Genomic DNA, 115,343 nt, shown 5'->3' with positions numbered 1-115,343 from the left:
GTGCTTTTACTCAATTGGTAATGACCATTCTGCCAGAGTTCACTGGCCGCCGGGTCGAGGCATAAACTGACCTGTTCACCCGGTTTGTACCCGGCCCGGGTGATGGCCTCTAAGATCAGGTCAACGGCCTCTTCGTTGGCTTTTAGGTCGGGAGCAAACCCACCTTCATCGCCCACGCCGGTGCTCAGGCCGCGTTGCTTGAGCAGCGCTTTGAGGGTGTGGAAAACCGTTTCGCCCATTTGAATGGCCTCCGCAAATGACCCGGCTTGATGAGGGGCAATCATGAATTCCTGAAAATCAACGTTGTTGTCAGCATGGCGCCCGCCATTGATGACGTTCATGCAGGGTACAGGCAACCAGACGGCTTCGGTAAAGGGCCCTTGTAAGTAACGATAGAGCGGCAGTTGCTGTGCTTGAGCCTGAGCACGGGCGAAGGCCATCGAAACGGCCAGGATCGCATTGGCACCCAATCGGGTCTTGTTCGGCGTACCATCCAGTTCAATCAGTTGATGATCTAGTTGCGACTGATCCATAAAATCGCGCTGAATTAAACTGTTCCGAATCTGGGTCTGAATGTTGGCAACGGCCTGCCGAACGCCCTTGCCGCCGTAGCGAAGCGGGTCGTTATCGCGCAGTTCCACCGCTTCGTTTTCGCCGGTTGAGGCTCCTGAAGGAACGATGGCCTGGCCCCAGCTCCCATCTTCCAGGATGACTTGAGCTTCGACGGTTGGATTACCCCGGGAGTCCAATACTTCGAGGGCACTGATGTCTTGAATTTTCATGATGAATTGTTTAGATAATAAATACTAGAGATTAAAACGCTTAGTCCTGCAGATGGGTCGGTACGACCAGCACCGGGACCTTACTGTGCCGCAGGACGTAATCGGTCATACTACCCTGCAACAGGTGAAGTAGTCCACTCCGGTCATGAGTGCCGATCACCAGCAAATCGGCACCTGCATCCTCAACCGCAGCCAGGATCGTTTCCTCGGGTTTGCCCTCGGGCATCAGCGTCTGAACGGTCAGGCCCGAACCCGCGCTTTGTTTCAAGTTATCCAGGAGCGTTTGCCCGGCCGCCCGTTCGCGCTGACGAGCCTGGTCGGGAAACTCACCACCGTCGATGTTACCCATTTCCAGTACGGGGTCAATAACGTAGATCAACGTTACGTCGGCCCCGCAGGAACGGGCCAAATCAAAGCCAGCCTGCGTCGATTTTAGGGAGTACGGACTGGCATCAACCGCCATGAGTATGTTTTGAAAAGCCATTGTCGTATGAATTAAGAGTAGTCAGTGATTAATGAGGGAGTAGGTGTGTCGCGAAAAGACCAGTGTTCAGCAGCTTTATACACCATCGTTTTGTGTTGCAACAGCGCATACTGTTGCTGGCAGAAAGCTTCCAGGGCGTCCTTGTGGTCAATCAGCTCCACGTAAATATTCAAGCGGGGGTTACCCTGTTCGGGATGATCGTCCTGTAAAGCGCCCCGGTTGGTATAGCCATACTGCGAATGATGAATCGTCGCATGGAGAATTCCGGCCGCTTTAGCCCGGTGAATCAGCTCCCGGGCGAGCGGCTTGCCCAGCAGTCGTCCCAGCAAACCCGGTGCGGGTAACTTGTCGGTGGGTGTCAGGTAAATCCGTAATTTTCCCAGTTCCGATTTATGTAAGGTTGGCATTGCTTTGGTTGATTAGTCGATCCGATTTCCGGTAAAGGCCCTCCGGCGTAACGTTTGAATGCGGCTCAAGGGAGCCTGGTGGACAATATCTCGGCCCGTTGATTTAGTCACGCCCAGCCGTTGGGCGGAATAGATGCTGGTATGGCCACTGAAGAAGTAGGCCACAAAGCAGGCAATCGCAAAAAAGATCAAATTGTCGGAGCCAAACAGCTCCAGGCCCATCAGCGTCGAGGCAAGCGGAGTATTAGAAGCCCCAGCGAAGATGGCGATGAAGCCCAGGGCTGCGAATAAATCGACGGGCGCATTAAACCAACCAGCCAGCAGATTGCCTAGGCAGGCGCCGATGAAAAAGAGCGGGGTTACCTCGCCCCCTTTAAAGCCGCTGCTGAGGGTGATGGCCGTAAACAACAGTTTCCAGAACCAACTCCAGGGAGTTATCCCACCTGAATGAAACGCATTGAGAATGGAAATGCCGTTAGGCTGCTGACTAACCACCCCCAATCCTAGATAGTCGCGGGTGCCTACCAGCCACACTAAACCAATTAATAAGACACCCCCAATAATAGGTCTGAGATACGTTGACGGCAAATACGTCTTATAGAGACGTTGCAGTCCGTGCGTCAGTTCCGAGAAGACCAGCGCTGCCAGGCCAAATAAAGCGCCAGCCAGGGCCACTTTAGTTAGTAGCCAGCCATTCGGCACCGAAAAGGTCGGGATGGCCGTATGCGAAAAGGCAACCTGATAATGGATGTGGTGAATGCCCCAGGCCGCGCAGGTAATGTCGCCAAGAATACTGGCCATCAGACAGGGAATCAGGGCCTGATACCGCAGCTTGCCAATGGTCAGCACCTCCAGGGCAAAGACAGCCCCAGCCAGGGGAGTGCCGAATATGGCGCCAAAACCAGCGGCAATCCCACTCATCAGTAGGATGCGCAAATCGGCTTCCGAGAGCCTGAGCTGTCGGCCCAGCACCCCAGCGATACTACCCCCCATCTGAACGGCGGTGCCTTCCCGACCGGCTGAGCCGCCAAAAAGGTGGGTCAACAGCGACGTTAGCAGCACCAGGGGAGCCATACGCCCGGGTACGCCCCCGCCCGGTTGATGAATTTCATCGATGAGTAGGTTGTTCCCCCGTTCCGCATTTTTACCGCCCTTCTGATAGAGCCATAGAATCAGAACGCCAATCAATGGCAGCCCGTAGAGTAGCCAACCATGTTGCCAGCGAAGCTGGGTAACTTCGTCGAGCGCCCACAAAAAGAAAGCGCTGGTCGTACCGCTAAGCAGGGCCACCGGCAAAATCAGCAGAAACCATTTTCCTAAAAATCGCAGGAGGCTGAGGTGATCCTGAACGTAGTGAAGGGTTGTTTTCATTATTGATTCATGAGTTTTTGTCGAACCAGGCAATAGCCAAGCGACTCAAGCCGTCAGAATGGGGTGAGATAGAATTAGGGGGATACAAGAAGGCCTGTCCGAAGCGGGGAACCGCGCGGAAAACTGAACAGCCGTGACGATGAGGGCCAGCCACAGGCAGACACATCAGCCGGCATAGAAAATGAATAGATTGGGGTGATGAAAAAGCTGAGCATACAAACGTCCTGTTTCGGGGAAACGAATACAGGAGTTATCAGCTTTTTGAGGGCGGTTCCAGGCGAACTCCATCACCTTTGATAGGTCTATTACAATGGATGCGCCGAAATAGTTTCTTAATGATTAAATACTGAACGACAAGTAAGTATTGGAGGTGGTCCGTTTCGTCCGGATTCTATTTAAGTCAACGTCTAAAAAAGTAGTTCGTTCCCTTTCGTACTAAACCCGCTATCATTGTACAAAATCATAGATATCCTTATCTGGTATGCACAATGGGTGACTATCGTTAAACGGTTTCTTTATCTGTTTCGCTGATTTTGTCAACAGATGCATCTGCTTGCTGACGATCTGCCAACGTTTGACTGTAAAAGGATTCTAGTTCAGATAGTCGGTCAAGTATAGCTATCGGTACTAAAGCGGCTACCCTCTTTTGTCCTTTTGTCAGCACGAAAGACTTATTTGCATAATAGGTCTGGTTAATGTATTCACCAACCTGCCGACGAAATTCGTTCATGGCTACATTTTCCATTGTGCATAGTTATGTTAATGCAAAAGTGCATAAAAAGTTTTTAAGCCCTTTATGTAATCAGCGATTAATTACATTAAAATAAATTTATAGAAAAGTATTAAAAACTGATAACATATAATATTATTATACTTGTTATTTATTCAATTACAGTCATTTGTAAAATAAACTTAAATTCATTTTAGTATTGATAAGTAAATGTTATCGATAGTAAAGTACAAAATGAATGTTTAGCTGCTTTAATGTTTGTGTATCTTATGCGTAATTCGTAGGTTTGTTAACATTGACTGTAATATATGGATAAGCAAACTGTGTCCTTTTTGCCTATTACGCAAAACGATCCATTTTCGTTGGTCCCTTTGCCTCAGTTGAGTGGGGACCAGCAGAAGTATTTGCTGAAAGGGTTACAGGGAGCGGCTAATACCGAGCGAGCGTACCGAGCTGACCTAAATCATTATACTACCTGGTGCCAGCAGCAGGGGGTGGACGCTTTGCCCGCTACGTCGGCTGTGTTGGGAGAGTATGTATCAGCCCTGGGTCCGAAGCGCAAGTGGGCAACTATCGCGCGTCGACTTTCGGCCGTGCGCAAATGGCATGAATTGCTTGACCTACCCAGCCCGGTCGATGATCGCTGGTTAAAGGCGACACTGAAAGGTATCCAGCGGGAACATGGTACCCATGCTGAGCAGGCACCTGCGTTTGGCGCTAATCAGTTGAAAGGTATTCTGCGTAAACTTGTCACCGATAGTAAGGGGGTACCCCGGTTTGGACCACTGCGTGATAAAGTCGTTTTGCTGCTGGGTTTTACGGGGGCCTTTCGCCGGTCGGAGCTGGTGGCGCTCAATGTCGAGCAACTTCATTTTGGTGAGGACGGTGTGGTGATTACATACTACGGAAGTAAAACCAATCAGATAGGACAGCGAGAAGAAAAGGCCCTTTTTTATAGTCCCGATGCTCAGATTTGTCCCGTGCGTACATTACAGAAATGGGTAGCTCTGCTGGAACGAACCAATGGCCCCTTGTTGGTAAGAATACGAAAGGGCAACGAACTAACCGAGGAGCGATTAACAGATCAGTCGATTGGAGCCATTGTTAAAAAGCATGTGGGTGACCGATTCTCAGCGCATTCGATGCGGGCCTCATTTGTGACAACGGCCAAGCTCAACGGGGCTGATGATTCAGAAATCATGCAGCAGACCAAGCACAAAACCAGCGCCATGATCCGACGATATACTAGGCTAGATTCGATCAAGCAGCATAACGCAGCTAAGAAGTTAGGCTGGTAAAGCAAATTCCGAAAGCCATTACCAATGCTAAATGTTAAACGGCTTGTCATCCGTAAATCAATCGTCTAAATTGCCAACTAGTATAATTTTCCACTCTGCACCTTTTTTTCTAATGGAAGCTGTCATTTCAAATAACGAATTTATAACTAACATTGCTGGGAGAGTACGCAATCTGAATCTACCCCTAAAAAAAGCTTTGTGGCCATTATTTGAAGTTGTCAGCAACTCAATACATGCTATTGAAGAGCTAGGCTCAACGAAGAAAGGAAAAATAAATATAACACTAGATCGGGAAGGTCATGACGAAGCCTTAGTTTCTCTCGGCGATGTAAATCAGTATTTTATTAAATCGTTTATTATTACGGATAATGGCATTGGCTTTAATGAACGAAATTATAAATCATTCCTTACGGCAGAATCAGATTATAAAGAAGATAAAGGATCAAAAGGTATTGGACGATTTGTCTGTTTAAAAGCATTTAAAAAAATAGAATATAGTAGCACCTATCGGAATAATTCAGGAGAAACTGAAATTAGAAATTTTTCATTAAAAGCGTATGGTAAAGGCTTTGATGAGGAGCCCATCGTAAAATCAGAGATTAGAAAAGAGTCAGGTACTAAAGTTATACTTAATTCATTTTATGATGAATATAAGAACAATTGCCCGAAATCAATTGATGAAATAGCTGAACTTATAATAGAGCATTTCTTTATCTATTTTATTGAAGGTAAATGCCCGATCATTACGATCGTTGATACAAATGGAAATCAGGTTACGTTACAGGAAAAATTTGGTTTAGATTTATTACCTAACTTAATAAAGCGAACCTTTAAAATTAAAAATACTGAGTTTACTCTTAATCTACTATTAGTGGACAAAACCGAAGGTGGTCACCGGGTACATTATTGTGGAAACTCTAGGGATGTTGTCAATGAACCCATCAGCAAATATATTCCTGATTTGAAAAGTAACGTCTACTTAGTTGAAAGTGATCAAAAGAACCTCAAAGTTTACATTACCTCCACATATTTGGACAATAACGTCGGGAATGAGCGGACTCGGTTTAATTTCCCAGACAATGAGGAAGATGCTCCCTATGATTATATTGTCACGTTTGAAGATATAAAAAAACAAATAGAACACGAACTGGAAGAAGAACTAAAAACTCCGTTAGAAGCGCTTAGAGAGCAAAAGATGGCGTCTGTTAAAAGACATGTCGAACAATATGCTCCTCAATTCAAATACGTGTTAAAGTATAAAGAGGATGAAGTGAAAAAATTACCAGCTACTCTGACGGGAGAAAAACTTGATGTCGAACTATTTAAGATACAACAGAAACTGGAACTCGATACGAAGATTCTCGGCAATGAAGTGCTAAATGGCCATGACTACAAAAACGTTGAAGAGTATCAAAAAGCATACGATCAGTATCTGGAACAATCCAATGATATTGGCAAATCGAATCTAGTTAAGTATGTCATACATAGACGAGCAATTATTGATTTATTAAATAAATATTTAGGTGAGGAAGGAGATAAATTTCAGAGCGAAAAAACAATTCATGAAATTTTTTTTCCTATAAAGAAAGAGTCTGATGATGTAAAATATGAACAACAAAACTTATGGCTTATCGATGAACGGCTTGCCTATCACTATTACTTGGCATCCGACAAACCAATGGCTGACATGCCTGTTCTAGAAAATATTAAAACGACTGATCGACCGGACTTATTTATTTTTAATAGCAGCTTTGCCTTTGTCAATGAAGAGGCCCCTTTTAACTCGTTTATTATAGTGGAGTTCAAGAAACCTGAGCGGAATGATTATTCGGACAGGGATGAGAAAAAGAATCCTGTTGATCAGGTGATAGATTATATTGGTAAGTTAAGAAGTGGTTCGGCGTTAGATAGAAGAGGTAAATTTATTCAGGTTTCTGATAAGGATAAAATACCCTTTTATGCCTATGTTATTTGTGATTTCAATCCTAAACTTATTAATATTCTAACTACCAGAGACTATATAATCACGCCAGATGGGATGGGTTATTTTTATTATCACAAACAATTTAATGCCTATATAGAGGTGATTTCTTATCAAAAGCTAGTTAAAGATGCAAGAAATAGAAATCGAATTCTTTTTGAACGGCTAGGGATATCCGTTTGAAGTAGGGAAGTTCTGTGGAAGAGTACGTCATGCACAGTCAGTACTACATCCTTAATGCCTTTTGTAAACTTGAGAATTATTTACACAAATCATCTCTGATAATGTCTATTTCTGGCAGTAAAAGTGCACTATTTGACGTCTTAAATTAATGGTACAAAGTATATATTTTTAGTAATTTACTCGCTTCTAATGAAACATTCCGTACGAATGTAGGTACCCCCCAATAATGGTTAATTTTAGTTATTTCAGGAATAAAAGAGTTGGTTTATATCAGTTAGCCAGGCCACTTCTCTAAGCCAGCTGCAATCCGTAAGGCTCGTTGGATGTCTTCCCAGTAGTACCCACTGTCATAACCCGTAGACAGGCGATCACAGATACTTAGAAAATCTGTGGCGTCCTCCACGCGCTGTTTTTGAATCACCGATTGATCGGGCTGAGTGGGCAATTGATCGGGCATGGCTTCCATGCTGCAAAATAAGCCTTAATCAGCTAAAAATGTAAGTAAAAAATTGGCCAAATCGGCCCGCTACACTTGTCATAGTACCGTGTTAAAGCGCTCCAGCAGAATAAAAGTTTGTTCGGTAATGCCCATACTTCCCATACTATACCCATCAACTGTATTTACTAATTCAATGTGTAGTTGAAGTGACGAATTTGCTCCCTTTTTTTAGATTTACCCACATATACGTAAACGTTAGGGTTCTTTCGTTTAAGGCTAACCGGCTTCGTAAATGGTATTCATCATGATGGAGCCGGTGAAATCGGTCAATAGATTAAGCGAAGAGTTAGAAAAGATGGCTCCCGTCAGGTCAGCATACGCAAAAGAAGTATCTTTTAACTGAGCTCCACTAAAATCTGCACCTACCAGTGAGCTTTGGGAAAAGTTTGCCCGATTTAACTTAGCGCCGGCAGCCAGCAGGCTATCCAGGTTGTGTCCCTGAAAGTCAGCATCTGATAGATCGATGTTGTTATCAATGGCCTGCTGAACAGCTAAGGTCAGGGAATTCTCATGTATACTTACTTCAGCGATTAGGTCGCCATCACAGGTTTGAAGGTAAAAGGTATGCATTGATTCTTACGGTTTACTGCAGATTAAAGTTGAATGTCCAATTCACTTACACGCTAAGCGTTTCTCGCTGGAGATAGTACTGACTGTCGGGTAGGGAGAGCCCTTGCTTTGTTCGCGTTAGTCCAACGTAGAGCATATTGATTTCTTCAAGGATACTCCCCGGATTTACCGGCTGACGATTGGGCTGTCCGCCCGCTTCAGCCTTTTGCTGCTGATTCAATAGGTCGATATAATCAGCTAATTTACGCTGATCAATGAAATCGTCGCATAAAGTGACCTGATCATATTCCAGGCCTTTGCTGCGGTGCACCGTTGAAAAGATCAAATCCGCGTGCGGCCGAAAACGTTGGGCCAGGTGAGCCGTCCGGATCTGTTCGATGAAATGGGGTAAGTCATCGCCATACGTGAGCACGAGTTCCAGGGCCGTTTTCATCTGGCCATCACCCGTTTGATCGATGTAATCACCCAGCTCTTCCAGGGAACCCATGGAGCGTAGGAGTGGATTTTTTATTTCACGCTGCCGGTTTTGCTGTAATAAGACCATATCCAACAATCCCGCTCCGTTATCCATAAAGGTATATGTATCGAAGTTACCTTCGAAATAAACGCTTCCGATCACTTCCTGAATGCATAAGAGATTAATAGCTGCGCTGACCAGCTGCAGATTGGTTCGTCCGATCAAGGCCTGTAGGCAGGTGGGTTCTGCTAAAATTGTCGCATCGTCGACACCCATGCCCTCAATGGCCTGAGGGGTATAGGTTTCACCCAGGAAGGGATGAATATGCTGTTTCAAGGATAAAGCGCGCCGGGCCTGGCAAGCAATACCGGGAGGAAATCGGAAGCTCTGCGTTAAACCATAGGCGTCAAAATCTACCTGATTCAGGCTGTTGACAGCGTGGCGGAACCCGTAGATTTGTTGATGGCTATCCCCTACAATGACCCGGCGCGCGTGCTGCTGCCGGCTGAAGACATCCAGCATTGTTGGAGAGGCATCCTGCCCTTCATCGAAAAGAATATAGTCGTAGCGCAACTGAGGCGCTAACAACTGATATTTCTTCAAGTAATAATCATGGGTTACTTTCAGGCTTCGCTCGTCCATTTGATTCCAGAGCCAAATGGCACCGGCTTGGATAACCGCCCCAAAATAATCGGCGAACCGGCGGGATATCAGGGGATCATAGCGGAGGAGGTGATTGTAGTTAAGGTCCTCGATCCGGGCAACGGGTTCATTACAGTACCAAGCTAGCAGCCGTAAGCTGTGAGCGGCTACAGCTGTCCAGGGTGCTTTGCGACGGGTTGAGGGCATGCAACGGACAACGAGCGATTCCTTTTGCATTCGATTGGCCAGATCAAAAGCCGAATAGCTGCCACTGGCCAGCAATTCGCTGTTTTGTTTGATAACTCGCCCATAGGCTAGGGAATGCGCCGTGTGGATGGTAACGCCCCGTACGCCTTTTCGCGCGAAAGCTTGCTGAGCCTGCTCGCGCACGGTTCGGTTGAAGGCTAGATAAAGGCCGCGGCTACCCGTTTTTTGACGCCTGGCATACTCAATCAATGTGGTTGTCTTTCCCGATCCAGCCACGGCGTTTATCTTCATATCGGTTTGACAGTCGACAATCGCTTCCTGTTCCTGCGTTAGGGCATACCCATTTGCCTTAGACTTCAGCGTTGACCGAGGGGTGGGGGGGCGGTTAACCGATCCGAAGCTTACGCCAGCAAAACGGTCGAGTAGGGACCAGTTCCAAGTATCCATGTTCTTATCGTTTTAAAAGTACCCGGGTCACGCCAGACCGGATCACCGCACCGGCGGACCGGCCAGACCGGGTCGTATCAGACCGGTCGTTTGATTATTTTCTGTAATTGACTCCTTAGCGCTTGACATTTTGAAAAAGAATATACATTCACGCCAATTTTCAAATCGTATTACTGGGTTTAAACACCCTTAGCTTTATTTAACTATGCTCAACGTCCTAATTACTAAAGTCAAACCCCATATCTCTCCTCTGCTGGTGTTACTGCTGATCGGTCAATTAACAGCCTGCAAAAAGGGAGGGGTTTCCCCGGACGGCGATCCTGACGCGCTGACGCTGAAAGCCCAGCAGACAGAATTGCTCAATGATGCCAGTCTGCCAGTGGCCGTGTCGGGTACCTATCAGGCAGTCGTCATCCGCTGGGAACGGTTCAATAATTCGGATTATAAGAATGAAGGCTTTGTGACCTACGATACACCATCCATCGAAAGCAACTATTACCTGCAGGTAGATCCTACCGTCGGCAAGGATTCCATCCAGCTTACGTTTTGGGGGAACGGTTACGGCGGTGAGATTGCCAAACGAAATCTGGGTCGTTTCAAAGTATCTCAGGTACTTAGCCGTACCAAATCGGGTGATGAGGCCACCGGGTATACCCTGGATAGTTGGCAGTTTGGCAGTGCCCCCGATTTGAATCAGATCCACATTGCCCGCCTGGCTTATGCTAACAAAACCGAGTTGAGTTACGGCATGACCTTGTGCCGGATACTGGATAAGTCCAGGGCCGACTATGGTCAGATCGCGATGAATATCACGGGTCAATCGGACCCCACGTCGAATCCCCGTAACCTCAACCCGTGGGGCCATTTTACTTTTACGCGCCGATCGACGGGGACGCTGTTGAACCGCTAAAGGAGTCGCGCTGGTCATTCTATGATCGTTCTATCTGGTAGTAAAATACGCACAAAGCAGGAACTTTCTGAAAGGTTTCTGCTTTTTTTTTGGTCGTATTTACGTATGACTTAAACCTCTTTTCCCTGTTATATAGTTTTAATGAATGGGTGAGGTTACCGACGATTGGGTCAATCCACTATCTCTTCGGATGACGGACGCACGTACACGTGATGCAAGTACATGTCTGTGCGAATAGGAAAGCCCTCCAGGTAGCGATGAATTACTTTGTTTTGATACGGATCAGGCTGGACGATGGATTCCAGATCGATGAAAACGATATTGTAGCGAATCTGCGCTACGGCCTGGGTCCGGCCTTTACTACGATCTTTTTCGTACTGATTTTTTAGTAAATGAACCGTTTCGTTAGCCATTCGGTAGCCATCCGTTGGGTCCTCTACTAAATACTTATAGTTCAACGTGTTGTAAATATAATCCTTATGATAGTTTGACAGGGCTATGTCATAGCGATCCGGATGCTGGGCAATTTGTTTCCACTCATTAAGTTCATCCTGCACGACTCTGTGCTGATCGGTGGGTACATCGAACAACGTTTGTGTATCGAGTTTGTCCAGATCCTGCTGCAATTTCTGAATCACCTCCTGAATCGTGTCGAGTTTGGTTTGACGGGTAATTTTTTCGGCTTTTTTGAGAAAATACCGATGTGTTCGAAAGAAGGTGAGCCGACAGGCAGGTTTTCGCAGATTGATTAATTTAATGGTCCGGCAATCAAACTCTTCCCAAGGGTAAAAAAGGGGTGCATGTTCACGGCTTATGTATCGAAGCTCGCAATCATCGGGTTCTGGCCCCTCCAGATTCCAGCCTTCGGGCCGCAGGTGTGGTACTTGTTGAATGCATTTTAGCAGTTCAGCACTCATATACAAATAATGATCGCTTTCATAGACTTTTCGTTTTGGTCTCCGCTTTGGCTTTTGTTCCTCATTTTCCATGATTGCTTGATACCCACCTGGTTTTAGTATGTTGCGCAATATTACACTTGAAGGTAAATATTACAATTGATTGCTAATCATTTTCTGACAATTTTATCTAATTTCCTCCAACCAGTTGAGTCATAGCCTTACTTATCCACCGATCTTTTAGTTTTTTTTCTAAGCCACCCGTCTTTTTATAATTTAAACTTACTTTTTACTACTTTTTACTGATTGAATAGATAATACAGGGAAAAAAACATCGTGCTAACTAATTGATGTTGAACGCTATATAATAACTAAATTTATAGTTCAGTGACTAATTCGCTAAGTGTTACCGGGTTCACAAGACAGATCCGCTAACCTCAAGCGACAGTTTCGCTAGCTTCAAACGACAGATTCGCTAATCTCAGGTGACAAATTCGCTCATTTCACGCGACAGATTCGCTAGAAACTGAATAACTAGAATGACAAATCCGCTAAGCAAAATTCGGTTTATCCACATATTTACTTGACTTGTTAGGACCCTGGTCTACCGCGATAAAAGCACACATGCTGGTTCCGGGCGCACAGGGTACATCAACCAATTGCACAAAATCCAACCGGAAAAAAAATTATGTAATCTTCATAATGTTAGGTTTCTGAAATATTTATAGTTGGTAAATATTCCAGTTTGTCTTTTATAAACCGAAAAAAAAATTATATTTGACCATACATAAAGGGGTTAAAGAAATATTCTCTTGTGCGTATGTCATCAAAATCTGATATCACATCCCTGCCTTTGCCGCTGAAGCAGATCCTGGCTGAATCCCAGAAGCGTCCCGTTAAGCAAAAGCGAAGCAGTCCCCCGGTGGTGGTTTCCTCAGCAGTTCAGCTGAATCTGTTCGAATTTTTCGAGCAGGGGTATACGCCAAATAATACTAAAGCGAATTACTCAGTCGAATTAAACCAGGCTTTTCGTCAGCAGATGTTTCGGGAACCCATGCGCTTACTCCAGGCGCTGCCCAAGCTCAATGTGCTGGAACGACGATTATACTGGCTTGTACTGGGGGCCCTAAAGAATTATCAATATCTCCAGCAGGCAACCCCCCAGAGTGAACCACTACTTGAACAACGATTGTCTTTTCAGTTTCACCGATCCCGCCTGCGGCCTTGTAAGGATGAAACCGCAACGGTGAATATTAGCGTAACCGATGTCAAAAAGACGCTGGGTTCTTTGTCTGAGAAGCGAATCAAATGGGTTAATCCCAAAGGCGATCAGGTGTCGGTTCACATCTTTGATACGCAGTACCTGATGGGCGAAGGGCTGATGGTTTTGGAATTGAATCCGAAACTGACGGAGGCCTTCCTGAAGCTGGGCAATGATTTTGCTCAGTTTAATCTCCAGAAAGCGCTCTTACTTAAAAAAGAATATTCGCAGCTTATGTATAGCTACTTCTCCCGACATCAGTGGCGCGGGAAGTGGACGATCGCTATTGATGATTTCCGGAAATTGATGGACGTACCCAATCAAAACGACAAAAAAAGTGACTACAAAGGGAGTTACGATCGATTTGCGAACATTAAACGACGGATGATTGAACCGGCCATAGACGAAATACAACTGCTGGGAGATATGAAGATTACCTACCAGGTACAATCAGTCAATCGTCAGGTAACGCACATTCAGTTCACCATCTGCTCAACAGCGGCCAAGCAGGTCAATGATAACGATCCGGCGGCAAAAGCCCGGTTGGAAAAGCTTCTTGGTGTCATAGATACAATGAGTTATGCTGATAAGCTGACATTCACCGCCAAGACACTCCAGGAATATTACCCTAAGCTCCAGCCGTGGCAAAAAGATCGTATCCTGGCGGAGCGGAAATTACTGGACTTATTCCTCAGGGCAGACGCTTACGTCGAAGCAGGTTACGTGCAACAGGAAAAGCATGAGGCTTACGTTGCGACCAGTGTATTTGGCCGTTCGGCCAACCTAAGCACCTCTTCGACCAGACATACGGCTCTTCTATAGGTCATGCTACTGCGTAGCCCGCACCACGTACTTTATCTCTTCTAAACTTACTGCGTTCAACCTTTTCAAAAGATTAAGTAGTCACGGCTATGGATATAACACCCATCCAGCGCGGAATTATGCTTCTGGTTTTTACTGGCCTGATCATTTGGCTCATCTATAATTGGTGGATGTTAGCCGGTGGCCGGCATCCGTCAAAACGGCAGCCTACTTCCTATAACCTGGATAACCAATCTAACAGCCGCTTAAACCAGGCACTGCTTTCCCTGCAAGAGTTTCAGCAGCAACCTATTCTGGAATCCGCCCGGTTAAATTTTCTGCGTCAACTGGATGCAACGGTTTTACACGACCTGATTCTGCTGGCCCTCTCGGCGGTAAATTACGTCGTTCGCATGGATGAACCGGCTCTGCGCTACGAGCTGCCTCCCCTGAGGGAGACCGAACCTAACCGTGATTTTGTGATACTCGACAACACGGAGGCGCTGACCAAACCGTCCTATAAAGGGCGGTTAAGCCGACCCATGAAAGAGGTCATGATGAATCTTGAACCACGTATTGAGTCGGGTAATGTATTTACAGCAGACGGCCGACCGGTGCTGGTATCCATTCAAACAGAGGGGAATACCTACTCCCGCTATGGTTTTAGTCGACTTAATAAAGCGTGTGAGTTGGAAAACCTGATGGGACTTTTAATCTACCTGGGTACCTCACCCTTGACATCCGCACCCGTGTCACCAGTTGTCATTTTGACAGGAGGCGAACTGTTAGCCATTCTTGATGGACTTGAAACGTAGCTTAACGAACACTAAAACAAATGAACAGTATGGTCGCTCAACATAAGGTAGCAGCTAACCTAGATGACCGAAAAAAAATGAGGTCCCTGTCGATTGAGAGTATAGTGGATTCCACCTGGATATGGCTATTCTTTGGATACATTTTTCTAAGGTTACTGTGGCAATGGGTTAGCCCAGCGATAGAGCTAATCTGGCTAGTAGTCGAAAAATGGCGGGAGTTTCTCCACTACCACTAAACAACATGTCCGTTTCAAACATCATAAACTATGAAAGTCGATCCGATAAAACTACCCATTGACCTTTATCGTCAGTATTTAACGTTAACGGATGAACAACTGACCCAAGCTGTCCTCGTTGTTAAAACGTGTCGTGAGCGTGGAATTTTTTCTTCCCAAACGCGCCCAGTTGACTCTTTTAAGCCTGGACTATTTGATTCTGCCTATACCCGGTATTGGCACGATCAGTTCATGGAACATGCTGCTCGTCACACCTATTTTGTCGAATTTAATATTCGCTATTTCACGGCCTTTCTGCTAACCTATCTCATGGATAACTGGGGCTTGCACCCTGATGAAACTAGTGAGGAATTTTATCGTATCCTTTTAGAATCAAAACCTCTATTCGACGCTCACTATAAGAAGCAAATTAATGGTTTGGGGGCTCCTACCTTCGAGGCAGAGATGGATTTAGCTCTGCTCCGCTTTGTTGACTCTACCATTTGCAGTCAATTAATACCCTATAAAAAAATGCCGGCAGATGAAGAAGCGGAATTCATCAATGCGGGGAATGTCGAAATGGAACCGACCCTGAGTATACCGCTTGAGCTTTATGAAGACACATTTGATGAGGGTTGTGAGTTTAGCCCATTGGCTTTGGCAACCAAGGGAAAAACAGATGAGCGCCCACCGGATGTAGGATCACTGCTGGTAGCAAGTAACCAGGTTACGCCCAACAAATTTTTGAAAAAAATCAGCCAAAATTTAGTTGGCACATTCGATCCCCTTGATTTCAACGCTCCCCTGTCGCCTCCGGAAGAAGATACGTCAATCAAACAGGGCAGCTTAGCGAATCTTAACCGATTTACCACGGAGGAGTTGATCAATCAATTAGCTGAATCTGACATCGATTTACTAAGTAGTTTACCTTGGCATTCCATTCAGGCCTGCCCCAACTGTTTTAGCCGGGCGTTAGCTGAACGGAAAAAGAAACGGATGAAGGCACTCATTACTGCTCAGCGTGTCGCAAACGCGTGCGGCCGGCTTATGTGCCTTTTTATGATGAAAACTACACGGCTGATCCCCATATTGCCGTCACCAAACATCGACGTCACCTTACCCAGCTAATAACTGATAAAATTGCCAGTCTTAAACGACTGGAGTCCTTAAAGGTATCTTGCTGGAAAAGGCACTGCTATTTTATTAGTTTAGATCAGATTGATGAAAAAGCATATAAGGACCTTGCTTTATTATACGAAGCTTTTTACGCGGATTATACCGCTGACACACCAGATGCCAAACTGCAGATTCATCTCTGCTCCAACGGAGGTAACGTCTTTCAGGCCAAACGAATTAGTGCGCTGATCAATGCCAATCATCACATAACGCATGTTCAGGGGAGTGTGCTGAACAGCGCGTCTTTCACTATTTTCTTTTCGGTGATCTGCACCCGTGAGTTAACTCCACATGCGCAGGGAATGTATCACTTGGCCCGATCGGCGCAGTTCGTGTTGGAAAATGGGTTAATTCCTGGCTGGCAAGAGACGATTAATGGGGAGGAGTCGCTGGCACTGTGTCAAAAGCTTGGCATGACCGATTTGGAAGTTCTTCGAATAAAAACAGGGGAGGACGTTTACTTTTCCTATACACGGTTGAACGATTTTCTCGGACAGCCAACTGCTCACAAACCAATTATAAAAGATATGTCAAATGCTCATCCATACGAGGCTGACATAACAGCTATTGCTAAGCAGTTCACCGCTAGTAATTCAGAGTAATGGCTTTATACACTTTATGGTTTATTAAAACTCGACGCCCCATTCATTAGTGCTACTTTACTTTTCAAAACAGGGAAGAGCACGCTGTTCCGGATGGGTATCAGGCAATTGTAGTCAGTAATCAAGTCTACTTATTTGATCTTCTATGAAACCTTTTGATCGTTCTATCATTTACACCCGGCTGGCACCGCTGCTCAACTTGATTATCCCGGACATTCCGCTCCGGCCGTTTTTTTCCCGCCTGATTATTGCTTTTCTGACCACTCAATCGATTGGAGCATTAGTCACACTAGGGCAGTCGATATTAGGCAGTCCCCTGGATGACACCTGGCAATATTACCTGTTTCTCGCGTTGGAAATGATCCAATACGGTTGTTGGTTCTGGAATGTCTGGTATGGAATCCGTCTGTTGTTTACCTGGGTTATTCCACTCGATGCCAAAGGAATTCTGACAGCGGATTCTATTGCGTTAGCCGTCTCGCTTGGTTTTCTATTGTTTATGGTTAGCGCCGTTTCTTCCCTTCAAGATCAAACGTACTCCTTCACGTTCCGATTAGTATTAATCGCTGCCTTTACCGTTAGCATCGGCCTGCCGATAATCTGGAAAAAAGCTTCGTATTAGCTGAAGCTTATATTAGAGTAAATAAATGGGATACCGACACATCGGTATCCCATTTATTGTTTTAAGAAGCGCAAATTGATTTTCAAGTTAGTCTACACTAGCGGTCAGCGTGGCTTTGATCGAAATGCTTTTTTTGTGGGTATGACCTAACAATGGTTTTTCAATCAGAAACCAGGATAACGTGGCTATACAGATGAGTAGCACCGAGTAGAATACAGTTTCTGTCAATCCATTCCCTGAATTAATGTGCAGGATGTCAGCCGTTCTCAACCAGGCCAGCCGGCCATAGCTTTGCTGCGGGGCATGAATAGTAAAGATTAGATTATGGTACAGATACAACCCGTAGCTGATCCGGCCAATGTATTGACAAACGGGATTCAACAGAAGCAGCCGGCCCAGCACGCCAATGGGTTGGTGGCAATAGCCTACCAAGTATCCCCCGTAGAGCGATACCGTAAAGCGTAAGCCAGCGGCCATGCCTGGCGAATAGAATAACCCCCGACCGGCAAGCTGCCAAAGCAGGCCAGCCAGAATAACCGATGGCCAGGCGATGAATAAACTGTTCAGAAGTATCGATGAGTTGAAAAACGATTTGCTCTGTTCAGGTCTGTAGAACCAGTACCAGGCAACTAGTAAGCCTATGCCGTACCCATCCAAACAGCCTGGTAGCAGGCAATAGCTGGCTGGCCACCAGATCGCTGCTGGAAAAAGAAGGTAACTGCTGCCCCGGTAAAATAAACTGATGATAATCAGGATGAATCCGAGCTTGGGCAGCTGCTGGCTAGGCGTCAGCCATATTAAGAAGGGCATTAGAATATACAGCTGTTCCTCAACCGACAAAGACCACAGGTGATCCAGATGAGCTACTGGGTGAATGACCAGAAAAAAATTGGCGGTATACGTAAGAAAAGGTATCCCTTGATGCCGGATCACTGAGTCACCCGTCACCAATAAGACTGTCAAAGCAAGAAAATAAATTGGAAAAATACGCCAGGCTCGTCGTCTTAAAAAGGGAGTCATAAACCTTCGAAAAGAAGTCGGCTCCTCACTTAGATCAACCCGTTGTTTTTCAATTAATAAAATTCGACTAATTAGAAAGCCGCTTAAAACAAAGAACAGCGAAACCCCTGCGTTTCCGACCATGGCATAATCATGCATTCCTTCAACCCAATGATCCAGGATTACGAGCCCGATGGCCCACGCCCTTAGACCTGTTAAAGCCGGAAGATAGCGTACTTTGATTGTCGCCATGGTATTAAGGGGGTTATACACCTACAGATATATTCATAAACCTTTCGATTCGAGTAGTAAATTTAATTTTTTTTCGGTCGAATTCTAATAAAATATATAAACCAGACTTAAAGTGCAATGGGCTGAGAGTACTCACCTTAACTGTGTTAAATACTCTTTTCGTAAGTCATTTTAGATAAACGACTTAACTCCCTATCAACTGTATCAATTAGGTAATAGGTTTGTAGTTAAGCACTATTCATATGCGCATCAGACTTATACGCTTCCATTTATACCCAATGAGCAAAATGAACTGTTCTTTAGACCGGTATTCTAAGGCACGCAACCGATGCAGAGGGAAGAAAGGATGAACGGGATAAGCTCATTGATTAGAGTAAAATGCGGTTTTATGGCCGCCCCCCCTCGCCATGGCTTCACCACCGTAGCGATAGGTAGAGCTTAATGAACGTTATCCAAAACTAATTGGTGGATAGTAAGATAAAACATGAAAACAACCAAGGGTACAATCAAAATTCAATTTTCCATTTTAGGCGACCGAGCTTCTTACTTTACCATGTTACGTACCCATCGTCATCAACTCCTGTATTATCACGGTCCTGTATTTCCTGACTCTGATTCGGATGGCTATTTTCATCTTACCAAAAAAGCACGTGCCCGCTACGAAAACCAGTATTTTCTTAAACACGCTGTACATCTAATAGTAGACTCAACCTTACTATACACAGCCTTTATGCCCTGCCTGAATTGGAAACATCTGGAGGATACCCAAATAACCTATGATGGTACAAATTGGCAATTAACCCTTCAAGTGGATGATAAATATCTTTCCTTCTGTCATGATACAGTTACCGATGAGTTTGCCGACTGGGTTAACCGACTGGAACTTATCATTCGAAGGCCTCTGATGGCCAGAGGTTTTTATTACGAGTAGGACTACCAGCCGCGTGGTGAGGTTTTGATAAAAAAGAATGAAGCGATCTCCTATTTAAAAAAGTTGACGAGCGCGGGCAGGAATTGAAGACGAGCAATGAAAGAACCTACCGGAGAACTTGTAAAATGAAACGTTACAGGATATGAAAAAAGACATAGTTAGTTTACAATTCTTCATCGGAGGATATCATGGGGTCAATACCGAAATACGTATCGTCCAGAATAATGGGTTGTATTTTCAATCCCCTTTCCCTTTCCCCTCCTCTATGTTTATGGAATTGGCAGAACCTGTTAATGTAAATAGCTTCACTCTACGAGAGCTGATAAAGCCATGTCTGATTTGGCAGAGTAGGTATGAAAGCCCGGTCCTGGACGGTATACAATGGAGTTTATTAATCCAGATTCAGACCACCCGGTTGGAATGCGTTGGCTCGAACGCATTCCCTGAGGATTTCACCAGTTTCGTGTTCGGCCTAGAACAATTAATTGGAAAACCTATACGCTGAGGAAGGATTGACTTCGCCCGTTAAAATTAGTTGTCCGAGTATGAGGGTTGATGAATTAGAAGCTCTCGTAACAGTTAAACCGTTCCACAACAGTTTGGTTCAGCGTCGCTTGACCCACCACTGGAATTCAGCATGTGGTTTAAGGTGTTCTATTATCTCTCCCCGCACTCTCTCCACTTTAGATCCCTTCATTGTCTACTTTCGCTTCAACCTCTCGTTGAATACGTTCCGGAACATTCGACAGGAAGTTATATCCCGTCTGCTTTTCGACCTCATCGATACTAACTCGGTATCGCGTCCAGGGCTGCAGACCCGTCGTGTTGGTATTGGGCATCCAGACAGCAATCACCCGGGTTTGGGCGCTGATTCGATTCACATCCCCGGAACCGATCGGCAGTACCACCATTATTTTCCAAAGCGCAGCCGGAACCGTCAGTTTACCATTGGCGATACTAGTGGCTTTGCCGCTATCGCCTTCGCCTCCTTTCCCATACGTACCAGCTATGATATAGACCTCATTTCCCTGAGTCAATAAACCACGGGTGTAGTCTTCCAGATTCTTCCAGGCCTGCCGGTTATGTTGAGGGGCCTGAGGGACGATGTTGGTCAGGATAAAGGTAGTCTGGTTCTCCTGGGCCGTACTATCCCGATCGTCGGAGGGGCAGAGGTGGCCCCGGTCAAAACCGCTATTGGCATAGTCGGCATGGCGAGCCTGATACCAGGTAGCGGGCAAGCTTTGATCCGGAATGAAGTTGCCGGCATATCGTGTTGCCGAACCTTTCCAGGCAGTGCTGAGGTGCCAGCTGCACCAGTTGGCAATACCGGTTGACTGGTTATAGGAAACACTGTAGGTTGGCCGGGTAATCAAGTAAGCGTTTGGACTGGACTCAAGCGGTCTGGCCCCATCGGGATTGCCCATCGCCAGATTATCATCTCGGGTTGGGCTGGTGGTAACCGGAGGGGAAACCTCTGATTGCTTACACTGGCTAAGACCGCTAACGAGCAGCAGGAAAATGAGTATTCTGTTTAACTTCATAGGGATAAAAATAAGGAAACTTCATCCGCCTTAAGCACTCACGTCGAGTCAACGGGTTATTTACCCGACTGCAACACTAGCCTATTCCGCTGGCGGCATTTCGTCGCTTGCTGAGTCTACAACACTTCCGGGAATTGGCCCGCCGACGAGACCAACCCGATATTTGACGCTTTGAAGAACTGGAACAGATTGGGACCTATGTGGCGCAGATTGGCCAAGTATGAACGGAACGCTCATCAACTGTCTTACACTGAAATCGCTCGATTGGCGGGTACCATTGAATACCCAGGACAACTGGAGTAGGCAGATTGGTGCTTTCTAGTTATCTTGTTTTGACCTCAGAAACAAGCTCATCAACCTATACTGGTACGTAGTAGTCCTTACTGAAATCTGGGCTGGAATGGATAAGGCCTCCAAAAGTGGCACTTGTTGAATTCACTGGTGATCTCCTCAAGAGAATCCCGTATAGAAAAATCCTGATATACCCATCCATTCCCTGAGGTCAGTTTACGCATCTAAGCCGCCAAAACGATGGGAAAGTCAACCACTAATTTGCCAATCGTCAATCCGCATGCTGCTGGCATTGACATCGGCTCCCGAGAGCATTGGGTAGCCGTCGACCAGAATAAAGAAAACGTCCAATCCTTTGGCGTCTACACCCAGGACCACCAGGATCTGATTGACTATTTGCGCCAGTATGGTATTACATCGGTAGCCATGGAAAGTACCGGCAGTTACTGGCAAACCCTCTTTAATGCTTTACAGAAAGCTGGATTTGAGGTCTTATTAGTGGGCGGCAATCAGACTAAAAACGTCCAGGGTCGCAAAACCGATGTCATTGATTGTTTGTGGATTCAACGACTCCACTCGTTAGGATTATTGTCGGGCAGTTTTTTATTGAGCGACACGCTGCAGGAACTTCGTACCTACTACTATCATCGCCAGCACTTGATTGAGCAGCAGGCTACTTATGCTCGCAAAATGCAGAAAGCGCTGCGGTTGATGAATATTCGGTTGGATGTAGCTATTCGCGACATCACCGGTAAGTCGGGCCTAGCCATCATTGAAGCGATTTTGGTAGGCAACCGAGATCCATATTACTTAGCCTCCTTGGTGGACGTGCGTGTGAAGAAGTCTAAGGAGGAAATCGCTCAATCGCTGCAGGGCTGGTGGCGACAGGAACAATTATTTGAATTGCAAGCAACCCTAAATTTTTATAAGCTCTATCAAAAAGCGCTGCTAGAGTGTGATGGGACCATTGAACAAGCTTTACGTCGCTCTGTAGCCCAAGAACCTGTTTATAAATCAGCCGAACACGTCCAGCCCGCCACCCGAAAGAAAAACAATAAAAACACGCCTGGCTTTGATGTTTCCCAAATTGCGCTGAGTTATTTTCAAACCGATTTGTTTGCCATACCCGGAGTTAGTCACAGTACGGTTTTATGCCTATTAACCACGTTAGGCAAGGACATCCATAAGTTTGCCAGCGCTAAAAGCTTCGCTAGTTGGCTACGGTTGGTGCCCAACAATAAAATCAGTGGCGGACGCACGATTAGCCGTTATACACCCTCGGGCAAATCCCATATTGCTATCGCCTTACGACAGGCAGCTAACACGATTGGCAATCTGGCCAATCATGAATTGAGTGGCTTCTTTAAACGAGTTGCCTATAAGAAAGGCCGAGTGGCGGCTATCACGGCCACAGCTCGAAAGCTGGCGGTGATTATTTGGAACATGCTGACTAAAGAGGAGCCTTACAAGAAAGCTCAAGTTAAAGACACAGTTCAAAAAACTAGGGAAGCGGGCTTACGGCAAGTGAAACGGCGTTTGACAGCTCTTGATTTAACTCAGGAGGAACTGATTAGGTTGTTTTTAAACTACTCTTTATCAAGCACTTAACTAACTGTTGTATAGAAAATAGGTTGTCAGATTTTCATCAAAATCGACAACCTATTTCAGTGTAAGACCACATTCGCGACCTGCTGAGTCGCTTTCAGTACAGCGAACAACTCCGAGAGACCGCAGTGTTTCGTATCCTCTTTGGCGGTGAAGAAGTAAGCCAGGTGATGGAAGATTTAGGCATTCACAGTGGCCATACCTTGCGCAGCTGGGTCCAACTTTATCGCCAGAAGATGAAGACTTTATTACTTTTGAGGAGGCAGAGAAAGCGGTTGAGAAAAGTATCTACAATTACAACCATCTGCGCCCGCACATGAGCTGTGGTTACCAGACTCCAGTGATGGCTCATCAGAGTGAGCTTCCGCTTAAAAAGCATTGGAAGCCCAAGGTTTACAAGCGGTCAAAATCAGCTCGGGACCACGGCCAATATGGGTAAGTCCATCTGTTTCATCTAAATTGACAACGCTATACCAGGATTACTATTGACTAAAAATTACTGCCTGAAAAACTGACAACTTATTTTCAGGATCAGACAACGGTCAACACTTTTCAGGACGGGTCAAACATGAAATCGTTCATTTAAAGGCCAATGAGTAGTGGTAAATGAACAGCGTAAATGATTGTGAATTAATAGATTGTACCTGTTTGTATATCTTTTTCAAATCGTTCACGAAAACCCTATTCTACAAGTTATTGTAAACCTGACAGTGGACAAAAGTAAATATTCAAGCCGCTAAAGCGAGCAAAATTCTGACCCTTGTTCAAAAGATATATGACGTAATTTAAAATAATAAAAGTGTGCCGAAATAATCACTAATTTTCAGCAATACGTCTGAGTAAGAAGGCCGATTCGCCAAATGACGTATTGTCTGGGCGGCCGGTGTCGTACTACCCTGCATAAATGTTCTAATCACCAAGAAGTTGTTACCTATTTGATAGCGCATTCAGAAAATAAGTAGCCTATTATAGTCTTCTATTTTTTCGTTACAACGCCTTAGCTCATTCAGGCTTTTCTTTCAGATTTTCTAATTGCTCCCGGCTCGATTCGAGCAGGGTAGCGGTCTCTATCCGACTTTCATTCACCTGTCGGGCGGCTTCGTTGACCTGCCGTTGTGTTTCTTTCATCTGGTTCAGCATTCGCTGGGTTAGCGCATCGATAAACCCGTTCGAAGCTATACCCGCCAACAGGCAGAAACCCGCAAAGATGAGCAGGTTCTGATCGGTCTTGTTATAGAGGAGATTGCTGCTGAGGCTATTGAGAAAGAGCGGTACCAGGGCTGAGGATAACAACCCCAGCGTGAGACAGGTAAGCAAATGCCGTCGCCGCTCGTCGGGCGTGGCGGGTTGCGTAACGGGTTCAGTGCCGAGCGTAGCTGACCCCGTCACTGTTGTGCGGAGTTGTTCGGCAGTACGGCGGTAGTTGGCATAACCACCAACAAGACCACAGAGGGCAATAATCAGCAGCATCTCTTGCATACTGAATGGCACCTCTTTGGCAGGTTTGTCGTCGGTAGTTGGGGCCAGATTGCCCGTTGCTGACGCTGATGTTGGGGCCGAGTGGTTCGTTGAATCTTGGGCGAAGGTAGCCGATAGCGCAACGGAGGTCAGCAATAACAGAGAAACGAAGAGGTGTTTCATACGAACGGAAATGTACTTGAGGTTAAAGAGCGAGTTCGGTCACCAGCGCGGGGTGGTTGGCCTTTATGTGGGCGAGGATAGCGGCTATGGGTGTGCCCTGATTGACCCATGCCGTCGGTTTGCCTTGAAACTGTACACCCGTCACAAACTTGGCCCCACGATGTAGCCCGATTACCTCCCAATTGTCGTTGAAAACAGGCGACCCCGATGATCCGCCCTCGGTATCGGTGAAGTAGCGCACGTCGGTTTCGGTAGCGGCACTGACTAGGTTGTTACGGATGCCATAACGTTTAGCCCGCCCTCCGGGATGCTGAACGATGTTGACTGCATCACCTTTCTGGGCGGCGTTGGTTGCTCGGCGCATAGGCGTACGGTCGGTGAAGGACGGTACGCGTAGCAGTGCGTAGTCGAGGGTAGGGTTGGCAACTTCAAGCTGGAGAGCATTGATGGGTGGTTTTTCGGGCAGGCTACTGTTGTCGAAATCGCAGATGAGCAGGGTGTTGGCACTCTGTAGACGAAGGTCAGAATCGGGAGCACTGGGTTCGCCGTCGTCGCGAGCATTCACGACATGGTGGTTGGTCATCAGCAGCGAGTCTGTGACAAGCCATCCGGTACCGAGGTAATAGGTTCGTTCGGTACCGCTAAGGCGGGGCTGCCCGTTCTCAAAGCGAGGTACCCGCAGTTTCATCACCGAAGGACCAACCTCGATACCTGCCTTCATAAACGCAACCGATAGGGTGTCGTCCTGATGAACCAGTACTTCCTTCACGTCGGGCAGCCCAACCAAGTCGATTTGAGGTGCGCCAGACGTGCGGCCCATTACTTCACTCAACAGGCTCTTGATGACTTCGGCCTGCTGGGTGCCATCGAGCAGCGTGGCGGCGTTTTGTAGGTAGAGTTGCAGTGGCACTTCACCATTAGTGAGCCGCCGCACGTTGTTCATTGTGCTGATGTCGCTACGGAGCTGTAGCATGGGCGGCAACCCACCTTGGAGCAGACCCGTAATGGATTTGCTGACGCTCTGAAACAACATCGGACGAGCCATGCCGGTATCGAGCGGGCTGCTCATCAGCGCAGCGACCAACTGGTTTACTTCGTCAGGGGATAGGATTGGATTCATAATAGTATTGATTCATCGATACTAGATTCGTTGTCTAATTCCCAAGGCTGGAGGAAGGGGTCGAGGCCTTGTAGATTTGCTTCGGTGAGGGTCATCGATGACACTGCACCAGGCCAATCGGTAGTAGGGTTGCCGGGTACAAAACGCGCAAGGTTAGCCTCCGCTTTGGGGAATTCGCCATCCAGCATCAAGGATGCTAAGTGTGCTACAAAGTGCGATTTGGTTGGAAACGGCTCATCGAAGGCCAGGCACACCTCACCCAACTGTACCCGCAGTGAGCTAATCGATTTAAGCGCAAATGCCTTCGGGTATGTTGTCTGTAGCAACAGCCGCTGGCCGAGGATGTGCATCAATGGCAACTGAGTGCTGGCTTTTTCAATGGCCTGTTGTGCCTTCGTCAAATAGGAATCGGCCTCGTCCAATTCACGAATCATTAAAATAGCGGCTTGACTCTGGAGCCAGTGCAATTCGGCCATACGCCCCCGGTTTCCTCCTTCAGCCACACAGACTACGCCAGCTTCGAGTACCTTCCAGGCTTGCTCGGGATCTTTCTTTCCGCGTCTAACTAGACATAGCTTCGCTTCGAGTGCAAACAGGGGGCTGTCTGGGGACCGGTCGGGGCGTTCAGTTAGCAGATTATATGCTTCTTGGTAGTTGCGGCGGCTTAGTGCCTGTTGCACTTTGCGAGTTACATTTCGCTCCCACAGCACGGCATCGGCATTGGCAAACACAGACCGGGGCAGTTCAAGGCTCATTCGCGAGGCCAGCCAGACTTTCATCTCGTCGGAATAATCGTCGAGGTTGGCCGCTATCGACCCTTCAATGTCTTTTAGCCACCGTGGTTCCAATTCCCAGGGTTCCTGATTCAGCATCAGCCGGTGGTAAAGTTCCTCAGCCCGGTCCTGTGGGTCGGGGCGGTCTTGGTAGTACCAAACAGCTTTCTGGTGCAGTTCGGATATATCGGCGGGCCTATCCTGCCGCAGTAACCGCACCATCGCTTGCCTAATTTCGGGTCGATACACTAGGGTGCCGGGGTTGCTCGCCTGTACTAAACCATGCTCTCGGCGAAGGGCTTCAAAGAGCAACTGAGCTTCACCTATTCCGCTAATAGCCAAGTGGCAGGTCGGGGCTAGTACGTTTAGGATGACATCGGGCGTAACACGGCGCAACACCATGCCAGGGTGGGCTAGTTTCCGCACGTTGGGGTCGTGGATGTGGTCGAGAATACGGCGGTACAACTGCCCCTGAATCAGTTGCTCATCGATCTGAAACCGGAGTTGACTACCGATGCCTCCGATACCCGTCTGCGTGAGTTCGTGCGGGGCTTTCGTGATTACGTTGGCGGCCAATTGGAGCGTTAGGGGGTTACCGCCTACTTGTTGGGCAACGGTTGTCGCCACTTGCTTGTCGACTACGCCCAACCGTAGCAACAGCAGCACCCGGTCGTGCAGGTCGAGGTTGAGGAGTGGCAGGTTAATCAGGCGCAGATTGTCGATCGGGACTCGCTCGCTTCCAACTTCTTCAATGGGTGCCCGTCCGCAGATGACAATCCGAAGCGCGGGGGAGTGCTTGAGCAAGTAGACGAGCATCCGCCAGAACTCGGTCAGGGTTTCCCGGTCGTGGTACTGTACTTCCTCAAAGGTATCGAGCACCAATAGGGTGGCGGGCTGGGATTGATTGCCTACAGGCAGGTTAACAAATATACTAAATACTCGGTACAGCAAATTCTCTGTCTGTTGAGTGATTTCCGCCCCCATCCCCCGCACTTGTTGTGGGCCGCTTCGCTTGCCAAGGTCACTGCGCAGTTCGCGATAGCGCTTGAGAACATCATTGTATAGCGCGATAGCCGTTTGCTTGCCGAGTGCCTGAAGGGCAAATTGGTTTACGGCTTCGGTCAGAATGGTGTACGGCTGATCGATTCGCAGAGTAGGCTGGTCGAACGCCAGATAGGCAAACGGAATGCGCTCATCGGGGTTTTGCTGACTGTATTCCCACAGCACCCGCCCTATCAACGCCGACTTACCTACACCTCCAGGCCCGTAGATGCCCAGTATGCCGTTGGATGTATTACTCTCTCTGATGTAGCTGCTGATAGTGTTCAACTCTCGTTGGCGGCCTGTGAAATTGTCTACTACGAGGTGATCGAAGGTGGCTACTATACTTTTTTCACGGAGTAATCGCTGCACCTGTTTAGTGGTAGGAAGCGCCGGGTCGAGGCCGTCGAGCCATTCGATGAGTTGTGTGTATTGAGTAAGCTGTTGGTAATGAAGCGTGTTGGGGTCGGGTAGCAAGCCGCTGTTCAAGTATGTTTCCCACATTGTTTGCAGGGGAGTCTGCACCCGCTCTGGGTTGGCTTCGAGAGCGGCGCGCATGGCCTCGCGGGTGCCTAACTGCCGCAATGCCTTTTTCCTGACTGTCAGTTTGAGGGCAAACATGCCCTCCGCCAGCCCACCAGGTACGAGTAGCAGGTCATCGGCCAGCAGTTGACGCGCTGGTTCGTCGGCGTAAGCGAGGTCAAGGGGGCGGAGTACATCGGGCCGGAACCCCTGTAACACCGCGGCTGCCTTCCGGTAGCTGTTGCAGGCGGCTTCGGTGGACTGGCCGACGTCGGGCGGAATAGTCAGAGCTTCGCGCTTGACTTTGTATTTTGCCAACAGGTCTTGGGTGAGTTTGTTCATAGGGCCTCTACGCTCTCTTCCAGCGTGGTTAGTCGGGTGCGGAGCTCGTCGGTGGCAGTGCCGTCGGGCGGAAGGTCGAGTAGCATTTCGAGCAGTATCGTTTCTGCATCGGCACCGGCGGGCAAGATGCCTGATAGTCGTGTCATTGCCAATAGCAGGAGCCTCAGACGAAGGTTGAGTTCAGGCATTTTGGGCTGGTTGACAGGCAGATTATCCACGATGAAACGTCGAAGAGTAGAAGCTGCTACGCTAGGAAGCAGCTGATTCAGCTCAGCCACTACAACGTCGATATCGGTTAGTTTACAGACCTTTACGTCTTCATTGTCTACTTTACCCGTATCGGCGCCAAGTAGTGTAGGGTCTACGTCGATCAGAATTAGGCGGCAGAAGTCAGGGTAGCGGCCTGCAACAACCAGCGACGTGAGGGCTTTCAGAAAGTTGCGGGTATCGGGCCGGAGTTTGTCGCCCCGGAAATTATCGAGGATGAACCAGTGCTGCCCACCTGACTGTGCCGCCTGATTGAACACCCACTGTGCCAGTTCGACTCCATAGCGGTCTTTGTTGGTGGTGGGCAGCGGCCTGGTGTCGAGCGAGCGCCCCATCATCGACACAAAGTCTGTAGCAATTTCTTCGGGACCAGTAGCTTCGCCCTGTTCGGGATTAAAGGGCGCAAGCGGGTACTGTGTAACGCCAGAACTTCGGTTAGCGAAATGGTCGATATACCGGGCTGAGTATGACTTGCCGGTTTTAGTAGCTCCGCCAATCACCAGAATGGGTCTTTGCTTGCCTACAACGGGGTCTACCAGCGTGTTCAAACGCTTCCGAAAATTGGTGCGGTTCACAAACGGGGTGCTGCCGTTCAGAATGCTGCCAGCAAGTACAACGCCGGCGGGTGGTGGTTTGCGCTGACTCACCACATGCCACAAGGCCGCGATGCTCGGTTCGTTCTGGATCAAATTTAGCCCGATAAACAGTTTTTCGAGCCAGGGCGGCGTGCTATTCCAGGCATCCTGTACACACAAGTCTACTGTTTTTGTAATCAGCAGTACAGGTGCCCCTTCGGGTAGGGCATTCGCAAACCTTAGATCGCTAATGGCACCTGTAAGCATAGACCGGGGGCTGCCCTGTGTGGCGATCCACATTGTCAATGCGTTGCTAACAAGCTGTTTTTCCTCGAATGAAAGCATAGTTGTTTATTCGTCAAACCAAGCCTGATATGGAATCCGTAGCATGCCGAGGGGCGTTGATTCAGTCATCGGAGCCAGCTCCGGCACCACTGGCGAACCACTGCCAAAGGGCTTCGACAGGTGTTCCCAATCGAAGAGAAACACTTCTTCGAAATACCGATATACGTCTTCCGAAAACAGCACTAGGCTGGTGTCGCGGTTATACTGTGTGCCGTCGCTCGACCAGTTGTTGCTGCCCACGACCACAATCTTGCCGTCGATCAGGATGCCTTTGTTGTGCATTCGGCTGGTCTGCTGTCGGAACATACTGGCTTTCCAGTCCCGGCGGGTGAGCAGCACTTCAGCACTATCGGGCTTCTGGTTCCGGCTCACCAGCACCTTCACGTCAATTTTGGGTACCGCGTTCATCTTGTCGGTAATGGCCGTGATAATCTGGTCGAAAAGCTCGTTGAAGGGGGCGTTGATGTACGAAAACTGGATGTACAGTGAGTGTTCGGCCCCCTGAATCAGGTCGAGTACGCTCTGCGCGTAATTGTCGGGACTCATCAGGGGCTTCACCCGGATACCTGCGCCGGGAAAGGTCATTTTTTTCGCCAGAAAAGGGTGCGGCTGCTCAACGGCAGCTTCCGGGAATAGAGCCTCCATCGGTACCAGCAGGTCGGGTTGAGGAGTGGGCGCGGCTGCGGGCACGGGGGGGACGTGGCTGGCCTGCTCCATGTCGTAGCGAATGAATTTCTCATACATTTCGGCCAGTGGCTTGTGTTCAATCAACAAATGCCATTCGCGGTTACCCAAGCTGTAGAGCGTTTTCTCCATACCGGGGGGGACGGTTGGTTGGCTGGCTGGACTCCAGTTACCACTCGACACCCAGAACGCCGACGAGTCGCGCACGGACACTTTTGTGTGGTACGAATTGTTAAAAATCCGGTTTGGCCCTTTCACCGAGGCTGGTACGAACGTGAGTCGGTTTTTCCAGGTGCTGCGAAGGGTTACTTCGGCGGTCTTGTCGTTTTTATCGACCTGGAGAATCATGTCCATCTGGTGGCTGGGGTTCTGGCCGAGTTTCGTCACTGTGTCGAGGATGTGCGAGGCGTAGAACTCGTACATCGCCACCGTGAGGGTGCGTTGGGTACCTTCCAGAAACGGTTGCAGCGTTGGCCAGCCCGAATCGGGGCCAACGTGGCAGATGAGCGTATTGATCTGCTGTTCTTTGAGCGACACCAATGAAACTGGGGGTGGTACATAGCTAATTGGCGGGACCGTTTCGAGCGCGAGGCCCTCCCAGGCCGAAAGCGGCACGAACCCCTCGACAAGCTCCTGGGCGGTGGCAGGGCGCACTCGCAACGTAAAGCCGTCGAGGGTCTCGGGTAGGGCCGCAAGCTTGTCACCCGGTTTGGTCACAGCTTCGATGAACACACTGGTTGGGCCTGCTATTGACAGCTTAACACGCGGCTGTAGGTGCAGCAGGCTAGGGTCGGCAAGCAGGTTGCCATTGTATTTTTTGACGACGGCAATGCTGTCGTCAAGATGCTGGAGCAGGTTGTCGGAATGAGGGATAGTAGGCATGGTCTCAGCGTTTAGAAATAGGAAAGTTGTACGCCAAAAAGCAAGGCAAGATGCCGAGGAATCATCTCAGCTACAAGGGTTTTTCCTCTATTTATCTACCGTCTTTTTCCCATTATATGTTGGAAACAGGGCCACTCTTATTTCCCCTGTGCTAAGGGTATCGGTAGGGCTAATGGTTAAACTGGTGCGTGTGAGTACACCTGCTAATTTCAACGCTTGAGCCAGTCCGTCGAACGCAGTTGCGAAAAGAATAATGAATACAAGGCTGACCAGCGTATTTTGAGAATATAAAATCTGTAGGTACAGTCTGATGTTGCAAGTCTTTCAATATCAAGTGAAGCCGTGCCACATGTAATTCAGGATTAGCAGAATCGTTTAAAGACTCAAACACTCTATATCATCCCGAACTTCTGTTACCTGAGCAAATTAGCCTCTAAGCCGTCGATTACGGCAGCCGTAAATTCTCTGCCACTCTGCAATTCCAGAAAGTGACCGCCTGTTCCAATGGCTACACGTTTAACAGGAACACGTCCTGAAAGAATCGCTGTCTTCTGTGATTTAAGCCAAGTAAGAAAGCTTTTGGCGTTTGCAAATGAATTGAAAAGTAGGCTACCACTGTCTCCAGCTGTTGGGCTAAATAGTCTCAGTTCTGGTACTGTAGTACCCTTATTTGAAATAATCCAGAAGTTAGGCTTGTATTCATTCTCGTATAGCAAGACCACTGATTTTTTAGTTGTACCATCCGTAGCACCATACTTCAAATCAATATGGTCATCAGATTCAGTAATGGTTTTGTGTCCTTTGTATACTTGTCTGTATTCGGCATAAAAAGTAATATCTGCCATCATATTTCCACTTCGATTCAAATAGGCGATCAAAATATCAGTCACCTTTAATTTGTCGGCAGTATTAAATCCGGTAGGTGTAACCAGATCAGCAAACGCAAAGGTACGCTCAACAGCTGTATTCGCTTTTGTATCAATTGTGACATCAGCTGTAACGTTTCCATCTAGTTTTATTCCGCCAATCCCTTCTTGAAATAATTTCAGGGTATTAGTGCTATTATCTACACTTGCTGTCAGAGCAATAATTCGCTGTCGCAATTGAACTTCCTCGGAAAATGATTTTGTGCCACTTACCTCAGCACTGAGGCCCTGTCCAGACGTTTGCTGACTAGTAGTAGTAGAGCTATTCGTTGTTTCGGCAACTACTGTGTTTGAATCAGTAGGTTTCGAGGTATCAGTATTTTTAGTTGATGAAACGCCTGTGAGTCCACCCGTAAGGCCTGCTGTTAGACTTGCTGTACCTTTTGCTGTTATGCTATTGCTAAAATTGAGTTTACCCAAATCAATAGTGGCAAAGGCGGTTTCGAACCGATTACAGCTTAATAATCGCAGCTCAGAAGGGAATTTAATACGGACCTCAATTTTAGATACTCGATTAACATTGTTTTGTGCCAAATCCATAATCGATACCAATATTCGGCGGGGAATAACGGTCATATCTATAAATTCTTCCGTTACTGCCGAACGTTTGCCGATTTCAGTATTTAACTGCGCTATAATTTTCTCGCTGGTCGGTTCCTTAGTTCCTAACTGTTTAATGAGTTCGGCTAAGGCATCTTCAGGCAAATCAGCAGTAAGCCGTCGTGGCGCAGGCAAAATAGGAGCAGCGTCTGGCCTAAAAAAACCTGCGTTAACGTCGATTAAATCCTTAATATCTGTCCTACTATTTATTAGCCTAATTCTTTTGTAGCGCTTGGTGAGCTTTCCTGAAAAAGTACATGAATAACTGAAGCCAATTAGGCAAATAAAGATGAATAAGTTTCTCATTGACCTATGTTTGAATTATTAATATTTGACGTAAGTTGAGCAAGTACACTGTCTGTAGCAGTACTGTTAGCTAAGGCTATTAAATTCTGCCCCACCGTCGAAAGCTGAATTATTGTAGCTCCTCCTTGCAATGCAGTCGAACGTTCAATAATCACCTTATGGGCTTTTTGTCGGTCTCCAGGATTCTTTGGGAGTGACATATTCACGCCTGCCGTATAAAATTGATTGTTTGTCAATGATGTCAGGTCATCGTCCCATTGAACAGCTTGCCAAAACGATAAGCCTACATGAGTATCGAGAACTGATATGAATTTTGCCATGGTGTAAGAAGTTTAAGATGGTTAAAATTTCCTGTGAATAAAGGCCATGAACTTGGAGAAGAATACGTGTTATTTCCCGTTTTTTAGCGAAATCCAAAGGTTAAGAAGCAAATAATTATTATACCTTGTGGGCAGTGTGTAAGTCAAGACTCCATCTGGCAATTTGCCCTGTTATTTTTCTGGATGCATCTCGCTAGTTCATCGTCTCTTGTTACGACTGCTTAAGGGGTTCTTCTTCCAAAAGGGCGGATTTATACGGTAAGCAACTAAATACTTAGTTTATCAAGAATTCGATGCACATTTTCGCCCCTTAAAGAAATTGAACAGGGGCTAAGAAAAAGCCATGCTCCCCCATATGAATGGTTGTAGGCGGAGTTAGATCGGTGGGGCCCTCGGTTTGAAGATCAATGCTAACTTCGTTAGGGCGATCAAACGGCACGAGCGGAGCGAAACAACAGCGCACTTCCGATTTTTACGCCAAAGCGCGAAGATAATCAACTCACGTTCAAGCTCTTATTCCGAACCTTGTCCAGTTTGGCTGTCGGGACGTGCCGCCTGTCGCCGGCACGCAACTCCACAAACTCAAACAATGTTAAACAAACACAAAATCGAACAGACAAAACTTTTATAGCCGCCCGATTCTGTGTTACCACCAGTGATATGGTTTAAGATGAGAAGTCTCTGTTGTCTTGACTGAGGGTGATATTATCCCTTCTTTGGGTCAGTTCAGCCACGGCCGTATTTGGATCACCGTCATCGAAAATCAATGACAGTAGATAGCCAAACTTCACAGTGTCGTTCCCATTGGGACTGATGTGTATGTGAGTTTTAACCTCGTTTGAAATTTGACTTAAACTTACGGGAGAAAAGTCGAGCGCGTAAGTGTATGACTTATCGCCTGTGTCTTCCCAGGTGTCATTGTTAGCAAAGTTGACCTTACTTGCAAGAGTCAAATCAAATTGATTGTTGAACTTTGTTGATACTGCAACAGTGACAGCAGTATTATCGTCCTTATCATCTCCCTCAGGCATGATAAACGTGATTTTTGCACTTTTCAAAACTTGATCAGCCATGACAACTTTCATTTAGTTTCCTACTCATTTGGCTTTTCGGTTACGCCCCGTTTTTTAAGTGGTCTCTGGACTCCACTTTTACACTATTTTTAACTTCGACTCAATTCTACAGTGGCGTTTCTCCTGTTGGCCGCAACCCGGAAATGAAGACACTAAAACCTTGCCTGTCGGGACGCGCTGCCTATCGGCTGAGACCCGGAAATGGAAGCCCAAACTTGCCTACGCGGCCCGCTTCCTGTCGCCCAAAATCTGGAATTTGAGGCAATGCTTGCACCCGCAGCCAACGAATTATTGTACGTAACACCGCTTAATATCAAGCGTCTGACAATGAGCCAGTTCATGTTAAGCGTCGTGTTCATTCCTGCCAATGGTATTAGTGTTCAGGCAGGGCCAATTGCCTACAACGATTACCATTTCTGACCAGATTCGTATGACCCTCGCATCCAGAGTCAGCTCCCTTAATGGCCTATTTATTATGTGGTGGTATGTGGCTCAGAAATGGTGCCGTAGTATATGTTGTCCATGAATTTGTGTTCCTCGACCCGTCCAGGTAATGGGTGTGAAGGTTTCATTAAGTTCTTCCTTACTCGCCTCTGACCAAGTGGGCCTTTTAAGATAACGACGTCGTCTAAACGAACTTGAACTAGTGCGTCGGAGGTAGTGGTGAGTACATGTAATTTTTTCATAAGAAGTAGTGCCAAATTCTTGTCCTGATTTGGAGCAGGATAAAGGTTTGATTAAACGATCTATCGGTTTTGACCAGTAATGAGAATTGATCTACTGTTGCCTTTCATATCGGTGTGCAGCCTATCGCATTTATTATCCTTGCAATTGTTGAATCAAAGCTAAAGTACTATCTATAAGCATACTAACTAAGGGTGGTGAATGACGGCCTATTCAGGGTGAGTAGCGTTATTTTTGAGTGAGTAGCTTCCCTCATTAATCCGGCTATTCACCGTGAATATTTGACCGTTCGACCGGGAAGCCTTGGATGAAGAGTAAGGACAACAGACCTTTAGTAGATAAGCCTGTATGAAAAAAGGAGGCTATTTCTCAGGAGCGGATAACTAAAGCTAACTTGGATATGTACTCGAAGGCCCTAAAAAGACTCGTACCCTACCTGGCCTTAGCCTTAAATGCTGTAGCAATTTGCCTCCGCTTTCGATCACTAAACCGCATGACTAGCAACACGACACGAGTTCATAGCCATCGCGATACGATCGATGTTATCCGGTTAAATAGGCAGTGCCGTCGGATGTGGCACACCAACGTTCGGCTGGTCAATCAGTATAATAGGGATGCTTTGGTATTAGTTAGAAAGATACACTATCGAAGAATTCACTCCGAAGCTTACCGATACTTAACCGTTTTATTTATCATCCAGCAACCGTATTCGTGTTCTGCCCGTTCTTGCTTGCAATACGCCCAGCTTTGTTTCCGGAAACTGTTCAACAAAGCCGGTATAGCTTACCGGCAAGAAGTGCTAAATGCCAACAGATTCATCAATGTGTCGCAGATCCCCCGATCGGTAAATACCTGGCTGGAGGAGTATAATACAGAATGACCCCATCAAACGTAGTAGATTATGACACCAGTCAAATATTGACAAGTAGCTTAAACTACATTCGAAATTAGCTCACTAAGGGGCAATAGTAAAATTATTAAAATAAGTAACTTATTTCATAAAATCATAAATTATCAATTATGCTGGCATTTATTGGCTTTGGAGCAAAAGAAATATACTTGCTTTACATCCTGCTTGTCATTCCGTTATGGACTATTTTTCAGAAGTCTGGTCGAAGCCCCTGGCTCAGCTTGATTGCTCTTATTCCTATTTTAGGCTTATTTATTACGTTATATATTGCCGCCTATGCCAAGTGGAGAATGCCATCAGGCAAGGACTGACTTAGATGGGGTGCATACACGCTACCGCACTCCACTCAAATGGTAAATTTAATAGCTTACGAGCTTACTTATTTTTTCAATCATAAGTTCTCTAATGTCGTTACTACTCAACGCAAATCTTAATTTAACTACAGCCAACCAAAGCGCTGCACGAGTTTTTCCTTTTGTTGACGAGCCACCGGTATGGTGCTGTTGTTAGTCATCACTAAATAACAGCCTTCACCCTTCATGAACATCTTAATTTGGTCCAAATTAATTACAAATTGTCGATGCACACGCAGAAAGTAACGTTGATCTAACACTTCAGCCACTTCTTTCAAGGTGCGGGTGAGCAAATACTGACGTTTTTCCGTTGCCCAAATCTTGGTGTAATTGTTATCGGCTTCGCAGTAAATAATTTCCTTTAAAGGCAGAAAGATAACTCCGTTCTGATAAGGTACGGCAATTTTATCGGTTACATATTGCTGTTGTAATTGCCGCTGCAAAAGCTCAAGTTGTTTTCCATCCACTCGATGCTTTAATGCTGCTTTTTGAACCGCCTGCTGTAGTTCCTGAGCATCTATAGGCTTGAGTAGATAGTCCAGTGCACTAAATCGGAAGGCTTTTATGGCATACTCATTGTAGGCAGTCACAAAGATGAGTTGGAAGAACAGCTCTCCAACTTTTTCCAGCAATTGGAAGCCATTTAAACGGGGCATCTCAATATCAAGAAACACCAAATCTGGTTGCAGGACCTGGATCAGCCGTAGTCCATCTTCACTAGAGGTGGTTTGCCCGACCACTTGTACCTGTGGACAATGTTGGGCCAGCTCCCGGGCAATTAGTTGTACACAATCGGGTTCATCATCAATCAAAATGGCTTTTAACATAGCGAAGAGTAGTTTTAATCATTCAGAGGTTTATGTTTTACTAGACTGGCAGTACAGAAAACCTCAGACCGGAATTTGCAGGATAACTTCCGTGCCTGCCGGTTGGCCAGTGCCATCTATCAAATCTAGGATCTGCACTTGGGTTTGTGTATGGTATAATTGATTAATCAACTCCAGTCGATCACCCGTCAGCTTCATACCATAAGACTTCCGTTTAGTTGCCGACTTGCTCTTCAACTCCATTGCTTTTGCCCTGCCTACGCCATTATCTCTGATGCTTACCTGCAAAAGATTATCCTGATGCTGTACTACTTTTACCCATACAGTACCCCCTTCTTCTTTATGCATCAGTCCGTGCCAGATAGCATTTTCTAAGTAGGGCTGAATTAGCAAAGGCGGTATCTCCACAAACTCGGTATCAATAACAGGGTCTATCTCTATGCTAAAGCTTAGCTTACTCTTGAAGCGCATTATTTCCATCTCAGCATACAGCCGTAAAGCTTCCAGTTCATCGCTCAGCGTAACCCGATCGGAGCGGGAGTTCTCCAGAACCAACCTGATTAGGCGGGCGAATTTGGTAAGGTACTCAGAGGCTTTATGGGCTTCTTGATCGACAGTGTAAAGCTTAATCGAGTTTAGGCAGTTAAAGATAAAGTGGGGATTCATCTGAGCCCGTAGACCAGCCATCTCCGTTTCTGCCAGCTTTTGGTCGAAGGTCTGCTCCAACTCTCGAATACGCTGTTGTTCGAGCAGTTTGGATTGATCAGCCAACAAGCGACTGGTATGTTCATTACGCCGATTCTGCCAAATGACCAGTAATAGTAAAACTACGGGAATAAAGACAAAGAAAGAAGCCGACCGAAAAAGGTCATTTCTTTCTTCAACTTGATTTAGTTCTCTTTCCTTGAGCTGGAGTTCTTTCCAGTTTAAGTTAAGTGATTCAAGCCACTTACCGCTAGGCTCTATAACCAGCGGTTTGTTGTTAATAGACATGTATTGATTATAGTAATCGTAAGCTTTAGCATGTTCTTGCATTGAAGCATAAATCAGGGACAACAGTAAATCAGTATCCTGCTCTGTTTGAATTAATCCCTGTTCTCTGGCAAGGTTCAGGCTTTGTGAAGAGTTTTCTAACGCTTTTGAATAATTACCCAGCTCGTAATAAATCTGACCAACCCGTTTTAATATATAAGCTTCACTAATCGGTTCTTCTAAAGAAGTGCTTAAATAGGGGTTCACTTGACTATATTTTTTTATACGAGAGGGGTTATCAGATTTCTTCTCTCTAGATATAGTTTGTAATGCCTTCTGTAAATAAGCTAAAGCTTGTTTGTACTTTGTTCGCGCCTTATATATCTCTCCCATGTACAGGTACACTTCTGCTTTCATTTGGTTGTGATAAATGCTATGGTTACGGCCAAAAAATACGTCTTGTGCTTCTAAACTTTTCTTTAAATAATATATTGCTGGACTATAGTTTCTTAATTGATGGTAAACTTTACCGATATTTAAACCGGCCTCCGCTTGAAGCAAATTATTAAGATAATTTTCTTTAGCAACCTGATATGCTTTTTTGTAGTAATCTAGGGCTCTGTGAGGCTGCATTGTAGTTAAACAAAGATCACCCATCCGATTCAATGTAGTAGCTGTTCCTACCTTATCATCAACTACCAATTGGATCTTGATAGCTTTCTGGTAATATTTTAGTGCGGATGGATAATCTCTATTTTGATAATAAATATCACCCAATTGACTGGTTACCCTCCCTATTCCTTGCCGGTCGTTTAGCTCTTCGAATAATTGTCTTGATTGAAACAATAATTTTTGCGCCTTTGCATTTTGGTCTCGCCGGATGTAGTAAGTGCCTAAATTATTTAAGGTAGTAGCTAGGCCGCGTTTGTTATTTAGCTCGGTGAAGGTTTTTAATGCAAATTGTAAGTAAAAGTTGGCTCTAGTATCGTCGCGAAAAAGTAGTAGAATTTCTCCACGGAGGCGGGCAGCTTCTGCATGACCTTTCTTGTAACCGAGTTTGTAGGCTAGATGTAATGCTTGCTGATTATTTGTATCAAATTCATCTATTTTGTAATGCCGAAAGTAATCATCAGGATCATTTAGATAGTTCACCCAAGCGGTGTCCTGTGGATGTTGTGCTGTTCGATGGCGCGCGTTACTATTTATTTCTATTTGCGAATACACAATATAAGTAAGGGTCATTAGCACCACACAAAGCACTAGCTTGTTCATAAGGTTTCAGATCGTTACAATTGGCGTCTTCGACTTCAATAGCTTTATAGATCATATTTTTTTCTAACATACTGAAAACATGATTCACTATAGGGGTATCCTGTATAACTGGTACATTACTTTCATCTCAAATCGTAACTTGTTGCAAGTGAGATATTTGAAAGCACAATTTTAGGAATTTCATGGCTGAGCTACTCAAAATGTATACTTCATTTCAAAAAACTCAATAAATGAGCAGGTTTCGTGAAATTTGATTTCACAAACAGCAATATGAAACGATTCTGAAGGCTTTAGAGACGAAATTCTACAGCATCTTCCCTTTTCAAACAATCGACCGTTAAAGTAAAATATTTATTATAACTATTTAGAGATTAGTAGTTTAACTGTCCTGTACGAAAGTATTGTACCAGTTATACAGGATACCCGACTATAGTGGAGCAGAGCTTTTAACTGACTCATGAACTTCGGCAAGTTTTCTTCTCTTTCCAATTTATTAAGGGTGAATGGCTGCTATTGGATGGTGAGTAGCCCAATTTCTGAGGAAACCGCTTAAAGAAAAACTACCCGCTTCTCCCGTGAGGTGGTCCGATTTAGCGGCATACTGAATTGCAAGTTTTGTACAGTATTCCTCTCAAACTGTTCAGATTTTTTTAGCCTAGCGAGACTGATCGGGTTTGACAGATATCAAAAAGATCATTGTCTCATTAAAACGCTTACAAAGTGCGACAGCCACTGACAATAGCCGTGTCAAATGACCACACCGGCCGATACCGGCTCCCCGGACGGGCCAGAGCGGGACCATGAACAATCGGGGGCGGAGCGCTACTGAGAGGCAGAAGTCGGAGCGTCGACCTGGGACTGACCATCCGTAACTTACTTTTCTACAGTACTATCTCACTTTCCAGAACTTGTCGATATGAAATCGTCCATTAAAAGGCTAGGGATTTATATTTAATGAACCATGTAAGCACCTGAAAATCATGAATTTATAACCATTCTGACAACTCGCAAAAATCGTTCAAGAAAACCCTTGGCCAAATGGACGTTACCTGTTGCCCATCGGCCTATTCAGTTTTTTTCTTTTAGCGATTGAAACCGTTCACGGAAAGGTTGCTTTTTGTGGACGATCACTATGAAAAGTACAACTAGTTAAAACACTCAGAGGGCCTGTTGCTTTAATCGTAATGACGTAAAAATTCTACTTTAGAAATTAATAAAGAGAGGTGCTGCTAGGAAGATCAACAAAGGCCTCTTGGCTACCGTATTTCTTCAATCACCGGCTGTTAATGCATAGTCCAGTTTTACTACCTGTAAATTCTAGTTAACCGACTTACCCCTACACAAAAAGAACAGGCCGCCAAAGCCTGTTCTCCTCTTTACTGCCTTCAGACCGACCCGATGGCCTTAGGTGCGTTTGACGTTGACCGCATTCAAGCCCTTCTTACCTTGCTCGACATTGTAGCTTACTTTGTCGTTCTCTCGAAGTTCTTCGCTGGTCGCTGAAATGTGCACAAACACATCGTCACCCCCGTCGTCGGGTTTAATAAAGCCAAAGCCTTTACTCTCATTGAAAAATTTGACACTCCCTGTTGGCATTGTAATACGGTTAAAGTTTAGCTCAAGGACGCCAGAAGTGGCCAACTTACCAAACAGGTTTATTGACTGGTAGGCTCCTGACAGCGTGTTCGCTTAGGAACTTGGTTCTTTAGTGGCCGTTAAGGTCTGAGTGATTTTGGGTGAAAAGCCGTTAAAGTAGGCTATGCAGCAACTTGACTACAAATTGGAAATTGTACAATTCTTAGTCAAGTTGTATATGATACGTTATGTTAAAAAACTATTCCTAGAAATGACCCCTAACCCGAGGTGATAAAACAGGGTAAAATAAGCGCCCTAAAATGGGCTAAGTTACCGCTCGACAGAGCCGCAACAAAGTAGTAGATTTGCGGCCACAAAACCCCCTTGAGCGGGGCTGATAACGGGATGGAAAAAGAACTTGGAGCCAAGAATTTAGTACAGTTTCGCCTTACGGGTACACCCGATGGCAACCTACTGGTGAGCTTCTACCAGCTGGATGTCTTTAACGAGAAAGCCGTCAACTGGCATATTGCCGGGCTGTTAGTGGACAACAAGCTAGGCGCTCGTGTGCTGTATGAGGGGAATTTGTCCAACAACACGGCTTATCAAACAGCGATCAGTAATCTTTTAGAGCGGGTGAATGTGTACGTTAACTGCGTCCGGATCGAGAAAGTAAACTAGCGGCTTTTCGGTGTTTGGTTATCATGATGCCACTTATACAACATGAAAGTAATTCCATTTTCAACTTAGTTAAGATTCGAGAACGCTAAACACTTAAAAACTCAACTAAGTAGATGTCTAAACTCACCAAAATATTCCTAAACATACTCCTAACCATCAGTATGACCTTGGCTTGGGGATGGACCATCTTCATGGGGCTGTTTGCTACCCATGCTCATGGTCGACGAGCAGGCTGGCTAATAGGTATTACGCTCATTGTGCTACTGGGGATCGTTCATAGCTACTTGGACACGCGCCCAAAAACAATAAAGGAATGGTTTAAAATGTAATCGTTTTAAGTTGTGCAACAGCCATATGAGTTATAGAACGGGTCTGGGAAATGTGCAAATTCTAACCCACAGTTAGTTTGTACATTTCCCAGACCCGTTCTATAACTAGGGTGGCTGTTGCAAAAGTAGATCAGTATATAATAAAACTGATCAGGTACTGGTAGAGCGATTACCATTCCGCTTTGTTCAACGGACGTAAAGCGCAGGTACTTCTTCAGATTGTAGGCCATGGCTGCCACATACATCACCTTAGCTGCGGCTTCTCGGCTCCGCGTATTAATTTGACGCAAGCCATAGTAGTTGATCAGGCTGCCTAAAACGGGCTCCACCGTTGCCGACCGGATTCGCATCATACGCTTGCCAAATCGACTCGATAACCGCTCTACCATTCGCTCATATTGGGCTTTGTAATAGGTATGATGCAATCTTTTTTCACTGGCTTTCTTTCCCTTGCAGGGCTCACAGAGGTCACAATCTTTGCAATCGGAGGCTTTGGCCAGGTAGCGTTTTTTGGGATTACCTTGCTTATCGACCAGCAACTTGTCAAAGGCTAAGCGTTTCCCTTGACTACACGTGTAGCTGTCGCTCTTGACGTCATAATGAAAGCCTGGCCGCTCGTCTTTGTACTTGCCATGGGGTGAAACGAAGCCGGTTAACCCTCTAATTTCCAGTTGCTCGTAATTCTCACCTGAACTGTATCCAGCGTCAGCCACTACATTACATATGGCTACGCCAAATTCCCTCAATCGTTCCTGGGTCGTGTCGATAATAGGCAATAAGTTGCGGCTATCGCGCCGGTCAGCCGAGCCAGCCTGAATATGCGTAATCACATGTTGGGCGGCATCCACACTCACGCTGGTCATGTACGCCAGTTGGCGAGGCTTACCAGTTTTGAACGCAATACGGGCATCTGGGTCTGTGGGGCTATAATGAGTGAGATTACTGAAAAGTTGGCCCGTTTTGTTAGGGGCAGCTTTTTTGATGTTTTTATGAAACCGGTGGATGTGCTGTAACCGATCCACCGAAGCGGTTAGCCGAGGGGCGTTAGGCTTACTTAATGAAGAAGTAGTCTCAGATGACCAGATGGCCGGCTTTCGCTTCAGCCGACTCATCGACGCATTCGCTTTGATGTAGGCTGAATCAATCACCTGGGTATGGCCACTGACGAGCCCCTTGTGGATGCATAAGCCTATGATGTGGGTAAAGCACGCTTCAAAGACGGAGATCGGGACGCGTTGGCGGGTTCGTGACAGCGTGCTATGCCAGGGTAAGGGCTGCTCTAGTGCATAGCCTAAAAACGCACGGATACCCAGATGCAGGTTGGCCAGTTCCAGGAGCTTGCGATCTGAGGTAATGTTTTCCAAGTGAGCTACCAGTTGCAGCTTAATAAACACGATTGGGTCCAGCGAAGGCCGTCCCATGGTACTATAAAAGGGCTCAAAAAGCGGCCTGACAAAGCGAAAGTCGACCGCTTTTAGTAATTGCTGGTAAAAATGGTGAGCGGGTACCAGTTTGACCAGCGAAGTTTGGATCATGTGATAGCCTAGCATAAGCTCACAACTAATCTAGCCCTCAATGAGTTACTTTTGCAACAGCCACTGGCATTATGTTTTGTAATACACCTTGTAAGACAAAATTGCTGTCTGTCTTACACCTGTAAGACAACCGTTTTTTTAGAACTTAATCGCCTTTTCTAACTGATTCGCTTCCTGGCATAAATAGGCTCTACTTTCCAGATCGTCTTCCACTTTCAGTTGTTGGTGAATAGTTAGGTAGCGAGCTTTTCGGCTAGTAAAGGGTTCACTGGCCATAAACTCCTCTAACCACTGACTAAAATCAAGGAGCTCGGGTTGTTGATGGGAATAGGTGAAATAGTCCGTGAAACCAGCTTGAGCCAGATTAGACCATTCGTATTTGGGCAGCGGTTGAATGGGATGGCCAAAGTACTTATCGAATAGGTTCGTATTGGCACAGAAGGTCTGCCAGGTTTTGGCTTTAGCCTCGGCAAACTTACCGGCTTTAAAGAGCAGCAGGGCCCATTCAAACAGGAAATCCGGAAAGCCAATGTCGTCGGGAAAGGATTTAGCGAACCAGCGGGTATAAGCTAATCCCCCTTTGTAATCGGCCAGCTGGATGTAGTAGCGGGTGGGTAAATACCGCAGCCCACGCGAGTCATCATAGCCCCCAAACCTCCGTTTTTCGGCGGCCAAGGCCCGTTTGATATCGGCATTTTTTTTGATCAGCCGTTGCGCTTGTTTAGGCGTCATCGAATGGAGCTGGGTAAGGTAAAACTAGTTGCTACTACCGGGCAACTGCCAGGTGTTCATTCGTTGACCACCTCTACCGCAAACTGGAAAATAGTATCTATTTTTCAACCAGATCATCTTGAAAAAATAATACGTTCATCCATTGTAAAATTAGCGTATGTTCTCTGTGACTTATTGGTTAAGTACAAACAAGTGGCAAAATTTTTCGTCCACGAAACCTGTTGATTGACCCCGTGGTTTAACAATCTGTCTAGTGGTTTCGCCCCGCTTCGGCGATTCAATGGTGGTGGATTAGCCCGGCCTGGATTGGCCCGGCCACGGCGAGGTTGAGTTCATCAACTAGGTTCAACTAAAGCAACGAATAGCACGTATGACCATTGAAACGATAAATCTAGCCATTGCAATCGGAGAACTAATTAGCTTTCCCATCCTGGTGGCTTATGTGTGGAAGAAGACCGATTGGAAACAAGAGCGCGAATTTGATCGGTTCATGCGTACCACTGATTGGGATAAACTGCCTGAAAAGCCACGCTCACCGAATCAAAAGGCGGTTACTCCTGGCTCGGGGTCAACTTCTCATCGGTCTCCTCTTGACTAGCCCGTTCCACAGTTTGAACGAATTCCTCGGTTGAAACCGTATGGATATAGGGATCGTCGAGTTCATCCGCCGAATCAGGACTGGTAACGGGATCATCTACATTCATACTGCCGGAGTTTAAAAGTTTAAAATGAGGGGTAAGGTCGGCAACCCTGTTGTCCAATCAAAACCAGTCCGGTCCCGGAAAGTTCGCTACGGGATTCGAAGTTCAATAAATGCGTTACCCTAACCTTTTCGAAGCAAATAAATTTGTTCACCATTACACAAATTATGTTTTGTGTAAATTGGTGAATCCCATTAATGTTGTAATTTGCCCTCGATATCAATTATGATCTTGAATGCGACATTTCCACAGTAAATGCGACACATTTGAATCCATTTTAGCAAATGTTCAATATCCGTCGCACTTTAAGACGTATCGAAACCGGTACATCGACGCTTGTTCACGTTTGTCCCTATGCCCTCATCCCAATCATCGAGCCTGACCTTACCCGCCTTGCTGAGCTGGTATCGTGACCTGACTAGGGACTCGCTTCCGGTGGATGATACCGACGGATTGATTCACATCTATCACTCTGCCGCTATTGACGGCTGTAGTCTGACGCTTTCCGAAAGTCTGGCGTTGCTGGAGAAAGGGGTAATCACGGACACGAAACCAGCCCCCCATCATTGGATGCTGCTCGATTATCAGCAAGCCCAGCAACAGATGCTGGTCTGGGCCGCCGACCGGGAACCCTTGAATCGCGCCCGGCTTCAATCCATTGCCGCAACCCTGATGCGCCGGACGGGTGGGCCCCTGCATACATTACTGGGAAGTTATGACTCCAGCCAGGGCGAATTCCGGCTGGCCAGCCCCATGACGGCCCATCGCAAGTTAATCGACGCGCAAAAACTACCCGCCGCCGTGGATAAACTGCTCAAGCAGCTTAATACGGACTTAGCCGCCACGAAAACCATGCGTCAGCTTTATGATCTTTCCTTTCAGGCCCATTACGACCTGCTCTGCTTGCAGCCCTTTGGGGAGGGAAATGGCCGGGTGGCTCGCCTTCTTATGAATTACGTACAGCACTACCACAAACTACCCATGAGTTTAGTGCACGCCGTTGATCGTCAGGCCTACAGGCGGGCTTTAGATCAACCTCACGCGCCGTCTTTTGCCAATCCCATACTTGACTTCATGTATACCCAACTCATCACCTATTTACAGGCTGAGTGTGAACGCATCACCCAGGAACCGTTTTAACCCCGGCAAATAAGCTTGCCCCATCAACTGACTGATTGATTACCACTGCAATGCCACTACCTGCCAAACGTCCCGACGATCAACCCCAATCACCGGCTTCCGCCCCGGCGAGCTATACTGTATCGCGCCTGATCGCCTATTTTGCCACTACACTTTCGGCTTCCAGTAACTATCCCCGTCATGCCAGGGCCTATCTCGACTACTGCTTACAGCAGGGGTATGGCGTGGATCGGTTTAGCCTGGGGTTATACACCGCTGGTTTTCGGCCCAATCGCATCTCGCCCCTGCGCAAGTTTCTGTTCTTTTATCAGCAACTCGGTTACCCGCTGATCCTTTTGGACCCGCCCAAAAAAGAGATCTCTCCGGCGGCCAATGAACTGGTTCTGCGCTTCATTCGGGAGCACAAAGGATTGAAAGGGGAGCGTTCCAAACAGACCTATACCCAGGCATTGAATGCTTTTTTTCACTACATCGATGCGCAGTTGCAGCAGGGCCGGCAAGCCTCGCTGACTGGCATAACGGTCAATGACTACATTACCCAGCTCAACCAGCAGGGAAAGTCACCCTTCACCATCAACGTCTACCTCTCAACGGTGAAGCAACTTGCCGCCTGGTGCGTGCTCAAGCGAAAGGAGCTGGCCCTTACCCCCGATCAGGTCGAGGCCCTGCAGGAGGTGCAGGCCGTGAAAGGCTTTACGGTGGAGCGTCGATTTTACAAAGAGAGCCTGGAAGCCGGGGAGCGAACCGACTTGCTGGCCTCGGCAGCCTCGCCCCGCGACAGGGCCATTCTGGCCCTGTTAAGCCTGGAGGGATTACGTACCGTTGAGATCACTCGTCTCCTATTGGCCGACGTGGATGTCGATCGTCGACTGCTTCATGTGCTGGGGAAAGGGAAAAGCACCAAAAAGCCCATTAAGCTTTTCGAAGCCTGCCGGGAGCCGCTGGCGGATTACCTGCGGAGCATTCAGCAGTGGCCGCTACCCGAACAGGATCAGAAAACACCTTTATTTACTAATCTGACCACGGCTCAGATTCGCTACATAACCAATAAGCACCTGCGAATAAATGGCCTTAAAAAGAAAGGCATGTCGGCGCACAGCCTTCGGCATACGACGGCCCAACTACTTCTGGATGAGGGCGTTGAGTTAGTGTACGTTCAGCAGCATCTGCGCCATGAATCCATTGAAACGACACAGTTTTATACCTTGAAACAAACCCTGAAAACATACTTTCAGAAGCTCCCGAACTAGGCAAAGACGTGTATATTCCTTAGGCCTTGCTGAAGCGTTTTAACCAATTGATTCATTAGGAGGCCAGTATCATCAACAAGACCAACAGGAACGAACCCATTGTCGTCCCAACTAACAAATCCATCAACGTTCTGGTCAATGGGGAGTACTGTTTTCGGCGCAAAAGGAGGAACATGAGGAGTAGTCCGACCAGGCCGATCGCTACTAATTTAATCACAAACTGGCTATTTGTCATACTTGCCCCTTGCCGTTACTGACTGGATTTACTTGGGACGAAAATAGCCAATATTCATGTAGACCTGCTTTACCAGTCGTTTTTTGGCCCCTTACTCTTAATCGTTTTATCCCCTGTTACTACTAATTTGCGGTAGCCAATTTTGTATAATGGAACCAGATAAAAACAATTATCAGCCCTTTGATTGTTACCTTGGTGAAACATTTCGCCAGTTAACTATTTACTGATATGGGCTTTATACGAATCTTCCGCGTACTGTTCGCCAATAGTTATATGCGACCGTTCGAACAGTCTTTTTTCTTTACTCTTTATGCGCCAATGCTCAAGCCGTGGGTGCAACGCGTTGTGCAACGGGAGTACATGCAACCCTGGACCTTATTATTTGTCATCTGGGCAATAGCGATGGCCGCCTTGCCCACCATCACCTTTTTGTCATCGTTTCTTTTACAGGGACTCAGTCAGTTTACCAGTATACCTAGAGGGCTCATAACGATGGCCATCTTACTGGTTCAACTATTCATTGGGGGTATTGAAGTGTGGGGTATCTACTACATAACCCGGTTGCACCTCACCAAGTTATTTTACTGGCATCGGGGTAAATATCCGGATTGGCCCAATCGACCGATCTGGTTTCAAATGGATCGATACGTGTTCCGACCGGAGGTGTTTGCGCTAGTCTTTGTTACGTTCTTCTGGCTACAGCTGGGAAATTTCATGCAGCATAATGACTTGCTGGCCCTTCAGAACGGCGGGTGGATTTCGTTGATTCAACTCTGGTTGCCGTGGGTAGGTGGGGCCGTATGGCCAATAGTATCTATTTTCTATCACCGTCAACTTCTGGAATTATAACGGTTTATCCAGGATGAATAAGTGAAGTAAAGTAAATCGACGTCAGCAAAAAGCCGCTTCCTAGCAGGGAACGGCTTTTTAATTGGCTAACAACAAATCGAACGCCTTAGACCGCTTCGATCACTTCGGTTTCCAGTTGTTTTTTCAATTCACCAACCAGCAGGCTTAACTGGGTCAACTGCTCCTGTTTTTTGAAGGGTTGATTCAAATTCTGACTAAAGGCTTCCTGTTGACTAATAGCCCGTTCCAGTTGTTTTTTTCCTACTTCGGGCGCGTCTAACGTTCGATTAATGGCCGCTCGCAGGGACGTACCTAATGCCCATCCGTAGTTAATCTGGCCCTTTAGATTTACCCCCCACTGGTAACTGATGGAGTAAATAGCGCGGCCTGTTTCCCGATCATGGCCGCTCCATTCGCCTTTCAACTGTATATCCAAGCCGTTTACCGTAAGCAGTCCTGAACTATACGCGCCGTTGGTACGCCGGGCTGCGGATTTGATTTCGGAGAAATACCGCTCTAATGGTTCGCTCCAATCAGCTTTACTGGTAAACTGTTGACCATTAAACCCAATCGTTTTAATCATTCCCTCAGGTTCAACCTCATCGGTCGGCACGTCTACGAACTTATTTTTTATGATTTCGGCCTCCAGGCTCAATTTTGGCAAAAGCCCGTTTAAATGAACACTCGTGCGCCGGGCTTCTTCAATCATGGATTGTGCGTTCATTAAACCTCGTTGCCACGCCTTTTTCTGCTGATTCAGCCGCGTTAATTCGTGGTTTTTTGCCGTATAGAGCAAGGCGGTCTGAGAGCCGGATAAGGTAGCCATCATCTGTTCATAATTCATCGACGAAAAATCGTCGTCGTCCGATACATCGGCCATTGTTTCAACCGTAGCCCCGCCTTTTAGCACCTGGTTAATAAATTTTTGCTTCATGGCTAACCGTCCGTAACTCGTCGCGTCAAGGGTTTTTTCTACGCCATAGGTTAGTACCTCAACGCAACGTTTCCAGACGGCGAATAAATTACCCTGTCGGATAATTCGCCCGTTGCGCTGTTCAAAATCGGTGGGCCGGTTGGGAGCGTCTAAATGATGGATAGCGGCTAACCGTTCCTGAACGTTTACGCCAACGCCCATGCGTTCACTACTGCCCATCAGAACGCGAATCTGGCCGGTGCGAACGTTGGCAAAAATGGGCTCCCGCTTGTTTTTATCGGCGGGAACGATACAAATTTCCCCGGCGGGAATGCCCAAAAAGCGCAGTTTACAGGCAATTTCATCGAACAGATTAAATTGGGCAGGCGTCGCCACCGAACCAGCGGACGGGCCGGGCGTCGCCATCGCACCGGCGAACCGGCCGGTTTCCTCGTCAGCCTCGCCAGCAAACAAGCTGGCTGACGACTTAAATACATCGCAAAAAACTAACTGCGTTCCTTTAACGTCGCCGGTCTGGTGGTAAATCCGGTGTATTTCTGCAACAGCCCGGTTCACTTTATTACCGGGTTCATCCTCGGCGGTGGGATCGATCAAGCGTATATCCAGCGTCGCTTTTTTAGCCTTGCCGTACATCACTAACGGTATATGACTGTTCTCGCGCTTTTCTTTGCCGGTTAACTGCTCGAACCAGCGCAGGGTTTGCCGAATATCAAAAAGTTCAGCCCTAATGCCCGGCGTTTGGGGTAGCAATATACGGGTGAAGCCGGGATTGGCGGGGGTGGTTTCCGTAGCGGGTTGCGGGGTTAATACAGGCAAAAAGTCGCCGGTTTTAAACTCGTGTACATCATCGGCCAAGACAACGTCTACCGACTGCCGGTATAAGGCTAACAATTGGGCAACGTTCATAAACTGCGCCAGTCTTTCTACGGTCTTAAACTGCCCCGACGTACTTAATTCAAAAACGGGCACCACTTTACAGAATGTTCCGCAAAACTGGTCAAAGGTGGCTAGTTGCAATTTTTCCAGCCGGTCGCTGGCTATGTAGCGTAACATCGTCCAGGCTTCGGCCATAGTGTTTGAAATAGGGGTTCCCGTTGCCAGAATGACCCGCCCGTTTTTATTTAAAATGGTTCGGCATTTGACCATGGCTTGAAAGGCATCCTGACTCCCGGCTGTATCAATGCCTTTAATTTGGTAGCGGCTGGTCGTAAAGCCAAACCGTTTGTATTTGTGGGCTTCATCCAGAAACAGCGCATCAATTCCCAATTGAGAGAAATTAAGCATCTGATCTTTTTTACGGCTGGCCTGTTCAAGCCGTTTGGCTTCTATTTTGGCTTTCCGTTTGTTGATTTGTTTAACGCGTTGCTTCCCGCTCCGGCGGTTGGCCCGACCCTCGGCGGAGGGGTCTCTATCGTCGTAGTCAATGCGGCTTAGTTCATCCCGAATTAATTCTTCTTCAATCGCCACATCATCCGGGATAAGCTTTAAGAACGACTGCGGAATAACAATACCGTCGAACCGGTTAGTCGCTATCCGTTGCAGAAACCGTTTTCGGTTGGATGCCTGTAAGTCAGCCGGGGTTGGCTGGTAAACAATTGCGCCGGGGTACAGCGCGCGCCATGCCTTGGCAAAATCCTCGACGGTTGAATTCTGCACGGCAACGAGGGCTTTTGACGCTCTGCCAAGCCGTATCAATTCCATGGCGGTCGAAATGATCTCCCAGGTTTTACCCGTTCCGACCCAATGCGCAAATAGGCAATCCTCCTGTTTTCCCCGCTCAACGGCTTTAAACTGATGGTCACGTAAGGTAATTAACGGGGAGGCACCGGGATAATGGGCCATGGTCGGTTTGGCGAACTGGCGTTCGACGTAGCTATTAAACCGTTCGTTAAATGCGTTTTCTATGGCGGGGGCGTAATGCTCCCGCGCCCATTCGTTAAACTGTTCCTGCAAAACTTCCTGTTGCTGTACGGCGGCAGTCATGGCCTCAATGTCCTTGACCTCCTTTTTATTTCCAGCCTCATCCTGTATAGTTTTGGTGATGACTATACTACGCTGATTCAACGCCGCTTCGATTAAGTCAAGGGCGGTACGTTCTTTGGTACCCTGTGACTGATTGAGGGCGGAATACCCCGTTTGATTCGCTATACGGTATTCGGCCCGTTGTGGACTATATACGAGTGTTAATTTTACCGAAAGCAAGGTCTGTATCCAGTCGGTTATACAAGCCAGTGGCAACCAGTTCGATCCTAATTGAAAACTAATCAACGATACTGGTAAACTAGGCGGTAGTATGGCTTGTAAGGCATCTACATTGGCCTGTAACTGCGGCTCATCCAGCAATCGACCTTCCAATAGGGTTAGTTTCTCCCGAATATCCCCCGACAGATACGTACCGGCATCTAGTAACTCATCGGCCCGTTCAGGGTCAATAAAGGCTAGCGCGTTCGTTAAAAGGTAGGTACGTACTTCGCCAATAGGCTTGCCCGTTAGCGTACTGATATAATCCAGATCAATACGTCCGTGGTTAAATAAGGACAGACTTAATCCGTCCTCTACTAAATCAACGTGCGTAATGGTGGTAACGGCTCCAAAAACCCGTTCCCGCAAAATGGCCGATTCAACAATGACTGGTTTTCCGTGGGCATCCAGCTTTTGCATTTCAAGCGCCTGAACGCTTAAAAACTGACCGTCTACGGATTCAATCCAGTTTAGCGACCGATTGGCGGACAATCGCCCGTACGTGGTGACAAAGAACGTATAGTGGTCTTGTAGCTCCTGACGTAATGAATCACAAATGGAATCGCTCTGATTCTGTTCCGCCTTTAACAAATCAAAGAACAGGCGTTTTAGGGTCGAATAGGAACGGTATATACTCTGCTTGCTCCACATCCGGCCCCGAATTTTCACGGTTCCGCCCAAAGCGGGATTTATACGTTCCGTGCGTTCTTCGGGCAACTTTGCCCCCGCCTGACCAAACCGGCTGGCGGCCCCCTGTAGCTGGTTACCTAATTGAGTTACGGCTTCATCCAGGCGGGTAGCCAGTTCGCTACTGCGTTCCAGAAATAACGTCTGGCGGTCGCCCCGGTAAAGCCCTCCCTTTCCTACTTCGCTGGCAAAAGTCATTTCCCCTAACATCCGATGTGGATTTTCAACGTAGTATTGGTTGACCTGAATGCTTGGCATAACGGGGGGGTCGTCTTGGTCTTCCCCCTCGCTGGTCAGTGTTCGCAGCGTAGCCGTATTGACAAAGGGTTGAGCAAACGAGGTACGAGCCTGATTTTCGGGCCGCTTTTGAAATAGTAAAATATCCGTCGTTACTTCGGTGCTGGCGGTTTTATCAAATGCGCAGGAGGGCAGACGAATGGCACCCAACAGTTCCATGCGCTGTTCATCCAGTTTAAGGCGAAAGGTTTTACTACCGGCATCCAGCGTGCCCATTGACGTAATGAAACAAACCAATCCACCGGGAACGACAAGTCGGGACGCCTTACCGATAAAATAATTATGAATGTGAAACGGGCACCAATCCCGGTCCACGGCATCAAAAACAGTGTAATCCCCGAACGGCACATTGCCAATAATTAGATCGTACTTGCCTCGTTCCAGCGGGGCTACCTCTAGCCCCGTTGCGTGGGTAATCACTTCGGGATAAAGCAGCGCTAAAATAGCGGCTGACAGGGGGTCTTTCTCGACGGCGGTAATCGTAGAGGCTTGCCGTAAATGGTCGGGCATAGCCCCGATGAAATGACCTGTACCGGCGGCTGGCTCTAAAACCCGGCCTCCCTTGAAGCCTACTTTTTCCACTAACGCCCAAATTCGTTTAATGACCTCAATGCTGGTAAAGAATGCGTTTAAGGTGCTCTGCCCGGCCCGTTCCCGCTCCAAAGGTGTCATTAACGAATCGGCCTCCATTCGCAGATTCTTGTATTTCCGGTACCAGCGGTTTTGTTCTTCGGTCTGCACGTCCACGTCGGTAGCTTTGTGGGTTACCTCATCCCATAAAGCGGCTAAACTGCCCCATCCGCTAAAACGGGCCAATTCGTTGCACTGCTCCGGTGTGGGTTGCTCCTGATTGGCAGTAAGCGATTTACAGAGGGCAATAGCCGCCAGATTAGCGCGTATCCGGCCTATTTCGCCCATTGGGGCGGGTTCTTGCTGTAAGCTAAACCGTTGAATTTGTGGCGAAACGATCTGATTACCCGCTCGAACGGAAGGAACCAGTTCGGGTGCAACTTGTAGCAATACGTCAAATAAACTGAGTTGAACGGGTGTGCCCTGTTGCGAAGTTGCCGGGCGTTTGGCTTTGAGAGGTTTCATACGATTCTTAAGTGTTCTCTTTGTTGTTTAGCATATAAAAATACCGATATGCCGACCTAGAAAACCCCTAAGAACTTTTTACTAACTAACTCCAATCCAACCCTTTACCCTGTTATAGTAGGCCCGTAGGGCCTCTATTTCGAACGTATTCCGACTTGCCCATCCGGGCTTGCTTCATTTTTCACTCATGAAGCTGGTGAAGTGATGTCGACAAAAATTGATAAGCCTCGGGTTCATACGGGGATTATTCCGAGATTTAACCCACTGGAATGAGCGTTGAAGGAATCCCAAAATAACCGCTTATGAACTCGTGCAGACCACGCCCTAACTACCCCGAACGGCTATCGCCAATTCATACGTTTACGACCCATAATGGAACTGCATGAGAACGGATAGTGGAATCAAAAATGTCGTTAAGTTTCGACTAACCGGAACGCCTGATGGCAATTTGTTGGTGAGTTTTTATCACCTGAATATCGCCAGCCAGGAGGCCGTCAATTGGCATATTGCCGAGCAACTGGTTGAAGGTAGGCTGATGGCTGAAGTCCTATATGAAGGAAATTTGCAGAATAATACCGCCTATTCAGCTGCGATTTACCGACTCCTTGAACGGGTGGAGGTATACGTCAACTGCGTCCGGATCGAACGGGTAAAGTAGGGCCATTAAGTGCATTGTATTGACACTTATATACCAGAACCACTATAGGCTAAATCAGGCAACACGTTATGATGAGTTTTGACATAGGTCGGCCATTTTTGATCGATCGCTACCAGGCCACGGGGCAGGAATCGATTAAAGCCCTAATGACGGGCGGCTTGTTCGATATCCTGTTTTACTCGCTCAACCCCGTCGACGACCGCGCCTTGTTCAACCGGGGCCTGCTTCGGTACGGTCTCTACGAACGGGATGGCCTCCCGTTTTTTCTAATTGAATTCCCTGGCCACTTCAGCTTTGACGTTCCGCTTAATATCCGTAAAATCGATCCGGACGCGGTCGCCGACTGGGTCAAGAGCGACGCCAACGGCTTGACGCTTTACTTGCTCAATGCCCACTCGAATATAATCGAAGGGATACGATTAATTGGTTTGCGGCCCGAGCTGATAGCCCAACTCCGGCAAGTCAGCCGTGAGCAGCTGGCCCGCTACCCGACGCCCCCTGCTGTCGAGGAGGGCTTTGATCAGATTTACGCCCACACGAGCATTGACCAGATGGTGCGGGGTACGACGATGTACTTGCTTTAAATCGGACACACCATGCATGCGCCGTTGAGTTCCATCAAAGCCAGATCGGTCATTCATCATGCCTCATTTCCATCGGGCTGCTTGTCGAGTGAAGTTTTAAGGCGTTTAAGTACTTCAACTGAATTTGCATTACCTTGTCGTGCAGCTTCTATTGTGGTATTGACGGTCTTAGCCAGATTATCAGTCGATTCCCATGCCGATATTTTATGAAACGTAGCGGGCCATTGCTTACTGATGAACCAGCTTATAAGTGCTTCTTTCTCTTCATTCATAATTCAAAGATAGTTACCCTGTTGTTGGTAGGTCTTCCCAGCGTGAAAGAAAGCACCCTAGAGGATGTTGTTGCTAAGCTATGAACTTATTATATGCTTTATGATCTAAGGGGCATTCTGGGAGAAGGGTAACATTGAAGATTCAATGGTGAGTAAACTTAAATAAGAAGTTCGGTGACCGTCGTTAAAACGGGCGCTTGAAGAGATGCTATTCTACGAATTATTCTACGCTATTGGGCATATCCAAATGAACAGAGGCCAGAACACCCATTTGTTCGATAAATAATGAGTACACATAACTATAAAGCAATGAACAATTAAGTAGCAAATATGGGGAATTATACTTTCCTCCGTAATATACCTTCGCATATCCACTTAGTCAGTTTTATGGTTACTAATCCATACCGTGAACGCCTGCGCATTCTGCTTATCCTCTACTTCTTTTCGGAGCCATACCATAATTCGCTACAACCTGCTTTCGTGCAGGTTTTTCGTTCTGAAGTCAAGATTCAAAAGATCGATTTCCTGATCCGTTATCCAAGCTACCTATGTTATGAACTGATGAGGTTGTACGAGGAAAGGGGTAGTCCTAATTTCACTGATCTACGTGAAATCATAAAAACAATATTTGATCATCAAGAACCCCAACTGCGAACAGACGAAATGATTCGTTTTTTCTACGGAGCCTACGAAGAGTTGGATGACATTCTGGTCTTTCTAAAATCGGTTGGTTTAGTTGATGTGTCCAGTCGAAAGAGTGTTGGATTACGGGATATTCAAAAGGAGTATTTTTTAACCAAGTATGGGGTTGACAAGATTGAGAAGATCTTGTATAGCTTACCGGCGGCTCGGTGGTACTTTGATCGTTGCGAACTTATCAAACAATATTTTGGAGACCTATCAGGTAGTGCTTTTAAGAATCGTCAGTACGACATTGAGGTATACCGTGATACACCCTTAGGCAATTACATTACAGATATCGAACACCTCGTAAAAGAAAAATATTCAGATCTATTCCACACCCAGTTATGAGTGCATTATTTGAGGTTAATAAGTTGGCCAAAAAGATTAAAAGCCAACTCAAGGGAGAATCCATCTTAACAGAAGAGGAGATAATAAATCTATTAACGTTTGATGAAGATGCTTATCAGCGTGATAGCCCACGATCCGTTGGTAAACGCTTACAGATCTTAAGCTTAGACTTTTCCGGCACCAAAGGCGGGCAATCAGTTCAGTACACTCGAAAATTTACGTCAGGTGTTCATTTATGGGTTGGTGATAATTTGAAAGGTAAGTCTTCCATTTTTAAAATCATTAAACTAGCCATTACGGGAGACAATGATTTAGCCGGTGATGTGCTTAGTTGGCTCGAGCAGATTTGGCTCGAATTTAGCCTTGGATCAAACACTTATTCGGTTAATATACAAATTGCCGGCCCCAGCAAGTACAATGTAGAGTTTTTAAATACCGATCGAAAGACACTTGAAGCCCCACATCCAGATAGTCAAACGAACCAACCACTATTCAAGGGAGGATTGGGAAAATATGAGGAGTTTATAAAAGCCTTCTTTTTCAAAGAGTTTGACTATTATTCTATGCAGTGGACTAGTAAAGCCTCAGGCAAGGAAGAGATTCACTTACGGACCAATAATGCAAGTTGGAAAACCTACTTTAAATCTGTTTTTCTAGAAGCGCAGGATTACAACGTTTTATTTTATGGGGGTCAGGCCGAGCTAATCTTTCAAATGCTACTGAGCCTGGAGTTAACGTATCCCATCAACCGCATAAAAATCAAAAAAGAACTATTACAGGGTGAATTAGGGGTAGCCAAAGCCTTACAGGGGGCAACTGCTCATTCTCAGGCCCAGGACCAACAGAGTTTACGCGATGAACTAACGACTATAGACCACAAACTAAATCAATTAACTACTGAGAAAAATGCAGCTTTATCTCCTAAACCCACGAACGTTGAAATAGAACTTGAGCAGGCTCGTAACCGTCATCAGATGGCAACCGAGCGCCGGTTTGTTTTGGATGAGGAGATTGAAGCCCATCATCAATCGATTGCGCGCTTACAAAAAGAATTTAATCGATTAGGGGATGAGATCAGTAAGTTTGACGTGGATATTCATAAACGGGAGCGAAAAATCAATGATTTAAAGGAATATATTGAATTGGGTGCTTTCTTTAGCAGTCTGGAGGTTCATACCTGCCCCCATTGCAGCCATGAAGTTGGCAAAAATAAAGTGGCCCAAGAAAAAGCGACGGGCAATTGCCGACTCTGCGCCCATGAACTGGAACATCAGGAAGTTGATTCAGATGAGTATCAGATGCATGCGGAACGTTTAAAAAAAGAAATCCTGCAACTAACCCAGGATCAGTACAAAATAAAGCTTAAACGGTCAGATGTAGAGCATGAGATAAAGGCCACAAAGCAGTTGATTCAAAAAGCAAACACGGAAATCACTAATCTTGCCATTCCGGCCCTGCTTACCACGATCAATAAACTAAAACAGGCCTTGCAACAGACAACGACACCTTTTGATATTGAGGCTTATTTAGGCAGAGTAAGTCCGCTTATGGCCAGAAAAGCAGTTATCGAAGAAAAGTTAAAAATACTTCCATTCCCTTCATTGCCTGCGGCTTCAGATAACCGACTGGAAATCCAGATTCAAGCTCTAGACCTGGCATTAGAAGAGTTGAAACTGCTTAGAGAAACAAAAAGTCAACCATTTGTCAGCATTTTGGAAGCTTTGTATTTAAAGCAGTTACACGCCTTTGGTTTGTCCCACTATGAACGGGTAGAAATTCGGGATGACTTTAAAATTAATTACTCCAGAAACGGAGAGGTCTGCACATTCGATAAAATATCTCCCGGGGAACAGCTACGGGCTAAACTAGGCCTTTACATTGCATTGGTTGAACTGGATGTAAATCATCAGCTAGGCCATCATCCACGGTTTATTATCCTGGATTCTCCGGCAAAAGAGGAAGGAGACAATCGATTTGTTGAAGGGATACGTGAAACGCTGGGCTACATCGAAAATGCCTTTGGAGACAACCTGCAGGTCTTTGTCGGTACGGCTGAACGAAACTTGGCTAGTGCGGTCCCCATGAGCAAAGTTGAGGAACGGGGTGAGAATATATTCTTTTTTTAATTCGTCTTGGAGCAGTCCTTAGATTATAGCTGGTTTACCTCGTTACCGCTTAACGAGCGCATTACCTGGATCGATTCATTCGATTCCCAGGCAGTCGCTGCTCAGTATAGTGCTATTAGTATACGACGTTTTTTTCGCTCCCTGTTGGAAACTGATTCGAATCTCTACTTACAAAAAAGAGCGATTGAATGCGTCGGGTCTCTAACGTTTATCAATGTTTTTCGCACGGAATTTTCCAAATCCCTTCTTCTGGATGATGTTCTTGAGGGAGCTGATAGCTTTGTGGGGGCAACCCGGCTTAAATATTTATTTCTTTTATTTGGTGACGATGAGGATGTGTACCAAGAAATTACGAAGGAAAGCGCCAATCCCGATCTCGACATCGCAGCGGAAGCCTGTCTTCGGCAAGGGCTGATTCATCTGTTATACCGAAGTAGTAGTCAAGATGATATGGTCCTTATTCGGGAATTGGATGAGGCTGGTAAACTATTTACGAAGGCATTTAACCTGGTTGAAAACCGAATTGATGCCCAATTTTTCGGGTATGTCACCCAGTACCTAACCGCCCTGTTAGCCACTAATTTTCAAGCCGCCGAAAAGGCATTTGCGGCCTTATCAGCAGCCCTATGGGAGCGTCAAGTCTGGGGCTGGCTACCGGAAGCAGAGCTTTTTGAAGGGACGATTTTTAGGGCCTTAACCAATCTACGGGTTATAATTGAGCATACGGTAGCGGAGCGAAAGTGGTACGATATTAAAAAAGAACTAGCATTTCTCTGTAAGCGCGTCAACGATCTAATTGCCTTGGATTCCCTGACTCCTCAATTTATACCCGTCTATCAACAGTTTGCAGGGGGAGCCGTGGATACCCTGTTAAATCGTTACTATGAACAAAATTTATCGGCCTCGATTTTACGCATCGACTCGCTGCAAGGTGAACTGACTGATGAAGAATTGGAGCTGTCCAATTTTTTGATAAATCTTCGGGAGCGGCTGCAGGGCAATAGTAAAAAAAAAAGGACAGTCTGGTCGAGCCAATAGCTGAACTTCATCTCTTATTTCCACACATTGGCCTAGTTGAATTGACTAGTGACTTTCAAAAGCTTGTCGATGGAGGTATTAATCCTGACAAAGCAATTATTCGTTTATCTCATCAGTTGATTATTGACCATCGGGCTTCCCAAACAGATTTCCTGACCGGCTATTCAATTGGTGACGAAGTTCTCCGTCAACTAACCAGTCGATTACGTCAACTCTTGCCCAATTATGTGCCCCGAAGGATGACCGCATTTCTGGAAATACTGGCAGATATAGTCCGTTACGCCTATCAGTCATTGGTAGAGGACAAAACTTCCTTTTCGATCTTATATGATTCGACAGTAACCGATGAGCGTTCATTTCATAACCATTTGCTCATGCGATTAAAAGCAGGTGGGAGAGCAACCTATTATATAAGTGAGGATTCAAATGCGATTGGTGGGGGTAGGATTGATATAGTCTACCGCAATGGCGATGCAGTATATCCTATTGAAATAAAGAAAACCCTAACCAAACCCACTTGGGAAACGATTAAGGATGATTACCTAGGTCAGGCTCAAACCTACGTTCATCCCTATAATCAACTTGGCCTGTTAATTACCTTCGATCTAAGCCCAAAGGAGGACGAGGGACCAATTAACAATTTTAAGGATCTGTTCCAGATACTACATATGCAATCTTATTACTCTATTCCGGAAACAAATCCAGACTTCATTGTGGCTGTTCTGATTCCAGGCAACAAAATCAGTCCAAGTAAATACACAAGATATAAGCGATAGATGTAACAAAATAATAGTGCGTATAACTGAAGTAATATCTGACATTTTTTGTGTACAAATTTTAGTACATCAAAATAGTGATGCCGCATGCTACTAATTATGGACGCTAATTGGCAAAAAACGATCGTCTTATAACTCCATCAATTCCTAATACGGCTTTCTCAAAGGCGTGTCGTGAATTAACCACTTAAAAGCCAAAACAAACTCAATTGACGGCAGGTCATACGTGACTCCGAAACCGACCGCTCAGGCGGCCCTGCGTAAATTTGGTGGCCGCCGCTGTGCCAGGCCGCAGGAGCGGTCCGTTTTTTTAGACTTACCCAATGACGGGTAAGTCAAGATAAACGACAGTCGATATGAATACGATTTCATCCCGATAAACAATCCGCATCGAGGAGGACAGCCGGGCGTTCGTATAATTAATGGCTTTCACCAGCGCCTGCTCGATGGTTAGCGAAGCAGGTACAACAAATCCTTCCGCTTCGATTCGTCCGATTAAGTCCAGGATATCGTTAGTCGAATAGGCCAGCACTGGACTCGACTGGTTAGCCATCGTTTCCAGGTAATCAAAGAAGGGATCACTTAGGTCGTATAAAACGGTAGTTCTCATACCTAAATATCGCTTATCAGGGCTGACCAATCGGGGTTAACAACGCATCTTTGGAAGAGAGGTGAATCATCTTTCCCCCGTTATTGGTTTTCGTTTTGTCCAAATTTTTGGACATTTTCCATACTATTAACCCAATCAGGAAAACGGTATTTGATCATCTGTAATTTGTTCTGCCAGTTCCTCCGTCGTAAAACACGCTAACTGAATTGCCGAAAAATAACCGATAATCCGGGCGTTGTTGTCAGTAGCTAAAGGTGCTGTTTGCAAGAGCACTTGTGAATGATCGTCAGCATCAAAAGCACTTGGGCTAAAATAAAGATGATTCTCTTGATCAAGTATAGCCGCGTAGGCGGTGGGGTCACTTTGCTGGAGTTTCTCCGGCATCACTTCTTCAAACGCTTTGGACAAGCCAGCCGCCAGTGACAATTTAGTGAGCATGATTTCTGAGTCGTTTTCGATTAAAAAAAGAGTTGCTTGTTGAGTGGTGAAACACCTGGCTAGCGGCCAGCTTTTATGCGGCCACTACCCGTTAGTTTTTTACTTGATATATGAACTGTGTAATGCGCCCGTTTATCGTCCTGAACCGTAAAACCTAACTGCGTGGCACCGTAAGCCATGACCTGACGGATCTGGGACTCAAACTGATCGAACTGCAAAATTGCGTCGACGGGTTGATCAATTCGTTGCCAGCGAAGCTGAGGATGGTAATACTCAGTAAAGGCAATCACCGTGGCCTTCGGGTAGGCTTCTGTAATAATTGGGTAGTTCAACATAAATTAAATGAAGTTAAGTCACTCGACGGGTACTGATTGGTCGGGATACCTGAGCAGAGGGTGTTTTCGGTTGACTCGGGAGCGGCTTGGCCAGGGTAGACGACTTTAGGTCGGTCAGGGGAGAATTCCCGGGTTTAGGCAAACGGGGTGCCTTCAACGTTGGTAGTTCAGAGGGTTGCTGAACGGCTCTTGCCATAATTTTCTTTACCTGGTCCCAGCTCCTGCCGTTTCGAACATCAACTTTGGTTGAATCTGCTTCGGCATCCGTAAAGAAAGTAAGCGCCCGGCGAGTATGGCTCATCGCCATCGGGGAAGGCGAAAACTGACGCTGATAGTTTTCGAGTACCTCCTTCAAGGGCATTCGTTGGAGGATCTCCGCCATATCGTAAAAGTCACGGCGTAATCCGCGGTTAGCCACGGCGTGAACTTTCATCGCCACGGCATCCCTTAGATCCAGGAATCGGATATTCTGCTCCGCAAGGGGGGCATGCTGCATCTGATAAGGAAAACGGATCATATCAAATTTTACCCCATCCAAGAAACCTCGAATACCCAAATCGCTTTGTGAATACACATCGACACGAGCGCCAAAGGTTTGCTCCATGAATTTCTTCATGGCCCCTGGCGGAATGGCTTTGGGCGTAAACAGATCAATATCCGTACTTTGCCGGTGGCCCAGGTGCAGGGCAATTGCTCCACCCCCGCATAATAAAAACCCGGCTTGCTCCAGCTCCCGATTCGTCATCAATTCCTGCAGCAACTGGTAGGGTTTTGCATCGATGGTTTGGAGATGATACATGCGGGCTACTTATTTTCAGGTTTATTTTAAATTCTGTATTCGCGTGGATTGATTTGGGGCTTCTTATGATCTTCTGCTTTTAAGCTTGTTTCAGTTTGTCCCTAGAAATGGTTACGAATAGGGAGAGTTGACTGATGATAAGCGAGCTCCTGATTGCGTTAAAACGAAGCATGCTTCAGCTGTGATAAGTCCAGTCGTTTGTAAGCCCGGTACATTTCCGGTTTTAAATTCAGCCATATGGCCGTGAGGGAAATGGTCGATGACTGCAATTCAGCGGTATTCAATAATGCTTGTTTGATAGTCTCCAGATCAAAATAATCGATTATGGCCAGCTTGTCTTCATGGGTGCCCGCATCAAAAACGCGCGCGATAATTGTCTGACGATCCTGATCGTTCTCGATATTGAGCGAGTCGACGTCGTAGCCCCATAAACTGCGGGTGGTGATCTGCAACGACTTGCGGGAAGTAGCCGGTTTGCCGGTTGCCAGGTTAGGAGTTGAATGATCTAAAGGCATGATCGTTAAACTAAGATGAATGAATAAACCTAAGTCTTATTGACCAAAAAAAAAATAATTTATTAAGCCAAATAAGCCGAAAAATGAAATTTTAAATTCCATAGATTTTGGGGCCAATCCGGCGTAAGGGCTTTACTGCAGGGCAAAAAAAGCCATCGCGTTGGCCACGATGGCACGTAAATGCTCAATCTATAATTCTTCCGGTGAGACTTTCTTCTCGTAGGTGGTAATCAACCGCCCCTGTTCATCGACAATGTCAATTTGCTCAACAACTTCAATCGTGGGTGTGGCATTAGCGAGCCGGTAGCCAACGTACAGAGACATACCAATTTGAACGATTTCAGCAGCTATGGCAAGATAGAGCATCCACTGCCGCCCGGTTGCATCCTGTTTAAACAAAGCAAAGACCATCTTCACCAGGAAAACGCTGATGGCCATACCAATGCGAAGCCGGCTGATGAAATAGGCCTCTGGTCCCAGTAGAATGGCGATGGTCAGCCGGATTGCTCCTACCAGGAAAGCCTGTATGTAGTAGGGAATAGCAAACAGCTTAGGCACTCTAAACGGTAATGACAGGGGTTCAAAAAGGCGTTTCATGACCAGGCGGGCTTTTAAAGGTTTGTTCCCTATTCAATATACAATCTACTTCAAAAAGAATCGGGCTAATACGTCTGAAAATGAGTACAAGAGCTTATCATTTCTTCCCGGTTATCGCCCTGTTTATTCGACGCGTTAAATAAACAGCCTAGCTGGTCAGGCACTCTAATCAATACGACTTAGCTACTGATCATGATTTTCAATTGTAGGCTGGTTAACCCGGGCGGGCAGCTTTGCATACTCTGGTGATCGGGCAATCTCCTGCTGTAGCTTCTGGCTTAATTCATCGTATATTTCCCAGTTCCAGTCTTTAAATGTCAGCGAATAAAAGTCATATGGACAATCGGATACGCCGGTGTCAGCGGAGAGTGGTTTAATCTGTTTTAACTCAGGATGGCAGGTTTCACCTTTTTTGGTTACCTGTACCGATAAAAGACTGGGAGTTCCTAACAGGGATAACAGATCAAATGGATAGGTAAGCTCCGATTCAGAAAAGTCATAGCCTCTCATCCCAATGACATCCCGGTACAGGTGCGAGCTTTGCCGGAGTGATTGCGTGTATTCTTTATGGATCAGGACGGGACGCGGTTGATTTTGAACGAGTTCATACTGATCCGGCAATACCCAAGTCAACAGTACTTTTGGCCGCTGATACAGTTGATTCGTTTGTTTGAATAGCTCTTCCTGCGTTCCTTTTTCAACAATACGAAACAATATACCCACGTATTCACCCGTGGTTAAGTCGGTTGGACTTTGCCGAATTATTGGCAATAGAAGGCTCATCGTCGGTCATAGTTAAAGGATTAAATCAAATAACTGGGGAGAATCCTGCCGTCGTTCACGAAGGTGGCGTCGAGACCAGGGTAACTTCTCATCGGTTTTCAGCAGCAAATACCGGTCTTTCTGTCTCTTTTGGTGATCCAGTAAATACTGCTTTACGTAGATCGGATTAACCGCATGGGTTCGGTGAATTCGGACAAAATCGTGTAAGTATTTCGACACCCATTTGAGACTCATCGCTAATAAATACCGGGTATTATCCTTGAGATAAATGTAACAATACCCTCCATTGCTTTCCAGTCGAATAATTTCTTCATTGCGCAGGGGCTCCAGCTCAGATTTATTGCCATTAGCATTTACTTCCCGATAGATCAGATAAGCCGGCTCCCCAACTATAATGGCATTTTGTGTATCGTTTGGCATTGTCGCTTCAGTTAACCATTCTAACTCGTCAGTTGAACAGGGTTCACACGGCTTACAGGAAGAAAGCCGATCTTCATTTTCATCCGTTACTCTTATTTTTTCGGTACCTCCACCGTAGGTAGGAATTCTTAAATACCGGATCGTTGCATTAAGGCGTATACGGTGCATGGCTAAAGTAGCGTTTTTTGGGGAATTTTAAAGGCGATGTACAGCCAACCTTTAAAATTAGATTTCAAATAAAGCTTTTTTTGTAGATATTTTTATTTTTTTTTTCGGTTCAAAAATCGCAAAAAAAGAGGGGCTACTTATTGGTGGCTTTTTTTTTCCATTCCAGATAGGCTTTTATGATCGTCTGTGCATCAGCAGCCTTAATCGTTTTCATCTGGCTTTCCGTAGCAAACTGCTTAGGCAGTTTAGCATTCGTAACCCCATCCGTTAGGTAGTACCCAAACGGCCCTTTCCGGACTTCGTATTTTCCGGCTTTGTGAATGATTGTAAGTCCTTTAGCAGCCGGTGTCGAAGAACTTGATTCTAACATTGGAATAGCAAGCTCCAGCGTTACCTCATCGGCGGATAGCGACTCGACCCCCGTAAACGCATCGTTATATAAAAGGTACGTTCCTTGTTTTGAGGTGCCTACCCGAACGGGTTTATTCTTGTACTCCCCCAGTAACCGGGTAGCCGTTTCCCGCTTGGCATCAGGAAGCGTCGCTTCCACATGGGCAATCATTCGCTGATGCATTTGATCATAGCTTTGAATAACAGTCAGAAATTTGCTTTTGCCCTCAACTATTTCGTCAAGCTGTTTCTCCATACCTGCCGTAAACCCGTAGTCAACTAATGGGGAGAAATTCGCTTCCAGAAAATCGGCTAATTGAATACCCGTAGCCGTGGGAACCAGTTTGGCTTTGTCACCCCCAACGGATTGTTGCTCGGTCGTAGTACGAATCGACCCCTGTTTCAGCGTAATGAGGGTTGCCGGCAATTTTCGGGCAGCGACATTGCCCGTTTCAGCATAACCTCGCTTTTGAATCGTCGATAGGATACTCGCGTAGGTAGATGGTCGCCCGATCCCTTTCTGTTCCATATTTTTAATCAGGGTTGCTTCATCAAATCGCTTTGGGGGCTGTCGGTAGGTTTGTTTACCCTGCATTTGATCGACGCGCAGCGTTGTACCAACCGCTACGGGCGAAATAACGGACGCTGCGTCACTTACCTCCTCCTCATCGGCCTCCGTATAGATAGCGCGGTAACCCTCAAAAATTAAGGTACTGGCTTTTGCCTGAAACGTATCAATGGGTTGCCCGGTGCCGATCGTTAGCATGGTCTCCTCGTACTGGGCTGGTTTCATTTGTGAGGCCATGGCCCGCGTATAGATGAGCCGGTATAAGGATTGTTCATCCACGTTATTTCCCGCCGTTTTAACATCCATATGAGTCGGTCGGATCGCTTCATGGGCTTCCTGCGCATCGGCTTTGACGGGAAAGCGCCGGGGCTGAAAATAGGATTCACCGAATTGGCTAATAACCTGCTGTTGAATGGCCACAACCGCTTCAAGCGAGAGGTTGGGTGAGTCAGTACGCATATACGTAATATGACCCGCTGCGAATAACGCCTGAGCAACCTCCATAACCCGTTTTGCGCCCCATCGGTCATTTCCTTTGGATAGCTTGCGAATGGCTTCCTGTTGCAGTAAGGAGGTAGTGAAAGCCGGACCAGGCTGCCGCAGTACGGGCTTGCTTTGTTTATCCAGCAAGCGCCACAACTTGCCGGTGGCGGTATTTAGATAAGCCTGTAAAACAGGCAATGCGTTCATTTTTTGGATGTCCGCTTCCCCCGACCCTACGTAATTGGCTTTGATTAACTCATGTTTAGGGCTCGTAAAGACAGCCGTGAGCTTGAAGGTGAACTGATTTGTAAACGAAGAGATCGTTTTTTCCCGTTCTACGATTAGCTTTAAAGCAACACTCTGCACGCGGCCTGCTGTTAGATTTTTACCTGTTTTGCGCCGGGCGATATCCGATACTTCATAGCCGGCGATCCTGTCGATGGCACGCCGGGCTTCCTGGGCTTTGACCAGGCTCATGTTGATTGGCCGCCGGCTGTCCAGCGCTGATTTGATAGCTGCTTTAGTAATCTCCTGAAAGGTGGCCCGTTGTGCCTTGTCTGGTGATAGGTTGAGCAATCGGCTCAAATGCCAGGAAATGGCTTCGCCCTCCCGATCAGGATCAGTGGCTAAAATTACATGATCAGCACCCACCTCCCGAACCAGATTCTTTAGGCCACTAACGACTTTTTCCTTATCCCGGCTTACCTGATAGGACATGCTGTAGTTGCGCTCCCGGTTGATGCCTAACTCCTTTTCCGGCAGATCCTGAACGTGACCTACACTGGCGGCTACGTGCCACTGGCCGCTACCATATAATTCATCAAGGTATTGACCTATTTTTTGTTTTTTATTTGGTGACTCAACAATGAGTAGATGCTTAGCCATGAATTAAGAAAAGTAACGGGTTAGAAAATTAGATAGGTAAGCTGTCAACCCGACAAAAAGTACACGGCCATAAAACCCCCATTCATAGGGCCTACCCTGACCATTGGTACCCACGCAAAAGCGAACCGCTATCCAGCTTAGGCCGGTTGCCCAGAGCACACATTGTATCAACCGCCACAACCGTTCGAAAGACCCACCGGCTGTTCTGGTTGCCAGCACGGAGCTGCTCAGGCGTCCAAACCAAAAATGAATGACTAACCCCAGGACTACCAGTAGCAGGAGCTGACTCCATAACGGCCAGTTTCCTATTTCTTGAGTAAACTTATTCATCCTTATGCATCAGTTGATGAGCGGCTTGAAAACAAGGCAGAAACAAGCCTTCTTGTTGATCTGCAATCAGCGTTTGACAGCTTGAAAATTCATAGTCGAATGGGACAATTCCCAAGCTTATAAAGCTGTTGTGGACGGCTAAGGCGTCAATCAAATTCAAATCATCACCGGATTCCATTAGAATGCCAACGTAAGGCATGTCAGGATCTTCGGTATCAATGACATATACGACGCCAACGCTGCCACAGGGATTATGAGGCCCATAATGCGGTTCAGCAAGGGTTACCAGCTGTCCGACTTGCCAAAGCTCAGGCAGCGCATCGGCTTTTTGAGATAAATTAGGAAATTGATCCATCAGTGAGGCAAGAGGTTGAGCAAGGGAGAAACCTTCAAAATGTTTCATAAAGGTATATATTTAAATACTTTTTGACCAAATTTTACGGTCTCTCTTTTATTAAATTTTTGATCAGATTTAGAGCAGTAAACACAAAGGCCAACCCATCTTGATGCCCTTTCAAGAAAGTTGACTTATCTAATTTGCTTTATTAAGCGGTATGCTTCGGCAGAAATGTGGCGAACTGACTGAACAAGTAGGTAAGAGGGGCGAATGATTAAGTTAAGTAGTACTATCTGAACAGATACTTAAATGATCAGCAGGGATCTGCTTTATTCAAGCATAAATACCGGTATACGGTGATGCGTTCGCTCAATGGCTTAATGAGCCGTTTTACAAGGAAGAATGACCTGAGCTGTCCGGGTAAACGGCCCTTGTTATGTCTACAACTAACTAGGCGTGATCAATGGGGGGACGCGGTATCTGTTTTCAGCCTAGCCAGGAGCGACTCATATCGACGCACTAAGAAGTGATAAATAACCAGCTCATGCCGCCGTTGTTCCGTGGGGAATAGACGGTTGATGTGCATGTGAATAAGGCTGGTTAGCAGCTCATCTTTAACGACCGTCTGGGGCTTTTGCTGATAGAATAAATTGATTTGATCAAGTGCCGCTTGAAACGCCTGCGAGCGGTGCAGGAAGTCGTCAGTAAGTTGTTGCGCCTGATCGAAGATTGAATCGGCATACTGACGAAATAAAGAATTTAAGCCTTTTTTGACAGATTTCAAACTGCCCTCCTCATGCCAGTAACTGGTTTGATTTCGTTGACAGAATGCAATTTTAGCTTCCAGTGAATAGCGAAAATCGTCTACTAAGTTACTGACCTGTCCTATGGCAAAAGCATAACGCTCGATATCAGATTTGGACGAGTTCTCCTGGGAGGACAAGTAAGTCAAAATCATCAGACTATCCTGGCTGAATACAGTCTCGCAGGCCGCCATCAATTCTGGCGTGTACCGTTCTATCTCACGCTGGTAGGTCTCGATTGAAAAGCGATAAACAAGTGAATCAGGTGTTGAGGGCGTGAAAAATGAATTACAGGCCTCAATAAGTTTACTAATAACACTTGTATCGGATTGAAAACGTATACGAATATGGAAGTCGGGATCGGCAAAGCGAATAAAGAAGAATTGTTGACATAACCCACTTGACAGGAGTTGATTAGTGAAGTCGAACAAGCAGTGCGTCAGAAAATAATCCGCCGCTAATTCACTGAGATAGATTTTGTAATATAACCATGGCCCACCTGGATACACGGTGCGGGCTTCCTGAGTAGTCTGATCGAAGACAACACGCTGCGTAGGATTGCCGGGCGTAGTCGAAAGCCCTTTCAGCGGTATGATCAGTTCAGACACAAAATATCTGTCTTTCTCGACAAGCCAGGGCTGGTAAGAAGCAGGTAACCATTCTGTCAATCGAATGAGCTCGTTTTTATTTAGTTCATCAAGGAGAATCGTTTGACAAGGTGCTGCATCCAGATCCAGAAACAGGGTAAGATCCCGCTCTATGAGCTGCAGGTACTTTGGTAGATTGTATAACCGGCGTATGTGTTGCAGGGTGACTGGGCCGTTCTGTTGAACAGTGGAACGGCGGATTGTCCAGCGTGCGGGTTGAAGAATTAAATTTTTGTAGGTTATTCGGGGCAGTACTGGCTGATCTTTGAAATAGCCCCATCGAACCCCATAGCGATTCGTTTCCAGCTGCTCGATGTATCCCAGGAATTGATAGATATCATCGCCTAACGTAAATTTATGCGCTGTACTAAGCCTAGGCCGTATTCGCTGGCCAGTTGATTTGTTGATGAGGTAGATTTGTTCCGTATGCGTAACGTAAACGCCTAAGTCGTTGAGGCTAATAACTCGATCAGCGGCGACCCCTGCCGGTGTCAGATAAGGTATTTCGTACGATCGTAAGACAGGCCTGGAAACTACATTTCGAGCCCGATTAGGGCTTGGCGGAGCATGTACAACTTCAGCCAGTATTTCATTTGGATACTGGGACTGCTCCCAAGCACACATCTCCTGAACCTGCCGGGTTAACAGGGGATCATTAAGACAAAACCTGCCGAGTAAAAAAGTGGGCGATGAGGTGGTTCCCGCATTAATCGAGAAATGCCAATGACTGGTCGGTAGAGGGTTGACCAAATCCTCTACGCTTTCTTTTGCTACGGGTGGTTGCTGATACAACTCGCCAAACAAATAAAAACTTGGCGGTAATGGCCGCTTGGGCTGATCTTCTAAAAGCGGGATGATATCCTCTTCGGTTAACGAAATTTCCATGTGCCCCGTTAACGAAAAGCGCTCGTAGATCAATTTAACAAGGTTTGAGGGGGTTTCGGAGGCTTCGTTGGCCGGTGATGCAAACGGAATTTGTTTTAACAGACTCGTACTTGCTTCCGACTGGACATGAAAGCCTAAACCGTATTCGGGATCGAGGGCCGTGAGCAAATCGACCGTTGCATCCTGATAACGTTCCCTAAATTTGCGAATAAAGTTGGCTATTGGAAACTCCCTCTTATTTTGAATTAATGGGAGAATCTGGGAAAACTGCTCGGCCAGCTGATGAACGAGTTGCTGGTTAAGCGATAACTGATCGGGAGTGAATACCAGATCCGTCTGGATCATTGACCCCGCGTATTCGGCAGGACTGCTTTGTGGATGGCCATTGATTTTTTTAAGCTTCTTTTGAGTGGCCTCTAAGCCCTCCAGTGTTTGATCCTGACTCATCAGATCGTTACTGATGGTCACTAATTCCCGAAGCAGCGGAGAAACTACCTGTTTTGTCTGATCCAGATGGGTCAATCTACTAATCCAACTTGGACCAGTTACCGGCATCATTAATGAGTTCGATAGAAATTGACTGTCAATTAATTGATTTACAAATACTTCAGCCTCCTGCTGGTCTTCCAAGTCGAATAGGGCCAGTAATGACTGGAAACTAAGGTAAGTTTCTTGGGTTAGTTTCTCAACGATTAGGCTTAATTCCGCTGTTACCGCGTAGGAGGTTAGTATAATCCTGAAGCCCGTTGATTCTGGAACGGATTGTGAAAATCGAAACTCTTCCCCTACCTGATAGAGGCTGTTATTGAGCGAATAAAGTAGCTGTTTGCGTACAAATGGTTCCTGCAGGATAATCTCACTAGCACTGGTGAGTAACGTGGCATCTGGTCGACTGACTACCCGCCACGGATGGCTACCCAATGTAAAAGCGTTTTGCTTGTCAACGCGGCCTAGCCCGGCCCCAGCGAATAAGCCGAAAGGAGTCGCTCGTGAATACGAGCGAAGGATGTACCGCCAAAGCGCTTTTAGGGTAGGTGAAGAAAGCTGTTGCTGATGAGCCTGCGAAAGCCAGGCTTCGTACAGGTCCGGACTTGCTAGAAACAACCCTTTTTGATTCCAGGGCTCCTTTAGCCAGTCGGTGATAAGGGGCAAGTAGTCTTGCGACTGATTCGCTTGTATTTGATCAAGACGATTAATTAAATCGCTTAGTGAATGGGTAGCCGCTCTAACGACAAAAAAAGAATGGTCACCAACTTCATTTTTTACCATAACCCTAAAAAAAATAAACCCAGCCCGTTATCAGGTGGGTTCATTAAAAAGGAGAACAAATCTCGTTAGTCACCACCGGTAGTGGTGGTAATGCTGCCTCCTGTGTTACCACCACCGGTCGAGCTTTTACCTGCGGATTTCACAACAGCCGGAGTCATCCGTGAGGAAACCTTAATTTCTTTGAGCTGGAAGCGTTTCATAAGGATTGAGTTTATATTAAGATTTTATCATCCAAATTTAAACGCAAATTCACCTTAATTCAAAAGTTTTCGACCACAGTTATCGTTATTGTCGTCATTCGCTTTGAGGAGTCTGCCGGGAGAGCGAGCTGACGCGTTGAAACTTGGCGGGGATTGAGTGAAAATCTGGGGGGTAATGATTTCTGTGCCATGGTTGCTACGAGATAAAGTGATGAGTTTAAAAGTACTTATTTCCTTTTTCAATCCTTAGAATAGGTGGCGAGTGGCAAAGAAATGAGGGTTAAGGGGGTCAGTGGCTCAGTGGTTCAACATCTTTCAGTTGACTTTTCACGACAGAGCGAGTTTGACTTGCTCCATACAGGATTTGCTGACCGGCAGTTCTTTTCCATTAGATAACAAGACTGAATTGGCGTTTAGCTTTTGCACATGATCCGTATTTACCATGAACTGACGATGGATACGTAAAAATGGCGATGGTAGATTATTCCCAATCGAGGTGAGTGTAGTCCGGGGGGTTAATGGTTTAGTTGGTGCCGAACGGCGATTAACCTTCACATAGTTGTCCCAGGATTCTATGTAAAAAATATCTTCAAAGGGTACTCGGAACAGTTCATAATTTGTCCGGATCAAAACAAGCTTTTTGTCGTTCTCTGCCCACAATACCTTTTCCGTAGCCTCCTGACCCGCCAGCGCATGCATTAAGCGCATGCGGTTTTCTACTTTGCTGATGGCTCCCTCGAACTTATCGAAGAAAATAGGTTTTTGCAGGAAATCAATCACTTCCAGTTCGTAGCCTTTCAAGGCAAACTCAACATGGGCTGAAGTAACGACCACCAGTGGCCGGGGCGTGGGTAAGGTTTTGAGAAAATCATAGCCGTTTTTACCTGGCAGATTAATGTCTAGAAAGATAAAATCAGGCTTTGTTTTGTCAATTAAGCTCCGAGCCTCAACGGCATTGAAAGCTGTACCGACTAATTCAAGCGTAGCAATCATTTCAATGTGTTCGCTTAGAATCTTCTGAGCCAGAGGCTCATCTTCGACAATCAGACACTTAATTCGTTTCGAATTCATAGTTAACTACGCTTGATTGATGAAGTGGAATTTCTAATTGAACATGATAGATATCGGCTTGCTCGTCAATGGTGCACTTGTATTGGTCGGGTTGAAATAACAGGTTAAGCCGTTGTCTGGCGTTGTAAAGTCCCAATCCACCCGCGTCTTTGCGGGTGGATGCGTTCTCGCTACTAACCGAATTTTTAATGTCCAAGCGCAGCAGAGCGGGGTTTTCCAGTATCTCAATCTTTATATCGATCCATCCGTCGTGGTAGCTTTTATGGATACCATGTTTAAAAGCGTTTTCAATGAAGGTCAAGAGCAGTAAAGGCGGTACCAACTGACCATCGGCGTTACCATGTCGGACAAAACTGATCACGCTTGGATCACGGAGTCGGCTTTGTTCAATCTCCACGTAATTCTGAAGAAACAGCAATTCTTCTTTCAGCTCGACGAAATTATTGTGGGTTCGGTACAGCGTATACCGTAAATAATCAATCAATCGACGCAACAGTAAGGCGGCTTCGCTGTTGGTTCGGTGAATGAGGGCATACAGGTTATTGAGTACATTGAACAGAAAATGAGGGTTAATCTGATCCTGCAGATATTTAAGCTGATTTCGGGCTAGCTTCTGATTCTGATCGTATTTCTTTATGTTATCAACTCCCCAGGTGGTTAGCCAGCGTATAAGTCGCAATTGACAGGGAAGCAGTAGATAGGATAGATTAAACGCCCAGATAAAGCCCTGGGCACCCTGAGAACGAAGAAAAGCGAAAGGCCCCAGATCCAAGACATACTTCGCATTTCGTTCAATAAAGCCGGGAACTGGCTTAAAATGGGTGACAGCATACCCGAATATATAATAGTCATACACATTGAAGAGCAGAAAGACCAGGAAAAAAGAGCTGATCAGAAAAGCAATTCTTCGCCAGAGCACTTTCCGGGTGGCATAGTAATAGATCAGCACTTTTAAAAGTGATGGTAAGACGAGATACCCTACTATATAATAGGTAACTATAGTGGTCACAAGGTGGCTCATGAACATGAACCGATGTAAGCCCGGGTCCACCGGAAGCTCAGGCCGAAGCTTAAGCATCCGGTAAAAATCATTGTAATTCTCATAACAGTTCCAAAGCCAGTACAGCACGTGAATAGCAATGCGCTGAGGGGTTATCTTCCGGCCGATGGTCAGTTGCTGAATGAATTCCGGGTTAAGATTTTCTGGGTTATCTTTAGATGAAAAAAGGGACATACCTATATGTAGCTAATGACCGACCGATGAATAAACCAAAAACTCTTTACTCAGTTTTATTTCTTCATGCCTTCCTGACTATCTTTTTCACAAATTGCACTATGATGCGTGCGGTTGGTCAGTCTACTCCAGCACTTCCGGTTTCTCTAACAATAGCTGGCCAGCTTACCTCCGAGACCAAACAACCCGTTATCCAAGCGACGGTTTCTCTGCTACAGGTCGATTCTTCCCTTATCCTGACGGCGCAAAGCGATTCAAGTGGTTACTTTCGAATCAATGTCGTTCATAATGGTGCCTATCTGGTACGAATAACGCACGTTGGACTTCAATCTATATTCCAACCTGTTGTTTCAAGCGATTCGACCAGTAGCGCCCCTCTGGCCTTCACCATGCAGACTAAGGCATTAAACTTAGCTGAAGTATCAGTAAAACAAAAGCGGCCATTCATTGAATTACTAGGTGACCGAACGCTGCTGAATGTCGAAGACAATCCACTGTACTCGGGCGGAACGACTCTTGATCTACTGAGCCTGGCACCCCGGCTGTCTATCGACGTTATCAATCGAAAAGTGGCCATTGACGATAAACCGGGGGTTGTGCTTTATCAGGATAACCGGCAAGTCTATATACCTTCCGAACGGATTGTAGCTTACTTACAAAGCCTGCCGGCCAACTCCATCTCACGGATCGAGATATTAACAAATCCATCCGCTCGCTATGATGCAAACTCGGGTGGAGTCATCTTATTATTTACCAAAAACTTTTATCAACAGGGAACAAGTCTGGACCTTGACCTTACAGGTGGATTTGGCCGGTATATTAAAGCGAATGCATCCGTTGGCGTGTCAGTCCAGAAAACAAAATTGTCTGGTAAATTCCTTTACAATCCTTCTTATCGACCAACGTATTTTAGTTGGAATACGTACCAGACGGTACCTGCTGGCCAGTATGCAGAGTCCGGCTATTCATCGGGTAATCAACTAAACAAGGAAGACATCAGTGCTCATTTGTTTCGCACGAATTGGGATCTCAAGCTGACCAAGCAGCAAACCATTGGGGCTGTGCTTATGCTTAACCAGATTAGTGATACGCAGAATCCATCGTCTTCTCTGGAGTACCAGCTGGCCTCGCCTTCGGCCAGACTGACCAAGATCAATTCAATCTCTCAACTGCGCTCTCGGCAACTCAATCTATCCGCTAATGTGAATTACCAGTTTACTTTTTCGAAACCCCAAACGTTTCTGACAATTGATATTGATGCAGCCCAGTATACTGACAATTCCCGATCCCGGGCTGATTACACTCTTTTGCCGGATCAGCCAAGGCCTAGTGAATCACTGGTGATTGACTATCCGAATACCATCCGGTTTAAAACAGCTAAGGCAGATTTTACGACGGCAATATTTCAGAAGGGTACGCTGGAGACCGGCGTCAAATACAGTGCTATCACTTTACAAAATCAACCCGATCTTCTTAAAGCTACGCCAGGTTTTGATTCACTTAAACGTTCTTTAATCCGGGCATTTCATTACGATGAATTTACTTCAGCGGCGTATAGTTCGGTGAGCTACCAGTGGTCGGGCATTTCCGTACGGGCTGGTTTACGTCTTGAGCATACCCACTATGAGGCTCAGGTTAATAACCGGTTGGAGGTGATACGGGATTACACAAATTTATTTCCTACAGTTAGTATCCAGTATACCAACAAACAAAGTTTCAAATACACCCTCAACTTTAATCGCCGAATTGTTCGACCTGCTTTTGACGTCCTTAACCCATCTTATATATTTTATAACCCGTTGACGCTTTACACCGGCAATCCACTTCTTTTGCCTCAGTTATCCAGTAGTTTTCAGCTTGGCCTAATTACCCCGAAACGGTTGTCGCTCTCCCTTTCCTATAATCATAGTCGGAATCGTATTACTGAGATACTCTTCCGAAACGACACCACATCAGCTGCTATTTTGAACTATTATATAAATTTTGACTGGGAAAAGAGAATGTCGCTGGTGCTATCAATACCGGTGAAAATACGCCCATTCTGGCAGGTCCAAGCAACGATGACGGGTTTGATGAGCCGCTTTTATTCCACCTTTGAACGTGTGCCCATTACCACATCACAGCCCACGGTTGTGGTTAAACTCTTGAATACGTTCAGCATGGGCAAGTTGTCGGCAACTCTCGCTTTCACGGGTCGAAATACAGCTTTAATCGGGTATCTAAAATATAAACCGATCTGGTACCTTGATGCCGGCTTACAATACTCGATTAATAATAATTCCAGCCTCAAAATGTCAGCCACTGACATCTTCCATACGTTACTTTTACAGAACTATGGGAATTACTTGAATACATCCGTTGCTTTTTACCATAAATCCGAAACCCAGCAGCTCCTTGTTAGCTACGCGCTACGGTTTGGTCATACCAAAGCCAAACCGGTTAATGAACGCGAATTCGGATCTGAGTCTGAACAGCAGCGGTTGGGAGGAAAACGCTAACAGTCCGAACATGCCCTTTAACGCTTCATTGAAAGTATTAGCTTTTATGGCTTTATATCAACCGAAATTGCCAACACTCTTGGCTTTCTTGCTTCTTTGTTTTCCCTTCGTCAGCCACGCCCAAACGCCTTCCTTTATCTCTGACAGCTTGGATCGTTACGTTCAGAAAGGCATGCAGAATTGGCAAATACCTTCGATGGCCGTCGGCATCGTTCAAGATGGAAAAATCATTATTTCAAAGGGGTACGGGGTAAGAGAACTGGGAACAGCCAAGCAGGTTGACGAAAATACGCTGTTTCCCATTGCGTCTAATACTAAGCTCTTCGTAGCTACTGCTTTCGCTCACCTGGCTCATCAGAAAAAGCTTAACCTGGATGACCCCGTCGTTAACTACCTGCCATCCTTTAAAATGTATGATGCCCAGGTTACCCCACTCTTATCAATCCGGGACTTATTATCCCATCGGCTTGGGCTTGCCGGTCACAAAGCTGATTTTGTCGCTTGGAATACTAGTTATAGCCGGTCGCAGCTCACGCAAAAACTTGCCCAGCTAAAGCCGGACTTTCCCTTTCGCCAGCAGTTTGGTTATTCAAATTTAGGCTATGTGGCAGCCGGTGAAGTGATGGCATCCATTACAGGGAATACCTGGGAGCATGAGGTCGATAACTTGTTGCTAAAACCTCTCGGTATGCAACGAACCTATTTTGATCTGACAACGATCAGGGATTCCAATGTAGCTAAACCCTATTCCACCTGCTGTACTACATCCGATCAACCGATTACACTACCCTATGACTCGCTTGGCAGTATTGGTGCGGCAACGGGGATGGTGTCTTGTTTGAAGGATATGAACACGTGGATGCTGATGCAACTTGACAGTGGACGCTACCAGCAAAAGTCTGTTGTGCCATGGGAAACGATTGCCGCTACCCGACAGCCTAATACGATTGCCAGCACTTCACCTATTCCCGGTTTTCCAATTGAAAGTCAATTCTACGCTTTGGGAGTTAGCCTTCTTTACTACGCAGGCCATCAGGTTTTTCTGCATACTGGAACAAGCTTCGGCTACCGAAGTGCTTATTGCATTGTACCCGATAAAAAAGTAGCGTTCTTTATATTTTCCTCGAATGATCTTAATACTTTTTACGAGGCATTACTTTTTCAACTACTAGACAGCTATTTAGGACAACCTTACACCAACCGGGCTGACTACTTTTTTAAAGGCTACCAACGCCGGCAGCACAATGCGAAAGAGATACTTACCATGCTTGATAAACGTGTCTCGGCCGCTAAACAACCCCCTTTCTCCATCAATTCACTTAAAGGCACGTATCATAACCCATTATACGGTAATCTCACCATCACAACCCTGGGCACTGGGAAAGGAAAAACGAATATCTTGGTTCGCTTTGAACATCACCCGTCCTTAACGGCTCAACTGGACTATATGGATGGCAATGAGTTTAGGATGACTTTTTCAAATGTGCATTTTGGCATTACACCCGCCACTATTTCTGTATCGCTCTCCGGAGTGGTGAATGGAATAGCGTTCGCTCCTTCTGATTTCTTGGATGACGACGTGTATAAGTTCACAAAAAAATAAAGTCCAGAGCCCCTTAATGGCGGCTATGGACTTGTACGAGGATCATACCAGTAGAACGAACTTAAGTCACTTCTACTAATCATCCTGGCTTCCGATTTCATCCAGTAATTGATTCCAATCCTCATCATCGTCATCTGATAGATCAGAATTTACATCGGCTAATTCCCTGAATCCAATAAAGTTGAGTTGGCCTTCCAGCCAGCAACGGGTTGATTCAGGAGACATGAGTTGACCTTCCTGGTTCACATTGATCCAGATGGCCCGGCCATAATAAACCGCACCCGTTCCAAGCCATTGCCAGCCAGGTGGCAATGGGGGTTGAGTCAGGACATCCCCATTCATGATCGCCCGATCACCGCACGGATGATGAAGAAAAAAACCAATCTCTACGGTACCGATCCAACGGCTAATATCCGACAGGGAATCGGTTAGCTCGATTGGATATACCGACTCAAGGTAAGGATCGATTAGCCAGGCGGAAAATAAAGGCTGCATAGTCGCGGACGTTTTACAGGTTACTTGACGGGTATAAAAGTAACGATGAGCGGCAATTACCTGGTGAATAAAGGCCCTAAACGAACTTAACGCGCAGTCGAAAATGTAACTAGGTTTCGTAATTGTATCGGTACACCGATTACGAGCGTCGTATTCGATTTGTTGATACCGGCTTATCGGTAAGCACCGCTGGCTTCACATGTTCTTTAGGGTCGACGGGCTTACCCGGAGGAGGGGCGGTTTGTGAATTTGGCGGCACCGTCGCTGGTGTTTCTTTCCGAAATCGCTTGGCGCCATCTTTTGGTAATTCATTATTGACCGCTCCCTTCTCATATTGATGCAGCGGTAATCCTGTTGGTCCAACCTTCACCGTTGATTTTTGATTGGCGAGGGCAGCCGGGTCGTTTTTGAATTGAGACTGCAATTTTACTAGCCACTCGGGTTGAAGCGTGATGGGGTCATGTTGCCGGTTCTCAGGTCGGTTAGCCCTTATTTTATCAATTTCCTGCTGAATCTTATCGGCTTTTACTTTTAAGTCATCATTAAAATCTTTCTCCACCGAGCGGTTCACGTAAAAGTGATTGTCCGTTAGCCGGATTTCTTTGGTTAGGTTTTCCGCCCGGATCAACATAGGTCTGTTATTGGGAATATCAACAGTAATTTCCGTATCACCCAAATACGTTTTCCCCACTTTTACTTTAGCTTTCGTCTCGTCAACTAAATGGCCCTGATTCATAACCGAACCAATTCGCTGGGCAAGCTCCTCGGGCGATTTACCCGGCGGGGATTCCACGCCCTTAGGTAAGGTTAACCGTAACTGATTTGGATTGCCTGTCTTTTGATTGCCCTCCGTCATATACGCCTGCCAGGCCTGGTCCGGTTGACCAGGTAGTTTCAAGCTACCCATGTATTGAATATTAAAGCGTATCCCCGAGAAGTCATTATCGTTGGCTAAGATGAACCGTTCGGGTTTTATGGTATCAATGATTTTTTGTAACGTGGGCAATTGCAGACCACCGGGCTGCCCCCCTGTCGATACATAAAGCCGGTCGCCAGCTTGACGGGGCGGGTGTAGCTGGTAGTGAGAGAGGGCGTCGATGGGGTTTTCGGTAATGACAATTTCCCGGGGTTTTACGCCTGGAATAACGTTGGATAACCAAACACTATCGTGTTTGGGAGAGACGAGCATATTATGACTGGCATTGCGCGTGTTGAGAGTCACGATGTGTTCCATATTACGCATCGGGAAGGCCGTGTTGGTGCCGGTATAGCCGTTTTTCGTCTCAAACGGGCGTTGCACAATCTGGCCTTTGAATTCTGGCGCATCGATGGTCTTGTCCTCAATATGACGACTATATAGCCAATTGCGTTGTTGCAAGGGCTCGATGTTAAGCAGTCGGGCCGTTGTGGTTTCATCCAGCTGACGAATGTCTTTCAAGCCAATGGGCCGGATCGACTCATGGGAGGTGTAAACATTACCTACCATGGGGCTAAGGTGAGCATGTAACTGTTTCCAACCATCCCGACTGCCCAGATCCAGGTTTAATTTATTGGATACCATGTTAATGATCGTTCCCCGGTCGCGGTTATCCTGAAACGATTTATAGGCATAATGTCCGGTTTCCTGTACCCGGTGCACGGTGATCTTTCGCCCGGTGGATTCCTCTTCCAGAGCCGCCCAGTTTTTACCGTGTTTCCCCTTAATCGGCTGCCAGCCCTGATCAATGAGATAAGTCACTAAATTGATATCCGATTTATACCGATCGGTGAGTGAACGCTCCTCGGCAACCCGACGATCGTAAGCATCTTGGCGGTTGGTACGTTTGGCTTCCTGCGGTTGAGTTGACATAGCGATTCAATTTATAACAGGGGAAAAAGGACGGGACGAAGGCCTTACGGACGAGGTCCTTTGGGAGGCTTCACGTCTGTTTTGGGTTTACTAACTTTAGCCTTGGCTGTTTTCGCCTCTACATCGGGCTTCACCTGGGCCGGTTTGGTCGTTTGCTCCCCTTGTTTAGTCACCGATGCCGTCTTCAGTTGCTGCTGGGCTGAGTGTGGGATGGGGCGGGCAGCTGTCTGGAGATCAGTGCCGCTGGGGGGTAGGTCATTTTTTTTGTTCAGCGTCTTCATTAAATCAAGGTGCAGTAGACGTTGAACGGATTCGGGTGTTTGCTGAAGGACAGGAAGGAGCGGTTGATTTTTTCCAATCGCTTTATCCAGTTGCTGACTGAGCTGAAGTAACGCTTCAGCCTCCGTTTTTGTGGCCATGATTGGCAGGGCAAACAACTTGCCGGTTTCGGGAGCCTGGGCAAGCTGGGGAAGTTTTATCGATAATACGTATTTGGCTTTTTCGGCCTGCGGGATGACCAACACTTCAACCCCATTCGGGTAAGCTTGCGTTGTTTGCCTTATTCCCTTTCCGGCGTAACTTAAACTATCCAGTAGTGGCGTAGCCGAAGTAGATCGTTCAGCAGCTTGTGAGGTAACCAACTGGCTAGTTTTCGGGGTTTGTTCCAGTTTGGGCGGCTTGATGCGTTCAAACTTAAACCCGCTCCTAGAGGCTGCCAGACGGACAAAGGCCGAAAACGTCTGGTCATCTTTTTTCATGTTATTGATGCGGATCGAGTATCCTTCCCGTAACCGCTCTTTGGCGGACGGATCAATGGGTACGCCCAACAACTTGTCCGGTATCGGAAATTTATCGGTGTTAATCACCGTCATTTTTTGCGTTTCCGGATTAATGCCAATGATGCCTCTAAAGGGTGTACCAGACGATGGGTCGATGAGTTGAACGGCGCGCCCCATATCGCCGTACCGCTGGAGATTTTCCTTATCAGTGGGACTAAATTGGTGGCCCAGGTAATTATCTCTCAGCTGCAGCCGCGCCTGCACATGCATTACGTTGATCGATAAACCCCGCGTTGGATGATTAATGACGCTGAGCTTGGCGGCATCGCCATCCTTCAATGGAATGATGTTGGTTTGTTTACCGTCCAGTAATTTCTTTATCTCAAGGCCGACCGGTGCGGAAACTAAATTAGACGATAAGTCCAGGTGAGCGGCTAGAACTGGACGCATCTGTTCTATCGTATAGCGTTTACCTATCAACGTAGATACATCAATTGGAGAGGTGTTCTCGACGGTGCTATCCATTCATTTAATATTTTGTATATAACGTGAAATTACAAGCTCACTCGTTTATAATAGCGTTTTATACCCGTTTCTTACCGTATCCCGCTTTAGCCGAGGCAATGGGCTCAGTCTGTTTCGTATTTTTATCCGTCTTTGCTACGGGCTCATTTTGGCGTGCGGGGCTTGGCGGGGTAGCCGTACGCGCGGGCGTTCTTCCCTCCGACAACGATGAAAATTTTTGATCAGCTCGCTTAATTTCCTCCGCTGTCGCGGTTTTTTTGGGTGGCAATACGACCCCACTCTGTTCCTTTCGATAATCCAGAATTTCCATTTTAGCCTGCGCCCTTGGACTTTTCAATTCCTGGCCATGGGGGATACGGTTTAAGGGCCTCCATTCAACCGGTGAGTCACTTACCTTATTGACCCGAATCATATCCTGATAGGTTAATGCGCCCGCAGGTTTGCGAACGATTTGGCCTTTTTCATCCTTGGCCGATACGATCGTTTTCTTCCATTGTTCGTCGGCCGCCTGACGAGCAACCTGTTTAGGCGTCAACTCAGCGGGTTGTGGCGCATTTCGTTGCGTATCTCGTTTTACCTGGAGGGCGTTGAGAGCCGCCTGGTTGACAGGCGTAAATTTCAACCCTCGTTTATGGGCGGCTACCTGCACGTCGGCGGTAAAGGGCTTGCCATCCAGACCCGTCATGTTTTTTACCCGGATGACTCCGTGGTTTTTCAGCGTCTGCTGCTGTTTGTCCGTAATGGGCACGTTGCGTAGAACGGTTGGTGGTACGAATCGTTCTTGCCGAAAGACGGTCAGCCGATTTGTCTGGGGATCATAGCCCACCAATCCCATAAACTGTTGATTGGTCTCTTTATCCGTCAACGGGACGGGACGGCCTAATTCACCGGTTCGTTGCAGCCGGATGTGATCTTCGTGCGTGAGCTGGTAGCCCAAAAAGCGGGGGGCCGGCGTTCGCTCTAGTTGCCGGGGAATCAGTTCAACGCGGGGACCTTTCCCCGGATCGTCATAGACAAATAAACGGCCCTGAACCGGGGTAGTGGTTCCGTTGCTATCCGTTTGATTCAGGGTTAGGCTGGACGTACGACGGGCATTTAATAGCTCGCGCATATCCTCGGGCGATAAGCTTTCCTTTTGAATACCCAGCGGTTTAAGCTGCATTTCCAGTTGCTCCCAGGTGAAGCGGTTGCCGGTTTCCAGCGGACGCGGATTAACGGGCTTTTCGACCCTGTTTAAGCTGTTATAATCTGTAGAAGCCATAGTGTCGGTATTGATTGAAATCTTAAGAGTGACGGCGAACCGTGGGTTGTTTAGGCCGGTCCGCCGGTGCGGCTGATTTAACGGCGTTGGTTGGCCCTTTTTTCTCGTTGGTCGAGTCCGAATTCTGCCGCGCGTTACCAGCCGGTTTTTGCTCAAGATTACCCGTCTGGTTTTGCGTTATTCGGGTCGCTCCATTTTTTGAAACAACGCTGGTATCCGTTTGGGTCTGGGGCTGGAAGCGGGCTTTGGCTTTCTCCAATTCATGAGGCTTGGCTTCCTGTAGGCGAATGCCACCGATAGGCGGATTTCTTTCCAGTTTCGTCAGTAATCGGGCCTGTTCCGACGGTGATAACAAGGTGTTGTCTTGCGGTTTCATCGTAAGGGGCAAGTATGCCTTTGAAACCCCATCCTTTTTGACCGCAATGGAATCCGAGTAAGTCAGTTCTTTAACTTTTTTACGCTGTTCAAGTCCATCCCCCGTTTTTACGTCGAGGGTTGTATTGAGCCACTTCTGATTGTTCTCTGGCGTCAGCGATTTGAGATAAATCACAAAACCCTGATTCGGCTTATCCCCACTTGCCGGCTGAGGTTGCAAAGGGCCTTGTTTGATGTTCTGCGGGATCGTTTCCCGCTGCTTTTTGCCGATACGATCCAGTCGAAACTGCCCCTCCACCGCCGAGAATTGTAGCGTTGCCGCATAGGGCTTTTTATTCTCATCTAGCAGCCCCGTTAACTTGATTTGTTTACCGTCGCGCAGCAGCTCCTGTTGCTGGGTGGTCAATGGCTGACCCTTAACCTCAGCGGGCACTTTTATGGATTCTTTATCAATGGTCCGCAGTAGTTTAGCTACCGGATCATAGCCGACCAGAACTTCCCGTTTGGTAGCGGTTTGAGCATCCGTGTACTCAACGGGTCGGTTAGCCATGCCTGTCCTTTGCAACCGCATAATGTCCTCTGTATATAAGTTAAGCCCCTTCGGGACAGACAATGAGGTTTTGAGTTGGGGTGGCTCAATGTGAACCTGGGGCCCTTTACCTGGAATCTCAATGAGCAGCAGTTTTCCCTGGGCTGGGGCTACTATACCGTTTCTGTCCTTTATGGTGAAGGATACGTTCGGGTGCGTAGCATAGCCATCCAGTAATAATGCTTTGTTCAACGGATCAATTGATTTTTCTGAAATGCCCAGTTTATCCATCTGGGGCTTGATCTGTTCCCAGCTGTAGCGCTTTTCCTGGTTCACGTAGGCGGCCTGCTGCCGAAATGTTTCAGGTACAATGGGTTGGGTCGTGGCTTGTTTATCTGAGGCCTGGCTATGAGCCGTTGCCGCGGATACGGTTGGCTGATGAGCTGCCGTCGACTTGAGTACATCCGTAGCTAATACCCGTGCCGGCGAATTGGTAACAGCAGTTGTAGTACTAGTTTCTGAAGGTCTGGTTTGCTGACGCGACTCCAACCGGTCGAGCAGTTTTATAGCCAGCTTGTCCAAAAAATGATCCATTATCCGGGACACCATCGATTTTGGCCCAGCTTCTGGTGCTGTGGTCTGGCCGTACTGACGGGTAGTAGTATCCACGCTTACTGGCGGTCCAGGCCGCTCTGAATCGACTTGTTGAGACCGGGAATTGGGGCTTGCCGTTGGTTTTGGGTCAATCGGTTGATTGGCCGTCACTTTCTGAACGTCGGCCTGGTTGATTCCCGCGGGACGCGTTCGCCGTTCGAGTTCCCGAATTAATTCCTCCAGTGACAGCTGATTGGCTTTCGATGAACCATCCGGCGTAGTTGGCTCGTCGGTTGGCTTCCGCTTGAAACCAAAGTTCTCTCCCTTAAACAGTTTGTCCATCAGGTCCTGAACAATTTTGTAATTATTCAGAAAATTGGACACCATACCCCCTTCAGTTAATTTCAATTGAAGGATTTTCGTTAATAAACCCCATGATGATTCTCCTTCGTCAGCTACCCGTTTGGCCGGTGCCGGATTGGGCCCTTTTTCGCCGGGCATAGGCAATGATGCATCCCCTTCCGCTACTGAACGACCAGGTAGGGCGGGCGATTTTACCGAATCAAAAGCAACATTAGCGGGCTTTATGGTTGTTTCCTTAGCATCCTGATCCGTTGGAGTATTTATCGACCGTTTTTGATCCTGAACAGGTTCCGTTGAGTCGAACGCTTTTTTAAGGCGCTCTAACAAATCAATGTTCTTTACCGCTTCACCCGGTGGTGGTAAGGTTAGCGGCGTTTCGCCCGATTGATGATTTCGAACCACATTCATCAAACTAACCATGTCAATCGGCGTACTAGGTCCGTGGTGTACTACGGCTGGAAACTGTTGCGTTGTTTCTTTCAACTCCATCAAGTAATCCGTAACCCGCTGCTGCACCTCAGGCTGTCTGGTCGTATCTAACTTTTCGACCAATTGATGCATTTGCTGCCGAGTCGTATTTTCGTTGAAAATCGCTCGGGATATTTCCTCATTGCTTAAATAGTTATCGCCTTCTAGGTACTGTCGTAATTGACGAGCAAGGGCCGGCAATGCCAAACTCATTTCTGTTGTTTGAATACCCTCTGCGATCCCTAACTGCGTGGCATCGGACCGGCTCCGTTCACTGGCCATGTCAACGCGCCAGCTTTGTGCATCCATTGGCAGTAGTCCTTGATCCTTCAGCCCCTGACGAATCGGCTCGTCCACTAAACCCGGTAATTCAATACTCCGGGTGTACAGGAGTTCGAACTGGGGATACATCTCCCCCTTACGGGCTACAGTCGTATCAACGACTGCCTCACTAACCGGCTTTAGCGCATGGGCTGGTATTTCCCCTGCGTAATCGTTTAGGTAGCCAGTTATTGAGGCCGGAATCTGACCCCGTTGAAGGCCCTGCTGTTCAGCATCAGATAAGGGATTTTGCTGCTGCTGAATGCGTTGCTGGCGAAATGGCTCCAGCAATTCCTGCATGATCGGGTCCTGGGTGTAAAGCACGGTTCGTAGATCATCGGACGGCCGGGCATCCAGGGGCTTTCCCACGGCGGCGGCGCGTTCCTGGGCGGCCATATCATTGTTGATGATCGTAGCCAAGGGAACGTAGAGATTGGCCGGTAGTCGATTGTCATTTTCTTGCCGATAGGTTAAAATCGGCTGGGGCAATTGGCCCCGCTGGGCAAAAGCCGACAGCTCAGCAACCGTCAGGTCAAGGGCAGGTTCTGTAACGGGTTGAGGTTGCATCTTGGATCAGTACGTTAAGTGATTTATGCAAAAAAATGGTCAGTATCTAATCAAGATGTAATAATACAATACAGAAAGTTGGATAACTTTGGGAATGAAAATCATTTTTTTTTCGGTCACGTTTCGCCGCTTATGACTTACTCGCTCAGAACTTTCATTTTTTGCTTTTGTATCAGTTGCGGAGGGGTATTGGGCCCGGCTCAGGCTCAGGTCATTTTTAAAGTGGATTCACCCATTAAGCGCCATCAGCCCCTGATGCCTCAGCCTCAAGAAGCCCTCGAATTTGCGCTCCCTATGGTGGATGAGGTGGACTCATCGGCCAATCCAATACCTGAGCAAAACGCCATGGTTAACTCCCCAAAGCGGGATAGTCTTAGTGGATACGGGAAGCGATTATCCCCTCCCTTAAATCGTCCGGTTAACCCCAAACAATCATTTTTGGTAACCTACATGGGTAGCCCCCTGAAAAGCGATACCAGTTCTCAAAGTCGGTATCGATTAGCGCCTATTGAGTATACTGCTGCCGATTCAAGTAAACGGTATCGCTTGGACAATCGGACACTGGCCCCTCGACGGTTTGTCGATCAGGATTCGATTATGGTTGCGATTTTGGAGGATTCCTTACGGCGTATCCGTCAACAACTGATACCTCTTGGTCAGACAGATAAAGCGTCGGCTCAATCTGCCTTTGATTTATACCGGTCCATTCCATCCATATTACCCGTTCGACTTCGCTCTTATGAAGACTTCCGGATTTCATCTGCGTACGGACTACGCGTTCATCCCATCAGTGGTCGCTTACAGAATCATGCCGGTATTGATTTACCTCAACCTCGCTTTACGGCGGTGTATGCGACGGCCGATGGCGTTGTTGACCGGGTTGTCTGGCAACCAGCCGGGATGGGGCTGGCTGTTTATATTGTTCACCCCTCCGGGTATCAAACCGGCTACGGTCACCTCGAAGACCATTCGGTACTCGTGGGAGAGGTTGTTCGCCGGGGACAAGTAATTGGCCGGGTTGGATCGACAGGCTTAGCCACGGGGCCACACCTTCATTACACCGTTTTAGCGGGTACCCAACCTGTTAATCCGGCTTCATACTGTTTTTTGTTACTCAATGCGTTAGACGAATCTAAATCCAGCGTTTCCCGTTCCGGCCGGTCATCCGTTTATCAACGGAGAAAGTAGTATAAAGGCTCTTTTTCGACAGACCGAAAAGGCATTCCTACCGGATAAATTAAGCCGTCGGTATGTTAAAGTGGCGACAAGTACCTTTCGGGCTACCCCGTTCCGAATGCTGAATAAAAAAGGCACTTGACTAGTCAAGTGCCTCTCTGAACAGGTTTAGCTTAGGGGTTAATTATCCACGGCGTATTCATCGTTTACTGCGTCATACTCCTCTGTATCCTCATAGGTGGCTTCTTCATTGGCAGCTTCTCCCGTTAAATAGTTGGGATCAGCAGTGCGCAGATCCCGTAGCAAATGACTGTTCGGTCCCTGACGAATAGCGTCTAATTCTGTTTTGATCAGATTCGTTACCTCGGTCTTCACTTGTTTAAACTGCTCGTTCATCATGTCCTGCACCTGTTTGTCACTCAGGTTTTCGTAGGCTTTAAGGGCCGGTATCTCGGGGAGCTTACTTAGCTCTTCGATCATTTCTTTATCGACGACGATCTGCGCATGAAATATTTTTTGCTTGATGGTTGCGTCAAAGTTGTCCGCTATCGATCCGACAAACCACCCCTGGGACAGGTTGCTGATTTTACTTTCGGGAATGACCGAATCCATGGCCGTCGAAAAATTAGTTGTTGTTTCTTTCTCGGTCACGTTAAAGCTTTGACGCTGCTGTACGTTTTTACCGAAACGACTCGATAGATTTTTGGCCGTTTCTCCGACAACCTGTCCACTGAATATGTTGCCAATCGTGTTAAAAATTGCTTTTGCTTCTTTATCTCCGTAATCCCGTATAAGCTGAGTCAAATCCTGTAACCCTAATAAGGTAGACACTTTATTAGAACGAGCCGTGGCAATCAGGTTATCCAACCCTCGCATATAAATAGTGGGTAGCTCATCAACGATGATGGAGCTTTTCAGTCGGCCTTTGCGGTTTACAAGCTTGATAAGGCGGGCATTGTAGAGCCCCAGGGCTGCTCCGTAGACCGACTGGCGGTCAGGATTATTACCAACACAAAGAATTTTGGGAGCATCGGGATTATTAATGTCCAGGGAGAAATCATTGCCGGTCATCACCCAGTAGAGGCTGGGAGACGCCATGCGCGATAAGGGAATTCGCGCCGATGCAATTTGACCTTCTAACTGCTCTTTTGCCCCGTTTTTTAAGGCGCTGAAGAACGGCTGAATTAAATTCTCAAGTTCAGTCTCAGCCGCCATTAAGGGAAATATCTCTTCATAATCGTGATTGGCGAATTCAATAATGTGCGGAAACGTACAGTAATTGATATGATCCGCAACCCCTAGCTTTCCCCGCTCCGATTCAGGAAGTGTGTCTAAAAAAACCTCAACCTGACGGTCATTGAACCGTTTCATGTACCAGATGCAGGACATCAGAAATGTTATCGGTGACTCGACAAAGAAGTCGCCCTGCTTTTGTAACCAGCTTTTATTCAGATTCAGCAGGATAGTAGCACTAGCCTCCTGGGCATCAATGATGTCAGTCATAAGACGGGGTAAGAGTGGATTACACCGATGAGAGCGACGGGGGTCGTCAAAATTGATCGTGTAAAACCGGGGTACTTTGCCGTACATCTTCTTATATACATCCTGATGTTTGAGTAAGTAGAAATAAGCGATGCGCGATAAGTCGGGAAATTTGAAGTCGTAGATAAACATCGTAAATCCTTTTTGTATCTGCTGGCGAATGTAATTATTGACTACGGCAAAGGATTTCCCGGAACCAGGCGTTCCCAGGACCATCGCCGCCCGAAATACGTTGACAACATTAATCCACCCCTTGTAAAGCTTTTTTTTGTAGGTGAACAGGGTGGGGATGTTTACGGAATATTCATTGTCGACCAACTCTGTTTCTTGCATGAAGCTCTCGTTCTCTTCATTGAACGGGTCATCGCCCATTTTTAAATTGATGATACTGTCGGCAATGCCCGCCGCCTTGATCAGGGTTAAATAACCCGACACGGTTGATAGGACGTATAACAGGTTAATTGTATTGTAGCTTAGAGTCCGAAGAGTCAACAGCAGTGCGCTCCCAAAGTAGAGGAGAATACCAATCAGTCCGTACAGAAAGGCATCGTTCCAGGTTGCCGTAATATTCTTTTTGGACTTATTCCCCAGTACATAGACAAGTAATAAAAACAGCGCTGCCAGCTTGGAATACCACACTTGCTCAAATATGTGCGTCGAACTGTTCAAGGAGCGAATGAACCGATCCAGTAAGCCCAGGGGTATCCCTAACTGCTGAAAAACGTTGTTACAGAAAACATAAAAATGAAATAAGAGGACTGCATACCCCATAAACATGATGGTGTTCAGGATACCTCTGTACTCTTTGTCCTGTTCTTGTGAATTAGCCATGACGATAAGACTTGTTTTGATTTACAATTAAGAATAATCCCGCTGCTGACTAGCCCGATGGCTTTGCGCAAGGGTTAGCGCAGCTTGTGGCGCTGCCGTTCCTGCTGAAGTAAAACCGTGACTTCCTGTTGAATTGCCGCCATATGGTCATTCAATCGCTGGCCAAGCTGCTGATCTGTCAGCATAGCCAGTTCAGGATTTATAGGTAGTTCAGCGAGATTCTCCGCAAGCTTTGCTTTTCTGGCAGTCACCTGAGCGAAAAAAACGGGGTGCGTGGGAGGAGCATCAACCTGCGTAGCTACTTCCCCGGCAAAGCAGCCATAGGGTAAAGCGTTTAAAGTGGCGGATGATATACGGGGTGCTTGCGTTGCGTTCGGTTTAACGAAAAAGGACCAGCTTTTGGATAGTTTTACTGTTTCCAGTCGCTTTGTCAACCGATCAGCGATTTGTTGCGCTGAGGTGCCCCGCACTTGTCCGGCCAGTATCGTTCCACTCATGGTAAAGAGAGCCTGAGCTTTAACTTTGCCATATTTGTTTTCAAGTTGAGTAAGATCCTGAACCGATAAGCAGAGGGCAATTTTATTGAACCGGGCCGTGGCTAACAGACTGTCAAATTCGCTTAAATAAAGGGTAGGAAATTCGTCGAAGATTAACGCACTGGGTCGTTGATGGGGATGATTGACCTGTTTGGCCAGCAAGTGTGAAATCAACGCTAATGGGACAGAAAACAAGTGGCCCGAGGCTGGATCGTTTCCCAGACACAGTATTTTAGGATTACTCGGATTATTGATATCTACCAATGCTTCACTCCCTGTCATAATCCAGTAGAGCACCGGATTTTTTAAGGTGGACAGGCTTAGTTGCATCACCTTCAACAGCCCCTCCATGTGTTCACGCGTATCATTTGCATCAATGTTGGTTATGGCTTCCATCAAATGGGCCAGCTCGGGCTCGGCCTTGAGTAACGGAATGATCTCTTCGGTAGGCCTTGTTGCAAATTCAATGATGTGGGGTAGGGTGCAGTAGTTAAAGCGATTTGATTTAGTGGCCGCAGCTCGTTCTTCAGTCGGCAACCTATCTTCATAATTCGCTTCCTGCCGATCGTTGTAGCGCTTCATGTACCAGATACAGGCAGTTAAATAATTGATCGCCACCTCAACGAAAAAATCTCCCTCCCCCTTCAGACTCCAAGATCTATTTACATTGTACAGTAGGTTTTTCGCGGCTTCTAAGGCTTCGAAGCTATTGGTGAACCGCTCGGCCAAAAATGGATTACAACGCGACGAATAACGGGGATCAGTAAAATTGATGGCATGAAACGAAGGGCTTACTCCCGATTGGTTCGTCGTTTTTTTCAGATTGTCAATGTAATGCGTATAAGCCAGCCTGCTTAGCTCAGGCGATTTATAATCGTAAATGGCCATCGTGAATTCTTTCTCCAAAAGCTGATGTACAAAATTTTGGACAAAGGTTTCGGTTTTACCTGTTCCGGGTGCTCCTAAAATCATTGTACCCCGAAACAGATGTGTCAGGTTAATCCACCCTTTTCTGACCTGATTCTTATAGCGCCAATGGGTCGGAATATTAACCGAACACGCATTGGCAATTCGGCGGGTTTCCTGGTTGAAAGAATCAATCAGCTCGTCGGCTTGTGTTGCTGAATTCATCATGATACATTGGATTTAAACTGGAGAAGATAAAGTGATTTATCACGGCTCAGCACCAAATACATTGGTGAACTGGTATGAAGATTTAGTTGAAGAAAGTCGGTACATCCGTCCGTGAATAGCCCGCTTGATTACGTAATTCATGGACGCTCCCGTAAATGGGCAGGCCTGTAACCAGGTAAGCTATACACCGATTCGACAGAAGCTCTTCTCGATCCTTGCGGCCATACGGATGAAATCTTGACATAAAGTACCTGTTTGAAATACGCTATAACGCAGAGCATCCTACACCTTGGTTACTGGCTTTCTCAAAATTGACTCTTGTCAATCACATATCTCTAGAGGGTATTAAATTATTTTTTTTTCGGTCACAATCATCATAAATAAAGTTAATGACTACGGCCTCGACGTCTCACGGGCGTAGCCTCGCCAACTCGTTTTTTCTTGGGCCGAATGGCACTAGCCGACTCACCCAGTATATCCAAGAGTCCTTTCTGGGGAGCCTGGTTTTCAAATCGGTCCAGCAGAGATTGTAAACTGTCACTGGATGAAGATTGCTTCAGCGAAGATGAACTAGTAGACAGCGCGTAAGGCTTTGAGCTGTCGAGTGCTGGTTGCGAGCCTGACGTTTGGCCCTTGGTCGGCTGACGATTGGCTCGTGGTTGACTCACTAGTTGATCCAATAAAAGTTGGGGCTCTCGAATTTGGGATAGATGAGGAAACCGGTCATGGACTCGTTCAATCAATTTATTGAGCCTACCGGGTTCAACGTCGCTATCAACGGCCCTGGCTAATGACCGCATCCGTTGGGCGGCAACTGAATCGGGCGCTGGCCAGGCCCCTTCGAGTACATAGACATTCTTTCCCGGTTGAGAAGGGAATTGGCGGCTAAAGGTCTGAGCAATTTCGGGCGGCACCGCTACGTAGCTGGCGGGGTCCGTTTTATAGTGCCCCATTCGGAATACCGGTCTGTTCGTAGAATCAACTTCCTGTTTGATTAAGAATCCCCGTTGATACAAGGCTGATAGATGCCGTCGGGCGTCACCAGGCCGAGTTGTACCGGGTTCGCCGAATTGTTGAGTGGTGTCGCTTAAAACTTGGCTCCCCCGTTGTTCATTGTACCATCGTTGAAAGGTTGGCAGCATCGGCTTGGGCAGAATAATTTCTACGGCTGGCAGCGTTAGACTGGCCACCTGCTGACGAGTTAGACGGGAGAAATCGTTGCCCTGACTGATGGCCCGTAGTAGGGCTTGATCGGCCGCGTTGAGACGGGGGCTTATAAGTTCATTAGAAACGGGACGGCTAAAGTTAGTTTGTTCGGAAGGGGTTAGAGTATAGAACCGGCCGGGATGGGTTGAGTGTTCACCTTCTTTTAGCCGCACTTGCCCGGATTCAGTTCGTTGCCAGATCAAGCCTAGTTGCGTGGTAATCTGGTAGCGTTGCTGAGCAGTTAAATCCGCTTGTTGTAAAAGTCTTACCAGGTCCTGGCTTACGGTGGATACTGGTTGAGGGATTACTGGTTTGGTTGGTAAGCTGATCGCTTTGTTTGCTTCCGGCGTTGCATTATTTCCTGCAGTTGATTCCAGTTGAGCCTGTAGCTGAATTTGTACCCTCATGGCTTGCTCCATCACCGAACCCGAACCCGGTGAATAATTGGCCTGACGATGCCACCGGCCAAGCTCTCCCTGCATCAGTGCCGTATTGTTGAGGTCTATTGCCTGGCTCATGGAAACCAGACTGCGCCCCGCCGACGATTTTAACGTTTGGGTTTGATCCGCTAGTGTGGGTATGGACTCTTTCTGTAATCGACGAGCCAATGCATCTGGCACGGGAGTAAATCCGTCTGAGCGGGTTAAATAGTGTCCCATTCGATAGGCACCACTGGCTAACGCGTCGATGACAAAACCTCTGGCCTGAAGTTGAGGAAGTAGGGGTTTTTGGTCGTTCAGGTGAGTACTTACCTGATTGGCATAAGATTTATTTAGCCCTATTGAGACATGGTCAAATCGCGGGCCGATGGCCGCTTTGAGGTGAGCAGCCGATACCTGGTAAAAGCTGATCGGGTCGGGGGGCATTTGTCCACTGGCCAACGCCCCATACAGCAATCGTTCCGGTTTAGTTAGACGACTTCGGAACGCGAGTGAGGGCCCCTGATCCTGTTGTAGCTGTTTTTGAACAGACAAGGGTATAACATAACGTAGCTGTGCGTCTTCCCGGTGCGTCAGTGTTCCCTGATCAACCGTAAGTACGAAATCAGCGGCCGACAGAAACGCCCGTTTACTGGCAGCCGATAGTGGAAGCTCGCTGGCCAGCGAAACGAATTGATTGGCGGTCTGGCTAAAATAGGCCTCTTCTTTTGACCGGATCTCGGGTAATTGACTTTGTTTATAGGCTTCAAATTGAGTGACTGCCTGCCGGGCGGATTGGGGATTAACCCCCTCCTCTATTAACAAGTCGGTCAGTAGCTCATGGGGAAACTGGCGGATGAGTTGGCTCTCAAAAAAGTAAGGCTTTTTACCATCAACACCTTGCTGCCGTACCTGCTGATAAAAGTGACTAACACGTCGACGCAGGGCGAGTTCCTGGGAAGTTGGCTCCGTCTTTTGGCTTTGCCCTTTTATCGGCTCGCCGGACCCAGCTGAGCGCTTAGTTCGTGGTGGTTGATCGGTGGTGCTTGGGGAGGATGCCCGAACTCGGTTTTGAAGCGTGTCAAGCCGAACACTCCGGTCAGTAAATGCGGCTCGTTGAACCAAGCGGGTATAGGCTGGTCCAAGTTCATTTTCACCGTATACATTGCGACTTTTATGATCGACGTACATGTACTGCTGTCCCGTATCGATCACCTGAATGCCGGCGCTTCGTAACTGAGTTCTAAAATCCGCTTCACTCAGTTGGCTGTACGATCCCAGACTGCTGTGAATCCGTTGGCGCGTAGCTTCTTTGCCACTACGGATGCGGGTAGCATTCTGTTTGAATTTGCGCTCCAGCCGCTCGTAAGTCGGTGCAAACGCAAAACGACTGGCTTTAATGGCCGGGCCAATCGCTTCCCCCCGTTGATCGTTCGGCCCATTGTATAATTGAAACGTAATGCCCTTATAGGGCTTTCCGTCAGCTGCCACGCCACTTAACTGATTCATTTGTACCCGGTGCTGGTGGAGAAACTCAGAAAAGGTCAGCACATTGGAAAAATTATAATCTGTCAGGGCCGTACGCACCACGTTACCGATCGCTTTTTTAGCTTCGGGTTCTTTATAGCCAAGGATTTGTTCGGGTAACAACCCATTCATCAGTAGCTCTTTTCCTTGCTTCTCGGCTTCAACTAAGCCATATTCTTTTTCCAGAGCCTGACGGACGGCATTGCTACGTCGCTGTTGATGGGAATCAGAAATTTTTTTTCCTTGGAAATCGACCGATACAGAAACAATGTGAATGTGGGGATGATGAGTATCCTCGTGTCGATAGATCAAGTAGGGCTGTTCGCCATAGCCCAATCGGTCCATGTAATTTTGTCCGATTTCACTTAATTGATGATCACTAAATTTCTCCGAAGGATGAAACGCTAATGATACGTGAAATGTGGGTTTGCTTATGTTTTCATTGCCCCGCGCATAACGTTCCAGCTCGTTAATTTTTTGCTTGACCGGTAGTTTAGCTTGATCATAGGCAACCGCATTAAAACCTCCTAAAAAACGGGCTTCTCCGTGAGCTACTTTATACTCATTGTACAACACGGCACCAGCCGGATTGGCTCCTGTGTTTATTCGGGCCACCATGAGTTAGGGGTTTAATTTTTCGCTGAATAAATCCGCCTGTCTATACTGTTGATCGCTCCAGTGAATCAGCTTTGTTATGTCAATTAACAGCTCACGCTGCTGTGTTATTTCGCCTCGCACCTCGTTGGATAGATAGATATTATTCAGGCGTTTGACGGATTGATTATAATTTAACCCAATGGCCCGTAATTGAATGACAAATTGGTTTAGCAATTTGATACATTGATCCAGCCGCTCAATTATAGCTTTTGGCTCTTCTTCTACGCTAAGCTTTCGTGAGGATTCCTCATTAATAGTCCAAGCAAAAAGTCTATGTTTGGCAAACTCATTTCGGGATATTTTCTTAGTCAATCGCTGATGTTGCCAGGCCTCGTGAAATGACCGGGCTTCCCCGTCAGTCAGATGGAGGTAAATTCGATTCGTCTTTTTAAGAGCTACTTCTTTGGTTGGTCTCCCGCCTTTATTACTCTTTTTCCGACCGGGATTCTCGGTTACGATTGACCCTTTGTTGGCTGACTTCATAGGACTGAATTGGTTGCTAAGACAAAATCGATTCTCGATTACGGGGCGGTTTTGGTGAGCGGTCAGGGCTGAATGTGTTAACGAAGCCCTATTAAACCGCTTTTTTTAGCCTCGCAGAGCAAGATTCGTTTGAAGCGGTAAAAACGCCCGTAGGAAGAGTTTTTTGCCGCGAAAAACACATCTTGCTTTCGCCGTGGCGAACGGGTTTTCCGGCGAGAAAAGCCCCCGATGGGCGAAAAAGCCAACAAACCCTTTTTTTATAAAAATTGCGTATGACTGAACCACAAAATGCTACCAGTCGATCCGCATCTCAAAGGTAATGTGTCTTCATTTATCTTAAAATATATCCGCTTAAAAAGTAGTGACCGAAAAAAAAATAATTTTACAGCTTTGTATAAGAGTGGTATGACTAGGTTTACTTTTGACTAAAACAGGCAATAATCGTCTATTCCAGCATTCTGGTAGGATAGCTAGGAGGTTAGGAGGCCAGGATAGCTAGGGAGCTAGAATAGCTAGGAGGTTAGGGGGTTAGGGGGCTAGGGAGCTAGGATAGCAAGGAGGTTAGGGAGCTAGGGAGCTAGGGAGCTAGGATAGCAAGGAGGTTAGGGGGCTAGGGAGTTAGGAGGTTAGGGGGCTAGTAGGCTAGGATAGCTAGGGAGCTAGGATAGCTAGGAGGCTAGGATAGCTAGGAGGCTAGGGAGCTAGGGCGTTAGGAGGCTAGGGTAGCTAGGACGTGAACTTGTATGTTTTCTGCTGGAATTAATAATTCATAGTTAACGGTATAAGTAGCATCTAAAGACTTAATTTCTAGTCAAATGTTTTTAAAATTAATTTAATCAATAAATACAATAAGTCATGACTAAAGTAATCAGTTTTATGTCCCAGAAAGGGGGTACAGGTAAAACCACCTTATCTATTTTGACAGCTACCTTTTTGCATTCTATTGGCGCTGGAGTTGCCGTAATTGATGCAGACTTTCCTCAACACTCTTTTACAAGAACACGAACAAAAGACATCTTAGACTTAAAAGAAAAACAGGGCAAAAAACAAGGTGAAAACTTAACGCTGGTTGATTCCCAGATAAAACCTTACCCTGTCGTTGATGCAACTGTCAAAGAAGCAACAGTAGCCTTGAAAAGCATGAAAACTAGTCAACAACTTGACTTTATTTTAATTGATATTCCAGGTACGTTTAATGTTGAAGGCATTGATTATTTGATCGATTCATTAGATCTAATAATAGTTCCAGTTGAACTTGAGTATAAATCTATTACGGCGGCTATGGAAACCATGTCTATGATTCGATCCCTAAATCCCAAAGTGAGCATCAGCGTAGTATGGACTAAAATTAAAAGGAACCATAAAGTTGCAGAACGCCAAGCTTATGAAGACTACTTTAAATCCAAGTTTAACCCTTATATTTTTAAGTACATGCTACTGGAAACGGTTAGAGTAAGCCAGCTGCTTAATACCATAACTCCGCAGCCTGAATCTATAAGTGAATTTGTAGATGAAGCTGGTACAATGCTCTTAAGCATAGAAGGTAAAACTGCTTTAATGAATTAGTTAGTATGGGAAAAGTAACATTACCGCCTCTGCCTGGAGTAGAACCCAAGGGTAGTATTGCCACCTATTTATCACAAGTGCGTCAGAAACGCACTGATGATGCATCATCTTCAAACGATCATGGAGGTGAAGCGACTTCCATAGTAGAAGATCAATCGTTCACCGAACTGCTTGACTCCCCTATAAATTCTCCCGTTAAAGCTGGCTCGACAACGCCTGTTGAACTCCAAGGTCAAAGCTTCGGTCCGATTGCCGTTAATAATTCGGCAGACAGACGTAATGAGGAATTGTCCAAAATTTTGGACAATTCCCCTAGTGAGCCTAAGCGAGTTAACAATGCTGGCAAAAAGGATACGGCATCTCCGATGTCTGTCGATAAAGAAGCTGTTGAGCAGCGCCAGATGACGCCTAAACGTTCCCGCATTAGGACTGATGTGGTTTCAAGTACTCCCCTGCCCATTGTCAAACTCATAAATTCGTTGCCCAATAGGTTTGCAGCGGGCTACTTTACAAAAGGAGAATCGAAAGTGCGTCTTACAGCAGAAATGGCTGATTTAATTCAAATTATTGTTGACTCTAACGGAAGGATTGAGCAGCCCAAATATTTTGCGGATAATTTAGTAAACTATCTCTTAAAAGAGTTTTTCATAAAGTACGCATCCGACATTGAGCAACTCAGCATAGAACAACAAGAACGACAACGTATTCAACATCAGAAAAATTTGACTTTGATTAAACAGACTGAAAACAACTTGACCTGAAAATAATGTATGCTCCCTTACTAATTAAATTTAGTGCGATGTGAGTTTTGTCAAACCACTATTTATAGTCAAGTGATGATTAACCGCTGATCGGATAAACGGTATCGACATTTTAAACTTTTTGCTAATGAATTTACTAGGGTTTTTAGCTATCATCATTTCCGTTACCGGCCTGATCTGGCTACTACAAATAATTTTTAAAGGAAAAGAACGGATCGATATTAATCTATCCGTTGGTCGTAGAGCTACCTCTTCATCCGAGATGCCCACGAACTTAGCTGATTCGAAAAAAACCCATCCGGGCATCCCCCAAACAGAACCAAATTCCATATTGGGTGAGGTTGTCAGCATAGGTAGTAAGATACCCTCATCAGCTACGTCAACTGCTGATTCTTCAGCATCCACAAATCCAATCAATGCTACTCCTAGGTCGCATCCTACCGAGTCAAATGGAACAGACCCGGATGCATACCTGCATAAAGCATTTGAGGACGAATCATTTGAGGAACATACTAACGAATCGCTTTTGCAAGAGGTTGCCGGTGGCCAGCTCACGCCGCCAATGGGTCAGCTGACTTTATCTGGTTTCGGCAGCATTGCCTCACAACTTCCCTCAGATAGCTTTGACAAGCCTCAAAGTTCGGAGCAGATAGAAGCGATGTTTGCTGTGTTAAAAGAAAGCACCCGGCGTATAGAGCAGCAAATGATCGCCCTGTATGAGGTTCATCGCTCCATGCAAGCCAATCAAGACACACCTTCCAACTTGGCTCAGTCCACTCTAGAAGACCAAACAGCTAATGATGCTGGTGACTATGATTTTGGCGCGGATGATGACGATAATGACAATGAGCACTCATTTGGGGGCGGATTAAATACGCAGCTGACAACGAGTACTCCAGATGAGGAATCACAAAGTGCTCCGGCCACTGAGTTTATTATGACGATGGACGAATTATCCATTCTGGTACCGGCTGGAACAATCCAAACGTTCGATGCATCGGATGTCTTGGAACCAGCACCTGAGATACGGCATGAAGCGCTGCCTTATTTCGCTAACTTAAATAAAACCGGGGAATTAGGTTATGAAGTGGTGGAAGCGATCAAACGCAAAGCTCCCACACGTGAGGTCAGGCATCGCGTTCGTCAGGTCATACGAGCCATTGACCACTTCAATCTAAATAACGATGCAAATGCTGCTCTACGGTTGACGGCTGTATTCCGGCACTTGCCTGAACACTTAGGAGAATATGATGATGATGTTGCTGCTATCGGGCGAAAGTTTGGACTAATTGAACCCGCTAGTGAACCGGCTTCAGTAGAAGCTGATTAAGAGTACACACAATTTTTTTCTAAAAGTGTGACCGAAAAAAAAATAATTAAAGGCTTTTGTTTTAGGGTACTTTCGAATCAATACTTTTGAATCAAGATAGACGGGGGTCTATCTCCATTGAATCAAACCTTTCATAGTCTTATGAAAAAACTTCTTGTAAGAGGGTGGAATACCCGAACTCTGGTAATCACCTGCGCGCTCCTGAGCATTGGCGTGTATGCCATGGCGGGTGGAACAGCGACGGCTGCAGCTGGTTTGGAACAAGCCAATACGGGCATTCGGGCCATGTGGCCAACGGTACAAAAGTTAATGTTCACCGTCATGGCGATCATCGGTCTGGTCGGTGCTGCGTCGGTATACGGAAAATGGTCCAATGGTGATCCTGATACCCGAAAAGCCGCTGCTTCCTGGTTCGGTGCCTTGATTTTTGCCGGACTGGTCGTCGTTATACTGGGTGCGGTTTTTACTCCAGGTTGATATGGCTCACCGATTACCTAGGTCACAATCGCCGAACCCTGCCTGACGGTGGGGTTCGGCGTTTAAAGCTGACTCCAACAAGCATCCTTTCACTTCTTAATGGTATCCTCATGTTGACTAGGCCTTGGATTTTACCGCTGGTTCTTTTGTCCCTGCTCTTACTGACTTGTTCGGATGTCTGGGCGGGTGGCGCGCCTCCCACAGCCGTAGCCAAAGCTACGTATCAGATATCAAGTGCTTATAAGGCCATGAAGATTCTAGGCAGAACAGTGGCTATGATCTGCGCGATGATCGGCTCGGTAAAGGTTTATAACAAATTTCAGATGGCTGATCCGGACATGTACCGATCCATATTCGCCTGGATATTTGCCTGTCTGTTCTGCCTGTACTTCCCTTACTTCTTTGATCTGCTTTTCCGCTAAGACGCACTATGTATCAAATCAATAAAGGTGTCGATCGCCCGCCCGAGGTACTCGGAATCAGGGGCATGAATTATTTGATCTACCTGGCGGGTGGCACGGTTGGCGGCATGGTGGTGGCCACCATCGCTATGCTCATCGGCGTACCCGCCGTGTATGCCTATGGCGTCATGTTCGTCATGGTTTTTTTAGGCTACAATACGCTGGCCTCCTACAGTAAAAAGCATGGTGAACGGGGACTATCCAAATTCAATGCGCGGAATCGGTATCCAACCGTCATTCAGGTGCGCAGCACCCGGCCTTACCGGGATATGCTGATCAAGCGAGAGGTGAAAACGTCAACCTGGGATCGATTTAAACTAAAACGCAACTAAATCATGGCCCAACGCACAGAAGACTTAATGAAGTATTGGCCTCTGCGGTCAATTGAGAATGACTGCATCATTTCTAAGATGGGCGATATTACCGTCTGTTATGAAATGACCTTACCGGAGATCTACACGCTTTCCGCGCACGTCACGGAAGGTGAATTCCGGGTTGAAACGGGTGACTTCCGGGAATTAAATGAAATGTGGGGTAAGGCGCTCTCGGTTTTGCCAGAACACTCTATTTTTCATAAACAGGACTTTTTCACGGTTGACACCTATGACCCGACGCGGGTAGAGGAAGGAGGGTTTCGGAATACATTTCTGGATAAAGCATCGTCCCGGCATTTTCACGAGAGACCCTACCTCAACCACCGCTGCTATTTATACCTAACGAAAACATCCAAGCGGGCCGTGTCAACCATGCAGACCAGCCTGGTGTCCGGTCGGTTTCTGTCTAAGGAGATTTCAGACCCCATCAAGCTGTCAGAGTTCTATTCAGCCATCGAACAGTTCGTCTCGATCATCAATTCAACGCGCAACGTGAGCATGCGCCGGCTGGCGGGTGAAGAAATCTATCAGAAAGGTGATAAGCCGGGTATTCTCGAACGCTACATGAGTCTGGAGGCTGAAGCGGATGTGGTACCGCTGTGTGATATACGTCGCGGAGAGGATCTGATGATCGGCGATAAGATTGTTAAATATTTCTCCCTTTCAGATATTGAAGACTTACCGGATACCGTGTATACCCACAACGCGGTGAGTGCGCTGTCCACGGAGAATTCAACGGTATCGGTGGGCTTTGCTGCTCCCGTCAGTTTAATGCTGGGGGTCAACCACGTGTATAACCAATATATTTTTAAAGAAGATCGTAACGAAATCTTTCCGCAACTGGAAGCGCGGGCTACCCAAATGACCGCCCTGGCGTCCTTCACAAAAGCCAATGCCAGTAATGCGGCCAAAATAAACGATTACCTGCATTACGCGGCCGACACCGGTTACCCGCCCGTTAGGGCACACTACAACCTGCTGGTGTGGACAAATGATAAAGCGGATCTGCCACAACTGCGCAACAAAACCAACGCGGCAATCGCCAAGATGGGGGTTCGGCCCCGGGAAAATTCGACTACTGACAGCTTATCCATGTTCTGGGCCGGGATTCCAGGCAATGCGGCCGACTTACCTGACGAAGATAAGTTCTGGACATTTACCCCCCAGGCACTGTGCTTGTTAAACGAAGAGTCCGTCTCGCCAAACTCGTATTCAAGCATGGGCATCCGGGTAACCGATCGGCTATCAGGCAAACCGCTGTATGTTGATTTTTCGGACGCACCCATGAAGCGAGGCTGGATCACTAACCGGAATAAATTTATTCTGGGTCCTTCCGGATCGGGCAAAAGCTTTTTGACCAACCACTTCCTGCGGTCTTATTTCATTCAGGGAGCCCATATGGTGATTGTCGACGTTGGCGACTCCTACGAAGGACTATGCTCGATGTTAGGCGGAAAGTATCTAACGTATAAACCGGAAGCGCCCATTACATTCAATCCCTTTTTCATAGAAGGGCGTGCCAGACCGGACATTGAAAAATTGGAGTCGATCAAGGCATTGCTGCTTTCACTGTGGAAAAAAGAGGAAGAAAACCTGAGCCGGCTGGAGGAGACCGCCCTGTCACTAGCCGTCAATGGATACTTTTCCCATCTGGAACTCAACCCGGAGATTTTCCCCTCGTTCAACTCCTTCTTTGAGTTCCTTAAAGATGACTTTAAAAAGGCGCTTGATAGCCGGGGGATTACCGCTAAAATGTTTGATTATGACGCCTTCATTGTCGTTATGGAACCCTTCTACCGGGGTGGGGAATATGATTACCTGCTGAACTCAGCGGATAATCTTGACCTGACCAATGAACGCTTTATTGTCTTTGAGCTCGATAATATCAAAGATAACGCCATTCTGTTTCCGGTGGTCACCATCATCATCATGGATACATTTATTACGAAAATGCGCACGCTCAAAGGCATTCGTAAAATTATTCTTATTGAGGAAGCCTGGAAAGCCATTATGAAAGAGAAGATGGCTGAATACATCAAGTACTTGTACAAGACGGTTCGTAAGCATTTTGGTGAGGCCTGGATTGTGACCCAGGACATCGACGATATCCTGGGGAATAAGATCGTTAAGGACTCGATTATCAACAATGCGGACACCCGTATTTTGATGGATCAGAAGAAGTACAAAAACCGGTTTGAGGAAGTAAAGAAGTTCCTGGCACTGACCGATCAGGAAAAGAACCTGGCCCTCTCGGTTAATCGCGATCTGAATGCAACCCGGAAATACAAAGAGTTCTTTGTGAGCTTCGCGGGTCAAATCAGCCTGGTTTATGGACTGGAAGTGTCCGTCGAAGAATACCTGGCGTTCACCACCGAACAGAGTGAAAAAGAGGCCGTCAAAAAGCTGGTAGCGGAGAACGGGGGCAATTACGATTTAGGTATCCGCTCCTATCGGGAACAGCATGGGTAAGCTGGCCGACTGCATCGATTATGTCGAATCAGTTTACAACATCCAATCGTCTATGAAACACTTACTCATGCACGGGCTTCTGGGGCTCCTGCTAGTCTTGATGGGCCCGGTTTCGGGTTACGGGCCTGCGTTTGGCCAAACGACGGACCCCGTTTCAACAACAGGATCATGGAATCCTTCGACCGACCCATTGTTCAACCCCAATGATCCCTCAACCTGGCCCCCCTCCTATGACCCAAGCAAACCAGGTTCGCTAAGTATGGCCCCGGGAAATGTTCCCAGTGTTGATCCCATCGGCGAGCATCTTGGCGATGATGGTACAAGTGGCTCAAGCAGCTTTGGTTCGTTCGTTGGTCAAAAGGTCACCACGTATGCCGATAAGGTAAAATCGGAGGTCGAAAATTTGATTGGTGAGTACGAAGACCAGATTCTTCAGGGATTAACCGATGCGCTGGAAGGCTGGCTGATGAGCCAACTGCAGAGTTTGCTCGGAGCCTCCCCGATCCGAAGCGTCGAGGCCCTCAAAAAGTTAATGAAAGATGCTTACACAAAACAACAGAAGATAGACTACCAACAGTTGAAAGTCGATTTCGCCGAGCAGAAGGGTAATACCGAGCTAAGTGCCGGCTTCGGCGATTACTATAAAACGCTGCATTTAAAAGAACACGCGCAGGCGGTTGAGTATACGATCAAACAGATCAATTCCATGGCCAGCAATAAGGTGTTTACGGCCGGAGAGCAATCCCAGTTACAAGCCCTCATCGGTGGACTATCGGATATGAGTGATATCGTCAATGAAGTCAAGTTTGCCACGAATCACTCGTCCTCCACGGCTTACATGGCCGAAGCAGACCGAATCCGGACGTTGGATGAAGCGTATAAGCGTATTCTCGACCGCGAAAAACGGGCTCAATCGGTGAAGGCCAAAGTCAAGGCAGTCTTCGTCTATCGAATGAAAGATGCTCAGCGGGATACGACGCTGGATGATCTGATTGGCACCGCAGACACGGGTGGTAACGATGGTAGTCCGCGGGTGCGTCGAATTAAATAAATCAGTCCTCATCGCTAACTCTCTACGATCATGCGTATTCCAAAACTACACGTTTCCGGCCCAAACAGCAGACGGGGTTACTTCTGGCTTGGCTTCTTTCTCCTAACCTTATGGGTATCCCCGGTTCACGCTCAGGTGTATGATCCTAGTAATCCAACGCCGGGGACGGGCTACACGATCAACGATCTGCCCGATCCGATGTACGTTCATACAGACTGGGGCTCCTCACTCGACGTCCAAACGAAGGTCGATAACATCCTGCGCGTACGAGGCGGTGAGATCATGAGTGGCTTACAGGATTACCAGGTTGAGCTGACCGATATTTTAATTGATAAGCTCAAGGACGAACTCGTCAAGATGTTTGCCGATATGATGCCCATTGGCTCCATGGCAGAGAAGATCATCTCTGCGTATCAAAAGAAAAAGGACGAAAATCTGGCGAAAGCAATCGATCGGGTGAAGGTCCTGTCGAGGAATTCCCTCAATAAGCAATTGAAAACCAAGTATCAGGATTTTAAGGTCAATTACGCCCGGATGAACGCTAAATGGAAAAGCTTACCTGAACTCAAAAATTCGGTGGCCGATCACTTGTCGGAAAGTGAACACGATAAACTATGGGGCGAACACGTGGTGGTCATGGATGGATTCAAAGATGAGGATACCCACAGTAAACTGAAGTGGCTTTATCCGGAAATCGATCCAAACGCGCCGGGAAATAAGGTAGAGCATGGTTGGCACGCGTTTGTCTCCGATGCCATCGTGATGGATGATGCAAAAAAATATAAGGAACTACTTATGGCCATTTCTAACAAGGAATATGACAATGATGCCATGGAAGAAAAGGAAATGGTGGCTTATTCTCACTATGACCGGATGGTGATGAAGCGGGCGATACTCGACCGTATGCGAGAACGGGTGCGTAACCTACAGGGCATCAACAAAAAAGTCAATCAACACATACAAGGCAGTATGCGAAAAGATCAGCGTAAGCAATTGACGGATGCATTGGGCGGTAAGGATACCTACATGCCACTACCCAAAAAATAAGTACCCCAAGCGGGCCATAAGCCCAACTGATCACCTTTTTTTCAATTCCCATGCAAGATTCAGTTGTTCAACAACTCGACACTTTAGTTAGCCAATTGCTTACGCAATACAGCTGGTTTATTGGTCTGGCCCAAGCCATTGGCGGTTTAGGCGCGCTTTGTTACGTGTTCACGCGGGTATGGGGTCATTTAGCCCGCAATGAAGAAATCGACATTGTGCCGCTGTTTCGCCCGGTAGCGCTGGCTATCTGTTTGATGAGTTATGGTGGTATTGTGAACGGCGTTACCTCGGTAAGCGGAGCGCTTAATGAAATGACCCAACCCTTTATCGACAGCCAAAAAACGCTGGTCGATAATCTAACCAAGCAGAAAAAGACAGCCGTAGCGGCCAAACGACAAAAAACGCTTGGCCTGATCGATACAGATCATGACGGGGAAGAAAGCTGGATGGAGATATTAAAGGCAATGTTCGATGCGGATAGCGCCACCCAATTTGGAGCCGATATGATGAGTTACTCGGTCCAGAATGTTGTCGATCAGCTCATGACGACACTTGGAGAAGTACTCTACCTATTTGCCTTTTTATGCCTTAAATTTTTAGTCAGCTTCTTCATCGTGGTTTTGCTCATCACCGGTCCCATTACGTTTGGGCTGGCCACGTTCGAATGGTTTTATTCCGGTCTGGCGGCCTGGTGTACCCGGGTAATCAACATGCTGATGTGGATTCCTATTACCAATATTTTATCGGGTATGCTGGAAAGCATTCACGTGATGATGCTGCGTAAAGATCTGCAACAATTAGCGGCTTCTACCGACAGCACCTTTACCCTCGATGATTTTACCATGGTTATCTTTTACCTCATTGGCACCGTGGCGTACCTGACAGTGCCGATGGCCGCCAGTTGGGTCGTTGAATCCAGCGGAGCCGACCAAGCCATCAGCAAGACGCTGGGCGGGGCCAAGGCGGGCGGGGGCGTACTGGGTGGCGTCGGTGGCGTTGGCGGTGGCGTTGCCCGAAGTGCAGGTCGCAGTGTTTCGGGTGGGTTCGAGCGAATCCGCGAATGGAACAGCAAACTGCCTACGCTCAATAAGATTTAAATATTCACTTATTCCTTACTAAAAGTTTATGGAAGCTCCTCATTTCAGATCATTACACAACATTGAAACCTCGTTCAAGATGATCCGCACCGTCATGTTTGCGGTCATTTTGGGTACGCTCCTGCTGGCCAGCGGCATTGCCTGGTGGGCGTTCGATATCACCGAGAAGTCGCGTTCCCGGGTGTACGTTATGGAAAACGGCAAAAGCATCATGCTGGCGCTGGCTCAGGATCACAATGTAAACCGGAGTGCAGAGGCCAAAGACCACGTCCGTACTTTCTTACGGTTATTTTTTGACCTGGAGCCCGACAATCAGCAGATCCGTAAGACCATTGAAGAAGCTTCCTACCTGGGCGATGAATCTGTCGTCAGGCTTCACAAGGATTTTACCGAAAAAGGCTACTATTCAGACTTGGTACAGGGCAACGTCCACCAAAAGATTGAGATTGACCCGGAATCAATTCAGGTTAATATGACGCAAAGCCCCTATTATTTCCGAGCGAAAGGCAAACAACTACTCGTTCGGGAATCGACCGTCACCTACCGTAATCTGGATGTAGAAGGGTTTCTAATCGACGTTCAGCGGACCGATCGCAATCCGCATGGCTTTATGATTGAGCGGTTTCACCCGCTGGATAATTCCGATATCCAGACCATCACCCGTAACCAATGAGACAGCCGATACGTCGCCGTAACGGGCATCCGTTAGAACCCGGTACCGCTCTAGCCCCTCAGCCCCGGTGGCTGTCAAGTCCATGGGTTGGAAAACTAAACAACTCCTACCACCTGGCGACCAGTTGGGTAACCAGGTGGATCACGCTTCGAATCCGAAGCTGGGAAGGCCAAACGTCAGTTAGCCAGCGTCGCCGGCAAGTGCTGCTATTCTTTGGCCTGATTGGACTTTTCTGGCTCATTCGGTTGCTCTACCTGTTTTATCAACTGCCCCCGCTCTCCGCTTTGGTACCAGCCCTTGGCCAATTGGCCAAGGAAGCCAATGTAAGTCAATCTACTACCCGACGGGAATTGTCCAGTGATTCGACTCACAAAGCCGACTACTTGAAAGCCCGGTCAGGCGTGACCCGCCGTAGTCCGGACCAGCTCCCTCAACAGAATAAGAACTAGTCTTTATTTCAAACCAACAATGGAAACGCAAAAACGATCACTAAAAGATTTATTCGGGGACAAACGATTCCTGTGGAGTATCCCAGTGTTTTTAGTCCTGGTTGGGGCTTTTCTGTGGGTTGTTTCCTCTTCTCCCGAGAAAGAAGCGCCCCAGCAGACACCTTCGGTAATCAACACCCGGGTCCCCTCGGCCAAAACCGATACGTCCTTAAGCAAAGCCAACAAGCTGGATTTGCAGACGGAAGCTGCCGTGGGTGCCTCCACACCGGGTGAAAATCCACAGGCATCGAACATGCAGGGAATTCCGGACGCACAAGAATACGTATACGGAAGCCGTTACAAAACCCCATCGAGCCGGTCAATGAGTCACTTAGATTCAACTGTCTACGAAACCAATCGACCTTCCCGGCGAAGTCAGTCCAGCGCGGGCGCATTTCCCGAGGTTGTCAATCACCGGTCATCAGGTAGCCGCGGCTCCTCTTCATTTCCGCTGGCGGAATCCGATAGCCGTCTCGACGATGACGATGCCCCCATCACCTCGCCCCAGCAGGCTAAAGAACAAGCTGATAAAAAAGCGAAGTTGCAGATGGCACTCGACAAGCAGGCGAAGCTGGAACGGCTATTAACCGAATATAAACAGGATAAGGCGACGCGCGAAGCCCGGGAACAGGACAAAACTAAAGCACTTAAAGTCGTTACCGACGAGGAGGGGCGTATGGCTGTTCCGATCACTTCGTTAACCGGCCGTGACTATACCGGGCGCAATTCTTTTTTTGGTTTGTACACGGAAGATGCCCGTAAAGCCCAGCAGCGGTTGTTGGACGCTGAAGTAGGCACCATTCGGGCGATGGTTTATGGCGATCAGGAAATCAGTAGTATGGGCTCGCGCATCAAAATCCGTCTGCTCGAACCGCTTTATATTCGAGGTATCGTTATACCCGCCAATACCCTTTTATATGGTATGGGACAGTTCGCTGGTCAACGCATCAATTTATTGATTCGATCCATTCAGTATCAGAATCGTTTATTTCCAACCAATATCCAGGTGTACGATATGGATGGCATGGCTGGCCTTTACGTGCCAAACATGACGAATCTGGATCTGGCCAAACAGACGGCCGCGCAGGTTGCGCAAAGTAGTGGTGGAGGTGGCCTGGGGGGTGGGCTTTATGTCAATTCGTCGCCGAGTGCCGTTCTGACATCAGCCGGACTACAGGCGGGTCAGCAAATTACCCAGGGGGTAAAGCAAGGTCTCGCGCGGAAAGCGCAAATGCAGCGGGCCTATCTTAAGAACAATTACTTCGTACTGCTGCGTACCGTCGACCGCACCGAACAAGGGGGTACTGGTTCCGTCGGTACACCAGGCAATCCACCCATTATGCCGGTCTCCAGTCCGATAACCGAAAAGCAAATGCAGTTACAGATGCTTCAAAATATTATTAAGGAACAGTAAACCCTGCCGGATGCTGGTCCCTGAAGGCCAGCCTTGTTTAACCTTTATTCGCCAAACTTTTTATGAACGCTTATTTTTTTCGACCTATTGGCCTGATTTACTTCACCAGTATCAGCCTGTTGGTAACCAACGGAGCTTCCGCTCAATCAGCAGGAACTAACCGGCCTGTCTCGGCTCCCGGTCAACCTGCTACCGTAGCCTACGCTACTGGACGCCCGTTTCGCCATACGTTCACGGCTGCTCTGCCCAGCCGGGGTCTGTTGACAAGCCCTTCAGCCTCGACGGCCACAGCGCCGGTCAAAAAGCCAACAACTCTGGCCGGGGCAACGCCTTCCGTTAAGCTGGTGAAGCCGGATACGTTACCCTCGCTTGGCACGCCTAAAGTGGTGCCAAGCTCGAGCGAAAAACGATTCATAGCCGCCCCTTCCAGATCGGATACAAAATCCGTGTCGGCGCGCTCTCCCGTTCCGGAAGCCGATGATCAGGCCGTTCCGGCCAGCCAGATTGATGATACACCCCTCGCCGAGATGACCATTGTCAATAATAATGCGCACGCCCTGCGGGTACCCGCCATACCGATCCGAGACTATAATGTTGTCAAATCGTATTATACAGAGTTGCCCTATAACAAGACGATATCCATTATTTTCCCAACGCCGATTAAATCCGTCGATCTGGGATCGCGCGATATTATTGCCGACAAAGCGTCCGACGTGGAGAACGTATTGAAGGTGAAAGCCAGTAAAGTGGGTTTTAACGAAACGAATTTTAGCGTTATTACCACCGATGGAAAATTCTATTCATTCGTGGCCAACTATAACGAGCAACCCGCCTTGTTAGCGCTCAACCTGGCCATGAACACAATGGGATCGGAGGGCCCCGCCCGCGTGGGTGGATCGCGGGAAGATTCGGAAGAATTCATTAATGGCCTCAATGCCAAAGATGGCGTTATTCAGTTCTCGGGGATTCGGGCCTCCGCTTCGGAAGTGGTGTACAACTGCGATCAGGTGAATCACAAACGGCGGACGATTCGTCACCTAGGCGTATCAGAAAATCTGATGGAGGCTACCATTCGTGGCTTTTACGTGAAAGACAACGTCATGTACGTCAAATTACAATTGAAAAATAAGTCAAACATCAATTACGATATTGACTACATGCGCTTTTTTATCGTCGATAAGACCATCGCGAAACGAACGACGTTTCAGGAAACCGAGATTGTTCCTTTCTACGTGCACAATGATGGCATTCGGGTCATACCGGGACACCAGAAAATGGAACAGGTCCTCGCTTTCCAGAAATTCACCATTCCCGATAACAAACGGATTCTAGTGCAGATCAATGAAGCGGGTGGCGGAAGAGCCCTCACCTTTTTGATGAATAACGAGGACATCATGAACTCCGGAAAACTTTAATTCACATGAGACTACTTCGTTTTCTTCCATTCGCCCTGCTACTGGTTTTCGAATTACTGAGCCACAGCAGTTTCGGCCAGCGCCATCGCAAAGGTCAGTACGCCTTTTCCCTGCAGGGAGGGATCATGGACCGCTTCCCAAGGGGAATTAACCTGCGGGCTAATCAGCAGGGAAGTCTGGTGCGAACTGATTTCGTTCGCTACACCCGCGGGGAACATTATTGGAAAATTGGCTATCAATACGACCGAAAATTTTACCAACCACTGGGAGTCCAGGTGATCAGCGAGCGGCATACCCTGGGCATCGACTACGCGCCAATATCGCTTCACGATTACCGAAGGACCTTTTACATCTCCCCCGTGCTTGGCATTTTCACTGGCCTGGAGATTGTCAATCAGGACCAGCACGACCTACCCATTGGTTTCATCGGTGCCCAGGGTCATTTTACGTTTGGAGGAAATGTTGGCTTGGAAGCCGAAGTATTTTTGACCGATCGAATCTCGTTGATCGGTGGGATTACCGAACGATGGTATGCCGTGAGTGATCTTAACCGCCTGCATACCCAGGCTCAACTGGGACTTCGTTTCACCTTTGACTCGTTTTAACCGGCCAAATCATGAAAAACAAATTTGTTTACCTTATCGTCATGGCGACTGGCCTTCTGCTGGGAAGCTGCATGAGTGATGATCTTGGCTTGCAGACCCAGACTCCATTCAGCGTGTCGACTACCAACACGCCCGCGCTGGTGCAAGCCAAAGATACCGTTGAATTTCGCTTACTCATCAATCCCAGCCCTTATCTCTCGGCAACTTCCTACCGGGTCAGTTTTCAGAACACCGACTCAAGCCTCCCCGTAGCGGTTAAAATAGGCAGGCAGTTGGCTGCTCAGGGCGAGTGGCTTTCAATTAATGATCTGTCTCCCTGGATCGCGGTTCGTTGTGATTCGGTTGGCCAGCCCAAGCTTTTATTTTACGTTAAAAATCAGTCGGGTGATTTACAAACTGTCGAAGTTAGTTATACCTCTGCCAAGTAAACCTTTTACAATAAAAAAGCCGCAGGATCGGTCCTGCGGCTTTTTTGTGGACTCAGGCCTTACATAGACGCTTTACTTTGGTGCTTGATCAGATTAGATGGCAGATCCAGCAAATATTGAACCTGGCTCTGCAGCTGGGTAAGTACCAGCAGTAGAAACTGCAGATCGGCCAGTTCCCAGCTGGTTTCTTCCCGAACACGAACCAACAACAACTGGGTGATGAGCGGCTCATCGAGGGGTAAGCTTTTAATCATACCGGGAGGCATCGCCTGGAGCTGCTTCCATAGATATGCCCGGCAGTCCGCCAGTAGTAAAACCACGGCGAGCTCATCCTCCATGTGTAAGCCCCGCAAGAGATCAATAACATTGTCGAAGGTAAAAGGTCGCCGCCCTCCCCGCTTATTGTAAAAGGAAGCCTGGGAGTCAGCCCAAAAAGGCTGTACATGGGAAAACCGTTTTCCTTGCAGCTTCACCAGTAACAGTTGCTGGATTGCCTGATATTGTTCGAGAAGGGCTTCGAGAGAAAGTTGCATGGTAAAAAAAAGCCGGGCCATTCCTGGCCTGGCCGTGTAAAAAAACTTTATACCCGACGAGCGGGCTATTCGATTACGTTGTCAATAGGGCAGCGGTTTGTCCGGTCTGCCGGCGCGGTTATCCGGCTAGGCTTGAGGCAACCACCTTAGGCCTGGGTTTTGCCTGAGACGCAGGTTGAGTATATGAATTGGCAGTACGTTCTGATCCCGTGAACCGTCCCCGGCCCCTACCTGAATCGTACGGCGACGAACGACAACTTTACGCACAGGGGCCTCCAGCGAAGGCAGAGTAGGCTTTAAGGCTCCCCCAATAAACTTCGCAATAAGGGCGATTACATACGTGCCAACCAGAAATCCAACCAAAAAAATGACAAACATGGCCATTGTAATAACAACGGGCACATCTTCCGTTATTAATAAGCGAAAGGTACTGTCTATTAAAGAATTCTCAAAATTTAAACGCGTTATTTTGCCCCTAGCGCTACGCAAGTCTTCCCAGTAGTCTCTCTAGTATTTTGCGAGCGATCGTATCGCTCATCCCCACTAAATAGCGTTGGCAACAAAGATTACAGAGGTCCTAATCCATTGATTACCGATGGCAGTTAATCGACGTCCGATAGTGAAAAGTTTGGTTATAGTTGATTCCAGAAGTCAAATCTCATTTCTGGTGAATGTGCTTTTACAGGCTGCACAGACAAATAGTAACTATCACCAATGGAGCCCCCAGGCTTTTTGGCTGCATGGTCCAACTTATTGTAAATTCGTCTTTATATTTGAGAACATCACCTTTCAATCGTTGTGTCTCAAAGTTTCCTTCTTCTGGTAGTAGGCCACATTCATAAAAATCTGTTGCAATATTTCTGGCGAAATCCTCAGCCATTGTCCGAGTTGAGAATAACAGATAGTGAGTCCCCTCTGACCGATCATTGCGATCAAAGCGCTCAAGAATTAATAAATGGGTCGCATCCATGATAAATAAGTCAGTCATCATTTAAATTCCTCGCTTAGCGTCGTCACCTCTCCGGCTGATCAGCCAAGTAACCGCCCTTATTCGTCGGGATTGGCAGGTAACGTGTTAAGCGCTTTAAGCCATGGTTTCAAGTCCGTCGCTTGCAACAACTGATGAAGATACCGGGTCTGTCCTGGTGGGACAGTTTGGAGCAGGGCCGCAAGCAGGTTTTCCGCTAACTGAATCAGGACCGACTCGGCTTGGGGCAACCAGCCTTGCCGTTGCTCATACGCCTGGAACACAGCAATCAGATACGCCACTTCATTTGCCGCATGATGCTGACCGTCCGAATGATGCGCCACGGCGGTCCGCCGAAGCGGTGCCAGGCTGATATAACCAAGTGGGCCTAAGGCTACGAGCTGGCCAGCTATTACGGGTAAATGCGTATAGATACACCGCAAAGGCCAATTCCCAACGGGGGCTGTTACAAGGGGGAAGGTTGGCGGTGTCGTATTCATAACTTGCGATTACTTCTTGATAAATATACCAAATTCTTTCAATAGAGCTGTCAGTACCTGTAGAAAGCTTCGGCGTAAAACTTGAGAAGAGTGTCCGTGACGGTTTTAACTGGAAGTTGTCCGATCCAGACAAGTGTTACACGTATATAGGTATGCGTCAGCGACTTTTTATGATTCCAGTGGCCATTTTTTATGAGGGATAAAGGGTTAGTTATGAGGAAAGGGAAAAGGTTGATAAACCCTCTTCCCTTTCCGGTAAGAATTATTTTTCAGCCACTATTCTTTAGATAACTGCCTGGGTCAAATGGTGAAAAAGGCTTCCATCCAGGTCGTAGCGTTGATTTATGGTTAAGGATGTTGGCTGATGAAATAACGCGTGATTCAAGCCATTATACAATAGCCACAAATTGGGCTTGGCGGCTAATCGACCAGCCTCCTCGTCCATTCGTTCAAGGGCAAGTTGCACCAGTTTCTTTGGCACCTTCACTCCTTTCAGGTAGCTCTCCGCCCGCTGCCGCTTGATCGTATGTTCAGCCAGCCGGGTATACATCTGAGCCGTCAGGGAATCCTGAGCGGAAACGAATTCATTAAACATTCCGCTGAGCGTCTTTTCGAAATCGACTTCAGTAAATCCGGTATGACGGATTCGGCTGTAAGCCAGTGTTGTTTCTTGACCTACCTCGACGTGTTCGGTCGTTTCGATACGCGCCGGTTCAAAGAATGTTTTCGTTTCCCGAACATGGGTATGACGAGTTGGCTGCCCCTCGGCAAGCCATTGTACGTACTCGTCTAAGCTCATAAACTCGTCGGCCCATCCCATCAAGCCATTGCCACAGACCAGTCGGTAATAACTAATCCGCATGCGCGGAGCAATTTCGGTTGTGTCTATACTACGTTGCGTGGAGAGAACTTTCCCCTGAATGGTAAATGGGCTCTTTCCCGAATACGAATTGGTGATAATAATCGCTTTTTGCAGTGTATCGGGCGTTGTCGAGGGCTGACTGCCCGGCCGCTTGGGTGAAATTACCTCGAACCGTTCTTCAGGCAAGGTTAAGGTCAGCGAAAATTCACCCTGGTCCGAATAGGATGCTTGCAGGGTATGCCGTCCCAAAACCCGACCGGCTACCTCGCGAATTAACTGATTTGGGAAGAGGGAATAATTTTTACCCTGTAAGCCAAAAATTACTGGCTTGGTGGCCTGGGGCGGCCTGCCAACGATAAATTTTTGCCGATCCCGAGCGGCGGACTCGTAATCCGGCATGAGGGCTGAAAACTCCTGCAACTGAACGGGAAATGCGATCTGATTCCAATCGTCGGTTTGGGAAAGTCCCTTTGCTTTTGCCATGATCGTCAGTAATAAGGGGTTTGTAATTGAGAATTTTAACTAGCTAAAGATAACCAAGGGCGTCTTGCCAACCCCTATAATTAATAGTTAACTAATTGACTATCTGTGACTTTCTTCCCTGTTATGCCTCTTTTTGGGCGTATACAAAGGCAAGCCTTGCGTTCGTTTCAGCCAATGCTTTTGTCCAAAATTTTGTACAAACGCTGCTGGCAAGTCAAACTTTTCGTAGCTGCCTTATGCAGGTGTGGCCTAGTAATACAACCTGAAAAAGTGAAGTAAAACGTTCAGGGCCTTCGCCCTGTAGCTTACTCAGCGAGTATTAGTCCCTGCTGTAATGCCCATTGTTGGACCCAATGCTGCAGCTTGGTTTGATCTTCGTCCAGAAGTGGTTCAAAATCCCGGCTGACTTCCTCAACCAGACGGTCCATAGCAAGCGGTCTGCTTGCCGTTCCGCCAAACAGCTCATCCATGACGGGACGTAATTCGGCCAGGATCTGTTCGACTGACGAGGGCGAAAATGGAAGCGGTACAGGAAACAATTCAGCCCACTGCAGCGGGGGGATTCCTGAAATCAAAAACTCACGATCTGGGGGTGTCAGGAACGGAAAAGCATCCTGCATTAAATCACCCTGACGGGCTTTCCTTCGCCCTTCTTCAAAC

The 115,343-nt window shown here is 47.0% G+C and carries 98 protein-coding genes and 1 riboswitch (2 of these 99 cut by a window edge); of the genes, 43 read left to right on the top strand and 55 right to left on the bottom strand.

The window, feature by feature from the left end:
- The 5 genes from eno to NT073_RS05405 all read right to left on the bottom strand — a co-directional run.
- Nucleotides 1-785: the 5' portion of a phosphopyruvate hydratase gene (gene eno, locus NT073_RS05425; protein WP_297370129.1), read on the bottom strand. It extends 502 nt beyond the left edge of the window; only the first 785 of its 1,287 coding nucleotides appear in the window; its start codon is at nucleotides 783-785; its stop codon lies off the left edge, out of view.
- A gap of 37 nt (nucleotides 786-822) precedes the next feature.
- Nucleotides 823-1,266, bottom strand: coding sequence for a universal stress protein (locus NT073_RS05420; protein ID WP_012931391.1), 444 nt, complete (start codon nucleotides 1,264-1,266; stop codon nucleotides 823-825).
- Nucleotides 1,267-1,277: 11 nt separating this feature from the next.
- Nucleotides 1,278-1,673 carry a DUF190 domain-containing protein gene (locus tag NT073_RS05415; protein WP_012931392.1) on the bottom strand — a complete coding sequence of 132 codons (396 nt, stop codon included), beginning with the start codon at nucleotides 1,671-1,673 and terminating at the stop codon, nucleotides 1,278-1,280.
- A gap of 12 nt (nucleotides 1,674-1,685) precedes the next feature.
- Nucleotides 1,686-3,044, bottom strand: a complete 1,359-nt coding sequence (locus tag NT073_RS05410) for a voltage-gated chloride channel family protein (protein ID WP_012931393.1) — start codon at nucleotides 3,042-3,044, stop codon at nucleotides 1,686-1,688.
- Nucleotides 3,045-3,281: 237 nt separating this feature from the next.
- A riboswitch (Fluoride riboswitch) is annotated at nucleotides 3,282-3,345 on the bottom strand.
- A gap of 201 nt (nucleotides 3,346-3,546) precedes the next feature.
- Complete coding sequence (locus tag NT073_RS05405) at nucleotides 3,547-3,789, bottom strand: type II toxin-antitoxin system prevent-host-death family antitoxin (RefSeq protein WP_012931394.1); 243 nt, start codon at nucleotides 3,787-3,789, stop codon at nucleotides 3,547-3,549.
- A 293-nt stretch (nucleotides 3,790-4,082) separates the two neighbouring features.
- Here NT073_RS05405 and NT073_RS05400 point away from each other — a divergent pair, with 293 nt between their 5' ends.
- Together NT073_RS05400 and NT073_RS05395 are read left to right on the top strand one after the other, a co-directional pair.
- Nucleotides 4,083-5,072, top strand: a complete 990-nt coding sequence (locus NT073_RS05400) for a site-specific integrase (RefSeq protein ID WP_297369909.1) — start codon at nucleotides 4,083-4,085, stop codon at nucleotides 5,070-5,072.
- Between the two features lie 112 nt (nucleotides 5,073-5,184).
- Nucleotides 5,185-7,236 carry an ATP-binding protein gene (locus tag NT073_RS05395; RefSeq protein ID WP_297369906.1) on the top strand — a complete coding sequence of 684 codons (2,052 nt, stop codon included), beginning with the start codon at nucleotides 5,185-5,187 and terminating at the stop codon, nucleotides 7,234-7,236.
- Between the two features lie 274 nt (nucleotides 7,237-7,510).
- Here NT073_RS05395 and NT073_RS05390 read toward each other — a convergent pair whose 3' ends face one another.
- From NT073_RS05390 to NT073_RS05380, 3 genes are all read right to left on the bottom strand, one after another.
- On the bottom strand, nucleotides 7,511-7,702 hold the full coding sequence (locus NT073_RS05390; protein ID WP_012931256.1) for a hypothetical protein: 192 nt from the start codon (nucleotides 7,700-7,702) through the stop codon (nucleotides 7,511-7,513).
- A gap of 249 nt (nucleotides 7,703-7,951) precedes the next feature.
- A complete protein-coding gene (locus NT073_RS05385) occupies nucleotides 7,952-8,305 on the bottom strand; it encodes a pentapeptide repeat-containing protein (RefSeq protein WP_297369902.1) in 354 nt (117 codons plus the stop codon).
- Nucleotides 8,306-8,351: 46 nt separating this feature from the next.
- Nucleotides 8,352-10,058, bottom strand: coding sequence for a UvrD-helicase domain-containing protein (locus NT073_RS05380; protein WP_297369899.1), 1,707 nt, complete (start codon nucleotides 10,056-10,058; stop codon nucleotides 8,352-8,354).
- 205 nt (nucleotides 10,059-10,263) lie between these two features.
- Between NT073_RS05380 and NT073_RS05375 the strand changes: the two genes are divergently transcribed.
- Entirely contained in the window at nucleotides 10,264-10,968 is a 705-nt protein-coding gene (locus tag NT073_RS05375; protein WP_297369896.1) for a hypothetical protein, read from the top strand.
- Between the two features lie 170 nt (nucleotides 10,969-11,138).
- Here the strand turns inward: NT073_RS05375 and NT073_RS05370 are convergent, their stop codons facing one another.
- On the bottom strand, nucleotides 11,139-11,885 hold the full coding sequence (locus NT073_RS05370) for a hypothetical protein (RefSeq protein ID WP_297369893.1): 747 nt from the start codon (nucleotides 11,883-11,885) through the stop codon (nucleotides 11,139-11,141).
- A gap of 799 nt (nucleotides 11,886-12,684) precedes the next feature.
- Here NT073_RS05370 and NT073_RS05365 point away from each other — a divergent pair.
- From NT073_RS05365 to NT073_RS05345, 5 genes are all read left to right on the top strand, one after another.
- Nucleotides 12,685-13,947 carry a replication initiation protein gene (locus NT073_RS05365; protein WP_297369890.1) on the top strand — a complete coding sequence of 421 codons (1,263 nt, stop codon included), beginning with the start codon at nucleotides 12,685-12,687 and terminating at the stop codon, nucleotides 13,945-13,947.
- An 89-nt stretch (nucleotides 13,948-14,036) separates the two neighbouring features.
- On the top strand, nucleotides 14,037-14,741 hold the full coding sequence (locus NT073_RS05360; RefSeq protein ID WP_297369887.1) for a hypothetical protein: 705 nt from the start codon (nucleotides 14,037-14,039) through the stop codon (nucleotides 14,739-14,741).
- A gap of 266 nt (nucleotides 14,742-15,007) precedes the next feature.
- The gene (locus NT073_RS05355; protein WP_297369884.1) at nucleotides 15,008-16,084 is read left to right on the top strand and encodes a hypothetical protein; all 1,077 of its coding nucleotides are present in this window, start codon (nucleotides 15,008-15,010) and stop codon (nucleotides 16,082-16,084) included.
- The gene (locus NT073_RS05350) at nucleotides 16,006-16,734 is read left to right on the top strand and encodes a hypothetical protein (RefSeq protein ID WP_297369879.1); all 729 of its coding nucleotides are present in this window, start codon (nucleotides 16,006-16,008) and stop codon (nucleotides 16,732-16,734) included. The genes NT073_RS05355 and NT073_RS05350 overlap by 79 nt, the downstream gene beginning before the upstream one ends.
- A gap of 145 nt (nucleotides 16,735-16,879) precedes the next feature.
- On the top strand, nucleotides 16,880-17,356 hold the full coding sequence (locus tag NT073_RS05345) for a hypothetical protein (protein WP_297369875.1): 477 nt from the start codon (nucleotides 16,880-16,882) through the stop codon (nucleotides 17,354-17,356).
- A gap of 87 nt (nucleotides 17,357-17,443) precedes the next feature.
- Here NT073_RS05345 and NT073_RS05340 read toward each other — a convergent pair whose 3' ends face one another.
- Nucleotides 17,444-18,607: an acyltransferase gene (locus tag NT073_RS05340; RefSeq protein ID WP_297369872.1), complete on the bottom strand. Its 1,164-nt coding sequence runs from the start codon at nucleotides 18,605-18,607 to the stop codon at nucleotides 17,444-17,446.
- Nucleotides 18,608-19,091: 484 nt separating this feature from the next.
- On the opposite strand from NT073_RS05340, the gene NT073_RS05335 reads away from it, so the two are divergent.
- On the top strand, nucleotides 19,092-19,538 hold the full coding sequence (locus NT073_RS05335) for a hypothetical protein (RefSeq protein ID WP_297369869.1): 447 nt from the start codon (nucleotides 19,092-19,094) through the stop codon (nucleotides 19,536-19,538).
- 683 nt (nucleotides 19,539-20,221) lie between these two features.
- Here NT073_RS05335 and NT073_RS05330 read toward each other — a convergent pair.
- Nucleotides 20,222-21,079 carry a DNA/RNA non-specific endonuclease gene (locus NT073_RS05330; RefSeq protein WP_297369866.1) on the bottom strand — a complete coding sequence of 286 codons (858 nt, stop codon included), beginning with the start codon at nucleotides 21,077-21,079 and terminating at the stop codon, nucleotides 20,222-20,224.
- Nucleotides 21,080-21,610: 531 nt separating this feature from the next.
- On the opposite strand from NT073_RS05330, the gene NT073_RS05325 reads away from it, so the two are divergent.
- The 3 genes from NT073_RS05325 to NT073_RS33295 all read left to right on the top strand — a co-directional run bounded on the left by NT073_RS05325 (nucleotide 21,611) and on the right by NT073_RS33295 (nucleotide 23,414).
- Complete coding sequence (locus tag NT073_RS05325; RefSeq protein ID WP_297369863.1) at nucleotides 21,611-22,978, top strand: IS110 family transposase; 1,368 nt, start codon at nucleotides 21,611-21,613, stop codon at nucleotides 22,976-22,978.
- A gap of 71 nt (nucleotides 22,979-23,049) precedes the next feature.
- The gene (locus NT073_RS33300; RefSeq protein WP_366107227.1) at nucleotides 23,050-23,295 is read left to right on the top strand and encodes a transposase; all 246 of its coding nucleotides are present in this window, start codon (nucleotides 23,050-23,052) and stop codon (nucleotides 23,293-23,295) included.
- A complete protein-coding gene (locus NT073_RS33295; RefSeq protein WP_366107226.1) occupies nucleotides 23,187-23,414 on the top strand; it encodes an integrase core domain-containing protein in 228 nt (75 codons plus the stop codon). Before NT073_RS33300 ends, NT073_RS33295 begins: the two co-directional genes overlap by 109 nt.
- A gap of 563 nt (nucleotides 23,415-23,977) precedes the next feature.
- Here NT073_RS33295 and NT073_RS05320 read toward each other — a convergent pair.
- From NT073_RS05320 to NT073_RS05285, 8 genes are all read right to left on the bottom strand, one after another.
- Nucleotides 23,978-24,616 carry a YEATS-associated helix-containing protein gene (locus tag NT073_RS05320; RefSeq protein ID WP_297369860.1) on the bottom strand — a complete coding sequence of 213 codons (639 nt, stop codon included), beginning with the start codon at nucleotides 24,614-24,616 and terminating at the stop codon, nucleotides 23,978-23,980.
- Between the two features lie 22 nt (nucleotides 24,617-24,638).
- Nucleotides 24,639-25,736, bottom strand: a complete 1,098-nt coding sequence (locus NT073_RS05315) for a trypsin-like peptidase domain-containing protein (RefSeq protein WP_297369857.1) — start codon at nucleotides 25,734-25,736, stop codon at nucleotides 24,639-24,641.
- Nucleotides 25,733-28,414: an ATP-binding protein gene (locus NT073_RS05310; RefSeq protein ID WP_297369854.1), complete on the bottom strand. Its 2,682-nt coding sequence runs from the start codon at nucleotides 28,412-28,414 to the stop codon at nucleotides 25,733-25,735. Before NT073_RS05310 ends, NT073_RS05315 begins: the two co-directional genes overlap by 4 nt.
- Nucleotides 28,411-29,601 (bottom strand): hypothetical protein, encoded by a 1,191-nt coding sequence (locus NT073_RS05305; RefSeq protein WP_297369852.1) that lies wholly within the window; start codon nucleotides 29,599-29,601, stop codon nucleotides 28,411-28,413. Before NT073_RS05305 ends, NT073_RS05310 begins: the two co-directional genes overlap by 4 nt.
- 6 nt (nucleotides 29,602-29,607) lie before the next feature.
- A complete protein-coding gene (locus NT073_RS05300) occupies nucleotides 29,608-31,167 on the bottom strand; it encodes a phospholipase D-like domain-containing protein (protein WP_297369849.1) in 1,560 nt (519 codons plus the stop codon).
- A 413-nt stretch (nucleotides 31,168-31,580) separates the two neighbouring features.
- Nucleotides 31,581-32,999 carry a hypothetical protein gene (locus NT073_RS05295; protein WP_297369846.1) on the bottom strand — a complete coding sequence of 473 codons (1,419 nt, stop codon included), beginning with the start codon at nucleotides 32,997-32,999 and terminating at the stop codon, nucleotides 31,581-31,583.
- Nucleotides 32,996-33,319, bottom strand: a complete 324-nt coding sequence (locus tag NT073_RS05290) for a hypothetical protein (protein WP_297369843.1) — start codon at nucleotides 33,317-33,319, stop codon at nucleotides 32,996-32,998. The genes NT073_RS05295 and NT073_RS05290 overlap by 4 nt, the downstream gene beginning before the upstream one ends.
- Before the next feature lie 665 nt (nucleotides 33,320-33,984).
- The gene (locus NT073_RS05285) at nucleotides 33,985-34,392 is read right to left on the bottom strand and encodes a hypothetical protein (protein ID WP_297369841.1); all 408 of its coding nucleotides are present in this window, start codon (nucleotides 34,390-34,392) and stop codon (nucleotides 33,985-33,987) included.
- A gap of 201 nt (nucleotides 34,393-34,593) precedes the next feature.
- Here NT073_RS05285 and NT073_RS05280 point away from each other — a divergent pair, with 201 nt between their 5' ends.
- Nucleotides 34,594-34,812 (top strand): hypothetical protein, encoded by a 219-nt coding sequence (locus NT073_RS05280; protein WP_297369839.1) that lies wholly within the window; start codon nucleotides 34,594-34,596, stop codon nucleotides 34,810-34,812.
- A gap of 1,284 nt (nucleotides 34,813-36,096) precedes the next feature.
- Nucleotides 36,097-36,297 (top strand): hypothetical protein, encoded by a 201-nt coding sequence (locus NT073_RS05275; RefSeq protein ID WP_297369837.1) that lies wholly within the window; start codon nucleotides 36,097-36,099, stop codon nucleotides 36,295-36,297.
- A 128-nt stretch (nucleotides 36,298-36,425) separates the two neighbouring features.
- Here the strand turns inward: NT073_RS05275 and NT073_RS05270 are convergent, their stop codons facing one another.
- The 3 genes from NT073_RS05270 to NT073_RS05260 all read right to left on the bottom strand — a co-directional run bounded on the left by NT073_RS05270 (nucleotide 36,426) and on the right by NT073_RS05260 (nucleotide 41,006).
- Nucleotides 36,426-37,166 carry a LytTR family DNA-binding domain-containing protein gene (locus tag NT073_RS05270; RefSeq protein WP_297369835.1) on the bottom strand — a complete coding sequence of 247 codons (741 nt, stop codon included), beginning with the start codon at nucleotides 37,164-37,166 and terminating at the stop codon, nucleotides 36,426-36,428.
- A gap of 63 nt (nucleotides 37,167-37,229) precedes the next feature.
- Nucleotides 37,230-39,410, bottom strand: a complete 2,181-nt coding sequence (locus NT073_RS05265) for a tetratricopeptide repeat protein (protein WP_297369833.1) — start codon at nucleotides 39,408-39,410, stop codon at nucleotides 37,230-37,232.
- A gap of 1,404 nt (nucleotides 39,411-40,814) precedes the next feature.
- Entirely contained in the window at nucleotides 40,815-41,006 is a 192-nt protein-coding gene (locus tag NT073_RS05260; protein ID WP_297369831.1) for a cold-shock protein, read from the bottom strand.
- 384 nt (nucleotides 41,007-41,390) lie between these two features.
- Here NT073_RS05260 and NT073_RS05255 point away from each other — a divergent pair, with 384 nt between their 5' ends.
- A complete protein-coding gene (locus NT073_RS05255; RefSeq protein WP_297369451.1) occupies nucleotides 41,391-41,666 on the top strand; it encodes a hypothetical protein in 276 nt (91 codons plus the stop codon).
- A gap of 334 nt (nucleotides 41,667-42,000) precedes the next feature.
- On the opposite strand, the gene NT073_RS05250 is transcribed toward NT073_RS05255, so the two are convergent.
- Both NT073_RS05250 and NT073_RS05245 read right to left on the bottom strand, forming a co-directional pair.
- Nucleotides 42,001-43,530: an IS1182 family transposase gene (locus tag NT073_RS05250; protein WP_297369829.1), complete on the bottom strand. Its 1,530-nt coding sequence runs from the start codon at nucleotides 43,528-43,530 to the stop codon at nucleotides 42,001-42,003.
- A gap of 138 nt (nucleotides 43,531-43,668) precedes the next feature.
- Entirely contained in the window at nucleotides 43,669-44,262 is a 594-nt protein-coding gene (locus NT073_RS05245) for a hypothetical protein (protein ID WP_297369826.1), read from the bottom strand.
- Nucleotides 44,263-45,317: 1,055 nt separating this feature from the next.
- On the opposite strand from NT073_RS05245, the gene NT073_RS05240 reads away from it, so the two are divergent.
- The 3 genes from NT073_RS05240 (at nucleotide 45,318) to NT073_RS05230 (ending at nucleotide 48,437) form a co-directional block, all read left to right on the top strand.
- On the top strand, nucleotides 45,318-46,103 hold the full coding sequence (locus tag NT073_RS05240; protein ID WP_297369824.1) for a Fic family protein: 786 nt from the start codon (nucleotides 45,318-45,320) through the stop codon (nucleotides 46,101-46,103).
- A 35-nt stretch (nucleotides 46,104-46,138) separates the two neighbouring features.
- Complete coding sequence (locus NT073_RS05235; protein WP_297369822.1) at nucleotides 46,139-47,353, top strand: tyrosine-type recombinase/integrase; 1,215 nt, start codon at nucleotides 46,139-46,141, stop codon at nucleotides 47,351-47,353.
- A 508-nt stretch (nucleotides 47,354-47,861) separates the two neighbouring features.
- Nucleotides 47,862-48,437: a hypothetical protein gene (locus NT073_RS05230; protein WP_297369820.1), complete on the top strand. Its 576-nt coding sequence runs from the start codon at nucleotides 47,862-47,864 to the stop codon at nucleotides 48,435-48,437.
- 106 nt (nucleotides 48,438-48,543) lie between these two features.
- Here the strand turns inward: NT073_RS05230 and NT073_RS05225 are convergent, their stop codons facing one another.
- Nucleotides 48,544-53,691 carry an SNF2-related protein gene (locus NT073_RS05225; RefSeq protein WP_297369818.1) on the bottom strand — a complete coding sequence of 1,716 codons (5,148 nt, stop codon included), beginning with the start codon at nucleotides 53,689-53,691 and terminating at the stop codon, nucleotides 48,544-48,546.
- A gap of 382 nt (nucleotides 53,692-54,073) precedes the next feature.
- Between NT073_RS05225 and NT073_RS05220 the strand changes: the two genes are divergently transcribed.
- Both NT073_RS05220 and NT073_RS05215 read left to right on the top strand, forming a co-directional pair.
- Nucleotides 54,074-54,349, top strand: a complete 276-nt coding sequence (locus NT073_RS05220) for a hypothetical protein (protein WP_297369816.1) — start codon at nucleotides 54,074-54,076, stop codon at nucleotides 54,347-54,349.
- Between the two features lie 68 nt (nucleotides 54,350-54,417).
- Entirely contained in the window at nucleotides 54,418-54,933 is a 516-nt protein-coding gene (locus tag NT073_RS05215; RefSeq protein WP_297369814.1) for a hypothetical protein, read from the top strand.
- Nucleotides 54,934-54,989: 56 nt separating this feature from the next.
- On the opposite strand, the gene NT073_RS05210 is transcribed toward NT073_RS05215, so the two are convergent.
- Nucleotides 54,990-55,205 (bottom strand): hypothetical protein, encoded by a 216-nt coding sequence (locus NT073_RS05210; RefSeq protein WP_297369812.1) that lies wholly within the window; start codon nucleotides 55,203-55,205, stop codon nucleotides 54,990-54,992.
- Nucleotides 55,206-55,592: 387 nt separating this feature from the next.
- Here NT073_RS05210 and NT073_RS05205 point away from each other — a divergent pair, with 387 nt between their 5' ends.
- From NT073_RS05205 to NT073_RS05190, 4 genes are read left to right on the top strand one after another with little or no spacing between them, the layout of a single operon-like run.
- Complete coding sequence (locus NT073_RS05205; RefSeq protein WP_297369809.1) at nucleotides 55,593-56,237, top strand: hypothetical protein; 645 nt, start codon at nucleotides 55,593-55,595, stop codon at nucleotides 56,235-56,237.
- Nucleotides 56,234-58,363, top strand: coding sequence for an AAA family ATPase (locus NT073_RS05200; RefSeq protein WP_297369807.1), 2,130 nt, complete (start codon nucleotides 56,234-56,236; stop codon nucleotides 58,361-58,363). The genes NT073_RS05205 and NT073_RS05200 overlap by 4 nt, the downstream gene beginning before the upstream one ends.
- Nucleotides 58,364-58,369: 6 nt before the next feature.
- The gene (locus tag NT073_RS05195; RefSeq protein WP_297369804.1) at nucleotides 58,370-59,401 is read left to right on the top strand and encodes a hypothetical protein; all 1,032 of its coding nucleotides are present in this window, start codon (nucleotides 58,370-58,372) and stop codon (nucleotides 59,399-59,401) included.
- A 41-nt stretch (nucleotides 59,402-59,442) separates the two neighbouring features.
- Nucleotides 59,443-60,177 carry a hypothetical protein gene (locus tag NT073_RS05190; RefSeq protein WP_297369801.1) on the top strand — a complete coding sequence of 245 codons (735 nt, stop codon included), beginning with the start codon at nucleotides 59,443-59,445 and terminating at the stop codon, nucleotides 60,175-60,177.
- A 316-nt stretch (nucleotides 60,178-60,493) separates the two neighbouring features.
- Here NT073_RS05190 and NT073_RS05185 read toward each other — a convergent pair whose 3' ends face one another.
- From NT073_RS05185 to NT073_RS05120, 14 genes are all read right to left on the bottom strand, one after another.
- Nucleotides 60,494-60,787 (bottom strand): hypothetical protein, encoded by a 294-nt coding sequence (locus NT073_RS05185; RefSeq protein WP_297369798.1) that lies wholly within the window; start codon nucleotides 60,785-60,787, stop codon nucleotides 60,494-60,496.
- 135 nt (nucleotides 60,788-60,922) lie between these two features.
- Entirely contained in the window at nucleotides 60,923-61,225 is a 303-nt protein-coding gene (locus NT073_RS05180) for a hypothetical protein (protein WP_297369794.1), read from the bottom strand.
- Between the two features lie 59 nt (nucleotides 61,226-61,284).
- Complete coding sequence (locus tag NT073_RS05175; protein WP_297369793.1) at nucleotides 61,285-61,560, bottom strand: hypothetical protein; 276 nt, start codon at nucleotides 61,558-61,560, stop codon at nucleotides 61,285-61,287.
- A gap of 13 nt (nucleotides 61,561-61,573) precedes the next feature.
- On the bottom strand, nucleotides 61,574-62,359 hold the full coding sequence (locus tag NT073_RS05170; protein ID WP_297369790.1) for a nucleotidyl transferase AbiEii/AbiGii toxin family protein: 786 nt from the start codon (nucleotides 62,357-62,359) through the stop codon (nucleotides 61,574-61,576).
- 158 nt (nucleotides 62,360-62,517) lie between these two features.
- Nucleotides 62,518-62,874, bottom strand: a complete 357-nt coding sequence (locus tag NT073_RS05165; protein WP_297369788.1) for a hypothetical protein — start codon at nucleotides 62,872-62,874, stop codon at nucleotides 62,518-62,520.
- Between the two features lie 189 nt (nucleotides 62,875-63,063).
- On the bottom strand, nucleotides 63,064-63,471 hold the full coding sequence (locus NT073_RS05160; protein WP_297369785.1) for a hypothetical protein: 408 nt from the start codon (nucleotides 63,469-63,471) through the stop codon (nucleotides 63,064-63,066).
- 183 nt (nucleotides 63,472-63,654) lie between these two features.
- Complete coding sequence (locus tag NT073_RS05155) at nucleotides 63,655-64,254, bottom strand: phage replication initiation protein, NGO0469 family (RefSeq protein ID WP_297369780.1); 600 nt, start codon at nucleotides 64,252-64,254, stop codon at nucleotides 63,655-63,657.
- Nucleotides 64,255-64,266: 12 nt separating this feature from the next.
- Complete coding sequence (locus tag NT073_RS05150; protein ID WP_297369777.1) at nucleotides 64,267-64,674, bottom strand: LytTR family DNA-binding domain-containing protein; 408 nt, start codon at nucleotides 64,672-64,674, stop codon at nucleotides 64,267-64,269.
- 301 nt (nucleotides 64,675-64,975) lie between these two features.
- The gene (gene topA, locus NT073_RS05145; protein ID WP_297369774.1) at nucleotides 64,976-67,168 is read right to left on the bottom strand and encodes a type I DNA topoisomerase; all 2,193 of its coding nucleotides are present in this window, start codon (nucleotides 67,166-67,168) and stop codon (nucleotides 64,976-64,978) included.
- Between the two features lie 322 nt (nucleotides 67,169-67,490).
- Nucleotides 67,491-67,901 (bottom strand): hypothetical protein, encoded by a 411-nt coding sequence (locus NT073_RS05140; protein WP_297369770.1) that lies wholly within the window; start codon nucleotides 67,899-67,901, stop codon nucleotides 67,491-67,493.
- A gap of 394 nt (nucleotides 67,902-68,295) precedes the next feature.
- A complete protein-coding gene (locus NT073_RS05135) occupies nucleotides 68,296-71,439 on the bottom strand; it encodes a lantibiotic dehydratase (protein ID WP_297369767.1) in 3,144 nt (1,047 codons plus the stop codon).
- Nucleotides 71,440-71,504: 65 nt separating this feature from the next.
- On the bottom strand, nucleotides 71,505-71,639 hold the full coding sequence (locus tag NT073_RS05130; RefSeq protein ID WP_297369764.1) for a hypothetical protein: 135 nt from the start codon (nucleotides 71,637-71,639) through the stop codon (nucleotides 71,505-71,507).
- 327 nt (nucleotides 71,640-71,966) lie between these two features.
- Entirely contained in the window at nucleotides 71,967-72,710 is a 744-nt protein-coding gene (locus NT073_RS05125) for a LytTR family DNA-binding domain-containing protein (protein WP_297369761.1), read from the bottom strand.
- A complete protein-coding gene (locus NT073_RS05120; RefSeq protein ID WP_297369757.1) occupies nucleotides 72,691-73,944 on the bottom strand; it encodes a histidine kinase in 1,254 nt (417 codons plus the stop codon). The genes NT073_RS05125 and NT073_RS05120 overlap by 20 nt, the downstream gene beginning before the upstream one ends.
- A gap of 101 nt (nucleotides 73,945-74,045) precedes the next feature.
- On the opposite strand from NT073_RS05120, the gene NT073_RS05115 reads away from it, so the two are divergent.
- Nucleotides 74,046-76,442 carry an outer membrane beta-barrel family protein gene (locus tag NT073_RS05115; RefSeq protein WP_297369755.1) on the top strand — a complete coding sequence of 799 codons (2,397 nt, stop codon included), beginning with the start codon at nucleotides 74,046-74,048 and terminating at the stop codon, nucleotides 76,440-76,442.
- Between the two features lie 10 nt (nucleotides 76,443-76,452).
- Nucleotides 76,453-78,045: a serine hydrolase domain-containing protein gene (locus NT073_RS05110; protein ID WP_297369752.1), complete on the top strand. Its 1,593-nt coding sequence runs from the start codon at nucleotides 76,453-76,455 to the stop codon at nucleotides 78,043-78,045.
- Nucleotides 78,046-78,120: 75 nt separating this feature from the next.
- Here NT073_RS05110 and NT073_RS05105 read toward each other — a convergent pair whose 3' ends face one another.
- From NT073_RS05105 to NT073_RS05085, 5 genes are all read right to left on the bottom strand, one after another.
- The gene (locus NT073_RS05105; protein WP_297369749.1) at nucleotides 78,121-78,540 is read right to left on the bottom strand and encodes a hypothetical protein; all 420 of its coding nucleotides are present in this window, start codon (nucleotides 78,538-78,540) and stop codon (nucleotides 78,121-78,123) included.
- A gap of 139 nt (nucleotides 78,541-78,679) precedes the next feature.
- Nucleotides 78,680-80,389, bottom strand: coding sequence for a toprim domain-containing protein (locus NT073_RS05100; protein WP_297369748.1), 1,710 nt, complete (start codon nucleotides 80,387-80,389; stop codon nucleotides 78,680-78,682).
- 44 nt (nucleotides 80,390-80,433) lie between these two features.
- Nucleotides 80,434-81,618 carry a DUF3945 domain-containing protein gene (locus NT073_RS05095; RefSeq protein ID WP_297369745.1) on the bottom strand — a complete coding sequence of 395 codons (1,185 nt, stop codon included), beginning with the start codon at nucleotides 81,616-81,618 and terminating at the stop codon, nucleotides 80,434-80,436.
- A 133-nt stretch (nucleotides 81,619-81,751) separates the two neighbouring features.
- Nucleotides 81,752-82,954: a DUF3945 domain-containing protein gene (locus NT073_RS05090; protein WP_297369743.1), complete on the bottom strand. Its 1,203-nt coding sequence runs from the start codon at nucleotides 82,952-82,954 to the stop codon at nucleotides 81,752-81,754.
- A gap of 22 nt (nucleotides 82,955-82,976) precedes the next feature.
- Nucleotides 82,977-86,171 (bottom strand): DUF3945 domain-containing protein, encoded by a 3,195-nt coding sequence (locus NT073_RS05085; RefSeq protein ID WP_297369740.1) that lies wholly within the window; start codon nucleotides 86,169-86,171, stop codon nucleotides 82,977-82,979.
- Nucleotides 86,172-86,426: 255 nt separating this feature from the next.
- Here NT073_RS05085 and NT073_RS05080 point away from each other — a divergent pair, with 255 nt between their 5' ends.
- Nucleotides 86,427-87,359 carry a M23 family metallopeptidase gene (locus NT073_RS05080; protein WP_297369735.1) on the top strand — a complete coding sequence of 311 codons (933 nt, stop codon included), beginning with the start codon at nucleotides 86,427-86,429 and terminating at the stop codon, nucleotides 87,357-87,359.
- 168 nt (nucleotides 87,360-87,527) lie between these two features.
- Here NT073_RS05080 and NT073_RS05075 read toward each other — a convergent pair whose 3' ends face one another.
- The 4 genes from NT073_RS05075 to NT073_RS05060 form a co-directional block, all read right to left on the bottom strand.
- Nucleotides 87,528-89,720 (bottom strand): YWFCY domain-containing protein, encoded by a 2,193-nt coding sequence (locus NT073_RS05075; RefSeq protein ID WP_297369728.1) that lies wholly within the window; start codon nucleotides 89,718-89,720, stop codon nucleotides 87,528-87,530.
- A gap of 74 nt (nucleotides 89,721-89,794) precedes the next feature.
- Entirely contained in the window at nucleotides 89,795-91,390 is a 1,596-nt protein-coding gene (locus tag NT073_RS05070; RefSeq protein ID WP_297369725.1) for a type IV secretory system conjugative DNA transfer family protein, read from the bottom strand.
- Between the two features lie 386 nt (nucleotides 91,391-91,776).
- Complete coding sequence (locus NT073_RS05065; protein WP_297369722.1) at nucleotides 91,777-95,160, bottom strand: relaxase/mobilization nuclease domain-containing protein; 3,384 nt, start codon at nucleotides 95,158-95,160, stop codon at nucleotides 91,777-91,779.
- A 3-nt stretch (nucleotides 95,161-95,163) separates the two neighbouring features.
- The gene (locus NT073_RS05060; RefSeq protein WP_297369719.1) at nucleotides 95,164-95,682 is read right to left on the bottom strand and encodes a hypothetical protein; all 519 of its coding nucleotides are present in this window, start codon (nucleotides 95,680-95,682) and stop codon (nucleotides 95,164-95,166) included.
- Nucleotides 95,683-96,537: 855 nt separating this feature from the next.
- On the opposite strand from NT073_RS05060, the gene NT073_RS05055 reads away from it, so the two are divergent.
- The 16 genes from NT073_RS05055 to NT073_RS04980 all read left to right on the top strand — a co-directional run bounded on the left by NT073_RS05055 (nucleotide 96,538) and on the right by NT073_RS04980 (nucleotide 111,338).
- On the top strand, nucleotides 96,538-97,248 hold the full coding sequence (locus NT073_RS05055; protein WP_297369716.1) for an AAA family ATPase: 711 nt from the start codon (nucleotides 96,538-96,540) through the stop codon (nucleotides 97,246-97,248).
- 5 nt (nucleotides 97,249-97,253) lie between these two features.
- Nucleotides 97,254-98,009 carry a hypothetical protein gene (locus NT073_RS05050; protein ID WP_297369713.1) on the top strand — a complete coding sequence of 252 codons (756 nt, stop codon included), beginning with the start codon at nucleotides 97,254-97,256 and terminating at the stop codon, nucleotides 98,007-98,009.
- Nucleotides 98,010-98,136: 127 nt separating this feature from the next.
- Nucleotides 98,137-99,339: a hypothetical protein gene (locus NT073_RS05045; RefSeq protein ID WP_297369710.1), complete on the top strand. Its 1,203-nt coding sequence runs from the start codon at nucleotides 98,137-98,139 to the stop codon at nucleotides 99,337-99,339.
- A 141-nt stretch (nucleotides 99,340-99,480) separates the two neighbouring features.
- Complete coding sequence (locus tag NT073_RS05040; protein ID WP_297369708.1) at nucleotides 99,481-99,816, top strand: DUF4134 family protein; 336 nt, start codon at nucleotides 99,481-99,483, stop codon at nucleotides 99,814-99,816.
- A gap of 146 nt (nucleotides 99,817-99,962) precedes the next feature.
- Nucleotides 99,963-100,238: a DUF4134 family protein gene (locus NT073_RS05035; protein WP_297369706.1), complete on the top strand. Its 276-nt coding sequence runs from the start codon at nucleotides 99,963-99,965 to the stop codon at nucleotides 100,236-100,238.
- Between the two features lie 8 nt (nucleotides 100,239-100,246).
- On the top strand, nucleotides 100,247-100,609 hold the full coding sequence (locus tag NT073_RS05030; RefSeq protein ID WP_297369703.1) for a DUF4133 domain-containing protein: 363 nt from the start codon (nucleotides 100,247-100,249) through the stop codon (nucleotides 100,607-100,609).
- A 3-nt stretch (nucleotides 100,610-100,612) separates the two neighbouring features.
- Nucleotides 100,613-103,120 (top strand): TraG family conjugative transposon ATPase, encoded by a 2,508-nt coding sequence (locus tag NT073_RS05025; protein WP_297369700.1) that lies wholly within the window; start codon nucleotides 100,613-100,615, stop codon nucleotides 103,118-103,120.
- Nucleotides 103,121-103,172: 52 nt separating this feature from the next.
- Nucleotides 103,173-104,171, top strand: a complete 999-nt coding sequence (locus tag NT073_RS05020; protein ID WP_297369697.1) for a hypothetical protein — start codon at nucleotides 103,173-103,175, stop codon at nucleotides 104,169-104,171.
- A 30-nt stretch (nucleotides 104,172-104,201) separates the two neighbouring features.
- Complete coding sequence (locus tag NT073_RS05015) at nucleotides 104,202-105,218, top strand: hypothetical protein (protein WP_297369694.1); 1,017 nt, start codon at nucleotides 104,202-104,204, stop codon at nucleotides 105,216-105,218.
- Between the two features lie 50 nt (nucleotides 105,219-105,268).
- A complete protein-coding gene (locus tag NT073_RS05010) occupies nucleotides 105,269-106,315 on the top strand; it encodes a hypothetical protein (RefSeq protein WP_297369691.1) in 1,047 nt (348 codons plus the stop codon).
- A gap of 28 nt (nucleotides 106,316-106,343) precedes the next feature.
- On the top strand, nucleotides 106,344-106,988 hold the full coding sequence (gene traK / locus NT073_RS05005) for a conjugative transposon protein TraK (RefSeq protein WP_100990270.1): 645 nt from the start codon (nucleotides 106,344-106,346) through the stop codon (nucleotides 106,986-106,988).
- Nucleotides 106,985-107,437 carry a hypothetical protein gene (locus NT073_RS05000; RefSeq protein ID WP_297369684.1) on the top strand — a complete coding sequence of 151 codons (453 nt, stop codon included), beginning with the start codon at nucleotides 106,985-106,987 and terminating at the stop codon, nucleotides 107,435-107,437. Before traK ends, NT073_RS05000 begins: the two co-directional genes overlap by 4 nt.
- 19 nt (nucleotides 107,438-107,456) lie before the next feature.
- Entirely contained in the window at nucleotides 107,457-108,890 is a 1,434-nt protein-coding gene (gene traM / locus NT073_RS04995) for a conjugative transposon protein TraM (RefSeq protein ID WP_297369681.1), read from the top strand.
- 62 nt (nucleotides 108,891-108,952) lie between these two features.
- Nucleotides 108,953-110,305, top strand: coding sequence for a conjugative transposon protein TraN (gene traN, locus NT073_RS04990; RefSeq protein WP_297369678.1), 1,353 nt, complete (start codon nucleotides 108,953-108,955; stop codon nucleotides 110,303-110,305).
- Nucleotides 110,306-110,310: 5 nt separating this feature from the next.
- Nucleotides 110,311-110,910, top strand: a complete 600-nt coding sequence (locus NT073_RS04985) for a conjugal transfer protein TraO (protein WP_297369675.1) — start codon at nucleotides 110,311-110,313, stop codon at nucleotides 110,908-110,910.
- Between the two features lie 11 nt (nucleotides 110,911-110,921).
- Entirely contained in the window at nucleotides 110,922-111,338 is a 417-nt protein-coding gene (locus NT073_RS04980) for a TraQ conjugal transfer family protein (RefSeq protein ID WP_297369672.1), read from the top strand.
- Between the two features lie 59 nt (nucleotides 111,339-111,397).
- Here NT073_RS04980 and NT073_RS04975 read toward each other — a convergent pair whose 3' ends face one another.
- The 6 genes from NT073_RS04975 to NT073_RS04950 all read right to left on the bottom strand — a co-directional run.
- On the bottom strand, nucleotides 111,398-111,871 hold the full coding sequence (locus NT073_RS04975) for a hypothetical protein (RefSeq protein ID WP_297369669.1): 474 nt from the start codon (nucleotides 111,869-111,871) through the stop codon (nucleotides 111,398-111,400).
- Between the two features lie 126 nt (nucleotides 111,872-111,997).
- Complete coding sequence (locus NT073_RS04970; RefSeq protein ID WP_297369666.1) at nucleotides 111,998-112,273, bottom strand: hypothetical protein; 276 nt, start codon at nucleotides 112,271-112,273, stop codon at nucleotides 111,998-112,000.
- A 277-nt stretch (nucleotides 112,274-112,550) separates the two neighbouring features.
- The gene (locus tag NT073_RS04965) at nucleotides 112,551-112,862 is read right to left on the bottom strand and encodes a hypothetical protein (protein ID WP_297369664.1); all 312 of its coding nucleotides are present in this window, start codon (nucleotides 112,860-112,862) and stop codon (nucleotides 112,551-112,553) included.
- Nucleotides 112,863-112,918: 56 nt separating this feature from the next.
- Nucleotides 112,919-113,338: a hypothetical protein gene (locus NT073_RS04960; RefSeq protein WP_297369662.1), complete on the bottom strand. Its 420-nt coding sequence runs from the start codon at nucleotides 113,336-113,338 to the stop codon at nucleotides 112,919-112,921.
- 283 nt (nucleotides 113,339-113,621) lie between these two features.
- On the bottom strand, nucleotides 113,622-114,683 hold the full coding sequence (locus NT073_RS04955; protein ID WP_297369659.1) for a hypothetical protein: 1,062 nt from the start codon (nucleotides 114,681-114,683) through the stop codon (nucleotides 113,622-113,624).
- A gap of 305 nt (nucleotides 114,684-114,988) precedes the next feature.
- Nucleotides 114,989-115,343, bottom strand: the 3' portion of a protein-coding gene (locus tag NT073_RS04950; RefSeq protein WP_297369656.1) for a hypothetical protein. 143 nt of this gene lie beyond the right edge of the window; the window shows 355 of its 498 coding nt (coding positions 144-498); its start codon lies beyond the right edge, outside the window; the stop codon is at nucleotides 114,989-114,991.

The sequence above is a fragment of the Spirosoma sp. genome, assembly GCF_026391055.1.
In the GTDB taxonomy this organism is placed as follows: Bacteria; Bacteroidota; Bacteroidia; order Cytophagales; family Spirosomataceae; genus Spirosoma.
Note: the sequence above shows the minus strand (reverse complement) of the source record. Positions and strands in the feature narration are given on the sequence as shown.

Coding starts and splice junctions, on each gene's coding strand:
- NT073_RS05420 (WP_012931391.1), bottom strand. CDS start 1,266: ATGGCTTTTCAAAACATACTCATGGCGGTTGATGCCAGTCCGTACTCC.
- NT073_RS05415 (WP_012931392.1), bottom strand. CDS start 1,673: ATGCCAACCTTACATAAATCGGAACTGGGAAAATTACGGATTTACCTG.
- NT073_RS05410 (WP_012931393.1), bottom strand. CDS start 3,044: ATGAAAACAACCCTTCACTACGTTCAGGATCACCTCAGCCTCCTGCGA.
- NT073_RS05405 (WP_012931394.1), bottom strand. CDS start 3,789: ATGGAAAATGTAGCCATGAACGAATTTCGTCGGCAGGTTGGTGAATAC.
- NT073_RS05400 (WP_297369909.1), top strand. CDS start 4,083: ATGGATAAGCAAACTGTGTCCTTTTTGCCTATTACGCAAAACGATCCA.
- NT073_RS05395 (WP_297369906.1), top strand. CDS start 5,185: ATGGAAGCTGTCATTTCAAATAACGAATTTATAACTAACATTGCTGGG.
- NT073_RS05390 (WP_012931256.1), bottom strand. CDS start 7,702: ATGGAAGCCATGCCCGATCAATTGCCCACTCAGCCCGATCAATCGGTG.
- NT073_RS05385 (WP_297369902.1), bottom strand. CDS start 8,305: ATGCATACCTTTTACCTTCAAACCTGTGATGGCGACCTAATCGCTGAA.
- NT073_RS05380 (WP_297369899.1), bottom strand. CDS start 10,058: ATGGATACTTGGAACTGGTCCCTACTCGACCGTTTTGCTGGCGTAAGC.
- NT073_RS05375 (WP_297369896.1), top strand. CDS start 10,264: ATGCTCAACGTCCTAATTACTAAAGTCAAACCCCATATCTCTCCTCTG.
- NT073_RS05370 (WP_297369893.1), bottom strand. CDS start 11,885: ATGAGTGCTGAACTGCTAAAATGCATTCAACAAGTACCACACCTGCGG.
- NT073_RS05365 (WP_297369890.1), top strand. CDS start 12,685: ATGTCATCAAAATCTGATATCACATCCCTGCCTTTGCCGCTGAAGCAG.
- NT073_RS05360 (WP_297369887.1), top strand. CDS start 14,037: ATGGATATAACACCCATCCAGCGCGGAATTATGCTTCTGGTTTTTACT.
- NT073_RS05355 (WP_297369884.1), top strand. CDS start 15,008: ATGAAAGTCGATCCGATAAAACTACCCATTGACCTTTATCGTCAGTAT.
- NT073_RS05345 (WP_297369875.1), top strand. CDS start 16,880: ATGAAACCTTTTGATCGTTCTATCATTTACACCCGGCTGGCACCGCTG.
- NT073_RS05340 (WP_297369872.1), bottom strand. CDS start 18,607: ATGGCGACAATCAAAGTACGCTATCTTCCGGCTTTAACAGGTCTAAGG.
- NT073_RS05335 (WP_297369869.1), top strand. CDS start 19,092: ATGAAAACAACCAAGGGTACAATCAAAATTCAATTTTCCATTTTAGGC.
- NT073_RS05330 (WP_297369866.1), bottom strand. CDS start 21,079: ATGAAGTTAAACAGAATACTCATTTTCCTGCTGCTCGTTAGCGGTCTT.
- NT073_RS05325 (WP_297369863.1), top strand. CDS start 21,611: ATGGGAAAGTCAACCACTAATTTGCCAATCGTCAATCCGCATGCTGCT.
- NT073_RS05320 (WP_297369860.1), bottom strand. CDS start 24,616: ATGAAACACCTCTTCGTTTCTCTGTTATTGCTGACCTCCGTTGCGCTA.
- NT073_RS05315 (WP_297369857.1), bottom strand. CDS start 25,736: ATGAATCCAATCCTATCCCCTGACGAAGTAAACCAGTTGGTCGCTGCG.
- NT073_RS05310 (WP_297369854.1), bottom strand. CDS start 28,414: ATGAACAAACTCACCCAAGACCTGTTGGCAAAATACAAAGTCAAGCGC.
- NT073_RS05305 (WP_297369852.1), bottom strand. CDS start 29,601: ATGCTTTCATTCGAGGAAAAACAGCTTGTTAGCAACGCATTGACAATG.
- NT073_RS05300 (WP_297369849.1), bottom strand. CDS start 31,167: ATGCCTACTATCCCTCATTCCGACAACCTGCTCCAGCATCTTGACGAC.
- NT073_RS05295 (WP_297369846.1), bottom strand. CDS start 32,999: ATGAGAAACTTATTCATCTTTATTTGCCTAATTGGCTTCAGTTATTCA.
- NT073_RS05290 (WP_297369843.1), bottom strand. CDS start 33,319: ATGGCAAAATTCATATCAGTTCTCGATACTCATGTAGGCTTATCGTTT.
- NT073_RS05285 (WP_297369841.1), bottom strand. CDS start 34,392: ATGGCTGATCAAGTTTTGAAAAGTGCAAAAATCACGTTTATCATGCCT.
- NT073_RS05280 (WP_297369839.1), top strand. CDS start 34,594: ATGGAAGCCCAAACTTGCCTACGCGGCCCGCTTCCTGTCGCCCAAAAT.
- NT073_RS05275 (WP_297369837.1), top strand. CDS start 36,097: ATGCTGGCATTTATTGGCTTTGGAGCAAAAGAAATATACTTGCTTTAC.
- NT073_RS05270 (WP_297369835.1), bottom strand. CDS start 37,166: ATGTTAAAAGCCATTTTGATTGATGATGAACCCGATTGTGTACAACTA.
- NT073_RS05265 (WP_297369833.1), bottom strand. CDS start 39,410: ATGAACAAGCTAGTGCTTTGTGTGGTGCTAATGACCCTTACTTATATT.
- NT073_RS05260 (WP_297369831.1), bottom strand. CDS start 41,006: ATGCCAACAGGGAGTGTCAAATTTTTCAATGAGAGTAAAGGCTTTGGC.
- NT073_RS05255 (WP_297369451.1), top strand. CDS start 41,391: ATGGAAAAAGAACTTGGAGCCAAGAATTTAGTACAGTTTCGCCTTACG.
- NT073_RS05250 (WP_297369829.1), bottom strand. CDS start 43,530: ATGATCCAAACTTCGCTGGTCAAACTGGTACCCGCTCACCATTTTTAC.
- NT073_RS05245 (WP_297369826.1), bottom strand. CDS start 44,262: ATGACGCCTAAACAAGCGCAACGGCTGATCAAAAAAAATGCCGATATC.
- NT073_RS05240 (WP_297369824.1), top strand. CDS start 45,318: ATGCCCTCATCCCAATCATCGAGCCTGACCTTACCCGCCTTGCTGAGC.
- NT073_RS05230 (WP_297369820.1), top strand. CDS start 47,862: ATGCGACCGTTCGAACAGTCTTTTTTCTTTACTCTTTATGCGCCAATG.
- NT073_RS05225 (WP_297369818.1), bottom strand. CDS start 53,691: ATGAAACCTCTCAAAGCCAAACGCCCGGCAACTTCGCAACAGGGCACA.
- NT073_RS05220 (WP_297369816.1), top strand. CDS start 54,074: ATGAGAACGGATAGTGGAATCAAAAATGTCGTTAAGTTTCGACTAACC.
- NT073_RS05215 (WP_297369814.1), top strand. CDS start 54,418: ATGATGAGTTTTGACATAGGTCGGCCATTTTTGATCGATCGCTACCAG.
- NT073_RS05210 (WP_297369812.1), bottom strand. CDS start 55,205: ATGAATGAAGAGAAAGAAGCACTTATAAGCTGGTTCATCAGTAAGCAA.
- NT073_RS05205 (WP_297369809.1), top strand. CDS start 55,593: ATGGTTACTAATCCATACCGTGAACGCCTGCGCATTCTGCTTATCCTC.
- NT073_RS05200 (WP_297369807.1), top strand. CDS start 56,234: ATGAGTGCATTATTTGAGGTTAATAAGTTGGCCAAAAAGATTAAAAGC.
- NT073_RS05185 (WP_297369798.1), bottom strand. CDS start 60,787: ATGAGAACTACCGTTTTATACGACCTAAGTGATCCCTTCTTTGATTAC.
- NT073_RS05180 (WP_297369794.1), bottom strand. CDS start 61,225: ATGCTCACTAAATTGTCACTGGCGGCTGGCTTGTCCAAAGCGTTTGAA.
- NT073_RS05175 (WP_297369793.1), bottom strand. CDS start 61,560: ATGTTGAACTACCCAATTATTACAGAAGCCTACCCGAAGGCCACGGTG.
- NT073_RS05170 (WP_297369790.1), bottom strand. CDS start 62,359: ATGTATCATCTCCAAACCATCGATGCAAAACCCTACCAGTTGCTGCAG.
- NT073_RS05165 (WP_297369788.1), bottom strand. CDS start 62,874: ATGCCTTTAGATCATTCAACTCCTAACCTGGCAACCGGCAAACCGGCT.
- NT073_RS05160 (WP_297369785.1), bottom strand. CDS start 63,471: ATGAAACGCCTTTTTGAACCCCTGTCATTACCGTTTAGAGTGCCTAAG.
- NT073_RS05155 (WP_297369780.1), bottom strand. CDS start 64,254: ATGAGCCTTCTATTGCCAATAATTCGGCAAAGTCCAACCGACTTAACC.
- NT073_RS05150 (WP_297369777.1), bottom strand. CDS start 64,674: ATGCCAAACGATACACAAAATGCCATTATAGTTGGGGAGCCGGCTTAT.
- topA (WP_297369774.1), bottom strand. CDS start 67,168: ATGGCTAAGCATCTACTCATTGTTGAGTCACCAAATAAAAAACAAAAA.
- NT073_RS05140 (WP_297369770.1), bottom strand. CDS start 67,901: ATGAAACATTTTGAAGGTTTCTCCCTTGCTCAACCTCTTGCCTCACTG.
- NT073_RS05135 (WP_297369767.1), bottom strand. CDS start 71,439: ATGGTAAAAAATGAAGTTGGTGACCATTCTTTTTTTGTCGTTAGAGCG.
- NT073_RS05130 (WP_297369764.1), bottom strand. CDS start 71,639: ATGAAACGCTTCCAGCTCAAAGAAATTAAGGTTTCCTCACGGATGACT.
- NT073_RS05125 (WP_297369761.1), bottom strand. CDS start 72,710: ATGAATTCGAAACGAATTAAGTGTCTGATTGTCGAAGATGAGCCTCTG.
- NT073_RS05120 (WP_297369757.1), bottom strand. CDS start 73,944: ATGTCCCTTTTTTCATCTAAAGATAACCCAGAAAATCTTAACCCGGAA.
- NT073_RS05115 (WP_297369755.1), top strand. CDS start 74,046: ATGATGCGTGCGGTTGGTCAGTCTACTCCAGCACTTCCGGTTTCTCTA.
- NT073_RS05110 (WP_297369752.1), top strand. CDS start 76,453: ATGCCCTTTAACGCTTCATTGAAAGTATTAGCTTTTATGGCTTTATAT.
- NT073_RS05105 (WP_297369749.1), bottom strand. CDS start 78,540: ATGCAGCCTTTATTTTCCGCCTGGCTAATCGATCCTTACCTTGAGTCG.
- NT073_RS05100 (WP_297369748.1), bottom strand. CDS start 80,389: ATGTCAACTCAACCGCAGGAAGCCAAACGTACCAACCGCCAAGATGCT.
- NT073_RS05095 (WP_297369745.1), bottom strand. CDS start 81,618: ATGCGTCCAGTTCTAGCCGCTCACCTGGACTTATCGTCTAATTTAGTT.
- NT073_RS05090 (WP_297369743.1), bottom strand. CDS start 82,954: ATGGCTTCTACAGATTATAACAGCTTAAACAGGGTCGAAAAGCCCGTT.
- NT073_RS05085 (WP_297369740.1), bottom strand. CDS start 86,171: ATGCAACCTCAACCCGTTACAGAACCTGCCCTTGACCTGACGGTTGCT.
- NT073_RS05080 (WP_297369735.1), top strand. CDS start 86,427: ATGCCTCAGCCTCAAGAAGCCCTCGAATTTGCGCTCCCTATGGTGGAT.
- NT073_RS05075 (WP_297369728.1), bottom strand. CDS start 89,720: ATGGCTAATTCACAAGAACAGGACAAAGAGTACAGAGGTATCCTGAAC.
- NT073_RS05070 (WP_297369725.1), bottom strand. CDS start 91,390: ATGATGAATTCAGCAACACAAGCCGACGAGCTGATTGATTCTTTCAAC.
- NT073_RS05065 (WP_297369722.1), bottom strand. CDS start 95,160: ATGGTGGCCCGAATAAACACAGGAGCCAATCCGGCTGGTGCCGTGTTG.
- NT073_RS05060 (WP_297369719.1), bottom strand. CDS start 95,682: ATGAAGTCAGCCAACAAAGGGTCAATCGTAACCGAGAATCCCGGTCGG.
- NT073_RS05055 (WP_297369716.1), top strand. CDS start 96,538: ATGACTAAAGTAATCAGTTTTATGTCCCAGAAAGGGGGTACAGGTAAA.
- NT073_RS05050 (WP_297369713.1), top strand. CDS start 97,254: ATGGGAAAAGTAACATTACCGCCTCTGCCTGGAGTAGAACCCAAGGGT.
- NT073_RS05045 (WP_297369710.1), top strand. CDS start 98,137: ATGAATTTACTAGGGTTTTTAGCTATCATCATTTCCGTTACCGGCCTG.
- NT073_RS05040 (WP_297369708.1), top strand. CDS start 99,481: ATGAAAAAACTTCTTGTAAGAGGGTGGAATACCCGAACTCTGGTAATC.
- NT073_RS05030 (WP_297369703.1), top strand. CDS start 100,247: ATGTATCAAATCAATAAAGGTGTCGATCGCCCGCCCGAGGTACTCGGA.
- NT073_RS05025 (WP_297369700.1), top strand. CDS start 100,613: ATGGCCCAACGCACAGAAGACTTAATGAAGTATTGGCCTCTGCGGTCA.
- NT073_RS05020 (WP_297369697.1), top strand. CDS start 103,173: ATGAAACACTTACTCATGCACGGGCTTCTGGGGCTCCTGCTAGTCTTG.
- NT073_RS05015 (WP_297369694.1), top strand. CDS start 104,202: ATGCGTATTCCAAAACTACACGTTTCCGGCCCAAACAGCAGACGGGGT.
- NT073_RS05010 (WP_297369691.1), top strand. CDS start 105,269: ATGCAAGATTCAGTTGTTCAACAACTCGACACTTTAGTTAGCCAATTG.
- traK (WP_100990270.1), top strand. CDS start 106,344: ATGGAAGCTCCTCATTTCAGATCATTACACAACATTGAAACCTCGTTC.
- NT073_RS05000 (WP_297369684.1), top strand. CDS start 106,985: ATGAGACAGCCGATACGTCGCCGTAACGGGCATCCGTTAGAACCCGGT.
- traM (WP_297369681.1), top strand. CDS start 107,457: ATGGAAACGCAAAAACGATCACTAAAAGATTTATTCGGGGACAAACGA.
- traN (WP_297369678.1), top strand. CDS start 108,953: ATGAACGCTTATTTTTTTCGACCTATTGGCCTGATTTACTTCACCAGT.
- NT073_RS04985 (WP_297369675.1), top strand. CDS start 110,311: ATGAGACTACTTCGTTTTCTTCCATTCGCCCTGCTACTGGTTTTCGAA.
- NT073_RS04980 (WP_297369672.1), top strand. CDS start 110,922: ATGAAAAACAAATTTGTTTACCTTATCGTCATGGCGACTGGCCTTCTG.
- NT073_RS04975 (WP_297369669.1), bottom strand. CDS start 111,871: ATGCAACTTTCTCTCGAAGCCCTTCTCGAACAATATCAGGCAATCCAG.
- NT073_RS04965 (WP_297369664.1), bottom strand. CDS start 112,862: ATGATGACTGACTTATTTATCATGGATGCGACCCATTTATTAATTCTT.
- NT073_RS04960 (WP_297369662.1), bottom strand. CDS start 113,338: ATGAATACGACACCGCCAACCTTCCCCCTTGTAACAGCCCCCGTTGGG.
- NT073_RS04955 (WP_297369659.1), bottom strand. CDS start 114,683: ATGGCAAAAGCAAAGGGACTTTCCCAAACCGACGATTGGAATCAGATC.